Genomic DNA, 100,498 nt, shown 5'->3' on the forward strand with positions numbered 1-100,498 from the left:
GCCATCGTGGTGGATCATCTCGCTTCCCCCGCCAACCTTGCGGGATTCAGCGTGTCCAACACACGGGGTCAAGTCCCCAGGAAGCTCGCGACGCCGAAGAACGTCCAGTTGGACCGCAGACCCGACGCGCGGCCGAAGGCGGCTCGGACATGATCGGTCAGCGGCGACGCCAGACCGAGCTGCCGACTCACCACGACGCCGGGGCTCGCGCTGTCGGCGAACCCGGTGAGATAGCTGAAGCCGATGATCGCCAGCGGGATGACCGTGGTGAACAACTGCACCGACACCACGGTGCCCAGCGTGCCGCCGTCGATCTCGGTGAAGCGGTTCACGACGGCGACAATGGGCCGCAGCTGACGCAGCTCGGCCAGCTGCCGGTAGCGGTCTTCGACGCGCTGCCGCATTGCGGGCGAATCTGCGCCGTCGCTCATCACCCCTCCTATGGACCTGCGCATTGTGCCCGTTCAACGGCCGCCTCCGCGCAGAAACGGCATTCCAGCAGCAAAAATTCCAGAATCCCCCCGCCGGAATGCCGTTTCACCAACAGATAAGCGCCGGAATTTGTGCACCAAAATGCGCATCTGGCAAAAATCCCATTTATGAAATTCGCCGTCCAAAGCCGCTCCGCACAATCATTTATACAGACCCGATAATATGGCCCTATATCCGACGCCGATTCTCGGCGACCACCGTGAGGCAATTGGACCGTCGACACACTTGTGACGACTAAGGCACGCCGACCCTTGAATCGTCCAACCCATCAAAGATAGAGTGTTCTAGGATGCGTCATTCTGCACGGTCGCAGGGGTCTGGTTCCTAGTTGTTCTTGACCCGGGGTTCGAATCCCGACGTATTCCTATCAGGTCGAGGCCTCGCCACCAGCACGGTGGCGAGGCCTCGGCATTTCCGTAGCGGTTGCATAGCACCCCAACGGGTCTAGCGCTCCTTCGCCCCCATCCGTCGAGGCCGTCACCGCGCCGCACTAGTCGTTGTCAAGGCTCATCGCCAACATTGCAATAACGTCGATCCACGACGCTGCTGCCGCTACAATTTGCCGGCTGTCTTGACGCGCCATTGCCGCCTCATCAGAGGCCCCAAATTTGATTTCAAGATCAAATACCGAACCCAGCGCCGCGGGAATCAATTCCGACCCGCAGCGGGGCAAGTCGCACTCTATTTCTAGCCGTCCTATAGTTTCTTCGTAAATGCGCAATCAATTGCGATCAGAATGGTTTTCACCGCGCCATCACGTCTTTACCATTATCGGTATTCACCATGGATCGAATGTCCATGTCATCACTCCGCGATGGAGGCAGCAGATGCCCGTCCAAACTACGTATCCCGGGGTCTACATCGTCGAACAGATGTCGAGCTCGCATGTGATCTCGGGGGTGTCAACCTCGGTGACCGCATTCGTCGGGGCCGCCCGAAAGGGACCGGCGGATACCCCGACCGCCATCGGCAGCTTCGCCGACTTCGTACGAACATTCGGCGACTCCATCGACGCCACAGACCATCCGATGGGGCACGCGGTTTCGCAGTTCTTCGCCAATGGCGGCAGCCAGGCGGTCGTCGTACGCGCACTCGCATCCGATGCGCTACCTGCGTCCCGCGCATTGGCCGCAGCCAACGGGGTCCAAGTCACCCTCACCGCGAAGAGCCGGGGCGCATGGGCGAACGGGACCGGCTCGGGCGCCGCCCAGACCGGCATCTTTGTCCAAGTCACGGCCGCAAGTGTCAACCCCAATGACCGGTTCAACCTCACGATCAGTAATTGGGCGCCCGGCGTCGGGGCCGCCTCGCTGCTCGCCCGCGAGACCTGGAGCGAGCTGTCGATGTCGCCAAGCCATCCGCGCTTCGTCACCACCGCCCTGGCCGGCAGCGCGCTTGTCTCCGCGGAGGTCTCTGGCGCCGAAACCACCGCGTCCGCAGGACATTCCACGAGCAAGAACGATCTCTCGGCAGGCGTCGTGGGCCTGGCCCAGCGAACACTCCGCGTGTCCATCAACCAGGGTGCGCCACAGGATCTCGTGCTCTTCCCGACCGGCACCGCGACCGATTCCCACAACACCACCGACCTCGTCGGGTTCATCAACGCCGCAGGCCTGCCCCTGACGGCGTCCGACGACGGCGGAAAACTCGTGCTCACCAGCAACACCAACGGGGCGGACAGTGCCGTGGTCGTCGGACTGAGCGGCGCTCAGGACGCCAGCAGCCGGCTGACGATGGGCGTCGCGGCCGGCGGGACCGAAGTCTCCGGCAGTGCCGCCGACCGTCCCGCGGTCGCCGCGGCCGCCGGGCTCGCCAACGGCAGCGACGGCTCCAACGTCGACGCCAATTCCATCGTCTCGGCCACCGAAGGCGAGGGCATGCTGGCCCTCGACACCCTCAACTTTCCACGGTTCAACCTGCTGTGCCTACCCGGAGTGACGACCGTCAACGTCGACGCCGTCAGCACCGCGCTGGCCTACTGCCAGACCCAGTACGCATTCCTGCTCGTCGACCCCGACCCGAGCGTCACTGCGGCCAATGCGGTGAGCACTGCGGGACTGTTCGCCGCCGCAGGGCAGTACGGCGCACTGTACTGGCCGCGGCTGATCACCGCGGCCTCGACGCCCGCGGGGCTGCCACCCTCGGGTGCACTCGCCGGAATCATGGCGCGCACCGACAGCCAACGCGGGGTGTGGAAAGCACCTGCCGGTCTGGCCGCCGGGGTCGCGGGCGCGATCTCGACCGCCCATCCAACCAGCGACAAGACCTCTGGTGATCTGAACCCGTTCGGCGTCAACGTATTACGAAGTTTCCCCGGGGCCGGCCTGGTCGTCTGGGGCTCACGAACGCTCGCCGGCTCGGACCTCCGCGGTGACCCATTCAAATACGTGCCGATCCGCCGCCTCACGAATTACATCGAAGCCAGCCTTTATCTCGGCACCCAATTCGCGGTATTCGAGCCCAACGACCCGGTGCTCTGGGGCCAGTTGCGGCTCGCTGTCGGGGCGTTCATGCGTGGCCTGTTCAGGCAGGGCGCCTTCCAACAGTCCGAGTCCCAGGCCGAATCCGACAGCTACTTCGTCACGTGCGACGGCACCGTCAACCCCCAGCCAGAGATCGACGCCGGCCGCGTGAATGTCGTCGTCGGTTTCGCCCCCCTGAAACCCGCCGAGTTCGTCGTCGTCACCATCACCCAGATCATCAACACCGGAGACTGACATGGCCGAATTCACTGTCAACCCGAAGCGACACGACCCCTACAAGACGCACATGTTCCGGGTGAAATGGGACGGCGTGTACGTCGCCGGGCTGTCCAAGATGTCAGCACTCACGCGGGCGACGGCACCGGTCTCCCACCGGGTCGGCGGTGACCCTTCGCACGACCGGCGCAGCCCTGGCCTGACCACGTACTCGTCGGTCACCCTCGAACGCGGCGTGACCCATGACCCCGCATTCGAAGCCTGGGCCAACAAGGTGAGCAGCATCACCGCACCTGGCATCTCTTTGCCGGACTTCCGCAAGGACATCACTGTCGACGTCTTCAACGAAGCGGGCCAACAGGTCATCAGCTACCACCTGTTCCGCTGCTGGGTGTCCGAATACACCGCCCTGCCCGCGATGGATGCGGCTACCGCCGCCACCGCAATCCAATCGATCAAACTCGAGACCGAAGGCTGGGAGCGCGATACGTCGGTAACGGAGCCCAAAGAGCTGAGCGTGTGATCCCGTGAGCAGCGGCGCCGGTTACACAGACACCGCGCCGGCCGCAGACATCACGCTGCCGGCCGGCCACGGCGGCTTCCCACTATCGCGGTTGAAACTGTTGCGAGACTTGGATGTTGCCGACGGAGAACTCGTGCAGGCACTGGCGATACTCAGTGCCTGCGGCGTCGACGATTCCCCGGCACTCCCGTTGGGCATCGTCGACCGACTGCTACTGCAGGCCCACCGTGCGGTCCTCGGCACCGATCTCGAACTCGTCGTCTCCTGCGCGGACTGCGGAGTGCTCAACGAGCTGCCACTGGGGCCGTCCGATGTGCCCGACTATGCACCGAGATCGGGATGGTGCGGCCCCGGCGCCGGTGTCCGGGAGCCCGCCGCAACCGACCTCGTCGGCCTACCGACCGACCCCGACGCCGCCAGCCGGATCCTGGTGGAGCGGTGCGCGGTGGGTCCCGCCGAGGAGCCTCGTGACAGCGCGGCACTCGATTGGGCTGAACAATCACTGTGCGGCGCGGTCGAGTTCTCGTGTATCGAATGCGGCACGCGGATAACGGAATTCGTCGATGTGCAGTGCCTGGTGACCTTCGCAGTAGCAGCCGCGGCAGCCGAGGCCGACGTCGAGGTGCACCTGCTGGCTTCGCAGTACGGCTGGGACTTGGCCAGCATCGAAGCACTTCCCGAAGCACGGCGCAGACGGCTGGCAGCACTGGCCCGCAGCGAGGGCCGATGACCGTCACGTCCGGTGAAACCCGAAGTGCCGCCGTGCGGGGGCTGATCGCCCGCGCACAGCGTCCACCAGTTCGCCCGGGATCCGACGCGGCGGCCCAACAGCCGCCGGTCGCGCCCGTCGCCGAGCAGGTCACCGCGCCGACTGCCATCAACTCGCCGGCCGACCACACTGTCCCGCCGCCGCGGCCGCCCGCCATACCGCGCCCCACCGAGCCGCCCACGGCACCACCAGCGGCACCGCCCCCGGCCGCCGACGCCGGTCGACACGACCGGTCTTCGCCCGCAGCGCGACAATCCCCGCTACCACCGACCCTCAGCCCACCCCAGCCACCGCTGCTACCACCGCCGTCGCAGCCTGCGGCAACCACCCTTCGAGTAATTCGCGCGCACGATGCCCCACCCCGCGTCGCGCCCCACAGGCCGACGCCCTCGGATCGACCGGCATCGCTGCCCGCCGCAGCACCACCGCCCATCCGCGCCGACACGCCACCGGCGCCGACCGACATTCCTGCCGCTACGCACTTCACCCGCCGCAGCATCCGCGGCCCCGTCGCCCCCGAGGCCCCGCCTGAGCCGATCGCCGCCACGCGCGCCCACGCGTCCACCGACGCAGCATCCCTGTCCACGGCCGCTCAGCCCGAACAGCCGCAGCGCATACCCGATGCCCCCACCACGGGGCCGTCGACCGCCCCGGACGTATCGCCGCCTGTGTCGATTGGCGAGATCCACGTTCACGTCACCGCGCCGTCCGATTCCGCAGCCGACCCGATGACTCTCCTGGAGCCCTACGCCAACGGCCTGACTGCACGACGGGCGGTGCCGCTATGAGCGTACTGCCGGCCCCCGGAGCAGTGCTCTCCGGAGTGGACCTGGTCCTACAAGCCATCACTCGGGACGCCATTCCGAGCGCGGTCGCGGTCACCGCTGGGCCCCTCGACCGACCCGTTGGCGGACCACGGCTGAACTGGTTTCTCTACCGCATCGCGCCAGCAGCGTCGCACCTCAACATGGAGCCGCCCCAGACCGGATGGACCACCCGGCGCGGACGTCCCCCGCTGGCCCTGACGCTGCACTATCTACTGTCCGCGGATCCCGGCGAGATGAGGCCGGCCGGCAATGAGATCGAAGCGGTCCACGACGCGCTCACCGCGGTCATGCAGGTTTTGCACGAGAACCCGATCCTGGGCCCGGACACCGTGATCACCACCCCGCCGAACCACACCGTCGGCGACACCGCCGCTGCGCTGCGCAACCTCATCGAACCACTGCGGATCACGCTGGACCCGGTTCCGTTGGAGACCGTCACCGGACTGTGGGCCAGTGGTCTCAAATCGCTGCGGGTGTCGGTGGCCTACGAGGTGAGCTTGCTGCTGGTTCCGTCGCCGGTGCCTTTCACCCCCGGTCCACCGGTGCGCGAACCCGTCGTCGCGGTCAGCCCCTCCGTGGGTCCCCACGTCAGCGCCGTCGTGCCGCCGATCACCGGCTACACGCACCCGGTGCTGATCGTGGTCCGCGGTCTCGGCGATCAGGTCCTGGTACAGCTGTCGCGCAGTGCCGGCGATCCCGACGATCCGACCGACGGCCGCCCCAACCCGGCGACCACGCACAGCACCGGACCGTGGCGGCTCACCGCCGTGCCATCGGCGGCCGGCCTCTCGGTGACCCTGCCCAACAACCAACTCGTCCCAGGTATGCGCGTCCTCACCGTCACCAACCTGGCGTCGGGGCTGCCGGCGGGGACCGCAGCCGCCGCATTGACCGTTGCACCGGCCGTGATCAGTGCCGCCGCACCCTTGCACGCCGGCCAACCCGCCACCCTCCAGGTGGCTCACGTGCTGCCGACCGGAACCGTGAACTTCCTCGGCATGTCGGTGCCGTACACACCCGCAGGCGCAGCCACTGTCACTGCAACCGTGCCGGCCGGTGTCGGCGACTACGCCGGGCAGAGCATCGGCGTGTCCGTCACCTCCGGCACCGTGACCGGTCCCCCGACCGACTTGGCGGTGGCGCCATGACGACGGCCCGCGTGGCCCAGGACGGCGCCGACGCACCGGAGGCGTACCCGACGGCACTGTTGCACTACCGGGCACTGTTCCAGGACGCCCTCACCGGACTCGCCGCAGACGCGAACCGGGGCGACCGCCGTGGGTGGTGCCCCGCGCCGGAGCGGGTCGCGGACGAATCCGATGTCCTCGGCGCCCTGTGCACCTCGGCGATCGAAGAGGCGCTGGTCGCCGCCGCCTGGTGGTCCGTCGCCGACCCCGGTCTGGCCACTGCCTTCGGACACCTGCACGACGACGCCGGCCGACGCTACCCGAGCCTGGCGATCCTGCGGCTGTTGCTGGTGCATCACGGCCTGCGGATCCCGCTCGCGCTGCCCACCGATTCGGGCATCGTGGCCGCCGGGGTACTGCGCCCGGTACCCGACGCCGAATCACCGATCAGGCTGACCGCAACGGCGGCGCTGGCCCTGGACGGGTACCGGCCTGCCGTCCAACCTGTCGAGCCGGTGACCCCCCGGCTTCGGAATCCCGTCGCGCGCGCCGCCGCGCTGCTACAAGCGGGACACCGGGTCTGCGTCCGCTGCGGTGACAGCGAAGACGGCGCCGTTGTGGCCACCGCTGTGGCCGCCGCCACCGGCCGGCACGTCGAGTTCGTCGACACCGCACCGGCAGCGGAGCGGCCGGTGGCCGAGACCGAACTCCTGGCGCGGCTCGGCCATGTGCTGGCGGTCGGCGCCGGCAGCCACCCCGCGACCGCGCTGCGGCTCGCGGACGCGGGCGCCGCCGTCTCCCCCGGCTGGCAGACCGTCGACGTAGCACCCATCGACAACGACGGTGTGCACCGCGCGTGGCGACGCGTACTCGGGCACTGCGGGCTGGACACGTCGGCGGCCGGCGAACTCGCGGCCCGTATGCGCCTGCCCGAAGCCACCATCGATTCCCTTCACCACAGCGCCCGCGCAGCGGCCGAGGTGGCCGGGCGACACGTCACCATCGCCGACCTGCACAACGCCGTACGGGCACACCCGCAACACCGCATCGAAGGGCTGGCACGCCTCCTGCCGCCGTCGGTACGGCTGCGCGATCTCGTGTTCACCGACGAGACCCGGACCGGCCTGCACGACATCCTGGCGCACGCCCGGCACAGCGCTGCCGTCACCAGCGCGTGGCCCGGCGGAGCCGTCCGCGGCCGCGCGGTCATCGGCCTGTTCCACGGGCCGTCCGGCACCGGGAAGACGGCCGCCGCCGAAGCCCTCGCCGCTGAACTCGATCGCGACCTGTGGATCGTCGACCTGGCTCGCGTGGTCAGCAAATGGCTCGGCGAGACCTCCCACAACATCGACCGGTTGCTCACCGAATCGGCGCGCGGTGGCGCCGTCCTGCTGTTCGACGAAGCCGAAGGGGTGTTCGGCCGCCGCGGTGAGATCACCGACGCCCGCGACCGCTACGCCAACCTCGAAATCGATCACCTCCTGCAGCGCGTCGAACTCCACGACGGCCTGGTGCTGCTCGCGACGAACCGACCCGCCGCGCTCGACGACGGATTTCAGCGCCGTATCCGCGTCTCCGTGCGCTTCGACCTACCCGACGTCCAGGCCCGCCTGGAGATCTGGAAGACGTTGTTGCCCGCGCCGACCTGTGCCGACGACGTCGACCTGAGCGCCGTCGCCGACGCCGAACTGTCCGGAGCCTGCATCCGCGCCGCCGCACTCGCAGCCCTGGTCTTCGCGGCCGACGACGCGACGCCCGTCACCAATGCGCATCTCCTGCACGCCATCCGACACGAGATGGCCAAGAACGGCCGCACCTGGAGGCAACGATGACCCATCTGGACCGCCTCGACGTCTCCGTGGACAGCACGCCCGATCCCGGGTTGCTCCGGCCCACGATGGAAGCCGCCCTGTCCGGCCGCGCGCTGCCGCACGGTCCTGAGGCGACCATCGCGTCCAGCGTCGCCGCCGCGGTGCGCGCCGCGACCAGAGCGGAGTCCCGCCCGTGATGCGGGGCATGCTCATCTCGTTCTCCGACCCTGACATCGGGCTGGTGCCCACCTTCGTGCCGTTCCAATACAACCCGGCAGAGGTGACGCGCGTGCTCACCGTAAGTGGCGGTGCTCAGGGCGGGCCGGCGCTGCGAGTCGCCCAGGCGCCGGTCGAGAAATACACCATGAAGATCGAACTCGACGGTATCGACGCGGTGGACAAGCCGATCACAGGGGCGATGGGACTACAGCCCCTGCTGGCGACGCTGGAAGCGATGATGGAGCCGGCCGGGGCCGCCGGCGTCCTCGGTGCGCTGGTCGGCGCGGTCAGCGGCGCGGTGAGCTCGCTGACCGGAGGAGGCGCGTCCGCGGCACCGATCCCGGCGCCGTCGCTACCGCTGGTGGTGCTCGCCTGGAGCCCGGCCCGCATCGTGCCGGTGCGCATCGACAGCTTCAGCGCACACGAAACGGGCTTCAACTCACTGCTGTTGCCGGTGCAGGCCAACGTGGACCTCAGTCTGACCGTGCTGCGCCCCGCCGATCTGCCGAGCGACGTCAAGATGGCCAACTTCCTGGCCAACGCCTATCAAGCCGCACGCAGCGCCCTGGCCATCGCCGGCGTTGCCCAAGGCGTGGAGCTGATGCTGTGACCACCTCGCGCTACGCCGGCCAGGCGACCATCTCCGCACCCCAGGACGACGGCAGCACCCGTGCGCTCGGAGTTCCGCGGATCGCGCCCGCCCTGCCCGAAGCCCTGCGCTACACCGCACGCGCCGGCGACCGGCTGGACCTGCTGGCCGCAACCGTCCTGGGCGACAGCACCGGCTGGTGGCGCATCGCCGACACCAACCCCTGGCAGGACGCGCTCACCGACACCGAACCCGGCACGTCGATCGGCATGCCCAATGGCTGACACCAGCGTGAGCGTCACCGTCAACGGAGCGCCCATTCCCGACGCCGACCTGGCCCGGGTGCTATCGGTCGACGTGTCCGAAGCCATCGGCAGCCAAACCCAAGTGACCATCGTGGTCAGTGCCCTGGCCGACAGCACCAGCCATTGGACCAGCCCCCTCGACTCCCTGGTGGCACCGTTCGCCCCGTTCCAGATTTCGCTGAGCCGTGGCCCTGACTCGCTGGTCGTGCCCGCCCGTGCCACCACCGCCTCGTGGAACCTCTCCGCGGGCGGCTCCTCCACCCTGACCATCGCCGGCCTGGATTCCAGTGCCGACCTGGACCGAGAAGACCACGACCACGACTGGGGCGGAGTCAGTGACGCCGACATCGCCCGCACCCTGCTCGGCCCCGTCGCGACCCCACAGGTCGGCACCACCCCCGCACCCGACGGCACCGACCGATTCACGCCACACCAGCGTGGGACCGATTGGTCCTACCTCAAGGCACTGGCCGCCCGGAACGACTTCGATGTCTACCTCGAACAGCGCGACGGTCAACTCGTCGGCGTCTTCGACCACATCGATCCGCTGGCGACGCCGGCCACCACTCTCAACCTCGGTTACGGCGAACACGGCGGCACCGCCAACGTGTCGGTACAACTCGTCGCCGGGCAGAAGGTCAAATTCACCCACGGCGTCGACGGCTCGGGCAGCCAGCAGATCGCCGACAACGACGGCACCGGCAACGCGATGGGCACCCAATCGCTGGGCGGGGCGGTGACGGTGCTGCGCGACCCGGCCGATCTGGCGGGCACCCAACCGCCCGACGTTGCCGCGCGCGTCCTGGCCGAGCACAGCGCGTTCGCCGCGTCCCTGTCGGTGTCCCTGTCGACGCCCAACATGCCGCTGGTGCGGGCTCGGCGCACCGTGCAGGTTCGGGGTCTCGGTGACCTCGTGTCGGGTCCGTGGCTGGTCAAGTCCGTGCGCCACACCGTCACACCCGGCGGGCACACCCAAAACGTGTCGCTGACGCGCAACGCGCTCGGCGACCCGACGGCGTCAACTGGCGGCGGCCTGGGTGCTGCCCTGTCCGCGGCGGTGTCATTGTGATCGCCTCGGCCGGGAAGACGGTTCGACATGAGTGACCGCTATCTCGGGAAGTTCGCCGGGGTCGTCCTGGACAACGACGACCCCGCGGGAATCGGCCGCCTCAATGTCCAGGTGCCCGATGTGCTTTCGGGCTCCACCGGCTGGTGCTTGCCCGCGCTGCCGTACGCCGGGGACGGTGTCGGCCTGGCGATGGTGCCGCCGGTCGGGGCCCCGGTATGGGTCGAATGGCCGGCCGGGGACCTGGGAAAGCCTCCCGTGTGGTCCGGTGCGTACTGGACCAACGGCAACGGCGTCGCGGGCGCGGGCCCGGGCACCATCGTGCTCGTCACGCCTGGTGGCCACCGGGTCGAAGTGTCCGACGACAGCACCTCGATCACCCTGTCCGCGTCCGGCGGAGCCAGTCTGACGCTCGACGACAACGGCATCACCCTCGACAACGGGCAGGGTGCCACCCTGACGCTGCAGGGCAGCATCATCAGCCTCAACGGCGAATCCTTCAAGGTGACACAGTGACGCGCCCGGGAGCCCGCCGATGAGCGCGCCGCTGCTGACCACCAACGCGACCATCACCTGCCCGCACGGCGGACAGGGCACCATCGTGCCCTCACAGATCGCCGTCACCGCCGGCGCCGAGGTGTGCACCGAAGCCGACACAGTGCTCATCACCGGCTGCCCCTTCACGGTCGGTTCCAACCCCAGTCCCTGTCTCTCGGTGAGCTGGAGCAGCACCTCGACCGCATGCACCGCCGGCGGCACCGCCGTACTCACCACCGCCAGCGTCGGCATGTGCATGAACGGAGCCAATGCCCCGCAGGGGCCCGTCGTCCTCGCGCCCGCCCAGACCGCAGCGACAGGAACATGATGATCACGCGCGCGCCGTGGCGCATCGTCGGACGCCGGCTGGTCCCGGCCGACTATCTGCAGCACCTGGACGACCTCGTCCGCGCCGTCGTGCTGACCGGCCCGAACGAGCGTCTGCATCACCCCGGCTTCGGCGCGGGCCTGGGCGCCTCGGCCCTGTTCGAACCACTGTCGCTGAGCCTCGAACCCACCGTCATCGCCCGCGTTCGCGGCAGTCTGATGGACGCTCTCGGCGACCGCATCCAGGTCCAGGACGTACAGGTCGACATCAATGACAGCACCCTGGCCGCACACATCACCTACCGGCCGCTGCCCGCCGGTGAACCGCGGACGGTGACCGCCGAACTCCCCAAGGTCGGGCCATGACGACGCCCGCCCCCGACCAGTACACACTGCCCCAGCAGCCCACTGCCACGGCAGTGGAACGCCCCAAGGAACTGTTCGACAGCGTCGACAACGTCGTCGGGCTGCGCGCCGGTACCGCGCGGCTCACCGCCGCCGGCCGGGTGATCGACGTGTGGCTCTACGGTGACCCGCCGGCCGCGTTGATCGACCCGGCCCTGTGGTCGTTGCGCCCGGCGCCGGGAGCACCTCGACCCGGCATCACCGCGGTCGCGACGGTTCCCGCGACGACCGATGCCGACGGCACCCCGATCCCGGCGCACCTGACCCTGTCGCTCGACACCGTGCGGCCCGGGCGCGGGGTGTACCAGCTGCGATTGGACCCCGCGGCAACCACAGCGCTCGGCGTGCCGGTCGACCCGCTGCGCGTGTACCTGCCCCTGGGTCTGCGCCCCGAATGCGGTGACCGCGGTGACTGCACCGAGGTACCGCCGCCACCGGCCAGAAACATCGCTCCCGATTACGACACCCTGGCTCGCGACTACCCCGCGTTGCGCGCGATGCTGATGGAACGCCTGACATTCGAAGATCCCACGGCCGATACCTCGGTGGCCGACTTCACGGTGACCCTCGTCGAGCTGTTTGCGCACCTCGGGGACCTCTTGCACTACCGGCTGGACCGTGTCGCCACCGAGATGTGGCTGGCTACGGCGCGCCGGCGCGCCAACGTGACGCGCCTGGCCCGCACTGTCGATTACCCGGTGTACCCGGCGATCAGCGCTGCCACCACGGTCCAGGTGGTCGTTGCCGACTCGGCCGGCAGCGATCCGCACGTCGACGTGCTCGCCGGCGACGTGGCCACCGACGCCGCAGCCGACGAGCCGGTCACCGCGGCAGCGACGTGCTTCACGCTGGAAACCCCGGCCAGGGTCTACCACAGCCACGCCGAGGTCGCGCTGTACGACTGGGCCGAAGACGACGCCGTGCTCTCCGCAGGCGCGACCAGCGCGGTACTTGTCCGGCCGGCGCAGTCCGCCGGCATACCGCTCGCCGACTGGCTGCCGGCCGGCGCGCTGCTCGGCTTCGAGGTCGTCGCCATCGACAACCTCCAAGCGCAGCGCGACTGGGCCCGCGCTGCCACGCCGACAGCAGCGCCGCAGTGGCCACGCCCGCCGCTGGCCAGCCGGCCCGCACAGGTCGTGCGCGTCACGTCGGCCGTCGCGTTCACCGATCCCCTGCGGCCGGCACTGCCGCTGGTGCGCGTCTTCTGGGACGGCGCCGAGGCGCTGCGCACGGCGGTGCCGGCCAGCGTCGAGATGCGCGGCGGCATGCGGGTCGGAGTCGCGCGACTCGGCCTCTTCAGCGCTCACCACGGTCTGCCGGTCGACGGCCCGGCCACGCTGGTGCCGGTCGACCGCCTCACCGGCCGGATCGCCGACCCGGCGACCGAGCAGGTCAGCGACTACCTCATGGTCAGCGCCGGGCCCGAAGCCTCGCCCGGGCTGTCCCACAGACCGGGGGGCCGGCCGTGGCTGCTCGAGGTCAGCGTGACGCTGCCCAACAAGATGACGGTGCCGGCCACCCGGGTGACCAGCCTGCTGCGTGCCCCCGCGGGAGGATTCTCGGTCGTCGTCGACGCGGACGACGAGCTGCCCGCCCGGCTCCGCTTCCGCACCGGCGCACTCGGGCTGACCCCGCCTTCGGGCAGCGTGGTGACAGCCCGCTACCAGGTCGGCGCGGGTCCGGCCGGCAATGCCGCTGCCAACGCCACCCATCGGCTGATCCGCAGCACCACCCCGGTCGGCGCACCGTGCGTCTGGCTCGACGTCGAAGACTCCACCACTGCCGTCGTGACGGCCCGCAACATCACCCCCGGCCGCGGTGGAGTCGCGGCGACGTCGCTGGACGACGTCCGCCGCGATGCCCCGCAGGCGTACGCGGTGGTCCCCCGCCGCGCTGTGCTGGTCAGCGACCTGCCCACATTCGCCATCGAGATACCCGGCATCGAACGAGCCACCGCCACCCGGTCGTGGTCAGGCTCCTGGCCGGTCGGCTCCGTCGCGTACGAGTCCCACGAAACCGATCTCGGTGATACCGCCGACCCGGTGGCGGCCGCCGCACTGGCATCGACCGTGCAGTCGACTCTCGACGGTGTGCGGATGTGTGGAACGGAAGTCATCACCACACCCGCTACCCCGGTCGGCATCCTGATCGCGTTGACGGTCTGCCTCTATCCCGGCAGCGACCCCGACTCCGCGCGGGCCGCGATCCTCGCCAGCCTCCGCCCCGGAACTCCCTCGGCCCCAGGACTTTTCGCTCCCGGAGCGCACTTGATGGGCGCCAGCGTGTACCTGTCGACCGTCACTGCCACCGTCGCCGCCCTGCCCCAGGTCGACGCCGTATCGGTGAACGAGGCGCGGCGCCTGACCGACCCATCTGGGACGGTCAGCACCGTGCTGGTGATGAGCCGCACCGAGGTGGCCGTCTGCGACGACGACATGAATCGCCCCGACCGAGGCCGCATCGTGCTGAGCATCGAGGGAGGCCGCTGACATGACCATGCCCACCCCGGAGTCCGTGGTCACCCCCGAACTGCTGCCCACCCCGCCCGATCCGCTGCCCGGCTTGTCCCGGCTGCGCCGCCGCCTCGGCGACCGGCTGGCGTTGCGCGACGACCTGCTGGCCCGACTGGCCGATATGCCGGACCCGAGCCGCCCTGCGGGCACGTTCGGCGACATTCTCGACGTCGCCGGCGACCGTACCCTGCTGCAGGTCGCCGGCCTGTGGGCCCGGGTCGCGGACTCGGTGTGCGCGTACGCCGAAATGACCGCAGGCGAGGCGTATCTGGGGACCGCCCAGGACTGGACGGACCTTCGCCGCGTCGTCGAACTGGTCGGCTACCGACCAGGCCAGCGCACAGCCGCCCACGGCTGGATCCGCACCGAGACGGCGCCGGGCGCCGCCCCACTGATGCCGGCCGGTACCCCGGTGCAGGCGCCGGGCACGTCGACGCACGCCGCGCAGATGTACGAGGTCGCCGCCGATACGCAGCTGCGCGCCGAATGGGCGCAACTGACCATCACCGGCGTGCCGGTACCCAGCGCCCCAGCGGGAAAGCAACTGCGGTTCCTCGCCGATCCCGGCTTCATCGCGTCCGACCGGGTGGTGTTCGTCAGCGAAGGCGGCGCGCCGGTGTTCCCCACTATTTGGGATCTGTGGCTGGCGTGGTGGCTGATGCTGAACGGCAGCAGCTATGTCGGGCTCACCGGCCAGGCCGTCCGCGGTCTGGCGCGGGTGACCAAACGTGCCGACGACCTCGGCGCGGTGCTGCTCACCTTCGACCGGCGCCTGGACAAGCTGCTGCCCCTGACCAGCGGGATCAGCTACGCCGCCTACCGCGTGCGCACTGAGCTGCGGCTGCCCACCCGGCTCGACAAGATCAGCTACGTCGACAGCTCCGGCGCCCCCAAGACCGCCGACGCGCCCTATCCCAGCGGCGAACCCACCGCGCCCTACAACCAGAACTGGATATTCGTCGACGACGCCCGCGAGGCCAGCGTCGGGCAGTACATCCTGCTGTACGCCGGCTCGTCGGGCCAGTGCCACGTCACGACCATCAAATCCATCACCGCCACCGACTGGCATGTCGCGCCCGGCACCATCCGGAGGGTCGCCAAGATCGAACTCGCCGATCCGCTGCCGAATGCCCTCGTCAAGTCCGGGCTTTCGGTGCTACTGACCGATTCCCGCCAGGTCGCCCAACACTACGAGCTGCCGCCGCTCGCAGGTACGACGTCCACCGCACGAATTCACCCGCGCCTGGATCAGTTGCCGGCACGGCTGGCGATCCAAACCACCGCCGCCGACGGAAGTACCGGCTGGGAACTGTCGGGATGCACGGCCAGCGCGTCCGACACTCCGTCAGACCCCGGTGGCCAGCTGATCAGCCTCGCCAACGCCCGCCACGGCAAAGCTGACCGCGGTAAGGGCAGTGGTCGGGCCACCGGCAACCTCGCTCCCATCCAGCACGGTGCCACCCACACGAGCCAGCTGACGCCGGTGGGCGCCACCGCGGTGATCAGCGGTCCGGTCACCGGCGACGTGAGCATCGACGGCACGGTGACCGACAGCCTGGTCGTCAGCGTCTCCGGTGAGCGCTTCGACGAGGTGCCGAGTTTGTATCGTCGCGGCCCGGGCGAGCCCGTCTACACCACCCGCCTGGCGGCCGACGGTCGGCTCGCGGTCACATTCGGCGACGGCGTCAACGGCGCTCTGCCCCGCGGGACCATCACCGCCCGCTGGCGAGTCGGCGGCGGGTTGTCGGGTGAACTCGACGGCACCGACATCACGACGCTGTCCACCAGCATCAATGGCGTGCGCAAGATCGCCGGCGTCGGGCCGACCAGCGGCGCCGCCGACCAGGAGGATCCGTTGCGGATGCGCCGGGCCGCCGCCGCGCGTATCCGTGCTCTGGACCGAGTTGTCGCGCTGCAGGATCTGGCCGATCTGTCGCTCACTGTCCCCGGCACCAGCCACAGCACCGCCTGGCGTGGCGCAGGCCCACCCGGCTGCCCATGCGGGCGTTCCGGCCTCCACGTCGCCGTGCTCCGCAGCGCCGCCACCGGCGTCCGGGCCCCGGTTCCCGCTGAGCTGCACTCGCTGAGCAGCTACCTCGACGCACGCCGCGACACGCGAGTTCCGCTGTGCGTCTGCGCGGCCCGTCCCAGTCCGATCACCGTGACCGCCAGCGTCGCCGTCGACCCCCGAAGGGACCCGGCCGCGGTCTGCGCCGCGGTCGGCGCGGCACTGCTCGACCCGGTCGGGCCACTGGCCCCGATGCCGCGCGACCTTGCCGTCCCGCTTGACGGCAGCGACGTCATCGAGGTGGCACAGCCCGTCACCGGCGTCATCGGCATCGCCGCACTGGAAATGACCGGCAGCGCCACCGCGGCAAGCTCGGGCGACCTGTCGCTGGGACGCCTGCCGGCCTTGCCCTACGAATTGCTGTACGTGGCCACCGCGCAACTCTCGGGGAGCTCGGCGTGACCGCCGGCGGCGGTGTGCCGTCCCGCCGCTTCCTGGCCATGCTGCCGCCGGCGCTGCTGGAATCACCGGACGGCGATCAACCTCCTGTGTCGCTGGCCTTGCTGGCAGCTCTCGAAGAGCAGTGGCTCGAGCTGGCCGCGGACGTCGATCGCGTCCTCGATGACACGTTCCCCGACAGCGCCGCCGACTGGGCACTGCCGTACCTCGGCCAGTTGCTCGGTCTGCCGCCCGACGCGGGGCGCACCGAGATCGGCTCGGCAACGGCGCTGCGGCGCCGCCGCGGGACGCCCGGCGCGCTGGAGGACTTCGCCGAGGTGGTGACCGGCTGGCCGACCCGGGTGACCGAAGGCTGGCAAACCACGTTGTGGTGCCAGCAGCTCAGCCACCCGGTGCGGCACACCGCGTCGATTTCGCTGCGCGCCGGCGAACACCTCCTGGTCGGCAGCGAGCTCGATCAGGCACGGCGCAGCGTCACCCCGGGCGGCTCCTTCCATCCGGCCGCCGCGACGGCAACGGTGTTCCCGTGGCAGGTCAGGCGATACGACGGTGTTCAGGTGTGTCCGTTGTCGGCACCGCGACGGTTCGCCCTGCACCCCCTCGGCATCCCCGCGCCGCTCTACTTGCGGCCCCAGCCACTGCTGATCGCCAGTGACGCCGAGGACGAGAACCCACCCGGTATGCCTCCCACGGCACGGCCTCCGCGCGCACCCGGCGAGCTGCCGCTGCGCGCGACGTGGCGCCTGATCGCAGCGTTGGGCCCCGACGCCATCACCTACGGCGCGGTATGGCGCCTAGCCGCGAACCACCCGTTGGCCGCGAACACGCCGGACGATCCACCGCTGCTGACCCTTACCGTCGACGGAACCCCACTGCCCTGGTCTTCGATCGGGCTGACCGGCCTACCCGACGCGGGAGCACCCACACCCGACCCGATGCAGGTGCTGGTCGACCCGGCGCGCGGCACCCTGTCGGTGGGATCCGGGTTGACCGGCACCATCCGAGCGACGTTCTACCGACCGCTCCCCGGCTCGATCGGCGCACTGGCGAGCACTGCCGAACCCGACGAGGGCGCCGGTACCGTCATCGTCGTCGACCCGAGCGGGACGCCGGCTGCGGGCGGTGAGGTCGTCGTGCCCGATCTGACCGCGGCCATGACCGCCGCGCTGGCGCTGCCCCAGCCCGTCGCGCGCCCGCCCGACGCGGCTGAGGCGCCGGATGTGGAAATCCGATTGGCGACCAACGACCGCATTGTCTCGCCCGGGATGGTCACCGGAAGCCCAGCAGCCACCCGCTGGCGCATCGTGGCTCCGGCCGGCCTCACGCCGGTGATCGTCGGCGACCTCGGATTCGGCCTTGACGGCGCGCAGATCGAGCTCGCCGGGTGCTACCTCGAGGGCAATCTGAACGTCGACGCCAACCTCGCCGGGCTCACGCTGACGTCGGTGACCATGAATGTCGCGGCGCGGCGCGTGCTGTCCGTCAGCCCCGACGCGTGGACCGTGCGGCTGCACGCCGGCCGGTCCCACCTCGGCGCCATCCGCGCGGACCTGTCCGCCTTCCCCATCAACCTCACCGACTGCACCATCGACGGGGCGGGTGTTCCGCTCTCGCCCTGCGGCACACCGGGCGCAGGTCCGGCCCCCACGCCGGCACTGGCCGCCGCGAACCGGTTCCCACCGCAGCTGCGGACCCGTGGCTGTACTTTCGCCGGTGTCGTCGCCGTCGACGTGATCGATGCCACCGACTGTCTGTTCATCGACGGCCTGCGGGCCGTCGTGACGGCAGCAGGTTGCCTGCGCTACTGCCACCTCGGCCCTCACGACCAGCCTCAGGCTCACCCCACCGCCCATCAATGCCTGGCGGGACCGCTGCCTCCGCTGGGGTCGTTCGGTGCCGAAGCGGCCGGATATCTCGCGCCGCTGGTGACCTCGCCGTCTCGACACCGGGCCGATCCGGTGTTCCTCGGCGCCAGCGACGGCGGAGAGATCGGCGCGTATCACCATGCCCGGCGTGGGCCGCTGGCCCTGCGGCTGGCACAGCGCCTGCCCGAGATGACTGTTCTGACGGTGCATCCACACCTGACCATCGCGTCCCCGGAGGAATAACGTGAGCGGCGACTACACCTCGGTGCCCCTGCGTCCCAACGGACCACAGTGGCTTGCGACGAAAATGCAGCAGGGCCGGGTACTCCTGGACGGCGACTGGAATCTCAACATCGACGCCGCCGAACGGGAACGCGCCGACCTGGCCGCCGCCGTCATCGGTGAAGCCGGTGTCGCCGAGGGCAGCACCGCCTTCGAGATCACATTCGACGCGGGCGGCGGCCTGCAGATCGGCACCGGGTCGATGTGGATCGGCGGGCTGCGCGCCGTGAACCCGGCACCCATCGCCTACACCGCGCAGGAAGCGATCCCCGCCCTGCCTCAAGCCGGCGTCGCGGCGGTGTATCTGGATGCCGTCGTGCAGGAACTGCAGCCTGCCGAGGATCCGGGCGAACTCGTCGACCCGGCGATGGACGGGGTCGACACGACGACGCGCACCAGGGTCGCGTGGCGGGTGCGCGTCACACCCTCACCCGCGTCCACGTGTGCCGGCGCAACAGCGGTGCTCCCGGCGGCGCTCAGCACCGGCCGCCTCGATGTCGTGCGCACCGCGCCCGCAGTGCCGGCCGATCCGTGTGCACCGCCCGACGATCCGCGCGGCAAATTGCCCGACGGTCTGTTGCGCGTCGAAGTGCTCGACTCGGGCTCAGAGTCCACGGCGCGCTTCGCATGGTCCTACGAGAACGGTTCGGCCGCCGTCTCTGCCGTTGTCGCGGGCACAACGGCGACGCTGATGCCGTCGCCGTCGATCACCTTTGTGCCCAATGATCTGGTCGAGGTCAGCACGCTGGTCAGGCGTCTGGACCGCAAAGACAACGGGCCGCTGTTCACCGCCGTCGCGGTCAACCCGGGCACCGCAGGGGACGTGGTGACGCTGTCGGCCCCCACCACTGTCGTCGGCGCCCCCTCGGGGTTGTGCCTGCGCAGGTGGGACGGCCAGGTTGTCGGCGCAGCCGGCCAGGTATCGGCCACATGGCACGGTGGCGACGTGGGCGTCGCGTTCACCGCCCGGCGGGGCCAGTATCTGGCCGGCGACTGGTGGGCGGCGCGGATCCGGGGCAGCGCTGCTGACGCAGTGGAAACGCTGACTGACGCGGCGCCCGATGGCACCGTGCACCACATCACGCCACTGGCGGTCGTCGATCTGTCGACCAAAACGGTGATCTCCGACTGCCGGCCGACCTTCAACCCGCTCACCGTCACCCAGGCGTGCACCTGCACGGTGACCGCCTTTCCTGGCGACGACCTGCAAGCCGCTGCCGACACGCTGCCCGATGACGGCGGTGAATTGTGCCTGGCCGCCGGCCGCTACGTGCTGGACGAGCCGGTGACCATCAGCGACAAACATCGCATCGTGGTGACGGGCGTCGGCCCTGCCACCGTTATCTCCATCCGCGGACACGAATCGGTGCTCCAGTTCATGGACTGCACGGACGTCACCGTCGAGCGCATCCGCGCCGAGGCCGGCACCGGCGCCAATACCGCCGGGCGGATCGGCGGGCCGCGATTATTCGGCACGTTGGCCTTCCTCGGGTGCACCGATGTCACCGTGCGCGACTGCGAACTGGTCTGTCCGGACAACGTGCGTCGGACCCAGTCCGCGATCTATACCGCCCCTTCGGACAAGCGGGACAATCGCCGGAACCATTTCACCGACAACCGACTGCATGTGGGCGACCAGCAGATCGGCATTCTCGTCGTCTCCAGCGACGAGACCACCGTCGACGGCAATGAGCTTCGGATCGCGCCCGCCCCCGACCGCCGCACCGACGTACTGCTCCCGCTGTTGGCCCGCGAACTCGGCCGGTACATCAGCGCGAAGGTCCAAATGCCGGCCGCGGAAGCCGAGCGGCCGCCCGCGGCCGCGGGTCCCGCGGGTGCCGACGTCCGAGCCGCTCGGATCGTTCGGCTGCCCAACGGAGCGAGCTTCTCGATGTCCGGCCCGCCGCAGCTCCATCACATCGCCGAGCAGTTCAGTACCCTGATCGGCGCGAAAGCCCTGAACAGGCTCACCCCGAGTCAGGGCCTGAACAAATTCGTCCGCCGGGCGATCCAGGCTCCCGACTCGTTGGCACTGTCGGTGGCCAACAGCCGGTTCTTCGCCGGCATCTCCCGACAGTCTCGGGCCATGGCCCAGGGCATCGTCGTGGCGGGTGCCACCGCTGACCTGGTGCGCGTCCATGACAATCTGGTCGCAGGCGCGATCGAGGGCATCCACATCGGACTCGGCTCCGCCGACGGCGGCACCATCAACGCCGGTGAGGTGACCATCAGCCGCAATGTCGTCCGATGCGTCATTCCGTTCTACTGGAACCGGTCCCGGCACGCGATCTACGTCGGCAGCGTCAACCGGCTCACCCTCCACGACAACAGCGCGTCACTGGTGCGGATCGGTGGCAGCACCGACGTCGCGCAGTTCGCCGCCACCCCGGTCGACGCGGTACGCATCTTCGGCCAGGTCGGTCCGTGGCTCAGTGTGCGGGGGCTCAGTCTCACCGGTGGCTTTCGCTGCGGTGTCCGGGTCACCGAGACGGGAGCCTCGACCGGCGGGACGCGGCTGCGCTACGTCAGTGACGTCCTCAATTCCGGTGGGATCGGACCGGCACTGCAGCCGTACCCTTTCCCGTACCAGCATGAGCGGTGCGTGCCCTAGTTGTACTGACCACGGACGTTAGGTACGGCGTGGCGTGGTGACATGAAGAAGACCTCCGAGTGAAGTGCGAGCTGTCTAGGAACGCACCAACTCTCTCGGAGGTCTTCGTGTCCCACCGTAATGCCCCGCTGTCAGAAACCGGTCGTCTGCGCCTGGCCCGTTGTGTGGTCGATGAAGGCTGGTCGCTACGCCGGGCTGCTGAGCGGTTCCAGGTCGCCGTCACGACCGCCCGGCGTTGGGCCTGCCGATATCGCGAACTGGGACCGGCCGGCATGGTTGACCGCAGCTCTCGACCCCACCGCAGCCCCAACCAGACACCGACCCGGACCGAACGCCGGATCATCAAGGTTCGGGTGACCCGTCGCTGGGGCCCAGCCCAAATCGGTTACCTGCTGGGCATTCACCCCTCGACTGTGCATCGGGTGCTGACCCGCTACGGCATCGCCCGACTGCGTTGGTTGGACCGCCCTACTGGCCGAGTCGTACGCCGCATCGAGTCCGCAGCAGCCGGCGATCTGGTTCATGTCGATGTCAAGAAGCTCGGCAAAATCCCTGCCGGAGGCGGCTGGCGGATGCTTGGCCGCACCAAAGGCGGCCACAACTCCAACCAAGACAAGAGCAGCGGCGTCTTCAACAAATCCCGACAACCGCTGCGCGGCTATCACTTTCTGCACACAGCCATAGACGGCCACTCTCGATTGGTCTACAGCGAGATACTCGCCGATGAACGCAAAGAGACCGCGGCCGCATTCTGGATCCGCGCCAACAATGGGTTCCACCAATGTGGGATCACGGTCCGAAACGTATTGACCGACAATGGCTCTTGCTATCGATCGCACGCCTTCCGCGATGCGCTCGGGGATAAAGTGCACCGCCGCACCAAGCCCTATCGACCCCAGACCAACGGCAAAGTAGAACGATTCCACCGCACCCTGGCCGACGAATGGGCCTACGCACGCCTCTACACCAACGACGCCGAGCGCTGCGCCGAATACCCACGCTGGCTCCACACCTACAATCACCACCGCGGCCACACCGCACTCGGAGGCCACCCACCCGCCAGCCGCGTGCCTAACCTCTCAGGTCAGTACACCTAGTCACCGTCGACGTTGTAGTCCTCCTGGTAGTTCTCGACCACGAGGCGCAGCTCTTCGCCGGTGCGCCGTTGCAGGCACGCCAACACCATGAGCAACGGGCATTCCTGTTCGCCGCCGCGGAAGACGATGATGGGCAGCCGGTAATAGACGTTGTCGGGATGGTCGAGATCGATGTCCCAGACCGCGTCGTCGACGTTAAGCAACAGCACCAGGCCGACGTGACGGGCCGCCGCGTCGGCGACAGGGCGCTGATCGAGCGTCATGATCGCGTCGGCTGACGGATAGCGCTGCAGCAGGAAGGCTTCCAGCCGGTCCAGCGACGGGACGTCCACGTCGAGTTCTTCGCCCACCATCGCGTAGAGCTCGTCGCGCACCTCCAGATCCATGGCCAGCCAGGTCTGGAATTCATCACGCGAATGCATGCGGAACGGCGCCAGGTTCACACCAACGATTGTCGCACCGCCCTGTCGGTCAGCGGGTGACCGGCGGCGGGATGCGATTCAGCAGTTTCGCCCCCGAAGAGTGCGGGCCGCGCAGTTCGATCGTGATCCCGGCGTCGCCGAGCATCTTCTTCAGCGGACCGCTCGGCTCGCAATCGATGAAAATCCACGTCATCGACCACCGCCGGCGTTTGACCAGGTGCCGGTCCGCGGCGACTTCGGCGATGATGTCCTCACTCGCGTAGACGGTTCCGCCTTCGTAGGCCTTGACCTCGGCGCCCTCCTTTGGCGGGTTGAACAGATCAACCCGCCGGGTACCCAGGTCATCCGGTAGGTCGTTGATCGTTTTCTCGCTTTCGGCCCACTTCCCCCGAACCCGCTCGGCTTCCACGATCTTGTTGGCTTTATTGGCCTTGTCGACGTTGCTGTAGTAGATGGCCTCCCACACTGCAAGTGGCTTGGTTCCGCCGGTGAGCTCGTACATCTCCCGACGGATTCGCTTGTGTTCGTCGCTGCCCGCCTCGTGTTTGCGCAGTTCCGTCAGCAGCTCGTTGTACTTCTTGCGGTTGCGCGGGGCCACATCGCGCTGCGCCACGCCGCTGCTTGGCGTCAGGTCGCCGATGTCCAGCGCGCCCTGGTGCTCGGCCAGCTGTTGCTCCAGGCTGTCGAGTTTGGCCTCCGCGTCGGTGCGCGCGTGGGGCTCCATCGCCTTCATCGCGTTCATGTGGTCGGCGATCAGCTTGTTCAGCTTCTGCACTTCCAGCTGGGCGTCGAACAGCGGCTTGTTGGTCGGGTCCAACGTCTTCTTACCGATCAGATCGGCAATCCACTTGAGCGCCAACCGAACCCGTCCGGAGAACCCCTGGTACTTCTGCATCGTGCGCAGGGTGTCGGCGTGCATCCGCACCGTCGACGGCAACGCATCCGGGCTCACCCGCAGCCGGATGTTGGTGACCAGCCCCGTGTCCGGATCGGGATCCCAGTCGGCCTGCACGAAATCGCCCTCGAGGGTCGGGTCGATGACCATCAGGTCGCGTAGGTCGTGCGGCAGCGCCTCCCGCAGCTCCTGGGTGGTAGCTCGCCGCTCGCCGATCGGCTTGGTGGTGGCGGCCGGGTCGGTGGGTTTGGTGTCGGATTTGTCCTTCTCGTCGGGACCGGCCCGCTTCTCGGGCTCCGACGGTTTGGGCGCTTCGTGGCCGGCGTTCGGGTCGGATTCCGGCACCGGCGGTTTGATGTCGAGGACGCCCGCGCCGCGGTCGGGGGTGCCGTTGGACCGGCTCTCGCCCGGCTTCGGGGCGCCACCCGATTCGGTTTCGGAGTGTGCGGGTGCGGGCGTGCCGCTTTTGGCCGCCGCCGCGTCGTTGGCCTTGGCTTTGGCCCGGGCCCCGATCGCCTCGCCGGCAATGAACATGCCGTTGTTCTGTACCGCCGACGAGATCGCGGACGCGCGCTGCCGCCGCGCTTCGGCGTGCGTCATCGCGCCGGATTCCTCCTGCGCGCTGATGGTCATCATCTGGTCGATGAAGGTCACGTCGCCCCAGATGACGCCCGCGCCGCCGATGACCTTGTTGGCCAACTCGGCGCCCTTGACCAGCGACTCGGCGCCCTCGACCGCCTTGGCAGCTTCTGCCAGCTTTGACTCGGTCGCGCCGGCTTCCTCCAAGATGGTGAAGGCACGACCGAACTTGGCCACCCGGAATCCAGCCACCAGCTGCCCCGCAGCACCCATACCGCCCAGCAGCCCGAGGACGTCGCTGACGGTCGAGGCGTCCAAATACAGCTTGCCGGCTTCCCATTTCTGAATGAGCCGTGCTGCCGCGGCGGCCGCGCCGATCAACGCTGCCGCGGTGCCGGCCGAAGCCACGACGAGCCCGATCGCGGCCAGCACTGTCACCAGGTCGTCGATGCGCTTCTCTGCCACCGCCCAGTCCACCGGTGCGCTCTCGGCGTTCATCGTGGGCGGCGCGTCAGCTTCCAAGCCGAGGCCGGCAGTGCGAACCGCGATGCTGCCGCGTCCGTAGGACGCCTTCCCCCCGAATTTGTCCAGCGCGGCCTGGAAGGCCTTGCTGGGGGTGGCGCCGCGACCTTCGTACGCGCCCGCGCCGTCGATGTTGGTCACGTCGTTGATCAGCCAGCGGTAGTCGTCGCCGTCCTTGGGCATCGGTCCGGCGGCCAGCAGGAGTGGGTACTGCTGGCCGCTGACCTCGGAGATCAGTGCGGCGTTGACCCGGACCGACGGCGGCAGGGCGGTGCTGGCCCCGGCGGTGCGCTTGTCCTCGTAGCGGTTGTACAAGCTGATCAGCCGGTCGAGCGTCTCGACGTCGTGGCTCAACGTGTAATCCGACAGCGAGGGGTAGTCGTGACGGAACTTCTCCAGTTCGTCGTTCTTGGCCTTGCGCCGAGCGGTCAGCACGTCCAGCGGCGAACCGGTCAGGTTCATCTTCGCCTTCTGCATGAGGCTTTCGAGGTATTCGAGCTTCGACTGGTTGCCCTCTTTCCGGGCGATGTCGATCTGGGCCTGCAGTTCGGCAAGTTGCGCCGCGGGTTCGTCCAGCGCCTCGTTGAGCGCGGTGGTCATGTCGGTGACCTCGACGACGTGCCCGGCGACGGCCGGCGGCCTGATGACTTCCTTGCCCTCGCTGTCCTCGCGGATCGCCGGCGTCGCGATGGTTCTGATGAGGAAGATGCCTTTTTCCTTCAGCGGCACCTCTTGTTGTTCGGTGGGTTGACCGAACAATTCGGCCAGCCATTTCAGCGATGCGCCCAGCGCCGTGACCAGCAGGGACACCGGAGCCAATGAGATGGTGGTCAGGTTGGCGACGTCGCTGTTGAGCCGCTCAGCGACCGTCGAGCCGCCGGAAGCGCCCAGTCGCTTGTTGGCCCGCTTGGTGTCCTTCCACCAGTCCTCGAACTCGCGGCTGAATTCCCGGTTGGCACCGCCCATCCCGGTGACGTCGGTGCCGGCGCCGGCCTTGGCATGGGTGAATTCATCGATGCGCTCGTTGAGGGTCTTCTCCGGCGCGGCATTGGCGTCGGCGGCGGCGTGCGACGGATCTTTCTTGATTTGCGCCTTGGCGTACTCGGTGATGTCGAACTTCTCCCACCGGTACCGAATATCGTTGCCGACCTGTGTGATGACCTGGGAGGCGAAGCTGTAATTGCCGTTGGCGGACCACTGCACCTTGGCAGTGAAGGTCGGGTCCGAGTCGACGGTCACCAACTTCGGTCCTTCGACGGTGACCGGCCACGGCGGCGCGTTCGGCGCCTTGCCGTCGCCGCGACCTTCGATCGGGCTGCGGTACACCGACGGCACCGTACCGGTGCCCTTGCCGCTACCACCCGTGACCAGATACTTCGGCACGAAATAGATCACGCGCGCCCCGGGCACCTTCGCGATCATGTCGCGCACCTGGTCCGGCGCAGACAGCATCCCCAACAGGTCGACGTTCTCCACTTTGGCGGGGGGTGCGGGCGCGGCGGGGGCGCTCTTCGGATCGGTCTGGTCGGCGGCCTTCTGCCGTTCCTCGAGCGCCTTCTTCTGTTCCTCCGCAGTCAGCTGCCGCTGCCCGATGACGCTTCGGACCTCATGGCCCTCTGCATCCATCTCATGCCGAATATGGTCGTAGTCGTCGCCGCGAACCTGCAGCGCCGTCAGCGAACCGTCAGCCGCGAGCTCGTACACGCCCGGGTAGAAGGTGACCTTGACGTCAGGCTTCACCGGCACCTTCGGCCCCAAAGACGAGCCGTTGGTCCCGTAGACCTTCACGAACTTCGGATGCAGACCGACGTAGACCCACGGAGTCTTGGTCCCGGCAAACGCCGCCAACGCCTTCGCGGCGTCGTCCATCCCGGTCGCGATCACCTGGAGCCGCTCCCACGGCAGGTCCTCCGGTTTCGTGGCGGCATTGGGGTCGGGTTGACCGACGATCGTCGGCTCGCCGATATCGACGATGACGTCACGGAACACCCGGGCCGGTCCTGGCATGGCGTCCGCGACGTGTGCCAGCTCGTGATTGAGCAACCGCGCGCCGGACACGGTGTCGGGCCGGTACTCGCCGCTGCCGAAAAAGATGTGACTGCCGATGGTGAACGCGTGTGCCCGCACCGACGATGCCAACTCCGCGGCGTGGTCGTCGGTGTGGATACGGACATGGCGAAAGTCGGCATCGAGGACCTGACCAAGGTGGGTCGCCTGTTCCGCCGCCAGCGGCCGGCCGTAACCCGCGCGAGCAGCGATCGCGGTCGGGGTGCCCGCCGGTAGGTACGGATGCAACCGGGGCCGCGGAACGCCCGAACCAGGCGCGCCGGCACGATCAGACGCACATCCCTGTGCATCGGCTGCCCGCGCTGTGGCGCGGCGTTCGGCGGGGTCACCTGGTTCGGACAGCAGCCGCCGCGGGATCGCTGGCGCCTTTGATTGATGCTGGTGCGCCGGCGCCGGCGCGGCCATCGTCAGCTCACCCATACGGGCCCCCAGCTCTGGTCCGTCCCAGACGGTACCTCGGGAAAATTATCCCCGAATTCGCTGCTCTACGAGCCGATATCGGGCCAATTGTTCGCCGCGGACGCACATCGTCGGCACCCAGACGCCGAAACGGCATTCCTGCAGGGCAATTTCGAGAACCCCATTGCTCGAATGCCGTTTAGGCGGTGGCTCAGACGGACTTCGTGACGCCGTAGTAGGCGACGATGTCGTCGGTGTCCGAGGTGGAGCTGGTCAGCACCGCGTACGACCGCAGGAACGACTGACCGACGCAACCGTCGACCTTGACGTGGGTGTCCTTGAGCGTGATGCGCACCGGCGCCGACTTGAAGGACTTCTTGTCGACCGGCACCTGGGTCACGGTGCCCGGCTTCGGGTGGATCTCCACGGTGCCCGACATCGGGACGCTCACGCCGGTGGGCAGCAGGCCGGCCAGCGTCGACCCGGAGGTGGCGATACCGATCGACCCGACCAGACGCACCTGGCCCAGCTCGATACCGCAACCGATCTGGTAGCCGGCCTCCAGCGTGCCACCGTTGAGGGTGGTCTTGCCCTTGCCGGTCACGGTCCCGGTGAATGTGCCGCCCACCAGGTATTCACGCGAGCTGACCGCGGTGGTGAGCGGTGCGACGGGCAGTTCGGTCTCGTTCTTGGCAACGACGGTGAGCACCCAGCCGTCGGGCGTCGTGACCGTCGCCGGTTCTTCCGACGCCACCACACCGGTGTCCGGCGGCGGGCCCTCGTCACCGGCAGGCGCGGGGTCGGCGTACGCAGCGGTCGCTGCCCCGAACGGGAGCACCATGCCCACAGCAGCAACCACAGCAAAACGCTTCAACATGAACTCCGAACGCCTCTCAACATGCACAGCCAAAGGAATCACACAGTTGTTTCGCAGATACAGCCGCGGGTAAAGGTTTTGACTCACGTGAGTCGAAACACAAGCCATAGGCTGAGGCGGTGTCCGATCTCGTACTGACGCAGGTCATCGACCGCGTCGCGCTCATCACGGTCAACGATCCCGACCGCCGCAATGCGGTGACCGCGGAGATGTCCGCCGGCCTGCGGGCCGCGATCAACGCCGCTGAGGCCGACCATGGCGTGCACGCCGTGGTCGTGACCGGCGCCGGGAAGGCGTTCTGCGCCGGCGCCGACCTGACCGCGCTCGGCGCCGCGACGGTCAACGGCCTGCGGGTCATCTACGACGGCTTCCTCGCGGTGGCCGACTGCACGCTGCCGACCATCGCCGCGGTGAACGGCCCGGCCGTCGGTGCCGGGCTCAACCTCGCGCTCGCCGCCGATGTCCGGATCGCCGGGCCCGGGGCGGTCTTCGACCCACGGTTCCAGAAGCTCGGGATTCACCCGGGCGGCGGCGCGACCTGGATGCTGCAGCGGGCCATCGGTCCGCAGGCGGCGCGGGCGGCGCTGTTGTTCGGCATGAAGTTCGACGCCGACGCCGCCTTGCGGCACGGCCTGGCGCTCGAGGTCGCCGACGATCCCGTCGCCGCGGCGTTGGCGTTGGCCGCCGGTCCGGCCGCGGCGCCGCGCGAGGTCGTGCTGGCGACCAAGGCCTCGATGCGCGCGACGGACCATCCCGGCGTCCTGGACCACGAGCAGCACGCGAAGGCGGTCGACATCGAGATCGTCCCGCAGGCAGCGTCGATCGAGTCACCGGAATTCGCCGCCCGCCTGGCTGCCGCCAAGCAGCGCTGATCAGCTCTAGGCGTCGAGGAGCGCGAGTTCGGGCGCCTCGATGAGCGCCCGCAATTCGCCGAGGAAGGCGGCCGCCCCGGCGCCGTCGGCGATCCGATGGTCGAAGGCGCACGTGAGTGTCATGGTCGGTCGCGCCACCACCTCGCCGTCGCGCACGACGGCCCGGGGTTTGAGTGTCCCCATGCCGAGGATCGCCGCCTCCGGATAGTTGATGACGGGGACGCCTTCGTCCAGACCCAGCGCGCCGAAGTTCGACACGGTGAACGTCGAGCCATGCAGTTCAACGGGTTTCAGCGTGCCGTCGCGAGCGGAACGGATCAGTCCGTCCACCGCCCAGGCCAGGTCGCGGGTGGAGAGTCGCTCGGCGTCCCGGACCACCGGCACCAGCAGCCCACGCGATGTCGCGACACCGATGCCGAGGTGCACCGACTCGTGAAGGTGCACGCTCGCGCCGTGTTCGGCCGGCACCCAGGTGGCGTTGAACTCGCGGTGGTGCCGCAGCGCGATGGTCAGCAGCCGCAGCGTCAGCACGAACGGTGTGACGGTGGCATCGGCACCGGCCAGGGTGTCGCGAACCCGCAGCAACTCGGTGCAGTCGACCTGAACCGACGCGTGCGCGTCCGGTATCTCCTTGCGTGACACCGACATCCGACGCGCCATCTCGGCCTGCACACCACTGACCGGAACGAAGCCGGTGTCGCCGGTCTGGTGCGCCGAGGCCAGCACGTCCTGGCGCGTGACGATGCCGTTCGGGCCCGACGGCGCCACCCCGGTCAGGTCGACGTTCAGGTCGGCCGCCAGCTTGCGCACCCGCGGCTTGGCCCGGGGCCGGCGGCGGGTGGTATCGAGATCGGCGTCCGCGCCGTAGCCCACGAGCACGGGTTTGCGTTGTGGCGAAGTGGCTTTCGGCTCCTCGGCCTTCGGCGCTTCGACTTTCGGCTCATCGGCTTTCGGCTCGGCGGGCTCTGCGGCCGCCGGCGCGTCGGTGGCGATGCGGACCAGCACGGCGCCCACCGCGAGCGTCTGCCCTTCGGCCCCGCCGAGTTCGGTCACCACGCCGGCGTACGGGCTGGGGATCTCCACGGCCGCCTTGTTGGTCTCGACGGTGCACAACACCTGATTGAGTTCGACGGTGTCTCCCACCGCCACGGCCCACGACGTGATGGTGGCGTCTTCCAATCCCTCACCCAGGTCGGGGACCAGGAAGTCGTGTGTCGCGGTCATGGCTGGCTCATCGCCTTGTGCACGCAGTCCAGCAGGCGGTCGACACCGGGCAGCCAGAGTTTCTCCAGCCGGGCGGGCGGATAGGGCGTGTCAAAGCCGGTGGCGCGCAACACGGGTGCCTCCAGGTCATAGAAGAGTTCTTCGGAGATCCGGGCGGCCAGTTCGGCGCCGAACCCGAGGGTGCGCGGTCCCTCGTGCATGATCACCGCGCGTCCGGTCTTGCGGATCGATGCCGCGACGGTGTCGAAGTCGAGCGGATTCAGTGACCGCAGGTCGATGACCTCCAGATCGTGGCCGTCCGCGAGATCCGCTGCGGCCAATGCGGTGTCGACCAGCGAGCCGTACGTGATGACGGTGACGTCGCGCCCGGTGCGCCGCACCGCGGCCCGCCCGATCGGCAACGCGGGGACACTGGTGTCCAGCTCGCCCTTGGTCCAGTACCGGCGTTTGGGCTCGAGGAAGATCACCGGGTCACGGGACGAGATGGCCTCGCGCAGCAGCCAATACGCGTCCGACGGCGTCGAGGGGATGACGACCTTCAGCCCGGCGGTGTGCAGCCAGTACGACTCGGTCGACTCCGAATGATGTTCCACCGCACCGATACCGCCGAACGACGGGATGCGGATGGTCACCGGCATGTCGACATCGCCATGGGTACGCATCCGGTACTTCGCGAGGTGGCTGACGATCTGGTCGAACGCCGGCGCCGCGAATCCGTCGAACTGAATCTCGGGTACCGGCACCATGCCCCGGATCGCCATGCCGATCGCGATGCCGACGATGGCCGACTCCGCCAGCGGTGTATCGAAACACCTTGTTTCCCCGAAGGTTTCGTGCAGGCCGTCGGTGACGCGGAAGACCCCGCCCAGCTGCGCGACGTCCTCACCGAACACCAGCACCCGGTCGTCGGCCGCCATCGCGTCACGGAGCGCGCGGTTGATGGCCTGCACCATCGACACTGTGGTGACCGTGGCAATTTCCCCCGCCGGCCGTCCCGGCTCGTCGGGCTCCGCGTCGCCGGACCACGGCGGCCGCTCGATGAGCTGCGTCATGTCAACCCTCCCAATCCAATTCGGCCAGCAACGCGTCACGCTGCCGGGCCAGCTCGGGTGTGATGTCGGCGTAGACGTTGTCGAACATGTCCGCGACGTCGACGTCCGGCGCCGTCAGCACCGTCTCGCGCAGTTCGGCGCGGAGCCGCCGGGAGCGGTTCTCGACGTGCTGCTGCAGCCTGGGCGTCCACACCCCGGTCTGCTCCAGGTACGTCCGGTAGCGCGTGATGGGATCGCGTGCCTCCCAGTGCTTCAGCTCATCCGGGTCGCGGTAGCGGGTCGGATCATCGGACGTGGTGTGCGGCCCCATCCGGTAGGTGACGGCCTCGATCAGCGTCGGCCCGTCGCCCCCGCGGGCACGCTGCGCCGCCTCGGACATCACCGCGTAGCAGGCCAGCACGTCGTTGCCGTCGACCCGGATGCCGGGCATGCCGTAGCCGATGGCGCGGTGCGCGATCGACGGTCCCGCCTGCTGATGGCGCACCGGTACCGAGATGGCCCACTGGTTGTTCTGCACGAAGAACACGCAGGGCGCCGACGTGACGGCCGCGAAGTTGAGTGCTTCGTGCATGTCGCCTTCGGAGGTGCCGCCGTCGCCGATGAACGCCACCGTCACCGAGTCCTCACCGAGCCGCTGCGCCGCCATCGCCGCGCCGACCGCGTGCAGGCCGTGCGAGCCGATGTCGATCGACAGTGGCGCGCAGTGTTTTTCGGTGAAGCCCAGGCCGCCGTGCCAGCGGCCCCGCCACACCGCGCTGATCTGGGCGGGGGTGATGCCGCGGACCAGCAGGGCGCCGAGTTCCCGGTACTGCGGGAACAGCCAGTCGGTCTTGCGCAGACACGCCGCCGCACCCACCTGCGCGGCTTCCTGACCGCGGCACGAGGCGAACAGCGCCAGTTCACCCTGGCGCTGCAGATTGACGAATTCGACGTCGAGGTCGCGGGTGACGACCATCTCCTCGTACAGCCAGCCCAGCGTCTCGGGCGGCAGGTCGCGGCGATATCGCGCGTCGGAGGTGGGCGCGCCGTCGGGCGCGACGAGTTGCACGGGCTCGAGGTCCACCCGGTTGTCCAGGCCAGGGACCGTCACGTCAGCCATACCGCCTCCTTTCGGTGACGGCATGTTCGGCCGTCAGTCCGCGAGAAGCTCAGCGCGGTGGCGACCAGGGCAACCCCTCAGGTGGTGAGGGTCGCCGGCCGATGCCGGGGTGTGGCATCAGTCGGATGATCCGCTCTGCTCGCCGCAGTGCTGGGGCATCACCGCCATTATGCGCCCGAAGGCCGGCCGGCCGCGGTTATCGCAGGTAACAGACTGAAGACGTGTCGCAGCGGCCGGTCGGGCCGGTGCGGGTCGGTCGCAATACGGCCAACTTGTAGCCCGAACGTATGAATTCGTTGTCATTTGCGCTGGTGACACGCGAATCGGCCCAGAGTCTGTCGTTGCCGCATGCTACAACCATCGCATCATCAACGTGGCAGTGCCAGAAGCGAGAAACCGATGAGACGTCCGAACCGCGCCGGCCCCAACGTCGCCCGAGCGTCAGCCGCGCCCGCACCCTGACCGCACACGTACGGCAGTCCCATCATGTTTGACACCGGCACAGGCGCGGCACGCCGCAACTTCCTCCAGCACGCGATGCGGGTCAGCCTGTTCATGCGGCACGGCGGGGCATTGGTGGTGTACGTCGTGGTGCTGGTCTCGGCGCCGCGCATCAGCCTGGCCGGCGTCGCGTTCGCCGGTCTGGCCGGCGCCTGGTCGCTGTACCGGTTGCTGACCCGCTCCGCAACGCCCCGCATCCTCGCGATCGACTACGTCGTCACGCTCGCCGCCTGCCTGGTCCTGCCTGTCGCGGCTGCCGACGACCGGGCGTGCCCGTCGACCTGCGCGCCGATCGCGATCGCCGGTACGGCCATCGCGAGCTTCACGGTGTTCGAACCGCTGCTGAACACGGCGATGACCGCGGGCGTCGTTGCCGCGCTCGCCGCCGGCGCGGCGTCGGTCGGCGGTATCCACGACAGCGACCAATGGGTCAACGTCTACTACTTCGCATTGTTGTGGGTGGCATCGACGCTGATCCGCTTCCTGACGGTGCACGTGGCCGAAAGGGTCGACGTCGCCCGCGCCGAGCGGCTCGCTGCCGAGCTCCGCCAGAAAGTCAACGCCGCCGTGCGCGACTACGACCGCGAACAGATGCGGCTGCTCCACGACACCGTCGCCTCGACCCTGCTGATGGTGGGTACCGGCACCGCCTTGTCACCCGAGCGCGTCGCCGCCCAGGCTCGGCGCGACCTTCGCGTGTTCACCGAGACATCGCACACGCCCGCGCCGCCGGCCGATCTCGTTGCCACTCTGCGTGATCACGCCATGCACACCACGACGCCCGTGAGTTATGCCGGGGTGACCGCGATGTGGGTGGACGGCGCGACGGCGGCGACCATCGCGGCCGCCGCGCGCGAAGCTCTGACCAACATCGACCGGCATTCCGGCGCCACGGCGGTCACCATCACCGTGCATCTCGGCCGGATCCAGATCGCCGACGACGGGCATGGATTCGATCTGACCCGGCCGACGCGGGGGCACGGCATCGCAGACTCGATCATCGCCCGCATGCAGCAGCTCGGCGGTGTCGCGGAGATCATCACGCAGCCCGGGCAGGGCACCACGGTCGAATTGCGTTGGCCCACATCAATACCGGCCAGTGCCGCGCCGGCGCCGGACCCGGAGCGGCTCATCGAGCGGGCACACATGGGCTACGGACTGGCACTGGTTGCCTACGGCCTGGCCAACCTGCTGGTGACCGTGCCCTCATCCCTGAAGTTCGCGGCATACCCGTATCTGCAGTGGTCCCTCATCGTCGTGACGACGGCGGCGACGCTGTCCGCGATCCCCCGGGTCATGGGCCGGGCCTATCCGCGGGCACGTTTCGGCATCATGATCCTCGTCGTTGTTGCGCTGGTGCAGTCGATCTCGATGCCGATCAAAGACCTCGACCCCCGGCTGCAGTGGGCACAAGGCGCGATCGGCTGGTGTGTGCTGCCGCTGCTGCTCAGTGTCCAGCTGCGCTACGCCGTTGGTGTCCTGGTGTGGTGCTGGGTCGTCCCCGCCGTCTACGCGATCATTCGGAATCCGTCGGTCCACACCGTCGTCGACCTCGGATACGACACGGCGAGTGTCCTCGTCGCCCAACTGTGTGCTCTGGTCGTCGCCGACATGATCCGGCGTTCTGCCGCAGCCGCTTCCGCCGAGACCGAAAGTCACATGCGCCTGACTGCGGCAGCACACATCGCCGACGCCGTGCAGGAGGAATACGACCGCCGCTACGCGGACCTCGCCGCCACCATCCAGCCGCTGCTGTCGACCCTCGCCGACGGACAACCGGTGGATGCCGAGACCCGGCGCCGCGCACAACTCGAATACCAGCGGCTGCGTACCCTTTTCGACCAGTCCTCGAGCTTCGAGCACGTACTGCTTCGCGAATTGCGCCCACGCATCGACGCCGCCCAGAATCGCGGCCTGGCCGTTTCCGTGGACGTCCAGGGCACACTGCCGGCCATGGATGTCCCCACTGCCCGGCGGTTGGCCCGGCTCATCGACCAAATTCTCCACGCGGCCGCCTCGCCGGCCCGCATCACCGTCGCCGCCGAAACGGCGGCAGTCGAACTCAGCGTCATGTGTCAGCGGGCCGAGCACGCCGATTTGCCGACGAAATCCAGTGTCGACGACGAAGATGAATTCGACCTGACCACCCTCGATGACACGGTGTGGATCACCGTGCGCCACCCACTCCCAGAAAGACCGACCGATCATGTCCGCGCCGGCCAACCCATCTGAGCCTCTGGCCATCGCCGTTGTCGATGACCACGACGTCATCCACACCGGCGTCTCGGCATGGTGCGCCCAGGCCGACCCACCCATCCGCGTCGCATCCGACCATCTCGACGCCGAGTCGTTCCTGGCCGTCTACCCCAAGGCCGACCACCAGCTGGCCGCGGTCATCCTGGATCTCGAACTGCGCAGTCGCCAGCCCGATTTCGATGCGGTCGCCGCCATCGTGGACGCGGGACACGCGGTGATCGTCTACTCGCACCTCGAGAACTCCGAGGTGATCCTGCGTTGCCTGGCCATCGGGGTGGTCACCTATCTGGCCAAGAGCGAAGGCCAGGGCCATCTCATCGAGGCCATCCGCGCGGCCAGCACCCACGAGCCGTACGTCGGTCCCCGCATGGCCGCGGCCATCTGCTCGGACACCGACTCCGGCCGGCCCGGACTCACCAAGCGCGAACGTGAAGTGCTCAAGGCCTGGTTTCAGACCGAGAGCAAGGACATCGTCGCCAAGCGCCTGCACCTCGCGCCGACCACAGTCCGGACCCACCTGCAACGCGTTCGCGCCAAGTACGCCGCCGCGGGGCGACCGGCGGCCACCAAGGCCCAACTGGTCGCCCGTGCCGTGCAAGACGGCATCCTCAGCGTCGAGGACCTGTAGCTCCTACGGCGCCAGGGCGACGATGCGTTCGGCCCGGCGGAGCACCGGCATGTCGACCATCAGACCGTCGTACTGGAACACGCCGCGCTCGCGGGTCGCGGCATCGAGTACCGCACGCGCCCAGGCGATCTCCTTCTCGGTCGGCGCGTAGCCGTTCCGGATGACCGCGACCTGCGTCGGGTGGATGGCCACCTTGGCGTCGAATCCGACGGCCACGGCGTCGTCGACCTCGGCCCGCAGGCCGTCCAGGTTCTTGATGTCGAGGTAGACCGAGTCCAGCGCGAGCTTGCCGAAAGCCTTGGCGGCCAAGAGCGATTGCGACCGGACGTGCTTGGCCACATCGCGGTAGCTGTCGTCGGGCCAGCGGTTCGCGGTACCGCCCAGCACCGCGAACAGGTCCTCGGCGCCCCACATGACGGCGTAAGTGTTCTCGACGCGGGCGGTCTCGGTGACGGCGAGCGCACCGAGCGGCGTCTCCACCAGCACCACGACGTCGAGCGGCGCGAGCGCCCGAACCTGTTCGGCCGACTCGGTTTTGGCGAGCATCACCGTGGTGTACGGCGTCTTCGCCAGGGCCTCCAGATCGAGCGGGTGATCGGCGGTGTCCGACGGGTTCAAACGCACCACCGTCCGCGCCGGGTCCAGCGGGGTGTCGATGAGCGCCTGGCGAGCCGCCGGCCGATCCTTCGCGGCGCAGCCGTCCTCCAGGTCGAGGATCACCACATCTGCTGCGGCGGCGGCCTTTTCGAACCGCTCAGGACGGTCCGCGGGGCAGAACAGCCAGCCGGGTCCCGGGGCGGTCAGGCTCATGACGGCTGCTCCGCGGGGCGCTTACGGACCATGGTCTTGCGTGTCGCCGTGGCGACGATGTCGCCGTGCTGGTTGCGACCGGTGTGGGCGAACGTGACGATGCCCTCCCCCGGCCGGCTCTTGGACTCGCGCTTCTCGATCACCTCGGACTCGGCGTACAGCGTGTCACCGTGGAAGAGCGGCCTGGGGAACGCGATGTCGGAGAAACCGAGGTTCCCGACGATCGTGCCCTGGGTCAGCTGAGCGACCGACAGGCCGACGAGCGTCGACAGCGTGAACATCGAATTCACCAGCCGTGCATGGAACGGCGGCAGCGCATCGGAGAACGCGGCGTCCAGGTGCAGCGCCTGCGTGTTCATGGTCAGCGTGGTGAACAGGACGTTGTCGGCCTCGGTGATGGTGCGGCCGGGCCGGTGCTGGTAGATGACGCCCGGCTGGAACTCCTCGTACCAGAGCCCGCGCTGCTCGATGACCCGCTTCTCGGTCACAGCCCGGCCTCACGCGCGATCAGCATGAGCTGAACCTCCGTTGTGCCCTCACCGATTTCGAGGATCTTCGAATCGCGGTAGTGCCGGGCGACCGGGTACTCGTTCATGAAGCCGTAGCCACCGAACACCTGGGTGGCGTCGCGGGCGTTGTCCATCGCGGCCTCGCTGGCGATCATCTTGGCGATGCAGGCTGCCTTCTTGAACGGCTTGCCCGCCAGCATCAGCGCCGCGGCGTCGTAGTAGGCGGTGCGGGCGACGTGGGCGCGGGCCTCCATCCGGGCGATCTTGAAGGCGATGGCCTGGTAGCCACCGATCTTGCGGCCGAACGCTTCCCGCTCCTTCGAGTACTTGACGCACTCGTCGACACAACCCTGCGCCACACCGACCGACAGCGCGGCGATGGCGATGCGGCCCTCGTCGAGGATGCGCAGGAAGTTGGCGTAGCCGCGGCCGCGCTCGCCGAGCAGGTTCTCGACCGGCACCCGCACGTCGTCGAAGCTCAGCGGATGGGTGTCCGAGGCGTTCCAGCCGACCTTGTCGTAGGCGGGCTCGGCGGTGAAGCCCGGCGTCGGCACCGGCACCAGGATCGACGAGATCTCCTTGTGCCCACCGGGCAGTTCGCCGGTCACGGCCGTGACGGTCACCAGCTTGGTGATGTCGGTGCCGGAGTTGGTGATGAACTGCTTGGAGCCGTTGATCACCCAGCTGTCGCCGTCCAGCTTGGCGGTGGTCTTGGTCGCGCCGGCGTCGCTGCCGCCACCGGCCTCGGTCAAGCCGAAGGCGCCCAAGGCCTTTCCGCTGGCCAGCTGCGGCAGCCATTCCTGCTTCTGCGCCTCGGTGCCGAAGCGGTACACCGGCATCGCGCCCAGACCGACGCCGGCCTCCAGCGTGATGGCGACGCTCTGGTCCACCTTGCCGAGTTCTTCCAGCGCCAGGCAGAGGGCGAAGTAGTCGCCGCCCATGCCGCCGTACTCCTCGGGGAACGGCAGGCCGAACAGGCCCATCTCGGCCATCCCGTCGATGACCTTGTACGGGAAGGTGTGGTCCTTGTCGTGCTGCGCGGCCACCGGCGCGACGACCGTCTGCGCGAATTCCCGGACCGTCTTGGCCAGTTCGGCGTAGTGGTCCGGCAGGGTGCCGGTCGAAATGAAGTCGCTCATTTGGTCTCCTCGGTTGCTGCGGTAATCCGGGCCAGCGGCTGGCCCACTTTGACCTGATCGCCCACGGCGACAAGTAATTCCACGGTGCCGTCGACCGGCGACGACAGCGCGTGTTCCATCTTCATGGCCTCGACGGTGACGACGACGTCACCACTACTCACCGTCGACCCGTCCGCTATGCCCACGGCCACGACGGATCCGGGCATGGGACTGACGATCTCGGCGTCGCCGCTGTGTTCGTCGTCGGCCCGGACGGGCGCCTCACGCACGTCCTCGATGACGGTCGTGCGGCCGGCTCCGGCCAGCCACAGCCGGTGGTCCTCGACGGCGGTCAGGTATTCGGTGCGCAGGCCGTCAACCGTGACGATCAGCCGGTCACCGTCCAACGATGCTGTGACGCTGCGTGGTTCGCCGTTTTCGATGCTTGCCGTGGCGGCTGCGGGAGTACCGGTGAGGTGGACGTGGTCGGTCCGGTCGCCGGCCCGCAGCCGGATGGTGGTCGGTGCGTGCTCGCCGACCCGCCAGCCCGTCGGGGTGGCCCACAGCTCGCCGGCGTCCGCCCAGCTGTGCAGCCAGCGGTACGCGGCTGCGGCGATGAACTCGTCGTCGCCGGCCTGCGCGGCGACGTAGTCGCCCGTGCGGCGGTCCAGCAGTCCGGTGTCGAGGCGTCCGGCGATGACGTCCTCGTCGGCCAGCAGGAACCGCAGGAAGTCGATGTTGGTACCGACACCCAGCACGGCGGTATCGGCCAGCGCCCGGTCCAGGCCGCGTCGCGCCGACTCCCGATCCGGCCCGTACGCAATGATTTTCGACAGCATCGGGTCGTAGTCGCTGCCGATCACCGAACCGGCCCGGATACCGGAATCCACCCGCGCTTCGGCGGGCTCGGCCAGTGCCAACACGGTGCCACCCGTGGGCAGGAAGTCGTGCGCCGGGTCTTCGGCGTACACGCGGGCCTCGATGGCGTGGCCTGTCAGCGTGATGTCGTCCTGCGCCATCGGCAGGGCCTCACCGGCCGCCACCCGCACCTGCAGTTCGACGAGGTCGATGCCCGTGACCAGTTCTGTCACCGGGTGTTCCACCTGAAGACGGGTGTTCATCTCCATGAAGAAGAACTCGTCGGGCCGGTCGGCGGAGACGATGAACTCGACGGTGCCGGCGCCGCGGTAGTCGACGCTGCGGGCGGTGTCGCACGCGGCCGCACCGATGCGGTCCCTCGTCGCCTCGTCCAGTACGGGCGACGGCGCCTCTTCGATGACCTTCTGGTGCCGGCGCTGCAGACTGCACTCACGCTCGCCGAGATGTACGACGTTGCCGTGGCTGTCCGCGACGACCTGCACCTCGATGTGCCTGGGGTTCAACACGAATCGTTCGATGAACAGGGTGTCGTCGCCGAATGCCGAGGCGGCCTCGCGACGGGCCGAGGCCAGCGCGGCCGGCAACTCGGCCGCCGCATGCACGACGCGCATGCCCTTGCCGCCACCACCGGCGGACGGCTTCACCAGAACCGGGAACCCCACCTCGGGGGCGCCGGCGATGAGCTCCTCGTCGGTGAGACCCGGACGCGAGATGCCCGGAACCACCGGCACTCCGAACGCCGACACCGCTGCCTTGGCGGTGATCTTGTCGCCCATGGTGCCGATGGCTTTGGCCGGCGGCCCGATGAAGACGATGCCCGCGTCGTGCAGGGCGGCGGCGAATTCGGCGTTCTCCGAAAGGAATCCGTAGCCCGGGTGCACGGCCTGTGCGCCGGTGCGCCGCGCCGCGTTCACGATGGCCTCGATGCTGAGGTAGCTCTGCCGGGCCGGGGCTGGCCCGATGTTCACCGCGACGTCGGCCTCGAGGACATGCCGGGCACCGGCGTCGGCGTCGCTGAACACCGCGACCGAGCGAATCCCCATGGCCCGCAACGTCCGGATGACGCGGACCGCGATCTCGCCACGGTTGGCGACCAGGACCGTATTGAAGGTTTTCATGTCACATCCTGAATACGCCGTAGGACACAGGCTCGAGCGGAGCCTGCGCGACAACTGAAAGAGCCAGTCCCACCAGGGTTCTGGTGTCAGCCGGGTCGATGACGCCGTCGTCCCAGAGCCGGGCCGTCGAGTAGTAGGGGTTGCCCTGATCTTCGTACTGCTGGCGGATCGGGGCCTTGATTGCCTCTTCCTCCTCCGGCGTCAGTTCACCGCGCACGGTGGCCAGCACCGAGGCGGCCTGCTCGCCGCCCATCACCGAGATGCGGGCGTTGGGCCACATCCACAGGAACCGCGGCGAGTACGCGCGGCCGCACATCGAGTAGTTGCCCGCGCCGTACGAGCCGCCGATGACGACGGTCAGCTTCGGCACCCGGGCACACGCCACCGCGGTGACCATCTTGGCGCCGTGCTTGGCGATGCCGCCGGCCTCGTAGTCGCGGCCCACCATGAAGCCGGAGATGTTCTGCAGGAACAGCAGCGGCACCGACCGCTTGTCGCACAGTTCGATGAAATGTGCACCCTTCTGGGCGGATTCACCGAACAGCACGCCGTTGTTGGCGATGATGCCCACCGGGTGGCCGTGGATGCGCGCGAAGCCGGTCACCAGCGTGGTGCCGTATTCGGCCTTGAATTCGGTGAATTCGCCACCATCGACGATGCGGGTGATGACCTCGTGCACGTCGTACGGCACCTTGGAGTCGATCGGTACGACGTCATAGAGCTCGGTCTGGTCGCACACCGCGTCCACCGTCGGGGCGATGTCCCACGGCGCCTGCGCGCGCGGCCCGAACGTCGCGGCGATGCGGCGCACGATGCGCAGCGCGTCGCGGTCGTCGTGCGCCAGGTGGTCGGTGACGCCGGAGACCTTGGAGTGCAGGTCGCCGCCACCGAGGTCCTCGGCCGAAACCACTTCTCCGGTAGCGGCTTTCACCAGCGGCGGGCCGCCCAGGAAGATGGTGCCCTGGTTGCGGACGATGACGGCCTCGTCACTCATCGCGGGGACGTACGCGCCGCCGGCGGTGCAGGAGCCGAGCACCGCGGCGATCTGCGGGATACCGCGCGCCGACATGTTGGCCTGGTTGAAGAAGATGCGGCCGAAGTGTTCGCGGTCGGGGAACACCTCGTCCTGGCGCGGTAGGAACGCGCCGCCGGAGTCGACCAGGTAGATGCACGGCAGCTGGTTCTGGCTGGCGATCTCCTGCGCCCGCAGGTGCTTCTTGACCGTGATCGGGTAGTACGTGCCACCTTTCACGGTCGCGTCGTTGGCGACGATCATGCATTCGCGGCCCGACACCCGGCCGATGCCGGCGATCATCCCGGCGCCCGGGCATTCGTCGTCGTACATGCCGCCCGCGGCCAGCGGTGCGATCTCCAGGAACGGACTGCCCGGGTCGAGGAGTCCGTTGACACGGTCGCGCGGCAGCAGCTTGCCGCGACCGACGTGACGCTCGCGGGAGCGCTCCGATCCCCCGAGAGCAGCGGTGGCCAGCTTGCCCTTGAGCTCGGCCACCAGCGCCAGGTGCTGCTCGCGATGCGATACCCGTTGGGAAACGCTCGGCGACATCGTCGCTCCATTTCACTTGAGTTAATGGCGAATAACCGAACGCGATGTTAGTCTTCATTAACTGAGATGTCCAGACCGGGTTGGAGGTGTCGATGACGGCATCAGCGTCAGACGCCGAAACACCGCGTAGCAGAGCCAAATCCGACCGGCGCGGCCAACTCGTCGCCGCCGCCGAACGACTCTTCGCCGAACGCGGCTTCCTGGCCGTCCGTCTCGAGGACATCGGCGCCGCGGCCGGCATCAGCGGGCCCGCGATCTACCGCCACTTCCCCAACAAGGAAGCGCTGCTGGTCGAGCTACTGGTCAGCGTCAGCGCCCGGCTGCACGCCGGCGGACGTGCCGTGGTCGCCGAATGCGACGACCCCGCCGACGCCCTCAACGGCCTCATCGAGTTCCACCTCGACTTCGCGCTCGGCGAATCCGACCTGATCCGGATCCAGGACCGCGACCTCAACAACCTTCCCGACGCCGCCAAACGGCAGGTGCGCCGCTCACAGCGCCAGTACGTCGAAATCTGGGTGGACGTCCTGCGCCGGCTCGACCCGTCACGCAGCGAAGCCGACGCCCGCACCATGGCGCACGCCGCATTCGGGCTCCTGAACTCGACGCCGCACAGTGTCAGCGCGGGCGGCGCCCGCAAGCAGGAGGAATCCTCACGCGCCGTGCTGCGCGCCATGACAGTCGCGGCACTGGCCCCGCACCGCTGAACGCACCCGCCGCAACGTCACCGCGTCCCCTCACCCGCCGCAGGTACCCTGCAAACATGAGGTGGGCATGACCGGATCGCGCGACGACGGGCTGGACGCCACCAAGAAACTCCCGGCCATGCCGACGGCCGGGTACCAGACCGACGCCTTCACCGATCCCTACGGTGTCACCGCACCGCCGAAGGCCCGCCGCCACAAGTGGCTGTTCCCGCTGGCCGGCGCGGTGCTGATCCTGGCCCTCTGCACCGTGATCGCACTGGTCATCGTCAACAGCTCCGAACAACAGACCCTGGTCGCACCGCCGCCGCTGCCGGTCCCGACGCAGGACCCGATGACGTCGTCGACGACCGTGACGACCACCACGACGCCCGAGAGCAGCGAGCCCAGCGAAGCCGTCAGCCCGCCCGCCGCGGCAGCGCCCCCGGACGACGAGAGCGGTGACACCGAAGCCGTGCTGTACGCCGTGATCGGCAACGGCCGGGCCGTGAGCATCACGTATGTCGACACCGGCGGGGTGCTCCAGACGGAGTTCAACGTGCCGCTGCCGTGGACCAAGGAAGTCCAGCTGAACCGGCCCGCCGCACGGTCGGCCAGCGTCAGCATCGTCAACGCCGGACGCGGCATCGCCTGCACCATCTCGGTCGACGGCACCCAGATTCAGCAGCGAGAAGGCGCCGGCCTCACGGTGTGCCGGCAGTCCGGCAAACGCGGCCGCACGCACGGGCACTAACGCCGGGCCGGCACCTTCACCAACAGCATCCCGACCAGCCCGATCCCCAGGACCGTGCAGAGGCCGCCCAGGCCCGCCCGCGTCGTCGCGAAGATGTCGATGAACATCGAGAACAACCACGGCGACAGCACGTGCGCCGCCCGGCCCGTGGTGGTGTAGAGCCCGAAGGCCACGCCCTCCTTGCCGTCCGCCGAGATGCGCAGCATCAGGTTGCGCGACGCCGACTGGGTGGGGCCGACGAACAGGCACAGTGTCAGGCCGCAGATCCAGAACGCCAGCGGGCCGGACAGGAACATCAGCGTGATGCCCACGGCGACCATCGCGGTCAATGAGCCGACGATGACGCGCTTGGAACCGATCCGGTCATCCAGCATGCCGCCGAGCGCCGCGCCCAGAGCCGCGATGGTGAACGCACCGGCCCCGAACAGCGGCACGCTCGTCGGCGCCAGCCCGTAGACGCTGACCCCGACCACCGGACCGAAGATCGAGATACCCGTCAGGCCGTCGCGGAAGACGGCGCTGGAGAGCAAGTAGTAGACGACGTTGCGGTCGCGTCGCCACTCGCCGACGACCTCCGTCCACAACCTGCGGTAGGCGCCGAAGAAGCCGACGGCCGGGGTGCCGTCGTGCGGCGGCGACTTCACGGTCAGCAGCAACGGCAGCGCGAAGATGACGAACCACGCCGCGGCCGCCAGGACCGCGTACCGGTCCGGTTTGCCGTCCGAGTTCGGCACACCGAGTAGGCCCAAGGTGTCGCCACTACCGGACTTGAGCCCCACGAAGACCAGGAGCAGCAGCACGACGCTGCCGAAAAACCCTGCCGCCAAGCCGAATCCGGAGACGCGACCCGACGTCAGCGGCGTCGACAACTGGCGCAGCATCGCGTTGTACGGGACGGTCGCCAGATCCATGCACGCCGCGGTGCAGGCCAACAACGCCAGGCCGATCCACAGATAGTGGTGGTCGGGCCTGATGAACGTCATCGATGCCGTCAGCACCACCACGGCGCCCGTGAGCGCCGCGAGCGCCCGCCGTCGCCGGTACGCGGCGTCGACCATCACGCCCGTCACCGGGGCCAACAGCGCCACCGCGATGCCCGCCACCAGCACCGCGCGCCCCAGCCAGCTCTCCGGCGTCGTCGGGCCCGGCAGGCCTCTGCCGACCTCGGAGATGAGGTAGATGTTGAAACCGAATGTCGTCACGATGGCGTTCACGCCCGTGGCGCCGCTGTCCCACAGCGCCCAGGCGGCGACGCGGCCCCGGTCGACGGGCGGGACGTGGCTGCTCAAGGCCCGTCGATTCGCTCGGCAAGCCTCGCTCATGCCGCCACTCTATTGGTCCCTACGATTGCACCCATGCCTGTACCCGCTCCCAGTCCCGACGCCCGCGCCGTCGTCACCGGCGCCTCGCAGAACATCGGTGAAGCGCTGGCCACCGAACTCGCCGCCCGCGGCCACCACCTGATCATCACGGCGCGCCGCGGCGAGGTGCTGGCCGAGGTCGCCCAGCGCATCACCGACAAGTACGGCGTCACCGTCGAGGTCCGGGCCTGCGACCTGACCGACCCCGCCGACCGCGACAAGCTCTGTGCGGAACTCGCGGAGCGCAACATCTCGATCCTGTGCGCCAACGCCGGCACCGCGACGTTCGGCGCCGTCGCCGACCTGCCCGCGGCGGGTGAGAAGGCCCAGGTGCAGCTCAACGTGCAGGGCGTGCACGACCTGGTGCTCGCCGTGCTGCCCGGCATGATCGCGCGCAAGGGCGGCGGCATCCTGATCTCCGGTTCGGCCGCGGGCAACTCGCCCATCCCGAACAACGCGACCTACGCCGCGTCCAAAGCGTTCGCCAACACCTTCAGTGAGTCGCTGCGCGGTGAGCTCAAGCCGCACGGTATCAACGTCACGCTGCTGGCACCCGGACCCGTGCGCACCGAGCTGCCCGACCCGTCCGAGCAGTCACTGGTCGAGCGCCTGATCCCCGACTTCCTGTGGATCGACACCGAGTACACCGCCCGGATTTCGCTGGACGGCCTCGAGAAGAACAAGATGCGCGTCGTCCCGGGCCTGACCTCGAAGGCCATGTCGGCCGCCAGCGGCTACGCCCCGCGCGCGATCGTCGCGCCGATCGTCGGCGCCGTCTACAAGAAGCTCGGCGGGTCGTAAAGCCGGCGGCCGCGCCGAGAGGGACCAAATGGCTGCTTTCGGCGGCCGCCAACGACCGTTTGGTCCTTCTCGCCGCGCCCCGACTTACCTGCGGCGGGTCGTGCCGAACAGGCTGCGGGTGATCTCGCGGCCTGCCACGGTCGCCGCCGAGCGCAGGAAGCTCTTGAACGCCGAGCTCTGCAGGACCTCCGACACCATGCCGGGTCCTTCGGCCTCCACCTCGACGCGGCCGGATGCGGTGAGGTCGGGCTCTTCGGCAGGCACGGGCGCGGGCGCCGCGTCGGGGGCCGCAGGCGGCGCACCGGCCGGCGCCGGCTGCGCAGACAGCCGCTCGTGGGCCGAGTCGCGGTCGACTGTCGCCCCGTAAGTCGCTTGCAACGGGCTGGCCTTGGCGGCGGCAGCAATGGCGTCGGGGCCGATGGTGCCCATCAGCGACCGCGGCGCGCGCAGCCGGGTCCACGCCACCGGGGTCGGCGCACCCACCTCGGACAGCACCGTGACGACGGCCTCACCGATCCCGAGCGACGTCAGCGCCGACTCCAGGTCGTAGACGGTTGTCTTCGGGTAGGTCCGGACCGTCTTCGTCAGGGCCTTCTGGTCGTCCGGAGTGAAGGCGCGGATCGCGTGCTGCACGCGCGCACCCAGCTGGCTGAGGACGTCGTTGGGAATGTCGGTAGGCAGCTGGGTGCAGAAGAAGACGCCGACGCCCTTGGAGCGGATCAGCTTGACGGTCTGTTCGACCTGGTCCAGGAATGCCTTGGACGCGTCGGCGAACAGCAGATGCGCTTCGTCGAAGAAGAAGACCAGCTTCGGCTTGTCCGCGTCACCGATCTCCGGCAGCGTCGAGAACAGGTCGGCCAGCACCCACATCAGGAACGTCGAGAACAACACCGGACGCGCGGCCTGGCTGCCCAGCTCCAGCAGCGTGATGATGCCGCGGCCCTGGGGGTCCACGCGCATCAGGTCCTCGGGCTTGAGCTCGGGCAAACCGAAGAACGTGTCGCCGCCCTCGGCCTCCAGGTTGATCAGCGCACGCAGGATCACGCCCGCGGTGGCCGGCGAGACCGCGCCGAGCGCCTTGAGCTCCTCTTTGCCCTCATCACTGGTCAGGAACTGGATGACGCCGCGCAGATCCTTGAGATCGTCGAGGAGCAGGCCCTTCTGGTCGGCCCAGTGGAAGATCAGCCCGAGTGTCGACTCCTGAGTCTGGTTGAGCCCCAACACCTTCGACAGCAGGATGGGCCCGAAGCTGGTGACGGTGGCACGCACCGGGACGCCGGTTCCCGTCGTCCCCAGCGACAGGAACTCGACCGGGAAGGCCGTGGGCGTCCAGTCGTCGCCGGTGTCCTTGGCACGCTGGGTGGTCTTGTCATTGGCGGCGCCCGGCTGCGCGAGCCCCGACAGGTCGCCCTTCACGTCGGCCATCACGACCGGGACCCCGGCCGTCGACAACTGCTCGGCGATGACCTGCAGCGTCTTGGTCTTACCGGTACCGGTCGCACCGGCGATGAGGCCGTGCCGGTTGATGGTGGCCAGCGGAATCTTGACCTGAGCACCGGCATCGACGGTCCCGTCGACGACGACCGCGCCCAGGTTCAGCGCTTGGCCGGTGACGGCGTAACCAGCGGCGATCTGCTGCGCGGGGGATGCACTCGAGTCAGTCGTCATGCGCCTGACCCTACTTCGTCAGGTCACAGGTGGCCGGGTATGGACACCCCGTTGAGCGCCTGGGAATAGTCTGGAACACCGTGCGTGACGAACTGGTATGGATCGACTGCGAGATGACGGGGCTGGATCTCAAGTCCGACCGACTCATCGAGATCGCGGCATTGGTCACCGACAGCGACCTGAACGTGCTCGGCGAGGGCGTCGACGTGGTGATCCACACCGACGACGCCGCACTCGACGGCATGGCCGATGTGGTGATGAAGATGCACACCCGCTCGGGCCTGATCAACGAGGTGCGGACCTCCACGGTCACCCTCGAAGAGGCCGAGCAGATGGTGCTGGACTACATCCGCGGCCACATCGGGCAGGCGAAAACCGCTCCCCTGGCCGGTAATTCGATCGCCACCGACCGCGGCTTCATCGCCCGCGACATGCCTCGCCTCGACGACTTCCTGCACTACCGGATGATCGACGTCAGCTCGATCAAGGAGCTGTGCCGCCGCTGGTACCCGCGCATCTATTTCGGGCAGCCCGACAAGGGGCTGGCGCACCGCGCCCTCGCCGACATCCACGAATCCATCCGCGAGTTGAAGTACTACCGCGGCACCGCGTTCGTACCCGCTCCCGGCCCGTCTACCAGCGAAATCGCGGCTGTCGCCGGCGAGCTGGGCCCGCCGACGAACGACGCCGTGGAGACCGATTCGGCTTAGCGGGCCTAAGCGGTTAGTATCTACGACGCTGCTTCTGAGAAGCGGCGATGGTGGCTGTAGTTCAGCTGGTAGAGCACCAGGTTGTGATCCTGGGTGTCGCGGGTTCGAGTCCCGTCAGCCACCCCGAGGTAGAACATCGCCTCACCTGCACGTAGCGGGTGAGGCGATGTTTGTTTTCCGGGGGTTGCGCGCCCGGCTGGCACAGTGGTGCACGTGGGTGATGCGATCGAGTTGCGAGCGTCCTGCCTCGAAGGGCCTCGAGTTCGCCTTCGCAAGGCGCGCGACGAGGACGCCGAGGGCCTGATCGAAACGCAGACCGACAAGCGGGTGCGCCGGTACCTGGGCGGACCGCGACCTGTCGGCGAAGTGCGCGCCGTGCTCGAAGGGGTCGGCGCGGCAACGCTATTGGCAGCCCCCGGCTGCTACATCGCGACCGCCAGGGATTCCGACGACATGCTGGGCACGGTGACATTGAGCCGCCGTCGCAACGACGTTCCCGGCCATCTGGACCCCGATGGCGACGAACTCGAGCTGAGCTACGTCTTCCGGCCGCATGCGTGGGGTCAGGGCTATGCGAGCGAAGCTACGCGGCTACTGCTGGAGTACGCGGCCGGCGAGCTGGACGATCAACCTGTCCTGGTCATCACCCAGACCGCCAACCGCGCCTCGCTCCGTCTGGCCGAGCGCCTCGGGTTCAATGTCGTCGCGACGTTCGAGCAGTACGACGCCGAACAGGCGCTGGCGACAGCTCAGCTGGCCGCGTTCCTTCGCACCGACGCCCTTCGCGCCGACTCCTAGGGTCAGCCGGGCACCTGATCCAGGAAGCCGTGCACCGACTGGATGCGGCCGTCGGCGTCCGTCGCCAGCACGTCGAACCCGATGATCGGCGGCTGCTCCCCCGCCGGCCCCAGGCCCCACTGGAAGCGGGCCTGATTGTGGTGGCTGTCCGGGCCGCTGACGAGCGAGAAGACGAAACCGGGGAATTGGGTGTGGACCGCGCCGATCACCTCGGAGATGGCGTCGTGACCCGTGACGTCCGCCATCGGATCGGTGTACGACGCCTCGGATGCCCAGTGGTCGTCGAGCAGCGCCTTCCGTTCGATCGGATCGGTGGCGTTCCACGTCTTCAGGTAGGCGGTGACGATGTCGTTCATGCTGACCTCTTTCGTGTCGGGGTGGTCAGCTCAAAGCTTGGCCGCCAAATCGAGGCAAGTCGATTACTTGGCAGGTAATGATGTTGTGCCGCTTGGGTTTTCGGCGACACCGCCACCATTGGCGTCGCCAAGCCGGCGTTGACGCTGCGGCGATGGCGTAGAGCCGGCCCCGCAAACGACGAAAGCCCCCTCCCGAAGGAGGGGGCTTTCGCATCTGTGCGCCGTCAGGGTTTCGAACCCCGGACCCGCTGATTAAGAGTCAGCTGCTCTACCAACTGAGCTAACGGCGCGCGAGAGAGACCTTAACAGCCCGATGGCCGCAGGGTGAAATCGTATGGTCAGCGGGGTTTCCGGGCCCCGATCGCGGGTATCCCCACGGGGTCGGACGGCCCGATGGACCCTCCACGCAGCCCTGGAGGTGTCCAACATCACACGCGATGGACTCGCCGCCCACCTGCGCACCACCAGAGCCGGCCGAAACCCGCACCACCACAGCGAATCCCGGCCGAACAGTAGCCACTGCACACCTGTCAAGGTCCTGTATCCACACACGATCGTCAATAGCGGCTCGATGCCAAAATCCGTCAGAAATCACATAGACCTGCAATTTTGTGACGAGCCGCCGAAAAACAAAGTTAGCTGAAACCACGTATGATGGTGTAGAAATGTAAGTGACGATGACTGAAGGGAGTTAGCTGATGACACCCATCGCCGGTGCGACCTACGCGGCGCCGAGCGCCGACGTGGCGGCAGCAGCCGACGGCACCCCGGTCATCGTCCATAACTGCACCCGGCTGGGCCGGGTCGCGAATCCCCCGCGCAGCTGGCTGCCAGGCTGGCTGACGCCGCGGCGCGGGAACTAGAAAGTCGCGTTATCCGCGAATCTTGCGGATAACCACCACCAGCACCACAACGCCGAGTCCGGCGAACGTTGCGATGACCGCGGGCTTGGACGCGATCGCGATGGCCTTGGCCTTGGCGTCGTCGGCCAGTCGCTGGGGGTTCGCCCGCTCCGCGAGGGCGTCCACCGTCAACGCCAACTGATCGCGTGCACGATCGATTTCCTGCTTGATCTCGTCAGGATTCCGGTCAGCCACTTCAGCCCTCCAGCTCGCGTTGCTCCTTGGCGCTCTACCCTAGAGCAGCTTGCCGCAACAGCAACGCCTGGCCGACAGAAGGGACCTCCCGGTGGCACCGACCCCGCGACTCGAAGTGGGCGACAAAGCCCCCGCATTCAGCCTGCCCGACGCCGACGGCAACACCGTGAAGCTGTCGGACTACAAGGGCCGCAAGGTCATCGTGTACTTCTACCCCGCGGCCTCGACGCCGGGCTGCACCAAGCAGGCCTGCGATTTCCGCGACAGCCTGGCCGAACTCAACGAGGCCGGGCTCGACGTCATCGGCATCTCGCCCGACAAGCCCGAGAAGCTCGCCAAGTTCCGCGACAACGAGGGCCTGACGTTCCCGCTGCTATCGGACCCCGACCGCAAGGTGCTCACCGCCTACGGCGCCTTCGGTGAGAAGACGATGTACGGCAAGACCGTGCAGGGCGTCATCCGCTCGACGTTCCTCGTGGACGAGAAGGGCAACATCGAGGTCGCGCAGTACAACGTCAAGGCCACGGGCCACGTGGCCAAGCTGCGACGGGACCTGTCGGTCTGACAGCCGCGCCGTCGACGGTGCCCGGCTGAACGAGCCGAGCCGGGCACCGCATGGCGGCCCGCCCAACCACGCGTGACAGCTGCGTGGCCATTCGGCCAATCGTTGTCTCCACCGGCGCTCTGCAATCAGCCGCAGATACGTTCAGGTGCAAGACTTTTGGCGTGACGCACAACATCCACATCCGCACCGTCGACAGCAGCATTCGCTACCCGCACGCGCTGAGCTATGGCGAAAAGGACCAGATTCTCTGGGTCCAGATCGGCGAAGACGCCGACCATTCGGACACCATCTACTTCAGCCCGTCCTACTGGCAGCAGTACTCCGTCGACCCCCACAGTGAAGACCCGCTCGATCTGGAATTCGACGAGGACGACGAGGAAGACGACGAGGACGACGAGTAGAACCCCGGCGCCGGGGTACGGCGTTTCGTACCCCGGCCACACCGGATAGACCGGGGCGCCGGCTTCGACCACCCCGGCGTCGCGCTCTGGCACACTCGACCCGTGGCCGCGCCCGACGTCCGTTTCCGCCGCCTCGCCGAGCAGGTGGCCGACGAGTTGCGCCGGCGCATCCTCAGCGGTGACCTCCCCGACGGCAGCGTGCTGCCCACGGAGGACGAGCTGCTCACCGAGTTTCCGATCAGCAAGCCCTCACTGCGCGAGGCCATCCGAATCCTGGACGCCGAAGGGCTGCTCAGCGTGCGACGCGGCAAGCTCGGCGGCTCGGTGGTGCACCGGCCGAGCGCGAGCAACGTGGCCTACACCATGGGTTTGGTGCTCGGCGCGAACCAGGTGAGCCTCGGCGACGTCGGCTCCGCGCTGCAGCAGGTGGAGCCGGCCTGCGCGGCGTTGTGCGCGCAGCGTTCCGACCGCAAGACCGCGGTGGTGCCGGTCCTTCGGCAGATCCACGCCGAGTCGGTCGAGTCGGTCGAGGATCTGGTGGCAGTGACCTCCGCGAGCCGGCGCTTCCACGAGGCGCTGGTGCAGCACTGCGGCAACGAGACCATGATCATCCTCGCCGGTGCCCTGGAGAAGCTGTGGTCGTCGCACGAGCTGAACTGGTCACGGCAGTTCACCGACCATGCCGGCATTCCGGTCGACGAGCGCCGGGCCGCGCTGGAGGATCACCGCACCCTTATCGACGCTATCGAAGCCGGCGACGCCGAACGCGCGCGGGAATTGGCCGCGACGCATCTGCTCGACGCCCAGCACTACCCGGGTTCGGCCGGTGTGGTCGACCCGGCGATGGTGCGCACCCGCACGCGATCTTCGTGAATCCTTGACAATGTGCGCGCTTATTTTCATATGATTTGAAGATGCGGCCTGCGGAGGCGACCACGATGGACATGGCGGTCACGAGTTCGCCGGCATTCACCGCCAAGGACGTCGCGCGCTTCCATGCCAATGGCTGGTGGACCGACTCCACGATCTCGGATGCCGTACGCGCCAACGCCGCTCGCACCCCGGATCGCGTCGCATATGTTGATCACCCGGACCGGTCGCTGACCTGGCGTGAATTTGATACCGCGGCAACCACTTTGGCCGGTCAGCTGGCCGGCGCGGGCGTGCGCCCCGGGGACCGGATCGCGGTGTGGCATGGCGACACCACGGCGATCCACGTGCTGTTCGTCGCCATCGAGCGCTGTGGTGCGGTGGTCGTCGGCGTCGGAGCACGCGCCGGAATCCGCGAAGTGACAGCCATCCTGCAGAGCGCCGAACCCCGACTGCTGGTCACCGACCCCCCGCGGCAGGCGCAGGCGAACACCGTGGCCGGCGCCATCGGATGTCCGCTACTGACGCTCGATGAACTGTCCGTCGGTACGGACTCCACGGACCTGAGCCCCGAGGCCCAACTGGGCGCCGACGACGTCTTCCTCATCAACTCGACGTCGGGCACCACCGGGCTACCGAAATGCGTCGTGCACACCCAGAACCGTTGGTATTACTTCCATCAGCAAGCGGTCGCCAACGGCCTGCTGACGTCCGACGACGTGTTCCTACCCGTCATCCCGACCCCGTTCGGCTTCGGGCTGTGGACCACCCACATCACCCCGATTCTGTTGGGCACCACCAACGTCCTGCTGGACCGGTTCACCGTCGCCGCGGCGTGCGCGGCCATCGAACAGCACAAGGTCACCGTGTTGTGTTGTGTCAGCACACAATTGACCATGATCATGGCCGACCCGGTGGCCCGCGAGTACGACCTGAGCTCGCTGCGGGTGGTGTTCACCGGCGGCGAGGCCCTGCCGTACCGGCCCGCACACGAGTTCGAAAAGCTGACCGGCGCAACGATTCTGCAGTTCTACGGCTCCAACGAGACGGGCCTACTCAGCGGCACCACGGTGCACGACTCGCTCGAGCACCGGCTGCGCACCGGCGGCCGGATAGTCGCCGATATGGCCGTCCGCCTCTTCGACGGGGACACCGACGTCACCGACACCGGCCGGGGCCAGCCCGCCTGCCGCGGCCCGGCCACCAGTCTCGGCTACCTGGGCGGCACCGACCACGACAAACTCTTCACCGCCGACGGCTGGATGCGGATGGGAGACATCTGCGAAATCGACGCCGACGGCTACCTGCGGGTGACGGGCCGCACGTCCGACTTCATCGTGCGCGGCGGCAAGAACATCAGCGCGGCCCAGGTCGAGGACGTCGTGATGACGCACCCCGCGGTCGGTCTGGCCGCCGCGGTCGCCATGCCTGATCCGGTGTTCGGCGAAAAGGTCTGCGTCTACGTCGAACTGATCGGCGCGGCGGCACTGGAGCTCGCCGAGCTGTGCACGCACCTGCTCGCGCAGGACGTTTCGAAGGAACTGCTGCCCGAGCGGCTGATCGTGGTCGACGAACTCCCCCGATCCTCGGGCGGCAAGGTCGCCAAAGGCCAACTCCGCGAAGATATCCGCGCCCGGATGGGAGACGGTCATGACCGCAGCTGAAAAGCCCCGCCGCGGCGGACTTGAAGTCTGGGCGCCGGCGGTGACACCACCGATCGGCGTCGACCTCACCGACGAACGGGCCATGGCCATCGCGTTCCGGCACCTCGCGACCATCGGCTTCGCCGAGAATCTGGCGGGGCACATCACCTGGCAGCCCGACGGCCGGACCGACATGTACGTCAACCCGTGGGGCCTGTGGTGGCAGGAGGTCACCGCCTCCGACATCTGCGTCGTCGACGAGGACGCCCGCGTACAGCGGGGCCGCTGGGACGTCACCCCGGCCATCCACATCCACACCGAGCTGCACCGCGCCCGCCCCGACGCCCGCGTCGTCATCCACAACCACCCCTACTACGTGTGCGTGCTGGCGGCATTGGGCCGGCTGCCGGAGCTGGTACATCAGACCGGATCGCTGTTCCTGGACGACCTCTGCCTCGTCGACGAATACGACGGCGAGGTCGACAGCCCTTCCCGCGCAGCCGAATTGGCGGCCCGGATCGGCTCGGCGAACACGACCATCCTGGCCAACCACGGCGTCATCGCCACGGGCCGCAACCTCGCCGAGGCGGTGTACCGCGCGGCCTCGATCGAGCGGGTCTGCAAGCTGGCCTACGACGTACTGCTGACGGGCCTGAAGCCGAGTGAGATGAAGTGGTCCGACATGGTCGGCATGAAGTCCTCCCTGATCGAGCGCGCGGCCGACGTGTACTGGGCCGGCGCTGCCCGCCTGACCATCAAATCCGATCCGTCCGTTCTCCAGTAAAGGCGTTGGTACGACATGAAATCCATCGACGATCTGGCCGCCAACCTCGATTTCACCGTCGCGAAGACGGGCGCGGACCGTACCGTCACCCTGCTGCCCGACCCGCCGCGTGCTCCGCGCCGCTACACCGTGATCTCGGTCGACGACCACATCGTCGAGCCGCCCGACACCTTCACCGGGCGACTGCCGAGCAAGTTCGCCGACCGGGCTCCGCGGGTCGTCGACAACGCGGGCGGCGGCCAGACCTGGGTGTACGACGGCCAGGAACTACCCAACGTCGGGTTCAATGCCGTGGTCGGCCGTCCGGTGTCCGAGTACGGCTTCGAGCCGGTCCGATTTGACGAGATGCGCCGGGGCGCATGGGATATCCACGAACGCGTGCGGGACATGGACCTCAACGGTGTGTACGCGTCGCTGAACTTCCCGTCGTTCCTGCCGGGATTCGCCGGCCAGCGCCTGCAGCAGGTCACCACCGACCGCGACCTGGCGATGGCCTCGGTGCGGGCCTGGAACGACTGGCACTTCGACGTGTGGGCCGGCTCGTACCCGGACCGGATCATCCCCTGTCAGCTGCCGTGGCTACTGGACCCTGAAGTGGGCGCCAAGATGATCTACGAGAACGCCGAACGTGGTTTCCACGCCATGACTTTCAGCGAGAACCCGGCGATGCTGGGCCTGCCGACGATCCACTCGGGCTACTGGGACCCGATGATGGCGGCCTGCGCCGACACCGGCACGGTCGTCAACCTGCACATCGGGTCGTCGGGCTCCTCCCCCTCCACCACGCCGGACGCGCCGCCGGACGTGCAGGGCGTGCTGTTCTTCGCCTACGCCATCTCGGCGGCCGTCGACTGGCTGTATTCCGGTCTGCCCAGCCGGTTTCCCGATCTCAAGATCTGCCTGTCCGAGGGCGGTATCGGCTGGGTCGCCGGGTTACTGGACCGGCTCGACCACATGCTCAGCTACCACTCCATGTACGGCACCTGGGAACGGATCGGTGAAAAGCTCACCCCCGCCGAGGTTTTCACCCGCAACTTCTGGTTCTGCGCGGTGGAGGACCAATCGTCGTTCGTGCAGCGCGACCGCATCGGCGTCGACAACATCATGCTGGAAGCCGACTACCCGCATTGCGACTCGACCTGGCCGCACACACAGGCGACCATCCACGAGGAGATCGGTGACCTGCCCGCAGACGTCATTCGAAAGATCACCTGGGAGAACGCCTCTCGGCTCTACCAGCACCCGGTGCCCGAGTCGGTTCAGCGAGATCCCGAGTCGTTCTAGCGCCGATGCCGAGCGTGGGGGTTTACGCGGAGATCTGACGGATTTTCCACGTAAACCCCCACGCTCGATGCACTAACGCCCGAGGGCGCCCAACAGCAGCGCCTCGGAGATCGCCGCTTTCTCGAGCACGCCCAGGTGCAGGCTCTCGTTGATGCTGTGCGCCTGCGTGCCGGGGTCCTCGACGCCCGTCACCAGAATCGTTGCGTCGGGGAAGGTCTCGGCGAACTCGGCGATGAACGGGATCGACCCGCCCATCCCCATGTCCACCGGGGCAACACCCCACGCCTGTGTGAAGGCCGACCGCGCCGCGTCGTACACCGGGCCGCTGGCGTCGATGGCATACGGCTGGCCGACGTCACCCGGCGTCACGGTGACCTTGGCGCCCCAGGGCGCGTGGCTCTCCAGGTGCCGGGTCAGCGCGGCCAGATGCGCCAGCGCGTCCCCACCTGGAGCGACGCGCATGCTGACCTTGGCCCGCGCCCGCGGTATCAGTGTGTTCGACGCTTTGGCGATCGACGTGGTGTCGATGCCGATGACGGTGATGGCCGGCTTGGCCCAAAGTCGTTGCACCACAGAGCCGGAACCGATCTGCTGCACGCCGTCGAGCATGCCGGTCTCGGTGGCGACCCAGTCCGGGCCCCGGTCGACGTCGGCGGCGGTGCCCTCGTACAACCCTTCGACCGCGACGTTGCCGTCGTCGTCATGCAAGGTGGCCAACAACCGCACCAGGGCACTCAGCGCATCGGGCACCACGCCGCCCCAGATGCCCGAGTGCAGCCCATGATCCAGCGTCGCCACCTCGACCACGCAGTCGACCAGCCCGCGCAGTGACACCGTCAACGCCGGCATCTCGGTGCTCCAGTTGTCCGAGTCGGCGATGACGATGACGTCGGCGGCCAGCAGGTCGCGATGCGCGGCCAGTAGGGCGCCGAGCGACGGCGAGCCCGATTCCTCTTCGCCCTCAACGAAAACCGTCACGCCGACGGGCGGGGTGCCGCCGTGGGCCCGCATGGCAGCCAGGTGGACGGCGATACCGGCCTTGTCGTCGGCACTGCCCCGGCCATAGAGCCGGCCGTCGCGCTCGGTGGGTTCGAACGGCTCGGAGTCCCACTGTGCCGCGTCGCCCTCGGGCTGCACGTCGTGGTGCGCGTAGAGCAGCACGGTCGGGGCTCCTTCTGGCGCCGGATGACGTGCGATGACGGCCGGCGCCCCGCCCTCGTGGACGATGTGCACCTCACCGAAGCCCGCCTCGGACAACAGCTTTGCGGTCAGCGCGGCGCTGCGGTGCACCTCGGCGTGCCGGGCCGGGTCGGCCCAGACGGACTGGATACGGACCAGCTCCTCGAGGTCGGCACGCACCGACGGCAGGACGTCCCGCACACGTTCGACAAGATCAGCCATGCCGTCGAGCGTAGTGCGCCGGTCGTCTGCCCGGCGTATCGTCACCGCATGCCGTCGATGGGACATCTGCTGGCGTTCGGGTTGATCTCGCTGCTGGTCATCGTGATCCCCGGGCCGAGTGTTCTGTTCACCGTCGGCCGGGCGCTGACCGTCGGCCGTCGCCAGGCGTTGTTGACGGTGGCGGGTAACGCGATGGGCGCCTACGTCCAGATCCTTGCGGTGGCCCTGGGTGCCGGTGCCCTCATCCTGGCCTCGTCGCTCGCGTTCAGCGTCATCAAGTTCGTCGGCGCGGCGTACCTGATCTACCTTGGCGTCCAAGCCATCCGGCATCGACATGGCCTCGGCGAGGTGCTCACCGGCGGCGCATCCGCCAAGCGGCCGAGCCGCGTCCTGGCCGACGGTTTCGTCGTCGGGATGACCAATCCCAAGACCATCGTGTTCTTCGTCGCGGCGCTGCCGCAGGTGGTCGACACCGCCGCGGGCAACGTGGCGGCCCAGATGCTCATGTTGGGTGTCGTGTTCCTGGCCATTGCCGTGGTCTCGGACAGCGTGTGGGCGCTGGCGGCCGGACTGGCCCGGGACTGGTTCGCGCAGTCCCCGCGCCGCTTCGCCGCCATCGGTGGCGCCGGCGGGCTGGCCATGGTCGGCCTGGGCGTCAGCCTTGCCGTCACCGGCCGCAAAGACTGAACAGACGTTGATGCCCCCGACACCGAAGTGTCGGGGGCATCAATGTCTGAAAAACTAGTCCTGCTCGAGGACCGCGACCGCCGCCGCGGTGTCGCCTTCGTGGGTCAGCGACACGTGGATGGCCACGCCCTTGAGGTGCTCGGCGATCTCGCCGGACAGCCGCACCTTGGGCCGGCCCCACATGTCGGTGACGACCTCGATGTCGCGGTGGATGCCCTCGGGCAGCACCGGGCGCTTCGAGAACCGCGAGCCCGACCACGCCTTGATCACGGCCTCCTTGGCCGCCCAGCGGGCCGCCAGGTGCCGTGCCGCCGACGAACTCTTGTCGGCGGCGTCACGGCGCTCCCCTGGGGTGAACGTCTCCGCGAAGACGGTGCCCGGCTGGTCGACCTGCTCGGCGAAATCCGGAATCGAGACCAGGTCGATGCCCACACCCAGGATGCTCATGGGCAACAACCTAGCGGACCCAATCCCGATACCTCAGAAGGCCTCACGAGCGGGCGTACCACCCGTCCTCGCCCAGGCGCGCATCGGCGTCGAGCAGCATGTCGGCTTCCTGACGCTTCTCCGGCGCATCGTGGTTGAAGCGACGGTCGGCCGGCTTCTCGTACAGCGGGCGCCCACCGGCGATCGCCGACGCCAACCGGTGCTGACCGGCCAGGACCCGCTCACCGGCACGGCGGAGGTAGTCCTCGCGCTCGGCCGGATCGAGAGCCGCCACCAGCGCCTGCGGGTGCACCAGGGCGATGAGGCCCGACACGTGACCGAAGCCGAGGCTGGTCACCAGACCGGCCTTGATCGGCAGGCGGTCGCCGAACTTCAGCGTCTCGCGGACCCACACGAAGTGCTGTGCGTTGGACAGCTCGTCGTCGACGCAGTCCAGGCTGCGGTTCGGCGGGATGACGCCGTCGCGCAGAATCTGGCACAGACCCAGCATCTGGAACGCCGCAGCGCCACCCTTGCTGTGTCCGGTCAGGCTCTTCTGGCTGACGATGAACAGCGGGTTGCCCGGGGACCGGCCCATCGAGGCGGCGAGCCGCTCGTGCAGCTCGGTCTCGTTGGGGTCGTTGGCCAGCGTCGAGGTGTCGTGCTTGGAGATCACCGCGATGTCGTCCGGGGTGACGCCCAGCTTGGCCAGGTCGCGCACCAGCTGCGACTGACGTCCACCACGGCCGGCACCCAGCGCACCCAGGCCCGGAGCCGGGATCGAGGTGTGCACACCGTCACCGAACGACGACACGTAGGCGACGACGGCCTGGATGGGCAGGCCCATCTTCACCGCGAGGTCACCACGGGCCAGCAGGACGGTGCCACCGCCCTGGCCTTCGACGAAGCCGAGGCGACGACGGTCGTTGGCACGCGAGAACTTCGAGTCGCTGATGCCGCGGGCCCGCATCATCGCGGTCTCGGCGGTGGCCGACATGTCGCCGAAGCCGATGATGGCTTCCAGCGTCAGGTCGTCGTAACCACCGGCGACCACGAATTCGGCCTTGCCCAAACGGATCTTGTCGACGCCCTCTTCGACCGACACCGCCGCGGTGGCGCACGCGCCCACCGGGTGGATCATCGCGCCGTAGCTACCGATGTACGACTGCACGACGTGACCGGCGAAGACGTTCGGCAGGACTTCCTGCAGGATGTCGTTCGGCTTGTTCCGGCCCAGCAGGTTGCCGTGGTACATGGTCTGCATCGAGGTCATGCCGCCCATACCGGTGCCCTGCGTGGAGGCCACGAGGCTCGGGTGCACCCAGCGCATCAGCTCTTCCGGCGAGAAGCCGGCCGACAGGAACGCGTCCACGGTGGTGACCAGGTTCCACAGCGCCAGGCGGTCGATCGAGCTGGCCATGTCCGGCGTGACGCCGTAGACCTGCGGGTCGAAGCCGGTCGGCACCTGGGCGCCGACGGTCCGCGACAGCTTGACCTTGCGCGGCACGCGGATCTCGGTACCGGCCTTGCGGGTGACCTGCCAGTCGCTGCTGTCCGGCACCGGCGCGATGACGGTGTGCTCCGGATCGAACTGGTGGAACGCCCGGGCGTCGGCCTCGGCGGACACGACGAAGGAGAAGTCCTTGTCGAGGAACACCGAAACCAGCAGCGGCGCAGCGTGATCGGGGTCGATAGCGCCGTCGTCCACCCACTCGCGGATGCCGACGCGCTCCAGCACGATGTCGTGGTAGCGCTCGACCAGCTCGGACTCGTCGACCAGCTCACCGGTGTTGGTGTCGTACCAGCCCGGCTTCGGGTCGTCTTCCCACTTGACCAGACCGGTGGTCCAGGCCAGCTCCAGGACGCCCGCGGCCGACAGCTCGCCGGAGACCTCCATCTCGAAGCGGGTGCGCGACGAGCCGTACGGGCCGAGTTCGGCACCGGACACCAGCACGACCATGTCGGCCGGGTCGATGTCGAGGTCGGCCCACTCCGGAGCCGGCGCGGCCTGGTAGCCCCGCGGCGGCGAGGGCAGCGCCGAGATGGTGCCTTCGAGGTCCTCCTCGTCGACAGCAGCTTCGGCCACCATCTCCTCGCGGGCCTTGGCGGCCAGCTCGGCCATGTCGAGCTCGATGTCGCCGAGGCCACCGGTCAGGTCGACCTGGATGGGCTCACGGGCGGCCGACACCTTGGCGTCGATGCTGCACAGGTTCAGCAGCATGGAAGCCATCTCGTCGGTGGTGTACGTGATGACACCGGCTTCCTCGACAGCACCGACGATGGCGTCGTTGTGGCCCATCAGGCCGGTGCCCTTGGTCCAGCCGATCAGCGCGTGCGCCAGCGAAACTCGCTGCGACCACGAGGTTTCCGCCTTCCAGCGGGCGACGACCGCGTCGAGCGCAGCCTTCGACTCGCCGTAGGCGCCGTCGCCACCGAACATGCCGCGGTTTGGCGAACCCGGCAGCACCACGTGCAGACGCGACGCGATGTCACGCTCGGAGCCGATGTGCGAGAGCCCACCGATGAGCCGCTGCACGGCCCACAGCAGGACCTTCATCTCCATCTCGGCACGGGAGCCGGCCTCCGACAGGTCCCCGGCGACGCGCGGTGCGGCGAACGGGAACAGCAGCGTCGGGGTCTGCGCGTCCTTGAGGTGGATGGCCTTGGGGCCGAGGTTCTCGACCTGCTCGTTGCCGACCCACTCGACCAGCGCGTCAATGTCGCTGTAGGAGGCCATGTTTGCGGGCACGACCCACAACTGGGCACCGAAGCGGGCGTTGTCGCGGTACAGCGTCCGGTAGAACGCCAACCGGTCGTCGTCCAGCTTGGACGTGGTCGCGATGACCGAGGCGCCACCGGCGAGCAGCTGGCCCACCACGGACGACGCGATCGAGCCCTTGGAGGCACCGGTGACGACCGCGACCTCGTTGGCGTAGCGGCCCTTCTCCGGGTTCTCCGCACCGGCGGCCGCGCGGCCGTACAGCGCGGCGTGGAGGGTGCGGCCGGCGGCGAGCGCCTTGCCCTGCCACCAGCTGGCCTGCGTGGCCACCACGTGCCCGGCACCTTCGAAGCTCTCGGAGAGCTTGGCCCAGTCGCGGTTGACGTCGTCCTCTTCGAGCAGCCAGATGCGTGCCAGGTCCTCACGGGCGCTGGCCCAGCGGTCGTCGAACAGCACGGCCTTGCGGGCGTCGAACGACGGAGCCACCAAACGCGGCCAGTCCGAACCCAATTCGGCGGTCACGAGGTCGATCAGCTCGGAGTCGGTGGCGTCCGGCGCGGACACCGGCGTCTGCAGACCCAGCTCGCCCAGGATCAACCGGGCGGCGCCGGCCAGCACACCGTTGGGGCCGGTGACCTTCTCGGCGAACTCGTTGAGCGCGGCCGAGTCGACCACACCGCCACCGGCACCGCCGGCGGACGGCAGTGACACGGCGATGCCCTTACGGGCGGCCACGGCGGCGACGGCCGCGTCGATGACCTTGTCGACGGCGCCGGCGTCGGCCAGTGCACCGGAGTGCAGGCCGCCCATCTCGCCGCCACGGACGCTGCTGCCCTCACGGGTGCCCAGCGCGACCTCGGCGGTGACGTGCTTGGCCCAGCCGGGGCCCAGTTCCCAGGCCTTGCTGACACGCTCGGCGATGTACGCCGGACGCTTGCCCGAGGGGCCGAGCACCGTGCGCAGCTGGTCGTTGATCGCGTCGGAGAGAACGGGACCGAACGGCTTGTAGGTACGGGCCAGCTTGGTGACCTGTCCCTTCAGGCCGGCCAGGTCGGCTTCCGCGGCACCGTCGATGGCGCCGAGGTTCAGCTCCGAACCGAGGTCGACGAGCAGCTGGTTGCGTCGCGACGACGCACCGTCGGTGATGGACTCGATTGAGTCCAGCGGCTCGATCTGGTCGATGCGCATCTTGGCCGACAGCGCGATGAGCGCCATGGTGGCGTCGGCGGCGTCGTAGGTGATGTCGTCCGGACGGGGGCCACCAGCGGGCGCCGCCGGAGCGGCGGCCGGAACCGGTGCTGCCGCAACAGCTTCCGCGGGAGCCTCCGCAGCTGCAGCAGGAGCGGCAGGAGCCTCGTCCTCGGGCTCCGGGTCGGTGTCCGTCGCGAACAGCACCGCGGCGTCGCGCTCGACGTTGAGGATCTCGGTGGTGTTGTGCGAGTACTCCGGGAGCTTCAGCGTGTTGGTGGCCAGGCCGGCAACCGTCGGCATGGTCTTCACACCGACCTCGACGAACCGCTCGACCCCGAGGCCGCCGGCGGCTTCCTCGATGAACAGCAGGTCCTGCGTCTCGATCCAGCGCACCGGGCTGGCGAACTGCCAGGCCAGGAGCTCCATGACGACCTTGCGCATCAGCTCGGACGGCTTCTCGTTACGCCAGGTGTCGTAGTCGGCGAGGATCTCGTCGAGAGGCTCGGCCGGGACCAGGTCGCGGATCTCCTGGATGAAGTCCTTGTCCAGCGTGAAGGGCCGCGGCACCAGGTTCGGGATGTACTTGCCGACCAGCAGCTCCGGGTCCTGCCCGTGCGGCATGACGCGGTCCAGCGCGCGGCGGAAGTCGGCGACGCCGACCCGCAGCACCTCGGAGTGGAACGGCACGTCGATACCGGGGACAAGGATGAACGAGCGCTTGCCACCGGTGATTTCGCGACGACGCTCGATCTCGGCCTCCAGGGCCTCGAGGCCGCGGACGGTACCGGCGATCGCGTACTGCGAACCACGCAGGTTGAAGTTCACGATCTGCAGGAACTCACCGGTCTCCTCGGCGATACCCGCGACGAAGTCGGTGACGTCGTTGTCGTCGAGGTCGATCTGCGACGGCCGGATGGCGGCCAGGCGGTAGTCCGAGCGGCCCTTGGCGTCACGCGGGACGATGTCGTGCATCTTGCTGCCGCGGTGGAACACGACCTCGAGCAGCGCCTCGAGCTCGTACACGCCGGACACGCACGCCAGCGCCGTGTACTCACCGACGGAGTGGCCGCAGGCGATGGCGCCCTCGACGAACGCACCCTGCTCGCGCATCTCGGCCACCTGGGCGGCCGCGACGGTGGCCATGGCCACCTGGGTGAACTGCGTCAGGAACAGCACGCCGTCCGGGTGGTGGTAGTGCACGCCGCTGGCGATGATGCTGGTCGGGTTGTCCCGGACCACGTGCAGCACCGAGAAGCCCAGGGTTTCGCGGGTGAACTTGTCCGCGGAGTCCCAGATCTTGCGGGCGGCCTTGGAGCGGGCGCGGACCTCCATGCCCATGCCCTTGTGCTGGATGCCCTGGCCCGGGAAGGCGTAGACGGTCTTGGGCGCGGCCAGCTGAGCCGACGCGGCCATCACCAGTTCGCCGCCGACCTTCGCGGTGACCTCGATGATCTCGGCGCCGCGGTCGATGCCGACGCGGTCGACGCGGAACTCGATCTCGTCGCCCGGCAGCACCATGCCCAGGAAGCGCGAGGTCCAGCCGACCAGGCGGGCCGGCGGGGTGGCGCGGCCGTCGGTGGCGGTGACCACGTGCTGGGCGGCGGCGGACAGCCACATGCCGTGCACGATGGGCGATTTCAGGCCGGCCAGCAGTGCGGCGGCGCGGTCGGTGTGGATCGGGTTGTGGTCACCCGACACCACGGCGAAGGCGCTCATGTCGACCGGCGCGGTGACGGTGACGTCGCGGCGACGGCGGCGCGGCGTCTCGGTGGCGTTGTCGGTGATGGCACCGCCGGCGCGGACCGGGTCGGTCAGCTCGGCGGCACCGCTGCGGCCACGGATCGCGAAGCGCTCTTCGAGGCGCGCCAGCTCGGTGCCCTCGGCGTCGGTGATGCTGACCGAGACCGGGACCACGCGGCCGACCTCGGTGTCGACCGCGGCGGAAGCCGTTGCGGTGACGGTCAATTCGGCCTTCTCGGCCGGCATCGGGGCCAGCAGGTGCGCGGCGTGGTCCAGGTGGACCAGGCTCAGCAGACCTTCGACGACCGGGATGCCGTCGGCGGTGACGGCCGCGCCGATGACCGAGAACACGGCCGGCCAGCAGCGGCCGACGAGGGCGTCGGGCACCAGGGTCAGGCCCGGCGCCAGCGGGGCGCCGAAGGTGGCGGTGACGCCGGTGTGGTCGGCGACCTCTTCGGGGTCCCAGTCGGCGGTGACGGTGGCGACGTTGTCGGTGACGGTCGGCAGCGCGTCGACGCCGTCGGCACCCGCGGCGATGGCGAGCACGGCGCGCATGGCGGCCGAGGCGTCCTCGGTGGTGACGACGGGCATGCCGCCGTTGACGGTGGCGGCCGGCAGCGTGAAGCGGATCGCGATCCAGATGTCCGACAGCGGGACGTTCAGGACGACACCGTCACCGTCGAGCTCCAGCCGGGAGCCGGTGGAAGGGTGTGTCGCCGAACGGTTTTCGTTGACCTGCCACTCGCTCGGGGCGCCGATGCGGTGCACCGGGTTGATGGCGGTGCGGCCTGCCCACAGCACGTCGGGCGAGTCGAGGACGACGGCCAGCGGGCCGGTGACGTCGGCACGCGCCTGGCGGCGCGAGACGACCGGAACGGGCTTGACGCCGGCGGCCAGCACCTCGTCGATGGCGGCCTGCTCGAAGCGGTCCAGCAGCTCACCGACGGGCTCGTCGACGCGCGTGATGCCGGCGACGGCTGCGGTGCCGGGGATGACGCAGACCTGGTCGGCGTCGTAGCGGGCGTCGTGGGCCTGCCACAGCGAGTCGCTGCGCCACCAGCGGCGCACGTCCTTGTCGATGACCGGGACGAAGTTGACGGGCTTGCCCAGCGTCTTGCACAGCGTGACGAAGAACGGGACGTCCGCCGGGTGCAGGCGCAGGGTCTCGGCCTCGGGGTACCGGGCCAGCAGCTCGGCGATGGCGCGCTGCGGATCCTCCAGCAGCGCTTCACCTTCCGCGGTGGCCGGGAACAGCGTCTCGATGCGACCGGCGTCGGCCGGGTTCAGGCGGGCCTCGGCGCGCTGCAGCATCTCCTCGAAGCGGTCGCGCCAGGTGATGTCGAGCCACGGCGAGTGGTCGCGCTTGGTGTCGGCGGTGCTGCTGCCGTCGCCGATCGCGAGCTCGACGTAGCGCTGCAGCCACTGCTGGTAGGTCATGTCCGCGACGTCACCGAAGTACGGCTTGGCGGTGTTGGCCATGGCGGCGATGATCTCGTCGCGGCGCTCGGCGACGGCGTCGGCGTCACCGGCGACCTCGTCGAGCAGGCGGCCGCACCGCGACGCGGTGTTGTCGATCTCGTGGATGTCCGCACCCAGCTGGCTGCGGCCGGAAGCCATGCCGCCCTGGGCCTTACCGGCGCCGACCCACTGATCGGTGCCCTTGGTGTCGACCAGGAGCTGCTTGACCTGAGGCGAGGTGGTGGCCTCGAGGGTGGCCATGGCGGCGGTGCCGACCAGGATGCCGTCGACCGGCATCAGCGGGAAGCCGTAGGTCTCGGCCCAGCGGCCGGACAGGTACTCGGCGGCGCGCTCGGGCGTGCCGATGCCACCACCGACGCAGATGGTCAGGTTGGCCTGCTTGCGCAGGTCCGAGTAGGTGCTGACGAGCAGGTCGTCGAGGTCCTCCCACGAGTGGTGGCCACCGGCGCGGCCGCCCTCGACGTGGACGATGATCTCCTTGTCCGGGACCTCTTCGGCGATCTTGATGACCGACTTGATCTGGTCCACGGTGCCCGGCTTGAACACCACGTTGGTGATGCCGATCTCGTGCAGCTCATCGATCAGCGCAACGGCCTCGTCGAGCTCGGGGATGCCGGCGGTGACGACGACGCCGTCGATCGGGGCGCCCGACTGGCGCGCCTTCTGCACGATGCGCTTGCCGCCCAGCTGCAGCTTCCACAGGTACGGGTCGAGGAACAGCGAGTTGAACTGGATGGCGCGGCCCGGCTCGAGGAGCTGGGTCAGCTCGGCGACGCGGTTCTCGAAGATCTCCTCGGTGACCTGACCGCCACCGGCCAGCTCGGCCCAGTGGCCGGCGTTGGCGGCCGCGGCGACGATCTTGGCGTCGACGGTCGTCGGGGTCATACCGGCCAGCAGGATCGGCGAACGGCCGGTGAGGCGGGTGAACTTGGTGGACAGCTTGACGTCGCCGTTGGGCAGCTCGACGGCGGTCGGCGCGAAGCTGGACCATGCGGGCTGCACGACCGGGGCGGCGCCCACGGTGAACAGCGAACGCTGGCCGGCGCGGGTGGCGGCGGGCACGATGCCGATGCCGAGGCCGCGGATGATCGGCGAGGTCAGGCGGGTGACGGTGTCGCTCGGGCCGAGGTCGATGATCCAGCGGGCACCGGCGTCGTGCATGCGCTCGACTTCGGCGACCCAGTCGATGGGCTTGACGAAGATGGCCTCGGTCATCGCGTGGGCCAGCTCGGTGTCGATACCACACTTGGCGGCCCAGCGGTCGACGACCTCGATGCCGTCGGCCAGGCGCGGGGTGTGGAAGCCGACCTCGACCTGCACGCCCTGGAAGACCGGGCTGAAGACGGCGCCGCCGCGCAGCTTGTTCTTGCGCTCGGCCTCGTCCTTCTCGGTGATCTTGCTGCAGTACAGCTCGAAGCGGGCCAGCTGCTCCGGGGTGCCGGTGATGACGACGCTGCGGCGGCCGTTGCGGATCGACAGGACGGGCGGCAGGACGGTGCGGACGTCCTTGGAGAAGTCTTCGAGCAGTTCGGCGATGCGCTCGGGGTCGACGTTGGTGACCGACACCATCGGCGACTTGTCACCGCGACCGACCATGCCGCGACGGCGCGAGACGAGCGAACCGGCGGCACCGATGAGCTGGAGGAGCGCGAGGAGTTCGGCGTCGCGGGTGCCGTTGGCCTTGAGCGCCTCGGCGGCGATGATGCCCTGCGAGTGACCGGCGACGGCGACCGGCGGGGTGCCGGCCAGGTCGAGGCCCTGACGCTGGACGGCGCGGATGGCGGCCATCTGGGCCAGCAGGATGCCGGGCCCGGAGATGGCGGCGGTGGTCAGCTGCTTGGCCGACGGCAGCGGCTCGTCGGCGGCGAGGGCGCGCACCCACTGCATGGGCTCGAAGCCGATGGGTCGCACGACGACGAGCTCGCGCGCGACGGGCTCCAGCAGCAGGGCCGCTTCGCCGACGATCTCGCTGAGCTCGGATTCGATGCCGGCCGAGCTGACGAGCTCTTCGAGGTTCTCCAGCCACGAGGCACCCTGACCACCGAACGCGACGGCATACGGCTCGCCGGCGTTCAGCAGGTCCACGAGAGCATGGGCGCTCGCCGCCACCGCCTCGGTGTTGCCACTGGTCACATTGCGGTGCTCGTTGATCGTCATGCGTCCCTCTCGTCTTTGCCGCGCGAACCGGTCAGGTGCTTGGTCTTGGTAGTCGGCCCTGGGGCAACGCGATGCGACGTCGGATCACGTGAGGCCCGTGCTACGTCTGGCGCCCGTTTTTCGGGTGCCTGAGAGCCGGGCCGACTGCACTAAGAGTGTCATAAGATTCGCGGCGTTTTTCTGCCGGAAATGGTTACCAACGAGTTCTACGGATCGGTAACCACCTACGCGGGTAACACCGCGTCGTGGGACTGCCCGTACCCAACAGGACAAACGTCCTGTTGGCGGCTGGTTACGGTCGAGTAGTAACAACATCGCTGATCAAAGCGGTATTGTTATCAAATCGTGACCATGCTTGTGACGGTGCCGGACCTTACTAATGAGTAGGAAAAGACCCGTTCCAGAAAACACTCGACAATGACGGTCTGTGTGTCTATATAGGCGGTAAGTTACCGCGCCGCCATTTGCTGCGGTTTCATCTCGTTTTCTTAGAGCTGGCCGCCAGCTAACTACTGAGCGGTAATCTGCGCGCCCGTCAGTCCCACTGCCCGAAGCGCGGCTTGAGGATGTGGTTGATGTCGACGCCGACTCCCCCGACATGGCGTTTGTCGATCTCGACCTGATGCAGTGCGGCCGCCGGATGCGCGGTCCCACCGGGCGAGCCCCAGTTGTGCTGCCAGAAGTACGACCCCAAGCCGTCCTGCACGGCCCACTCGATGGTCTTGGAGTTGGCATACACGCCGACCCGCCGGTGCCCCAGCACTGATTCCCAGCCGCGCAGGTAGGGCGCAACTTGTGCTTTGTACTGCTCCGGAGTCGGATCGTCGTCGATCGACGCGTAGATCGGCGCCCCGACCGGGCCGCCCGCCGCGGTGTGCAATGCGAACCCGCGCTGGGCATGCTGCACGCCGGCGGCGTGCCCGCCCAGCCAGTCGGCCGTCGACTCCTTGCCGTACTGGTAACAGGAGACGATCTTCAGGCCGCCCTTGTAGAGATCGCGCGCCTCCGGCAGCTCGATGGGCTTGCCGAGCATCCACGCCCCGCCCGGCCGGCGGTCCGACACATACCGGATGGCGCCCAGCGCCCCGGCCGACCGGATGTCGGACGCGCTGATCACCCCTGCCGCGTAGTCCAGCAACACTCCGTAGGGGGCTGCCGAGGCGGTGGTCGCGCCCAGTACCGATTGCAATCCGGCGCCGAGGCCGACCGCGGCCGGCGCAGCTGCAGCGTATTTCAGCAGGTCACGACGCGAAATTGCCACGCGTCTCAGGATATGACAGCTACCACTTCCGGCCCGTTAGCCACACCAGTGCAATCCTGACCCACCCGACGTGAAGAAGATCGTCAAAATTTCGCGATTGCTCGCCATCGTCTTCACGCTCGGCGCTCACGTTTGGCGCGCGACCGCCTCGGCGACGTGCCGGTGCCCGATGATCTCGAACCCAGCCACGCTCACCGCCGGCGCCAGGCTGGCCACCAGGAGGCAGAGCGCCATCGGCACCCCGACGGCCGCGAGGACCACCGTTGCGATCAGGACCACCGCGGTCAGCACCACCAGCAGCAGGTGCAGGGCATCCACCGAGCGCAGCATCAGCGCGTACAGCACGTAGACCAACGCGATGTAGACGCCGACCGGGATCACCACGCTGAGCACCGTGGCCACCGATCCCAGCGCCGAGTGGTGCTGGATGTAGTACGCGGCGGTGTGCAGGCCGGCACCGGTCGCGACGATGGCGCCGTACACCGGCATGTGCAAATACCCGAACCAGAAGCCCCGCTCGCGGTGCGCGTGCAGGGCGTCGGCCGACGGCACCATGAAGTACACCCACCACATGCCGAAGGTCAGGGCCGTGCCCGCGATCGCCAGCAGCACCGCGTCCCACGACCAGCCGTGCTCGCCGACGACAGCCGACAGCGAGGCGACCGTCCCGACGACACCCTCGCCGAGGGCGATGATCGCCAGCAGTCCGTAGCGCTCGGCGATGTGGTGCGCGTGCCACGGGGTGCCGCCGCACTTGGTCTCGGCGATCATCGGACCGCCCAGCTCGATGAGCGCCAGCAGCACCCAGCAACCCAGTGTCACCGGCACACTCGTCGGCAGGAACACGGTGCCGACCCAGCCCACCTGGACCACCGCCACGATCCAGACGTACGTCATCGCCGCCGCACGCCGCGACGGGTCCTGCTTCGCGGCCCGTAACCACTGGCCCACCAACGCAATTCGCATCACGACGTAACCGGCGACCAGCACCGCGTTGTCGACGTGGTGGCCGTGCTCGATCGAGGCGTAGAACGCGGGCAGGCCGAGTGCCAGGACCAGTACGCCGACCATCTCGATCATGGTCATCAACCGGAACACCCAGTCGTCGGTGTCGTACGCCGAGGCGAACCAGGTGAAGTTGATCCACGCCAGGCAGATCGCGAAGGTGGAGAACACGAAGCCCGTGATGCCGGCGCCGACGTGGCCCGCGGCCAGCATGTGCGACAGTTCCGACGCCGCGACCCCGAACGCGACGACGAAGGTCAGGTCGAACAGCAGCTCCAGCGGAGTGGCGACGCGGTGCCTTTCGTGCGGATCGCGGCCCCGCATCGGGGTCAGTCGATGCGCGCGCACCTTGTTGTGTGGGTCGGGCGCGTCCTGGTGCGTCCCATCCATGCCGTGTCCCTTCAACGATCCTGGCCCCGTCCGGGCCGCATCACGGTAAGCCTGCCGCAGATCCCCGCCGGCGTCCCACTACCGTGAAGACGTGTCCGCTCCCCCGATCGCCGTCGGCGTCGTCCTTGCCGCCGGCATCGGATCGCGCGTCGGGGCCGACGGCAACAAGGCCTACCTGCAACTGTCGGGCCGCAGCATGGTGGCGTGGTCGGTGGCCGCCGTGGCTGCCAGCCCCGAGGTCGCCCGCACCATCCTGGTGTTCCGGCGGGGTGAACGCGACCAGGTGGTGCGGCTCATGGCCGACGAACTCCCCGACACCCCAGTCGAATTCGTCGAGGGCGGCGACACCCGGCACGGCTCCGAACACAACGTGCTGAGCTACCTCGCGGCGGACATCGATGCCGGCGCCGTCGACGTGGTGCTGATCCACGACGCCGCCCGCCCGCTGGCCGGTGCCGCGCTGATGGACACCGCCGTCACCACGGCACGGGAGCGGGGCGGGGCCATTCCGGTGCTGCCGGCGGGTGACGTGTTGCGCCTGACCGAGGATGGCCTCGGCGCCATCGAGCAGTCGCTGGTCCGGGTGCAGACGCCGCAGGCCTTCCGCGCCGCGCCGCTGTGGCAGGCGTATCAGGACGCGGCCGCCGCCGGTTTCGAGGGCACCGACACCTCGTCGTGTGTGGAGCGCTTCACCGACCTCGAGGTCCACGCGATCGCCGGATCGGCCCAGAACTTCAAGGTGACCTTCGCGCACGATGTGCAGGTCGCCGAGCGCCTGCTCAGCCGGCGCTGACGATCGCATCAAGCAGTTCCCGATCGTGCGTGAGGTCGGCGACGAAGGCGTTGGGATCGCCGTCGACCGTGCCGACCTTCAGGCCGGCGCCCGTCAGCGCCGCGAGGTCCTCGGGATCTGCGCCCAGAGCCAGGGCCGCCGCCGAGAACGCCCGCGGGTACTGCGCGGTGACGAGCTCCGACCGGTCCACATTGCCCAGCACGATGCCCTCTGCGGCAACGCTTTTCACACTGTCGGTCATCGGCAGGACTGGTAGGACGACGTCGTGTTCGGTCAGCCCCGCCGCCACACGTGCGGCCAGATCGGCGGGAGCGAGCGGGTAACGGACGTCGTGCAGCAGCACCGCATGCGCCTCGGCGAAGGGCTCGGGTCCGGTACGCACGGACACATCGCCGAGGCCATGAGCCGCAAGGCATTCCGTTGCGGCGGCGGCCAATCCATCGGCGGCCACCACCGTTACCGGCGCCACGTCACGCACTGCCCGCACGGCCCGCACCAGTGCCGGTGCACCGGCGATCGGCGCGGTGAAGTCGGCCGGTGCCAGGGCCGCGGGCACCGTCACGATCGCCGAGAGAGTCACCGCGCCACCTTAGCGCCGTCAGCGCGCGCCCCCTGGCCGCTCCGGGGAAGTCAGCCGCCGGGCGACGACATCCAGCAGGAAACCCAGCGCACCGATCACCACGATCACTGCCACGACCTGGTCGTAGGCCAGCTGGTCGCGGGCGTTGAGCACCTGGTAGCCCAGACCCGAACGCACGCCGAGCATTTCCGCCGGGACCAGCACCACCCAGGCGATGCCCAGCGCCACCCGCACGCCGGTCTGCAGCTGCCCCCGGATCGCCGGCAGCACCACAGCGGTGATCAGTTCCCACCGGGTGGCGTGGAACGACCGCGCCACGTCCAGGAAGCCCGGGTCGACAGCGCGCACGCCGGCCACGGTGTTGATCAGCACGGGCCACACGGCCGCCACCGCGATCAGGAAGATCACCGGCTCGTTGCCGATGCCGAACACCGCGACGGCGATCGGAGCCCACGACAGCGGCGAGATCATCCGGACGAACTGGACGAGCGGCGCCGCCGCTCGCTCGGCCGTGCCGCTGAGTCCGAGCAGCAGGCCGGCGGGAATGCCGATGACGACCGCCACCGCCAGGCCGATCACCAAGCGCCACAGGCTGATCCCGATGTCGGGCAGCAGCACGCCGCGGGAGAACAGGTCGACGACGGCGGGCGCGACGCGCTGCGGTGCGGCCTGCCGCAGCAGGGAATGCGGAGCGGACAGAACGGTGGTCGTCAGCCACCAGAGGCCGACCGCGACGACGACGGCGCCGACCGGCGGGGCCCAACGGCGCACTGCCGCCGGCGGATCGATCACCGAGCGGGCGGGTGTGGTGGTGGTCATGACAGCTCCAATTGCTCGGTTCGGGTGTAATCGCCGCTGAGGCCGAAGGCGGCCGGACCGCCATGGGCCTGAATGGCATTACGGACGAAGGTGTCGTCGACCAGGTCGCTGTGCACGGTGGCGGGGTCCAGCCGCTCCAGGAATCGCCGGTCGCCGTCGATGACGGTGTCGCGCATGGCCGTCACGAGTTCATCGGTGAAGCTCGGGAACGGGAACGGCTGGAAGCCGAGCCGCTGGGGCTGCCACTCCGGGTGCCGCAGCGGGTAGGGCGCTGTGGGATACGTCATCGCGAGCGTGATCGCCGGTACCGGCTGAGGCAGGTACCGCCCGCCGCCGAGTTTCGCCGCGGCCGCCTTCCGATCGTTCGACAGCGCGAGTTGCGCCGTCACCACCGCGTCCGTGAGCTGTTGCACGGCGGCAGGTCGACTGGCGATGACGTCGTCGCGGGTCACCAGGGCGCAGCAGGCATGGTCGCGCCACACGTCGCCGAGGAAGGTGTGGATGCGCCCGATCTTCTTGGTCTGGGCCATCGCGTTGAACGGGTCGGCCACCACGTAGCCGGCGATGGTGCCGGTGGCCAGTGCCGGCACCATGTCCGACGGGCTCATCACGACGAGTTCGACGGTGCGGTCGGCCCGTGACGCCGAGCGGCGGATCACCGGTTGCAATCCGTTGGCCCGCAACAGCTTCTGCAGCACGATGTTGTGGATCGACCACCAGAACGGGATTGCCAGCTGCGAACCCGCAAGGTCCGGCAGCTCCCGGATGTGCGGTGCGACCGTCAGTGCCGAGCCGTTGGTGTGGTTCCACCCGAGTACCCGAACACCGCCGCCGAGCGCGTAGCGCAGCTGCACCGCCATCGGCATCAGCAGGTGCACGACGTCGAGTTGACGGTTCAGGAATGCCTCGCCCAGCGCCGCCCAACTCCGGAACAGCACCGGCTTGCCGACACCGGCCGGATACAGACCCGCGGAGTGCGCCATCAACAGCGGTGCGGCGTCCGTGATCGGCAGATAGCCCACGCGCAGCGGCCCGCCGGCGGCCGAATCGGTCGTGGCACTGTGCGCCAGGTCGGCCAGGCCGAAGGCGCCACCGGCAGCCGCTGCCGCGGCGATCAGTGCGTGCCGCCGGGAGATCAGCAGCCGGCTCATGCCACCCACAGTTCGGAAACCCGGTAATGGCTGAGGATCTCGTCACGCAGACCCGACTGGTCCGCCTCCCCCAGGCGCCATTGACGCTGAATCCGTCCGCCGTCGGCCAGCAGCACGACGCGCTGCGCCAGGCTCAGCGCTTCTTCGACGTCATGCGTTACCAGCAGCACCGTCACACCCAATTCGGTGGTGAGCGTGGTCAGCCACTGCTGCAGGTCGGCACGTGTCGCGGGGTCCAGCGCGCTGAACGGTTCGTCGAGCAGGAGCAACTGCGGCCTGGTCGCCACGGCGCGCAGGATGGCCACCCGCTGGGCCTGACCGCCGGACAGCTGGTCGGGATAGCGGTCGGCCAGCCCGTCGACGCCGAAACGCCGCATCAGCTCTGCCGCATAGTCCGCGTCGAATCCCTTGCGCCGGTGTGCGAATCGCCGCGCGTAGGACACGTTGCCCTGCACCGAGAGCCACGGCAACAGCAGCGCGTCCTGGAAAACGACTCCGATGTGCGGACGCTCGCCGCCGGCGGGCCAGCTGACGGTTCCCGAGCTCAGCGATTCCAGCCCCGCCAGCACCCGCAGCAGCGTCGATTTCCCGCTGCCGCTACGCCCGAGCACCGCGACGAACTCCCCTGACTCGATGGCGAGATCGATTGCGTCGAGGACGACGCTGTCGCCAAATCTCTTGGTGCCCGCGGTTATCCGAACTGCTTCAGTTCCCACCTGAGTTGTCCTTCCGATGGTGATTGCACGGGCAGAAAGGCTGCTTCGCGGAACCGGCGGTTGGCGGCCGTCCCCGCGCGATAGCCCTGACCACCGGCCAGGGCCGATTCCAGGCGGGTCGCTCCCACCGCGACATTGGCGGCGTCCAGTCGTAGCCGGATCACGTCGGCCAAGTTGGCTTCCCCTGGCGCCGAGGCGAATTCGTAGAGCCGCCGGCGGTTGTCCTCGGCGCGCGCCACCAGGTCGGCGAGGTCGCCGTCGAATTGGGCGGCCAGTGCATCGGTCGCCCGGCCGGCCGCGGTCAGCGCCGCCCCGGTGACGCCGACGCAGAACGCGGTTTGCAGCAGCAGGAACGTCGGCTTGATCCCGCGGACGAACGCGGTGAGGTCGGCGCTGATGATGCGGTCCGCGTTCACCTCGACCTCTTCCAGGCGCAGCGACGTCGACCGGGTACTCCCCAGGGCCATCAGCGTGGGCGCCGGGTCGACCACCACGCCGACCGCGCGCACGTCGACGGCCACGACGTACAGGCGGCCCGTGACGGTCCGTGCCGGCAGGACGATCAACGCATCGTCAAAGACGTTGGATGCCCAGCGGATTGGTCCGTTGAGCCGCAGACCACGACGCGTCTCGCCGGCGAAGATCGGGAGCTGCCCGAGGCCAGCGACGTGCTTCAGACCGGCCGCCATGGCCGTCACACCCGGGCGGTGTGCGGTGAGCAACGTCTCCGACAGGTCCGGCCGGTCGGCGAGGTAGTGAATCGCCATCTGGTGTGCCCAGGCGGAGAACCCGGCGGCGAGGCTCACCGCCGACACCTGCTCGATCACCCGCACGGTGTCGGGCAGGTCTGGCAGCCCGAACAATCCGGCAGCGCCGAGGGCGCGCAGATCGTCACGGACGTCGGTGCGTCCGGCGTCCAGGTCACCGGCCCGGGCGTCCACCCCGGCCGTGACTTCCGCCAGTCTGGTCGCGACGTCGTCGGACACCAGAGTCGTCATTGCCCACCACTTTCCAGTCCGTACAACCGATCAATCGGGGTCTGCACCGCCACGCGCGCCCGCCGTACCGCGTCCTCGTCCGGCGCGTCGTAGAAACACAGGCACTTGTCCATGTCGACGCGCACGTAGGTGCGCAGGAAGCTGACCTCGGGCACCTCCGCGTATTTCGGCGCGTTGGCCTTCTTGCGGCTCAGGTAGCTCTCCATGTCCAGGTCGGCGGGCAGGTCCCACTCGACCAGGTACCCGGCCGTCGGACGGACGGCTTTCAGCTGGTCCAGTTCCGCACCGACCAGTCGCACTTCATGCGGACCGGTCAGTTCGGTGGCCCCGACCGACGACGCGTCGATCTGCAGCGGACCGCCGGCGAGCTCCGCCACCACGAACAGCCGGTGCTGAGCGGTGACCTGTGCCTCGATGAGTTCGCCGCCGGCCCGGTGCACTTCGGCGTCGAGCGTCTTGATGGCCTGGTCGACCTCGGCCCGGCCGGGCAGTCCTGCGATTTCGTAGAGGTACAGCGTCACGGTGTGTTCCTGTTCGTCGGGCGTCGATGACATCACGACGCTCGCATGAACAGACCGGTCTGTCTATCGACGGTTCTCCGCTATGGTGCAGACATGAGCGCGACCCGCACCCGCCGCCCGGACCGGCCGGCGCCCCGCACCGACACCGCCGGGCCAGCCCAGCGGCTGCTCGACACCGCATCGAATCTCTTTGCCGCACAAGGAATTCGCGCCGTCGGCATCGACACGATCCTGCGTGAGGCGGGGGTCGCCAAGGCCAGCCTCTACAGCTCGTACGGGTCGAAGGACGCGTTGGTGATCGCGTACCTGAACCGATTGGATCAGGCTGATCGCAACCGCTGGGAATCGAAGACTTCCGGCATCGCCGGCCCGGTGGACAAGCTGCTGGCGTTCTTCGACCTCGCGGCCGCCGCGGCACGCAAGCGCCAGTTCCGGGGCTGTCTCTACACCAACGCGGCCACCGAATTCCCCGGCGACACCCTGGAACCGGTACGGGCACACCGGTTGTGGATGCGCGGGCTGCTGAGCGAGCTGCTACAGGACGCCGAGGTGACCGACGCCTCGGCGGTCGCCCAGCGCATCCAGCTGATCTACGACGGCGCCCTCACCGCGTCGAAACTCGAGCGGTCGGCGGCGCCCATCGTGCTGGCCCGTCAGATGGCCGCGGAGCTCATCACGAGCTACTTACCCGCAGCCGCCGGCTGAATCCCGATGGCCGCCAGTCGCCGCTCGGAGGCCTCGTGGCGGACGCGCTTGGGCCACCAGAACCACTTGCCCAGCAGCGCCGCGATGGCCGGTGTCATGAACGACCGGACGATCAGGGTGTCGAACAGCAGGCCCAGCGCGATGGTGGTACCGACCTGTGCCATGACCTTCAGGTCGCTGAAGGCGAAGGACGCCATGGTGGCCGCGAAGACCAGACCCGCCGAAGTGACGACCGATCCGGTGCCCGCCATCGAACGGATGATGCCTGTCTTCAAGCCGCCCGGCAGCTCTTCCTTGAACCGGGACACCAGCAGCAGGTTGTAGTCGGAGCCCACGGCGAGCAACAGGATCACCGACATCGGCAGCACCATCCAGTGCAGCTCGAGGCCGACGAGGTGCTGCCACAACAGAACTGACATGCCGAACGACGCACCCAGCGACAGCAGCACGGTGCCGACGATCACGCCCGCCGCCACCATGCTCCGGGTGATGAGCAGCATGATGACGAAAATCAGTGACACCGCGGCAATTCCGGCGATCATCAGGTCGTACTGCGCGCCGTCGTGCATGTCCTTGTACGTGGCGGCGGTACCGGCCAGGTAGATCTTGGAGCCCTCCAGCGGCGTGCCTTTGATGGCTTCCTTGGCGGCCTGCTTGATCGGGTCGACATGGGCGATGCCCTCCGGCGTCGCCGGGTCACCCTCGTGCTGGATGATGAAGCGCACCGACTTGCCGTCCGGCGAGATGAAGTTCTTCATGCCGCGCTTGAAGTCCTTGTTGTCGAAGGCTTCCGGCGGCAGATAGAAGGAATCGTCGTTGAGCGAGTTGTCGAATGCCTCGCCCATCGCCGCCGCGTTGTCCGACGACGCCGCACGCTGATCCACCTGACCCTTCTGGGTCTGATACATGGACAGCATGTACTGCTTCATGTCCTTCATGACCTCGATCTGAGGCGGCATCACCGTGACCATCTCGGCCGTCAGCTTGTCCATCTTCATCAGATCCGGGACGAGCGTCTGGATGTCGTCGGTCATGACGTCGATGCCGTCGAGGGTGTCGAACAGCGCCCGCGTGGACCAGCACATCGGGATGTCGTAGCAGTGCGGTTCCCAGTACAGGTAGTTCCGGATGGGCCGCAGGAAGTCGTCGAAATCGGAGATGTGGTCACGCAGGTCAGCGACGTCGAGCGCCATGTTGGCGGTCTTCATCGACATGTCGTGCGTCGTGGCGGCCATCTGCGTGGTGATGGCCTGCATCTTGGTCATCGTGTCGATGCTGACCTGCATGTCGTTGGCCTGCTGCAGCATGTTGGCCATCGAGTCCAGCTGGTACTTCTCCGTCATCTTCGAGGTGACGGCCTGCATGCCCATGATGAACGGAATCGTGGTGTGCTTGATGGGTTTTCCGTCGGGGCGGGTGATCGTCTGCACCCGCGCGACACCCGGGGTGTGCACGATGGCCCGGGCGATCTTGTTGATCACCAGGAAGTCGGCCGAGTTCCGCAGATCGTGGTCGCTCTGCACCATCAGCAGCTCGGGGTTCATCCGCGAGGCGCTGAAATGCCTTTCCGCGGCGGCGTATCCGACGTTGGCGGTCAGATCGGCCGGGACGTAGCGGCGCGCGTCGTAGTTGGTCTTGTAGCCGGGCAGCGTCACCAGTCCGACGAGCGCGAGCGCCAGCGTCGCGACGAGCACGGGTCCCGGCCAGCGCACCACCAGAACACCGACACGACGCCAGCCGCGGGAGTGGATGGCGCGCTTGGGTTCGAAGCGCCCGAAGCGGCTACCGATCTTGATGACGGCGGGCCCGAGCGTCAGTGCCGCGAGGACGGCGACGAGGGTGCCGATCGCGCAGGGCACGCCCATGGTCTGGAAGTACGGCAGCCGCGTGAAGCTCAGACACAGCATGGCGCCGGCGATGGTCAGGCCGGAGCCCAGCACCACATGCGCGGTCCCGCGGAACATGGTGTCGTAGGCCTGCACCCGGTCTTCTCCGTCGCCGCGCGCTTCCTGGTAGCGGCCGATGGCGAAGATGGCGTAGTCGGTGCCGGCGGCGATCACCATCAGCGTCAGCAGGTTCACCGCGAACGTCGAGAGGCCGATGACATTGGTATCGGCCAGGAACGCGACGACGCCGCGGGCGGCGCCGAGCTCGAGGAACACCATCAGCAGGGTCAGGATCATCGTCATGATCGACCGGTAGACGAACAGCAGCATCACGGCGATCACCACCAGGGTGATGAGCGTGACCTTGGTGACGCTCTTGTCGCCGGCGTGGTGCTGGTCCGACACCAGCGGCGCGCCGCCGGTGACGTAGACATGGAGCCCGGCCGGCGGTTTCGAGTCGGCGACGATCTGCCGGACCGAGGCGACGGAGTCGTTGGCTTTCGTCTCGCCCTGATTGCCACGCAGGTAGACCTGAACGTACGCGGCCTTGCCGTCGGCGCTCTGCGAGCCGACGGCCGTCAGGGGGTCACTCCAGAAGTCCGCGACGTGCTCGACGTGCGCGGTGTTGGCGGTCAGCTTCGCGACGAGACCGTCGTAGTAGTGGTGTGCCTCGGCGCCGAGCGGCTGGTCGCCTTCGAGGACGATCATGGCGTTGCTGTCGGAGTCGAACTCCTGGAAGTTCGCGCCGATCTGCTTCATCGCGATCATCGCCGGGCCGTCCTGGGCGCTCAGCCCGACGGTGTGCTCCTCACCGACCTTCTCCAGCGGCGGGACCAGCGTGTTGGTGGCGACGTTGAGCAGGAACCAGCCGATCACGATCGGCACCGCGAGCACCCAGATCAGGTGGCCGATCTTGGATCGCTCGGTGTTGGTGGCACTCACTCGGGGCACCCTTCCGTCAGGCCCGCCAGGTCCACGGAAATGGAGCTCGTCGGCGTTACAAAATCACTGTCGCGCGAAATATACCTAGCTAACCAAACTTCTATCCATAGCGGTGGCCAAAAAAGGCCTCCGACCTCCCACAAAATGGGACGAATCGGGCACTTTCCGCCCGATTTCGGCCGTAGCGTTGACGGTGTGGAAAATTCTTCGGCCGACACCTTCGGCAAGCGCTACGGCGAGGTGCTGCTGGTCTCCCAGACGCCGACGGGGCCGCAGGTCGCGGTGTTCAACACCTTCCCGCTGAACGACTGCCCGCACGACGCGTGGTCCGCGCTCGATCCGCGGGCCCTCGCCGAGGAGAGCGGCGTCGCCGCCGCTTTGCTCAACGGCCCGCGCTACTGGCTGATGAGCGAGATCGTCAAAACCCGCGACGACGTCGGCGAGAAGAGGACGTTCGGCGGCATCGAGATGCTGCAGCAGGCGACGGTCGAACTGTCGTCGATGAACCCGGCGCCCTTCAGCGTGAACAAGGTCAGCCGCCGCACGGTGTTCGTGTTCGGCGCCGGGCGGCCGGTCTTCGAGCTGCTCGACCCGCACGGGCAGCGCTGGGTCATGCAGTCGTGGAGCCAGACGGTCGACCCGGCGCTGTCGCTGGCGGACCTGCCCGGATTGGGCACGCGGCTGCAGCTGCCCGACGGCTGGAGCTACCGGACCTCGACGCTGACCAGCCCGCTGCGCATCGACACCACGACCGAGGCCGCGCACGTCACGCAGGACAACCTCGCCAACACCTATTCGTTGGCGAGCGCATAATCCTCGCGGCCGTTCCCAAACCTGTCCCTGTGCGTTAAACAGAGACGGGTGCGTTTCTGCCGCGTGGCTGAACTGAAGGAGGCCGGATGGCTTGGGATTTCGAAACCGATCCGGAGTTCCAGGAACTCCTCGACTGGGCCGACGCCTTCGTGCGCGACGAAGTCGAGCCACTCGACCTCATCTGGCCGCACCTGCAGTACACCGCGCTCGACGAGACCCGGCGCCGGGTCGTCGATCCGCTCAAGGAACAGGTGCGCCGAAAAGGCTTGTGGGCCACGCACCTTGGCCCCGAACTCGGCGGGCAGGGCTACGGGCAGCTGAAACTGGCGCTGCTCAACGAGATTCTGGGCCGGTCGCAGTGGGCGCCCATCATCTTCGGCTGTCAGGCGCCCGACACCGGCAACGCCGAGATCATCGCGCACTACGGCACCCCGGAGCAGAAGGAGCAGTACCTACGGCCGTTGCTGAACGGCGAGGTCTTCTCCTGCTACTCGATGACCGAACCGCAGGGCGGCGCCGACCCCACGCAGTTCACGACCTCCGCGGTCCGCGACGGCGACGACTGGGTCATCAACGGGTACAAGTTCTTCTCGTCCAACGCCTCGACGTCCACGTTCCTGATCGTCATGGTGGTGACCAACCCCGACGTCAGTCCCTACCAGGGCATGTCGATGTTCCTCGTGCCGACCGACACGCCGGGCGTCAACATCATCCGCAACTCGGCCATCTATGGGGAATCCGACGGCCACGGCTCGCACGCGCTGATCCATTACGACAATGTGCGCGTACCGAATTCGGCCGTCCTCGGCGGCGAGGGCCAGGCCTTCGTCATCGCGCAGACCCGCCTCGGCGGCGGACGGATCCACCACGCGATGCGCACCATCGGGCTGGCGCAGAAGGCCCTCGACATGATGTGTGAGCGCGCGCTGTCGCGACACACCGCCGGCAGCCTACTGGCCGACAAGCAGGCCGTGCAGGGCTACATCGCCGACTCGTGGGCGCAGCTGCAACAGTTCCGGCTGTTCGTGCTGCACACGGCGTGGAAGATCGACAAGTACAACGACTACAAGAAGGTCCGCAAGGACATCGCCGCCGTCAAGGTCGTGATGCCGACGGTGCTGCACGACATCGCCTGGCGCGCAATGCAAATTCACGGCGCACTCGGGGTCACCAACGAGGTGCCGTTCCTCGGTATGGTTGCCGGCGCCGCCGTGATGGGGCTCGCCGACGGACCGACCGAGGTCCACAAGGTCACCGTCGCCAAGCAGGTGCTCCGGGACTACACCGGCACCGACGAGCTGTGGCCGACGGAATGGCTGCCGGGCAAACGCGAAGCGGCACAGGCGAAATACGCGGAGCACCTCGAACTGGAAGTCGGGAATCTCTAGGCGCTACCGCGTCAGCAACCGGGTCACTCCCCGCATCACCACCCGACTCGCGGCATGCTGCGCCTGCTCGACCACCGACGGGGCAGCCGGCGGGGCAACGGAGCCCAGCCGCGGGAACAGCGCCAGCGCATTGGTGCGGTCGATCTCGCGACGCCCGGCGTCGTCCAGTCCCCCGTATGTCTCGAGCCCGGCCGCGTACAGCTGACTGACCTCGACCGGCGCGAACGGGAAGTCCGAACCGAATGTCACGTGGCCAGGCTTGGCGAACGCCAGCAGCGACGGCAGCGCGGCCGCCGTGGACGACAGCGCGGTGTCGAAATAGAAGCTCGCGAAGTCATCGAGGTGGTCAGCCGGGCTGCCGCCGACGTCACTCGTGATGCCCATCGCCATCCGGTAGGACGCGTATGGGACGAAGCCACCGGCATGGCTCAGGATGAAGCGGATGTTGGGGTAGCGACGGCGAATGCCGTTGCGTACCAGCAGATACGCCGCGCGGCTGGTGTCCAGTAGGAAGTCGGCGGCGAACGGCAGCACGCCGTCGATGACGGGGCCGGGCAACTCGGCCGGGTGGATGAACACCACGGCCGATCGCTTGTCGAGCTCCGCGAACAACGCGTCCTGACCCTGCGCGCCGACATAGGTACCCGCGCTGTTGGCCAGCAGGAACACCCCGTCTGCAGTCAATTCGTCGAGTGCGCGCACGGCTTCGTTGACGGAGGCATCCAGGTGTGGCATCGGCAGTGTGGCGAAGAACCCGAACCGATCCGGCTGGGCGGCAATCAGTTCGGCGCTGTAGTCGTTCACATCACGGGCCAGCGCGGCCGCGTCGGCGGCGGCCGGCAGCATCGTCGTGCCCGGCGCGGACACCGACAGGATGGCGGTGGCGACGCCCAGTCGGCCCATCGCGTCCAGGGACGCGTCCGGAGTCCAGTCCGGCATCGCCCTCCCGCCGGCGTCGGCAATGCCCGCCTTGTCCAATGCCTTTCGATAGTCCGGCGGGACCATGTGGTGGTGCGTGTCAATGCGGTCCATGATGTTTCCTCCTCCGGTGATTCGTGCACGATATTCCGCGCCCACCGCGGAATATCGTGCACAAATCGCGTTATTAGTCGGCGATTCCGGCCCCGGCGAGCGCCGGGACGGTGTCTTCGCGGTGTAGCAATGACTTGACAGCGGTCGTGAACTGCCCGAGCTTGTCGACGCTGGACTGCATCTCGTGGCCCCAGATGCTGATGCCCTGGTGAGTCGTCGGTTTCCAGGTCGATTCGTCAACGATCAGCGGGTTCCATCCGACCTCCCACTCGAAACCCGAGGGGGTGACGGCGTAGTACGACAGTTCGCGGTCGTTGGTGTGCTGCCCGACTCCCAGGGCCATGTCGAACCCCAGTGCTCGCACGCGTTGGTAGCTGTCCGTCAGGTCGTCCAACTCGGCGACCTGAATGTTGAGGTGCTGCACGCGGGTCCGAATCGGGTTGATCGACAGCCGATTCACCGCGGCGATCGCCACGGAGTGGTGGCGCCGGTTGACCCGCAGGAACCGGATCTTGACCTTGACACCGCTCATGGTTTCATCGATGAAGTCGCTGAGTCGGGCGTCGAGCAGCGTGTTGTAGTAGCCGCGGACCTGATGCGGCTTGGTGCTGGTGACGGCGACGTGACCCAGCCCGAATTCGCCGGTGACGAAACCCTTTCCGGCCACCGACAATTGCCCGTCGATGTGCGCTCGGGTGTACAGCTCCTGCGCCAGCCCGTTGGGGCCGGGTATCCGCACCAGACGCTCGACGCCGCGCAGCGCGGCCTCCTCGTCGGTCCCGACGGTGACGGGCACGCCGCACCGGTGCACGCGGCCGAGGATCTCCTCGAAGGTCTCGTGGTCGTAGACCTGCCAGCCCAGCGTGGTGACATCCTCGGCCGGCCCGCGCCGCAGCAGGAACCGGCATTGCTGTTCGTCGAGCCGGAATCGGATCGCGTCGGTGTCGAGGTCGTCGAGGTGCATGCCGATCGCGTCGCGACCGAACCGCCGCCAATCGGCGAACCGCTCCGTCTCGACCACCAGATAGCCGAGTGACACATTGCCGAAGACGCTCATGGCCGGAATACCGCACTGTCCGAGAGGAATTCGTCGACCATCTGGTTGAACAGCTCGGCACGCTCCCACTGCATCCAGTGCCCGGTGCGGCTGGTCATGACCAGTTCGGCGTTGGGCATGATGTTCTGCAGCATGGGCCCGCCCGATGGCCGGTTCACCTTGTCGTCGCGGCCCCACAGGATCAGCGTCGGCGTCTGCAGCGAGGACAGCCGCGCGTCACGTGTCAGGTCCATGCGCCAGAGCGTTCGCAGCGCGAACGGTCCCGACGGCCGGCTCAGCGGCGGATTGGCCACCACCTCCGGGTCGATGGACGCCGTGTAGCGCAGGTCGATCAGCTCGTCGGGTACCGAGTCACCGTCGTAGACCAGGTAATTACGGATGAACGTGGCCAGCTTCTCACGGCTGGGGCCCGAGCCGCCGTAGTACGCCAGCAGGCTGTTGAGACCAGCTGTCGGCAACCCGCGCGTGGTGCCGATACCGCCGGGGCCCATGAGCACCAGCTTGCCGACGCGACCGGGGGTGTCCAGCGCCAGGCGCAGTGCCGCGGCGCCGCCGTAGGAGTTGCCGATCAGATGTGCTGTGCTGATGCTCAATTCGTCGAGCAGCCCCCGCATCGCATCGGCCAGGGAGCCGAACGGATCGGACTTGTCGATGCCCTTCGACGAGCGTCCGTAGCCGGGCATGTCGGGGACGAGGACGCGGTAGCGCTTGGCGAGGGCGTCGATGTTGCGGGAGTAGTTGGAGACGCCGGAGGCGCCCGGGCCGCCGCCGTGCAGCAGCATCACCGCAGGACCCGACCCCGCTTCGGCGACAAAGATCTTCTGGCTGCCGACGGTGACGGTGTGTTCGGTGAGGGTGGTGGTCATGCGCATGCTCCTGTCAGGGTGGTGAGGTTCAGTCCGGCCGGCGGAGCCGGGAGTGGTTGTCCGGAAGAGGTTGCGGCGTAGACGAATCCGTCCGGTCGAAGTACGACGGCGTCGGCCTTGCGGTCACGCAGCCACCGCACCAGACTCGGTTCGGTGATCTGCAGGGCCGACGCCCCGGCAGCCGTCCAGGCCACCGCCCCGGTCGGGACGGCGTTGGTGTGCAGCACCGTCCAGCGCCCGCCGAGCAACTCGTCGAGCAGCAAGCCGCCCACCGTGGGTTGCGGGATCTGCCAGCCCACCGCGGGGTGCGTCGCCGCGAAGAAGCCGTCCTCGTAGTGGGCGTCAGGTATCCACCAGAACTTCTGGCCCGCGGCATTGGCACCGGGAATCCGGGTCAGCGCCCGCACGACGTGATTGCGGATCGCGGCCAGCCAGGGCCGCCGCTCGGTGATGATCCGACCAACCAGCACCGCGCGCCGGGTGACCTCTGTGACGTGCGGTTTGCGTTCTGCGGCATACGAATCCAGCAGTGAGTCGGGCGCCTGACCGCGCAGCACCGCGGCGATTTTCCAGCACAGGTTGGCGGCGTCGCGGACGCCGGCGGACATCCCCTGGCCGATCCACGGCGGCATGGCGTGCGCGGCATCGCCGGCCAGGAACACCCGTCCGACGCGCCAGCGGTCCGCCACCCGGACGTGATGGCTGTAGACGACAGCGCGCATGATCTCGACGTGCTCGGGCGTGACGCCCTGCTCCCGCAACACTTTCCACACCGCTTCGTCGCTGGTGAGCTCCTTCTCGTCCTCGCATCCCCGAGCGGGGTACTCCCACCGGTGATGCCCGAGCGGCGTCGGGCAGTCGACGGTCGGGCGTGCGGGGTTGCAGTGAAACCGCAAGCGGTCGTGGGCATCCCACTCTTTGATCACCTTGGTGTCGATGACGACCCAGCGCTCGCCGTAGGTGCGTCCGCTGTACCCGATGCCGAGCACACCGCGCGTCGCCGACGAGCCGCCGTCCGAGGCAATGACATAACGGGCCGTCACCCGCTTGAAGGCGTCGGCACGCAGGTCGGCGAGAAGCAGCTCGACGTCGTCGGCCCGGTTGGTCACCCGCAGGCATTCATGCTCCAGGAGCACCTCGACGTTGGCGAACCGGGCCACCCCCTCGCGGAGCACGGAGTCGACCGCCGGCTGGTACAGGAACTGCTGCGACGGATGGCCGCAGCCGCGTCCGTAGATCACGGTTTCGATGAAGGGGCGCCCGTCGGCGTCGACGAATGCGACCGGACGGTCGGGCAGCATGTCGCGCTGCAGCCGTTCAGCGAGCCCGACCGACTGCCAGACCCGCAGCACCTCCTCGTCGGTCGAGATCGCCCGCGCCCGACTGTAGATGTCCGGGTCTCGTTCGATCACAACCACCTTGAGGCCGAGTTGGCCCAACAGGTTGGCCGCGGTGGCACCCGTGGGGCCATACCCGACGACCGCGACGTCGTAGGTCTCTGCACTGCTCATTAGGGCCTCCCACTTGTTCTGTAGTGATCGCTACGGTAATGTAGTGATCACTACAGAGTCAAGAGTCGGGAGTGAAAATGACCGAAGCGCCCAAGACCCGCCGCAAGCGGGCGGACGGCGAACAGTCCCGCGAGCGAATCCTGGACGCCGCCAACGAGATTGCTTCCGAGCGTGGCTACGAGGGCACCAGCATCGGCCTGGTCAGCAAGAAGTGCGGCCTGCCCGCCAGCTCCATCTACTGGCACTTCAAGGACAAGGACGACCTGCTGGCCGCCGTGATCGACCGCAGTTTCGAGACATGGCTGAAGGTCTGGGAACTCCCCTCCGACGGCGAGCCACGCGAACGCGTCATCGGCCTCGCCAAGCAGCTCGCAAAAGGCCTGCTCGACAATCCCGATTTCCTGCGCCTCGGCCTGATGCTCGCACTGGAGCGCCGGCCCATCGAACCGAGTGCCCGCGCGCGGTTCCTGCAGGCGCGCGCGCAGGCCACCGAGTCACTCACCGATGCGCTCAGCGAGCTCGCGCCGGGTCTCACCGACGCCCAGGTCCGGCTGCTGGTGAACTACTCCATCGCCGGCGCCGACGGACTCTTCATCGCCAAGGAACTCGGCGGCGATTCGGTGGACCTGCTCGAGTTGTTCGAGATGCACGCCAACGCCATCTATGACACGGCGATGCGGATGCTCGCCGAGAACGCGCAATGACCGCGATCGCCGGGGCCACCGCGCCAATCGTCGCCGCCGTCGCAAGATCAGGGAGCGTGGCCTACGCCGAGGTCGTGTCGTCGATTCCGGCGTACTCCGCCGGCCCGGACATCCGGGCCGGCGTCGACGATCTCATCGAAACCACCTGTACCGCAATGCAGAACGCCGGCGCCCGGCATGCGAAGGTCATCTCACTGCTCAGCCCCTCCGCGTCGACGCGGAACACCGTCTACTGTCTGGTCGACGGTGCCGCCGATCACGGGGCCATCGAACGAGACATCCGCGCCGCGGTCGCACGGATCAGCGCCTACGTGCCCGGTTTCCAGCTCAAACAGGCTGTGCAGTTCGAAAGCATCGGCCCGATCCGAATCCCGGAAATCGGCGCCTTCGCGGGCACCAAGGTGACCGCACTCGTCGAGGTCACCACTGAAAATCTCGGAGCCCCAACATGATCTACATCAGCGACGTCACCCTGCGTGACGGCATGCACGCCGTCCGGCACCAGTACACCATCGCGCAGGCCGTCGCCATCGCGACGGCGCTCGACGCCGGGGGCGTCGCCTCCATCGAGGTCGCGCACGGCGACGGACTGGGTGGGTCCAGTTGTGTCTACGGCTTCGGCGCCCACACCGACCTGGAGTGGATCTCCGCCGTCGCCGCCGCGGTGTCCCGGGCGCGGATCGCGACGCTGATCCTCCCCGGCATCGGTACCGTGCGCCGGTTGCGCGACGCGCATCGCGCCGGCGTCACCGTCGTCCGTGTCGGTACCCACTGCACCGAGGCCGAGCTCTCCGCCCGCCATCTCGCCGCCGCCCGCGAGCTCGGCATGGACCCCGTCGGCTTCCTGATGATGAGCCACCTCGCCACGCCGGCGGTCCTCGCCACGCAGGCGAAGCTGTTGGAGAGTTACGGCGCCACCTGCGTCTACGTCGTCGACTCCGGCGGGGCGATGACGATGCGCGACGTCGCCGACCGCGTTGACGCACTGCGCCAAACCTTGGACCCTGCAACAGAAATCGGCATCCACGCCCACCACAATCTGTCTCTGGGAGTGGCCAATTCGATCGCCGCGGTCGAGCACGGCGCCAACCGGGTCGACGCGTCGTTGACCGGGATGGGCGCCGGAGCCGGCAACGCACCGCTGGAAGTCTTCATCGCCGCGGCCACCAAGCTGGGCTGGGAGCACGGCTGCGATCTGCATGCGTTGCAGGATGCCGCCGACGATCTGGTGCGGCCGCTACAGGACCGCCCGGTGCGCGTCGACCGGGAGACCCTGACGCTCGGCTACGCGGGCGTGTACTCGAGCTTCCTGCGGCACGCGGAGATTGCCGCCGAACGCTTCGACGTCGACACGCGAACGCTGCTGGAAGAAGCGGGGCGACGCGGACTCGTCGGTGGGCAAGAGGACATGCTGGTGGATATCGCGCTGGACCTCACCGGTGGTCGCCGGCGTTGCTGAGACCAGGTAGCCCCCCGGCCTAGGCGTCCATCCGGTCCGCGAGACCAACTGCACGGCGATATTCCGCGGCAATCTCCGCCATCCAGTTGGTCTCGGAAACACCGTCAGGTCAACGAACGCCGCCCTCCCCCGTGCTACGCCACCAGTTCCACCAGCGTCGCGTTGGCGGTGCCGCCGCCCTCGCACATGGTCTGCAGGCCGTAGCGAATTCCGTTGTCCCGCATGTGGTTGATCATGCGAGTCATCAGCACCGCGCCGGACGCGCCGAGCGGGTGCCCCAGCGCGATCGCGCCACCGAGGGGATTGAGCGCCGCCTCGTCGGCGCCGGTGTCGGCGAGCCAGGCCAGCGGTACCGGGGCGAACGCCTCGTTCACCTCGAAGACACCGATGTCGCCGATCTTCACACCGGTCTTGCGCAGCACCTTTTCGGTGGCCGGGATCGGGCCCGTCAGCATCAGGACCGGGTCGGCGCCCGTCACCGCACCGCCGACATACCGCACCAGCGGGGTGAGGCCGAGCTGCAGCGCGTTCTCCAGCGTCATCACCAAAAGTGCTGCCGCACCATCGGAAATCTGCGAGGAGTTGCCGGCGTGGATCACGCCGTCCTCCTGGAATGCCGGCTTGAGGCCACCCAGCTTCTCGACCGTCGTCCCGCGCCGGATGCCCTCGTCCTCGTGCACCACACCACCGTCCTCGGTGAACACCGGAACGATCTGCGTGACGAACGCGCCCGAATCCTGTGCAGCCGCGGCGAGTTCGTGCGACCGCGCCGAGTACTCGTCCAGCCGGGCCCTCGACAGACCCCACTTCTGCGCGATCATCTCCGCCGAGATGCCCTGGTTGAAACCGAAACCGTCATACCGGGCAAGCGCTTTCGGCCCGTACGGCTCGCCGGTCTGGCGGGCCGCACCGAGCGGCACCCGGCTCATCACCTCGACACCGCCGGCCACCACGACGTCCTGCTGACCGGACATCACCGCCTGGACCGCGAAATCCAGTGCCTGCTGCGACGATCCGCAGGCCCGGTTGACCGTCGTGCCCGGGATCGACTCGGGCCAGCCGGCCGCGAGCACCGACCAGCGGGCGATATTGCTCGACTGGTCGCCGACCTGCGAGACACAGCCCCACACCACGTCGTCGACGAGTTCGGGGGCCACTCCGGACCGCTCCATCAGTTCGTTCAACACCACGGCCGACAGGTCGGCGGCATGCTGGCCGGCCAGTCCCCCGTTGCGCTTGCCGACGGCGGTCCGCACGGCCTCGACAATGACGACTTCACGCATGGTCGCTCCCTGATCCATAGACATCGCCGATGGCACCGGCGGCCCGCAGGCCGGCGATATCTTCAGCGCGGTAACCCAATTCGCCGAGTATCACATCTGTGTGCTCGCCCAGTCCGGGGATTGCCCCCATGTTCAGCTCCAGGCCGCTGATCACCGGCGGCGGCAACAACGCCTCGATGGGGCCATTCGGGGTGCTGACCTGACGCCACCGGTCGCGGGACTTGAGGTGCGGATGTGCGATCACCTCACTGGGCAGGTTGTACCGCGAATTGCCGATGCCGGCGGCGTCGGCGATCCGCTGGATATCCTCGAGATCGCGCTCAGCGCACCAGGATCCGATGGCGGCGTGAAGCTCGTCGCGGTGCGCGCAGCGGTCCGAATTACTCGCGAATCGAGGGTCCGAGGCGAGGTCGGGCCGCTCGATGATCTCCCGGGCCAGGCGCTGCCATTCCCTGTCGTTGGTCGTCCCGAGAACGACGGTCTGTCCGTCGCGCGTAGCGAACGCGCCATATGGTGCCACGGCAGGCGATGCCATCCCGAGTGGCTGCTGGTTCACGCCCGAGTGCTGGGTGTAGGTCAGCGGGTAACCCATGATGTCGGTCATCGTGTCGAACAGGCTCACCGCGACCGACGGCGCCGCACCGACAGAGACACCACGGGCGCGGCCCAACAGCAGCGCCATGATGGACAGCGCCGAGTACAGGCCGGTGGAGATATCGGCGACGGGCGGACCCGGCTTGGCCGGCATGCCCGGGAAGCCGGTGGCCGCACATGACCCGGATTCCGCCTGCACCAACAGGTCGTACGCACGTTTCTGGGAAAGGGGTCCGCCCGGCCCGTAGCCATCGATCTCGACGGGAATCACCTGCGGGTGCCGCCTGCCGAGGTCCTCCGGTGACAACCCCAGTCGCGCGGTGGCGCCCGGCGCCAGGTTGGAGACGAACGCGTCGGCCCGGTCGAGCAACTGGTGCAGCACCGCAATGCCCTTGTCGGACTTGAGGTTCAGGCTGATCGACTGCTTGCCCCGGTTGGCCCACACGAAATGCGCCGCCTGGCCGAGCACCACGTCGTCGTAGTCGCGGGCGAAGTCGCCGCCTCGGGGATTCTCGACCTTGATCACGCGGGCGCCGAAGTCGGCCAGCACGCGCGTACACATCGGCGCGGACACCGCCTGCTCCATCGCGACGACGGTGATCCCGGCCAGCGGCAGCGACTGCGCTTCGGTCACGCCCCTCACATAACCATGTCGCCGCCGGTCGGCGCGCTGCGACCCCGTTCAGGAGTCCGACGCACAGGTCACGTCGACGTAGACGTTGTTGATCATGCGGGTGTCCGCGCGCTGGGTCGGGTCCGCGAGATTCGGCAACCCGTGCACGCCCGTCACCGTGCAGGCGGACAGCGGAGCGCTCGGGGCCCCGTCGACCTGCACGTTGTAACCCTCGCTGCGCAGCGTGGAGACGACGTCGGCGCCGTTGTTGCCGGACGCACTGGCGGCCTGCGCCGGGCCGGCGGCGGTCAAGGTGGCAGCGGCCAGCGCCGCGGCGGCGGTGGCGAAGAAAGCGATCTTGCTGATCATGTCGATGTCCCTTCACGGTGGTTTCTGACGTCGTCCAGACTCGAATCGGCCGACAAGGGTTCCCCGGAGGAACGATGAAGATTCGTTAAAGAACGCGGCGCTGACCTGGTCATCCGGTCGACCGCACCACCGCGCGGGTGCACTATGAGCAGGTGAACGGCACTGAACCGACGCCGAGCCTGCGCGCGCTGGTCGTCGACGACGAGGCGGCGCTGGCCGATGTCGTGGCCAGCTACCTCAAGCGCGAACAGTTCGAGGTACGAGTCGCGGCCGACGGCCCGTCGGCTCTTGTCGCCGCCCGCGAACTCGACCCCGACGTCGTGGTCCTCGACATCGGACTGCCGGGCCTCGACGGCATCGAGGTATGCCGACAGCTTCGGGTGTTCTCCGACGCGTACGTCGTGATGCTGACGGCCCGCGACACTGAGATCGACACCATCGTGGGGCTGTCGGTCGGCGCCGATGACTACGTCACCAAACCGTTCAGTCCCCGCGAGGTCGTGGCCCGGATTCGGGCCATGTTGCGGCGGCCCCGCCGTGCCCCCGAATCCGTCCCCGAGACGGGGACACCGCCACGCGTGTTCGGGGAGCTGCACATCGACACCGACAGCCGACAGACTCTGCTCGGCGGCGCCCCGATCATGCTGACCCGCACCGAGTTCGACGTACTGGCCGCGCTGTCGTCGCGCCCGCGGCAGGTATGGACGCGACATCAACTGCTGGAAGCCGTGTGGGGCGAATCGTGGTTCGGCAACGACAACGTCGTCGACGTCCACGTCGGCCATCTGCGTCGCAAGCTCGGCGACAACTCGGCCGAGCCGCGCTACGTCACGACGGTCCGCGGCGTCGGGTACCGGATGGGAGAAGGCTGATGGCCCAGAACCATCCGCGCAGCAAGCACGGCATTCGGAGTCGCCTGCTGGTCACCAACGCGGTCGTCGTCATCGCGGCCATCGCCACCACGACGACCGTCGCCCTCATCATCGGCCCGCCGATGTTCCGCAAGGTGATGCAGGACGTCCTCGTCCCGGGGCGCACCGGTCCGCATCCCTATGAGCACGCCTTCCGGCAGGCGACCGCCGTCTCGGTGGGAATGTCGCTCGCGGTGGCCGCCACGACCGCGCTGGCACTGAGCTGGTACCTGAGTCGGCGGATGCACCGGTCGACGGCCGAACTCGCCGCCGCCGCCACCGCGGTCGCCGACGGGAACTACGACATCCGCGTCTCACCACCCCACCTGGGCACCGAATTCGACGCCATCGCAGACGCTTTCAACACCATGGCCGAGCAGCTCGGCTCCGTCGAAACCACCCGGCGTCAGCTGCTGGCCGACCTGGCGCACGAGCTTCGCACACCCGTCTCCGTCATCAACGCGTATCTCGAGTCGATCGAAGACGGCATCCATCCCCTCGACGCGACCACGATCGGCGTGCTGCGCGACCAGACGCGTCGTCTCGCCAGGCTCAGCTCCGACGTACGGGCGCTGTCCGACGCCGAACGCGACATGGCGCTCGTAGACAGGCAATCCGTCGCACCCGCAACGCTGATCGGTGCGGCCGTCGACGCCTTCGCCGCGCCGTACCGCGCGAAAGGCGTTGCGCTGACATCGGATATCGATCCCGGACTGCCCGATCTGTGGGCCGACCCGCAACGCCTCGACCAGGTGCTGGCCAACCTGCTGACGAACGCACTGCGGCACACCGATACCGGCGGCACGGTGCAGGTGACGGCCACGCACGCCGGCGGTTCGGTGCAGATCCGGGTATCGGACGACGGTGACGGCATCGCCGCCGAACATCTGCCGCGGTTGTTCGAGCGGTTCTACCGCGCCGACTCGGCACGCGACCGCGCACACGGCGGTTCCGGCATCGGGCTGGCGATCGCGAAGGCCCTCGTCGACGCCCACCACGGCCGGATCACCGCGACCAGTGCCGGTCTCGGCACGGGCGCGACGTTCACCGTGGAATTACCCAGCCGCGCAACGGCGCTCGCGGGGTCACGCGAGTCCTGACCAATCGCGCCTGCGTGAACGTCTAGCGCGGCCAGTTCGGGTTCGGCGGATAGCCCGGATCGGGATTGCCGGACGGCGGGTAGCCCGGATACCCCGGCGGTGGGTAGCCGGGATAACCCTGTTGCGGCGGCGCGGGATACGACGGTCCGCCGCTCTGCCCGCCCCGGCGGCGCAGCATCACAACAATGAACACGACGAGGCACGCCACCCCGAGCGCGACGAAGACGACGATGGGCCACGACCAGCCGCTGGGCGGCGCGCTCACCCAGATCCGGCTCGCTCCGGGACACCGCACGGTCACCGGCCCGCGGTCGAGCGGCAACTCCCCGACGGCCCGGTAGTACTTGCCCCGGGGGATCAGGAAAATCCGCTTGCCACCGAATCGCTTCTCGTCGTGCGCCCCGGTGAACGGCTCCAACGGCTCGGTCTGGCCGCGAGATGTCGTTGCCGTGCAACGAATGTTCGACTGCGATCGGTCGAGATACACGACGTGGACACGCTCGGTGGGCGTCACCACGTCGCCCGATCGGATCAGTTCGGCCGGGTCGTCCTTGGCACCAAGGAAGATCACGACCGCCAGCGCCAACATCCCGAACCCGAACAGCGTCCCGATCACTCTGCCGATCGGGCTCTTTCCCCCGCTACGCCCCATGGCCCGATTCTCACACGGACTCGCCCACCGATCGCACCGCATCGTCGCTGGTTGTGGTTCGGCGTTCGGCGATGGCGGCGAGCCGCAGCGTGCACTCCCGGTTGCGCGGCATGACCGCCGCCAGGGCCACCTTGTCCGGTATCCAACGCATCGGTAGTCCAACCGGCACCTCGGCCATCTCGATGAGGCAGCCGCCGGTCGGCGTATCGGACAACCGAAGGAAGATGCGCGCCCGGCCGAAGACGCCGGCACTGGCGAGCAACACCAGCTCCTCCAGTGGGCGGCAGTCCTCTACTTCAGTGACGTCGTTGACGAGGAACGGCCACACCCCGATCGAGTGCTGGATGCGGCTGCCGACGGCGGGCCAGCCGGCGTCGACGGCGCGCATCCGACTGTTGCCCACCACCCACTGGGAGTACGTCCAGCCGTCGGCGATGACGTTCCAGACCTCCTGGCGGGTCGCGGTGCTGTGCCGCCGCACGGCCAGGCCGCTGTCAAGCACGTTGTCAGCCATGCGATTTCCTTTCAGAGCCTGAAGACCCGTTTCGCTGTGCCGCCGACGAAGCCACTGTCGTTATGGCCCTACGAACGGACGGCGAAGTAGGCGAGGAAGACGATCAGTGCCGTTGCCAGTAGAAGCCAGACGACCACGCCGACCTTGATGGTGTGCTCCGTCTCGTCGTCGGGTTGAGGCGATCCTTGGGGCGCGACGCCCCATTCACCCACCGCAGACGGGTTCGACGGGACGACGGCATTCGGGGTCCGGGCGTCGTCGGGTGCGGAAAATGGATCGTGGCTCATGGGGCGGATTTACCCGTGGGACCCCGTTGACAAACAGGAGTGCACGACCGGGCGCCGGACAGCGGCGTAGTCGCCCATGTCCGGCGCCCGGAACCAGTGTCGGGATTCCGCGTCAGACCCGACCCGCCCGCCGGTTCTGCTTCTCGGCGTCGGCAAGCACCTCGACCTGCTCAGCCTGCTCGCGCTTGGCTGCCGCGGCAGCGCGCTTGTCGCGGACATCCTCGAGTGCGGCTTCGGCCGCAGCCGCCGCCTTCTCTTCGGCTTTGTTGATCCGTTGCAGCCGTTGCCGTTCAGCGGCTTCGACGGCTTCCTTCTTCCGATCGGCCTCGGCCCGGCTAGCCTTGGCGGCCTCGGCAATGCGCTTGTCGGCCGCTTCCGCCGCCTGCCGCTTACGCTGCTGCGCGCGCTCCCGGGCATCGGACACCGCGTCCTGCTTGGCGGCCACGGCTTCGTCGCGGTCGTCCGCGACCTCTGCCAGCGAGTCCTCCAGCTGTGCGCCCGCCTCTTTACGCCGTTGGGCCGCATCCATGCTCCGCACCACCGCTTCGGCACGGACCTCGCTTCGCCGGGCCAGGGCCGCACCCCGCCTGCGCAACGTGGAATCGCCGAGCACTCCGCCGACGGCAGCATCGAGCCCGCCAAGTGACCGCTCATAGATCAGCCGAGCGGGTGCTTCGGCGTCCAAGCGGGTGATCCATCGATCCTCGATGAACTGCAGCGGAAACCGGGCCAGGCGGTATTGCATTCGCAAAACCTGTAACGGCAATTCGGTGATGCTCACGATATCTCCTTGTTTGTCAATGTCTTTCAGGGCAGGTTGGTTCGGTCGGTGAGGGTCTCGGCGCGTTCGCGAAGGCGACGGGCCTCGGCTTGCTCTTCGTCCGCCGCTTTCTGCGCGGCGCGGTGTTCGGCGAGCGCGTCACCCGCCTCCCGGCCGGCTGCCGCGGTCTCGACCGTTTCCCGGATCTCCGCCTGCCGTTCCTCGCGCTGCTCCTCGACGCTCGCGCGAACCTGCTCTTCGGCAGCGCGATGACGCGCCGTCTGCGCTGTCTGCTGAACCTGGGACACCTGCTGATCCCGTGCTGCCTGCTCTGCGGCCTCGGTGCCGGACCGCACCACCCCTCGGGCACCAGCTGCCTGATGGTGCGCCGAAGACAACAGACCGGTGGCGGAGTCGGCCTCGGCGTCCGCGACGGCCTCGATGGCGTTGGCCTCTTTGCGGGCCCGCGCCTGGGCCTGCTCCAGTTGCCCTTCCGCGGTCAATGAATCGTTGCCGGTCACTGCGCCGGCGATCTCTTTTGCTTTGCCTTTGATCGAATCGATCAGGCCTTTACGTGCCTCATCAGCTTTCTCATGTTCGCCCATGACCTGTGCCATGCTCGTTTTGTGCGTTCTTCAAACACCGTTCCGGCGAGTCAGGGTCGCCTCTGGCGCGCGAACAGCGCGCTGAACAGGCACGGACCATCGATCGAGGCTCGCGATCGGGCACGTGTGATTTGAATCAACCCGGGCATTCCGGCGAGCGGCGGCGACGGCATCACCGGAGAGCGTTACTCGTGTCCCGGTCCCATGCCCGGTGCAGCCCGAGTGCCGCTGTCAGGCGCGCGATGAAGTCCTTGTCGACATCCTCGCCGAGCTCGACTCCCGGAGCCTTCAGCGGGAGCTTCGCCGCTTTGAGTACCGCGTCGCCATCACCCCACGCCGCGAGAACTTTGAAGTGCCGGAAGGTTTCCTGCAACAGAACGACCAGCCTGGCGTCGCGCAGTGGTTTTGTCCCCGCGGCGACGACGAGGGCGTCGACTTCGATCGAACGGACCGTGGCCAGAGTTCGGTCCACGGTCACCTGGCGACGGCCGGCCTTCAACACCCCGCCGGTCGGGGCGATGACCAAGGCGGCCGCGCCCGCGGCGGTCGCGGCCTTCACGAGTTTGGCCACGCCCGCGAGGTCTGAACCCGCATCGGCGAGAATGCCGATCTTCCGGCCGACGATCGGTCCTGGTTCCGTTGTCACCTGCGCCAACGCCGGTGACAACGGAACATCCTCGGCGGGACGGCCTTTCGGTGCCGGCAGCCCGAGCGCAGCCGCGACCTTTTCGCAGAGCGCGGAATCGACGTTGGCGAGCACCTGCAGTTCGCGTTCTTTGATGCCTTGTTCGTAGACCTTGCCCAATTCGAAAATGAAGGCGTCGGCGAGGTGTGACTGTTCCACCGCACTCAAACTGCGATAGAAGAGGGTCGCCTGGCTGAAGTGGTCGTCGAAGGAGGCCGGCTGTGCACGGACCGCTTCTCCCTCGATCCGTCGCGGAAAGTGGACGTAGGCACCATCTTTCGCTTCTGCTGGGCGAGGCTCGTCACCGTCGATGCTGTTCGGGCGATACGGCGCCAGGCCGGTGTGGATCGCCGTCTGATGCATCCCGTCGCGCAACATGTCGTTGACCGGGCAATGGGGCCGGTTGATGGGCAGCTGGGTGAAGTTCGGGCCACCCAGGCGCGTGAGCTGGGTGTCGACGTAGGAGAACAGGCGGGCCTGCAGCAGTGGGTCATTGGTGGGCTCGATGCCGGGCACCAGATTACCGACGTGAAAAGCGACCTGTTCGGTCTCTGCGAAGTAGTTCGTGGGGTTGCGGTTGAGCGTGAGCTTGCCGACCAGTTGGACCGGCGCCAGTTCTTCCGGCACGAGTTTGGTCGGATCCAGCAGGTCGATGCTCTCGAACGTGTCGGTGCCGTCATCGGGCAGAATCTGCAGTCCCAGTTCGTATTCGAAGAAGGCGCCCGCTTCGATCCCGTCGGCCAGATCACGGCGGTGGAAGTCCGGGTCCACACCGGCGGCGATCTGCGCTTCCTCCCACACCAGGGAATGCACGCCGGCGGCCGGCTTCCAGTGAAACTTGGCCAGGCTGGTCTTGCCGGCCGCGTTCGTCAGCCGGAAGGTATGTACGCCAAAGCCTTCCATGGTGCGGAACGAGCGCGGAATGCCGCGATCGCTCATGTTCCAGAAGACGTGGTGGGTGGTCTCGGTGTGCAGGGAGACGAAGTCCCAGAACGTATCGTGTGCCGACTGTGCTTGGGGGATTTCGCGATCCGGGTGCGGTTTGGCCGCGTGCACGACATCGGGAAACTTGATGCCGTCCTGGATGAAGAAGACCGGGATGTTGTTGCCCACCAGATCGAATGTGCCTTCGTCGGTGTAGAACTTGACCGCAAAGCCGCGGGTATCACGCACCGTGTCGGCAGAACCGCGCGATCCCAGCACAGTGGAGAAGCGCACGAAGACGTCGGTGGTCGTCCCCTTGCGTCCCAGGAACGCTGCTCTCGTGAACGACGAAGCGGTGCCGTACGACTCGAAGACCCCGTGCGCCGCAGCGCCGCGGGCATGCACCACGCGCTCGGGTATGCGCTCGTGGTCGAAGTGGGTGATCTTCTCGCGAAGATGGAAGTCCTCCAACAGCGACGGGCCGCGGGGACCTGCCTTCAAGGAATGGTCGGTGTCGGTCAGGCGCAGTCCCTGACTCGTCGTCAGGAACTGCCCCGACTGGGCGCGCGCCGGTTCGTCGCCCTGCGTTCCCGCAGGGCCGACACCGGCGGGGGCGGACTGGTCACGCTTGCGGCGAGGGGGCATGGGTGTCTCCTGACGGAACGAGAAACGCTACAACCAAGCGCACGGGACTGCCCCGAGCCTCAGAACCCCATACCCAAACCCGCTGCGATGCAAACTTCTTCGTTGCGCGTCGCCCTTACACCGGATTCTCGTGCGCCACAGCGCGGTAGCTGCGTGCCCCTGCTCGATCCACGGCCGCTCTGACAAGGCCGAAGACCAGGCCCTGCACACCCGCGGCCAACAACGCCTGGCTGCCCGAGCGGTTCAGATCCTTGGGGTCTGGAGGTCCCTCGCCCGAGTCGTCGATCCGCTCCCACAGCACACTGAAGACCTTGCCGGCCACCAGGCCGCCCACCACGCTGAACGCAGCCGACAGCGGCAGATACAGCGACTTCGATAACTTGCTCATCGTTCTCCTTGGCATATCTGACGGCCCCCGACTGATCCGAGCCGTGGCTGAGAGTTACCCCGAGTGCGGCCACGTCAATCGCCACACGTCTCGGCGGCAGCCCAACGCCAAAGGCGTGGAGGCGTCAGGACACTCGCCGAGATCGCACGATGGGCCGGAACGAATCGGCATCGGCGGCCGCCCAGTCGAAGGCCCAGCTTTCCGGCGCCTGCTCGATGAGTTCACCGGGCGCCAACCATTCGTAGAGTTCCGCGTACGAGACCTGCTGGGTGGCCGAGACTTTCTTGCGCAGCAGATGCGGCGACAGCATTGCCGGATCGGCGATCCCCATCGAGCCCATGATTTTCATTGCCTGCTCGACAGTGGCCTTCTGGTAGCGATACACGCGGGCGCTCTTGTCGTCGACGTCCAGAGCTCGCGCCCGTCGCGGGTCCTGAGTGGCGACCCCGACCGGGCAGTGATTGGTGTGACAACGCTGCGATTGGATACATCCGATCGCCATCATCATGGCGCGCGCAGCGTTGGTGTAGTCGGCGCCCTGAATGAGCCGTTTGATGATGTCATTGCCCGCGGCTACCTTGCCGCTGGCGCCGATGCGGATGACGTCGCGCAGACCGGTACCGACCAGTGCGTTGTGCACCGTCATCAATCCATCGGTGAGCGGAAGCCCGACGTGGTCCTCGTATTCCAGTGGCGCAGCGGCCGTTCCGCCCTCGGCACCGTCGACGATGATGAAGTCGGGAGTCACCCCCTCGGCGCGCATCGCTTTGCAGATGGCCAAGAAGTCCACTCGGGAGCCCACGCACAGTTTGAATCCCACCGGCTTGCCGCCGCACAGTTCGCGGAGCCGACCCACGAACTGCACCAGCTCGCGTGGCGTCGAAAACGCCGAGTGCGCAGCGGGACTCACACACTTCTCCCCCGCGGGCACCCCACGATATTCGGCGATCTCCTTGCTCACCTTCGACGCGGGCAGCACACCGCCCACGCCCGGTTTGGCACCCTGGCTCAGCTTGAGCGAAACGCATTTGACGGCATCGTGTGCGGCCTTGTCGGCGAACTGGTCAGGGTCGAAGTGTCCGTCGGCGGTGCGCGCGCCGAAATAGCCGGACCCGATCTCCCACACCACATCCGCGCCTCCGAGGTGGTAGGGCGTCAAGCCGCCTTCGCCCGTATCGTGGGCGAAGCCGCCCCGTCGCGCCCCGGCATTCAGGGCTTTCAACGCGTTGGCCGAGAGCGCCCCGAAACTCATCGACGACACGTTCAGCAGTGCCATGTCATAGGGCCGGGTGCAGTCCGGGCCTCCGATACGAACCCGGTAGGGCTCCGGCGGGGGCTCCACCGGCGCGGTCGAGTGCACCAGGTACTCGTACCCGGCCTCGTCGACATCGCGTTCGGTGCCGTACGACAATTCGGCCGCCGTCCCCTTGGCCCGCTCGTAGATCAGCGAACGGATGTCGCGGTCGAACGGCCGGCCGTCAAAGTTGCGTTCGATGAAGTACTGCTGCAGTTCCGGACGCACCGCCTCCAGCAGGTACCGGATGTGCCCGATCACCGGGTAGTTGCGCAGCACCGAATGACGTCGCTGGGTCACGTCGAAGACGCCGACGGCGGCCAGCCCACCTACTGCCACCGCGGCAATCCACCACACCCAACCACCGAACAGCGCAGTCACGGCAAGGCCTGCCGCAACGGCGACCAACGCCGCGACGATTCCGAACCGAATCACACCAACCCTCTTCATCTGGCGGTCCACTGTCGGCGGAATACCCAGAATCGGTCCGTTCAGGCATCGGCGCCTCCAGATCGCCGGCACAAACATAGCTGTGCGCCCCACGGAGTGCCTTCGTTCGGGACGGGCAACCCCAACCGCGCGAGGGGCGTCGCTTCGCTCAGCGGCCCTCTCATCCGGACGCCATGAGCTGGCAATGTCTGAAATGGCTATGAATCGATCATGAAATTGGCATGTCGATCATTATGTGTCGCATATGAATACCGGCTCTTCATGATTGAGGGTGTAGAACGGTCAGCTGCTGTCGGCCTGTGATTGGGGTGTCTGGTTGGCTGGGTGTGT

86 protein-coding genes and 2 tRNA genes are annotated in these 100,498 nt (G+C 68.2%); 44 read left to right on the plus strand and 44 right to left on the minus strand.

Annotated features, from left to right (window positions below):
* Positions 1-68 precede the first annotated feature (68 nt).
* Positions 69-431: a hypothetical protein gene (locus ACJH6H_RS18715; RefSeq protein WP_406775561.1), complete on the minus strand. Its 363-nt coding sequence runs from the start codon at positions 429-431 to the stop codon at positions 69-71.
* Between the two features lie 888 nt (positions 432-1,319).
* Here ACJH6H_RS18715 and ACJH6H_RS18720 point away from each other — a divergent pair.
* The 18 genes from ACJH6H_RS18720 to ACJH6H_RS18805 all read left to right on the plus strand — a co-directional run bounded on the left by ACJH6H_RS18720 (position 1,320) and on the right by ACJH6H_RS18805 (position 22,531).
* Positions 1,320-3,209: a phage tail sheath subtilisin-like domain-containing protein gene (locus ACJH6H_RS18720; RefSeq protein ID WP_346414331.1), complete on the plus strand. Its 1,890-nt coding sequence runs from the start codon at positions 1,320-1,322 to the stop codon at positions 3,207-3,209.
* 1 nt (position 3,210) lies between these two features.
* Positions 3,211-3,714, plus strand: a complete 504-nt coding sequence (locus tag ACJH6H_RS18725; RefSeq protein ID WP_346414330.1) for a phage tail protein — start codon at positions 3,211-3,213, stop codon at positions 3,712-3,714.
* A gap of 4 nt (positions 3,715-3,718) precedes the next feature.
* Positions 3,719-4,444 (plus strand): hypothetical protein, encoded by a 726-nt coding sequence (locus tag ACJH6H_RS18730; protein WP_346414329.1) that lies wholly within the window; start codon positions 3,719-3,721, stop codon positions 4,442-4,444.
* Positions 4,441-5,271: a hypothetical protein gene (locus ACJH6H_RS18735; protein WP_346414328.1), complete on the plus strand. Its 831-nt coding sequence runs from the start codon at positions 4,441-4,443 to the stop codon at positions 5,269-5,271. Before ACJH6H_RS18730 ends, ACJH6H_RS18735 begins: the two co-directional genes overlap by 4 nt.
* Entirely contained in the window at positions 5,268-6,458 is a 1,191-nt protein-coding gene (locus tag ACJH6H_RS18740) for a DUF4255 domain-containing protein (RefSeq protein WP_346414327.1), read from the plus strand. Before ACJH6H_RS18735 ends, ACJH6H_RS18740 begins: the two co-directional genes overlap by 4 nt.
* Positions 6,455-8,269 carry an ATP-binding protein gene (locus ACJH6H_RS18745; RefSeq protein WP_346414326.1) on the plus strand — a complete coding sequence of 605 codons (1,815 nt, stop codon included), beginning with the start codon at positions 6,455-6,457 and terminating at the stop codon, positions 8,267-8,269. Before ACJH6H_RS18740 ends, ACJH6H_RS18745 begins: the two co-directional genes overlap by 4 nt.
* Positions 8,266-8,445, plus strand: coding sequence for a hypothetical protein (locus ACJH6H_RS18750; RefSeq protein WP_346414325.1), 180 nt, complete (start codon positions 8,266-8,268; stop codon positions 8,443-8,445). Before ACJH6H_RS18745 ends, ACJH6H_RS18750 begins: the two co-directional genes overlap by 4 nt.
* Positions 8,442-9,077, plus strand: a complete 636-nt coding sequence (locus ACJH6H_RS18755; protein WP_346414324.1) for a hypothetical protein — start codon at positions 8,442-8,444, stop codon at positions 9,075-9,077. The genes ACJH6H_RS18750 and ACJH6H_RS18755 overlap by 4 nt, the downstream gene beginning before the upstream one ends.
* Complete coding sequence (locus tag ACJH6H_RS18760; RefSeq protein ID WP_346414323.1) at positions 9,074-9,340, plus strand: hypothetical protein; 267 nt, start codon at positions 9,074-9,076, stop codon at positions 9,338-9,340. The genes ACJH6H_RS18755 and ACJH6H_RS18760 overlap by 4 nt, the downstream gene beginning before the upstream one ends.
* Positions 9,333-10,430, plus strand: a complete 1,098-nt coding sequence (locus ACJH6H_RS18765; protein WP_346414322.1) for a hypothetical protein — start codon at positions 9,333-9,335, stop codon at positions 10,428-10,430. The genes ACJH6H_RS18760 and ACJH6H_RS18765 overlap by 8 nt, the downstream gene beginning before the upstream one ends.
* Positions 10,431-10,457: 27 nt before the next feature.
* On the plus strand, positions 10,458-10,943 hold the full coding sequence (locus ACJH6H_RS18770) for a phage baseplate assembly protein V (RefSeq protein WP_346414321.1): 486 nt from the start codon (positions 10,458-10,460) through the stop codon (positions 10,941-10,943).
* A gap of 19 nt (positions 10,944-10,962) precedes the next feature.
* Positions 10,963-11,292: a hypothetical protein gene (locus ACJH6H_RS18775; RefSeq protein ID WP_406775562.1), complete on the plus strand. Its 330-nt coding sequence runs from the start codon at positions 10,963-10,965 to the stop codon at positions 11,290-11,292.
* Positions 11,289-11,657 carry a hypothetical protein gene (locus ACJH6H_RS18780; protein WP_346414319.1) on the plus strand — a complete coding sequence of 123 codons (369 nt, stop codon included), beginning with the start codon at positions 11,289-11,291 and terminating at the stop codon, positions 11,655-11,657. Before ACJH6H_RS18775 ends, ACJH6H_RS18780 begins: the two co-directional genes overlap by 4 nt.
* Positions 11,654-14,185, plus strand: coding sequence for a hypothetical protein (locus ACJH6H_RS18785; protein ID WP_346414318.1), 2,532 nt, complete (start codon positions 11,654-11,656; stop codon positions 14,183-14,185). Before ACJH6H_RS18780 ends, ACJH6H_RS18785 begins: the two co-directional genes overlap by 4 nt.
* Before the next feature lies 1 nt (position 14,186).
* Complete coding sequence (locus tag ACJH6H_RS18790; RefSeq protein ID WP_406775563.1) at positions 14,187-16,679, plus strand: hypothetical protein; 2,493 nt, start codon at positions 14,187-14,189, stop codon at positions 16,677-16,679.
* A complete protein-coding gene (locus ACJH6H_RS18795; protein WP_406775564.1) occupies positions 16,676-18,784 on the plus strand; it encodes a hypothetical protein in 2,109 nt (702 codons plus the stop codon). Before ACJH6H_RS18790 ends, ACJH6H_RS18795 begins: the two co-directional genes overlap by 4 nt.
* A 1-nt stretch (position 18,785) precedes the next feature.
* Positions 18,786-21,434, plus strand: a complete 2,649-nt coding sequence (locus ACJH6H_RS18800) for a hypothetical protein (protein ID WP_406775565.1) — start codon at positions 18,786-18,788, stop codon at positions 21,432-21,434.
* 107 nt (positions 21,435-21,541) lie between these two features.
* Positions 21,542-22,531: an IS481 family transposase gene (locus tag ACJH6H_RS18805; RefSeq protein WP_406775576.1), complete on the plus strand. Its 990-nt coding sequence runs from the start codon at positions 21,542-21,544 to the stop codon at positions 22,529-22,531.
* On the opposite strand, the gene ACJH6H_RS18810 is transcribed toward ACJH6H_RS18805, so the two are convergent.
* The 3 genes from ACJH6H_RS18810 to ACJH6H_RS18820 form a co-directional block, all read right to left on the minus strand.
* On the minus strand, positions 22,528-22,974 hold the full coding sequence (locus ACJH6H_RS18810) for a hypothetical protein (protein ID WP_406775566.1): 447 nt from the start codon (positions 22,972-22,974) through the stop codon (positions 22,528-22,530). The genes ACJH6H_RS18805 and ACJH6H_RS18810 overlap by 4 nt on opposite strands.
* A 28-nt stretch (positions 22,975-23,002) precedes the next feature.
* On the minus strand, positions 23,003-27,436 hold the full coding sequence (locus ACJH6H_RS18815) for a DUF4157 domain-containing protein (protein WP_406775567.1): 4,434 nt from the start codon (positions 27,434-27,436) through the stop codon (positions 23,003-23,005).
* A gap of 190 nt (positions 27,437-27,626) precedes the next feature.
* Positions 27,627-28,292 (minus strand): MspA family porin, encoded by a 666-nt coding sequence (locus ACJH6H_RS18820; protein WP_406775568.1) that lies wholly within the window; start codon positions 28,290-28,292, stop codon positions 27,627-27,629.
* 119 nt (positions 28,293-28,411) lie between these two features.
* Between ACJH6H_RS18820 and ACJH6H_RS18825 the strand changes: the two genes are divergently transcribed.
* A complete protein-coding gene (locus tag ACJH6H_RS18825; protein ID WP_212812363.1) occupies positions 28,412-29,164 on the plus strand; it encodes an enoyl-CoA hydratase in 753 nt (250 codons plus the stop codon).
* Positions 29,165-29,170: 6 nt separating this feature from the next.
* Here the strand turns inward: ACJH6H_RS18825 and ACJH6H_RS18830 are convergent, their stop codons facing one another.
* The 3 genes from ACJH6H_RS18830 to pdhA are packed head-to-tail and all read right to left on the minus strand — an operon-like array spanning position 29,171 to position 32,539.
* A complete protein-coding gene (locus ACJH6H_RS18830; protein ID WP_212812364.1) occupies positions 29,171-30,388 on the minus strand; it encodes a dihydrolipoamide acetyltransferase family protein in 1,218 nt (405 codons plus the stop codon).
* Positions 30,385-31,440, minus strand: a complete 1,056-nt coding sequence (locus ACJH6H_RS18835; protein ID WP_212812365.1) for an alpha-ketoacid dehydrogenase subunit beta — start codon at positions 31,438-31,440, stop codon at positions 30,385-30,387. Before ACJH6H_RS18835 ends, ACJH6H_RS18830 begins: the two co-directional genes overlap by 4 nt.
* A gap of 1 nt (position 31,441) precedes the next feature.
* On the minus strand, positions 31,442-32,539 hold the full coding sequence (gene pdhA, locus ACJH6H_RS18840; protein ID WP_212812366.1) for a pyruvate dehydrogenase (acetyl-transferring) E1 component subunit alpha: 1,098 nt from the start codon (positions 32,537-32,539) through the stop codon (positions 31,442-31,444).
* Between the two features lie 486 nt (positions 32,540-33,025).
* Between pdhA and ACJH6H_RS18845 the strand changes: the two genes are divergently transcribed.
* Both ACJH6H_RS18845 and ACJH6H_RS18850 read left to right on the plus strand, forming a co-directional pair.
* Entirely contained in the window at positions 33,026-35,272 is a 2,247-nt protein-coding gene (locus ACJH6H_RS18845; protein ID WP_212812368.1) for a sensor histidine kinase, read from the plus strand.
* Entirely contained in the window at positions 35,247-35,924 is a 678-nt protein-coding gene (locus ACJH6H_RS18850; protein ID WP_212812369.1) for a LuxR C-terminal-related transcriptional regulator, read from the plus strand. The genes ACJH6H_RS18845 and ACJH6H_RS18850 overlap by 26 nt, the downstream gene beginning before the upstream one ends.
* 3 nt (positions 35,925-35,927) lie before the next feature.
* Here the strand turns inward: ACJH6H_RS18850 and ACJH6H_RS18855 are convergent, their stop codons facing one another.
* The 5 genes from ACJH6H_RS18855 to ACJH6H_RS18875 are packed head-to-tail and all read right to left on the minus strand — an operon-like array spanning position 35,928 to position 41,922.
* Positions 35,928-36,734 (minus strand): CoA ester lyase, encoded by an 807-nt coding sequence (locus ACJH6H_RS18855; RefSeq protein WP_212812370.1) that lies wholly within the window; start codon positions 36,732-36,734, stop codon positions 35,928-35,930.
* Positions 36,731-37,222, minus strand: a complete 492-nt coding sequence (locus ACJH6H_RS18860) for a MaoC family dehydratase (RefSeq protein ID WP_073696760.1) — start codon at positions 37,220-37,222, stop codon at positions 36,731-36,733. The genes ACJH6H_RS18855 and ACJH6H_RS18860 overlap by 4 nt, the downstream gene beginning before the upstream one ends.
* A complete protein-coding gene (locus tag ACJH6H_RS18865) occupies positions 37,219-38,382 on the minus strand; it encodes an acyl-CoA dehydrogenase family protein (RefSeq protein WP_073696761.1) in 1,164 nt (387 codons plus the stop codon). Before ACJH6H_RS18865 ends, ACJH6H_RS18860 begins: the two co-directional genes overlap by 4 nt.
* Positions 38,379-40,358: an acetyl/propionyl/methylcrotonyl-CoA carboxylase subunit alpha gene (locus ACJH6H_RS18870; RefSeq protein ID WP_212812371.1), complete on the minus strand. Its 1,980-nt coding sequence runs from the start codon at positions 40,356-40,358 to the stop codon at positions 38,379-38,381. The genes ACJH6H_RS18865 and ACJH6H_RS18870 overlap by 4 nt, the downstream gene beginning before the upstream one ends.
* Before the next feature lies 1 nt (position 40,359).
* Entirely contained in the window at positions 40,360-41,922 is a 1,563-nt protein-coding gene (locus ACJH6H_RS18875; RefSeq protein WP_212812372.1) for a carboxyl transferase domain-containing protein, read from the minus strand.
* Between the two features lie 92 nt (positions 41,923-42,014).
* On the opposite strand from ACJH6H_RS18875, the gene ACJH6H_RS18880 reads away from it, so the two are divergent.
* Positions 42,015-42,629, plus strand: a complete 615-nt coding sequence (locus ACJH6H_RS18880) for a TetR/AcrR family transcriptional regulator (RefSeq protein WP_212812373.1) — start codon at positions 42,015-42,017, stop codon at positions 42,627-42,629.
* A 67-nt stretch (positions 42,630-42,696) separates the two neighbouring features.
* Positions 42,697-43,359 (plus strand): MmpS family transport accessory protein, encoded by a 663-nt coding sequence (locus tag ACJH6H_RS18885; protein ID WP_212812374.1) that lies wholly within the window; start codon positions 42,697-42,699, stop codon positions 43,357-43,359.
* On the opposite strand, the gene ACJH6H_RS18890 is transcribed toward ACJH6H_RS18885, so the two are convergent.
* Positions 43,356-44,681, minus strand: a complete 1,326-nt coding sequence (locus ACJH6H_RS18890) for an MFS transporter (protein WP_346414304.1) — start codon at positions 44,679-44,681, stop codon at positions 43,356-43,358. The two genes, ACJH6H_RS18885 and ACJH6H_RS18890, sit on opposite strands and share 4 nt — an antisense overlap.
* A 33-nt stretch (positions 44,682-44,714) precedes the next feature.
* Between ACJH6H_RS18890 and cmrA the strand changes: the two genes are divergently transcribed.
* A complete protein-coding gene (gene cmrA / locus ACJH6H_RS18895) occupies positions 44,715-45,521 on the plus strand; it encodes a mycolate reductase (RefSeq protein WP_346414303.1) in 807 nt (268 codons plus the stop codon).
* Between the two features lie 84 nt (positions 45,522-45,605).
* Here cmrA and ACJH6H_RS18900 read toward each other — a convergent pair whose 3' ends face one another.
* Complete coding sequence (locus ACJH6H_RS18900) at positions 45,606-47,189, minus strand: helicase HerA-like domain-containing protein (RefSeq protein ID WP_346414302.1); 1,584 nt, start codon at positions 47,187-47,189, stop codon at positions 45,606-45,608.
* Positions 47,190-47,269: 80 nt separating this feature from the next.
* Here ACJH6H_RS18900 and orn point away from each other — a divergent pair, with 80 nt between their 5' ends.
* The 3 genes from orn to ACJH6H_RS18915 all read left to right on the plus strand — a co-directional run bounded on the left by orn (position 47,270) and on the right by ACJH6H_RS18915 (position 48,697).
* A complete protein-coding gene (gene orn, locus ACJH6H_RS18905) occupies positions 47,270-47,899 on the plus strand; it encodes an oligoribonuclease (protein WP_020102265.1) in 630 nt (209 codons plus the stop codon).
* A gap of 50 nt (positions 47,900-47,949) precedes the next feature.
* Positions 47,950-48,022 (plus strand) — tRNA-His (locus ACJH6H_RS18910).
* A gap of 102 nt (positions 48,023-48,124) precedes the next feature.
* Positions 48,125-48,697 (plus strand): GNAT family N-acetyltransferase, encoded by a 573-nt coding sequence (locus ACJH6H_RS18915; protein WP_318985674.1) that lies wholly within the window; start codon positions 48,125-48,127, stop codon positions 48,695-48,697.
* A 2-nt stretch (positions 48,698-48,699) separates the two neighbouring features.
* On the opposite strand, the gene ACJH6H_RS18920 is transcribed toward ACJH6H_RS18915, so the two are convergent.
* Positions 48,700-49,053, minus strand: a complete 354-nt coding sequence (locus tag ACJH6H_RS18920; RefSeq protein WP_318985579.1) for a nuclear transport factor 2 family protein — start codon at positions 49,051-49,053, stop codon at positions 48,700-48,702.
* Positions 49,054-49,270: 217 nt separating this feature from the next.
* Positions 49,271-49,343: transfer RNA gene (locus ACJH6H_RS18925), tRNA-Lys, on the minus strand.
* Between the two features lie 408 nt (positions 49,344-49,751).
* Between ACJH6H_RS18925 and ACJH6H_RS18930 the strand changes: the two genes are divergently transcribed.
* Positions 49,752-49,916: a hypothetical protein gene (locus tag ACJH6H_RS18930; RefSeq protein WP_318985580.1), complete on the plus strand. Its 165-nt coding sequence runs from the start codon at positions 49,752-49,754 to the stop codon at positions 49,914-49,916.
* Positions 49,917-49,925: 9 nt separating this feature from the next.
* On the opposite strand, the gene ACJH6H_RS18935 is transcribed toward ACJH6H_RS18930, so the two are convergent.
* Complete coding sequence (locus ACJH6H_RS18935; protein WP_020102269.1) at positions 49,926-50,150, minus strand: DUF3618 domain-containing protein; 225 nt, start codon at positions 50,148-50,150, stop codon at positions 49,926-49,928.
* A 91-nt stretch (positions 50,151-50,241) separates the two neighbouring features.
* On the opposite strand from ACJH6H_RS18935, the gene bcp reads away from it, so the two are divergent.
* From bcp to ACJH6H_RS18965, 6 genes are all read left to right on the plus strand, one after another.
* A complete protein-coding gene (gene bcp / locus ACJH6H_RS18940) occupies positions 50,242-50,715 on the plus strand; it encodes a thioredoxin-dependent thiol peroxidase (RefSeq protein WP_029119327.1) in 474 nt (157 codons plus the stop codon).
* Between the two features lie 161 nt (positions 50,716-50,876).
* Positions 50,877-51,116: a hypothetical protein gene (locus ACJH6H_RS18945; protein ID WP_318985581.1), complete on the plus strand. Its 240-nt coding sequence runs from the start codon at positions 50,877-50,879 to the stop codon at positions 51,114-51,116.
* Between the two features lie 102 nt (positions 51,117-51,218).
* Positions 51,219-51,989 (plus strand): FCD domain-containing protein, encoded by a 771-nt coding sequence (locus ACJH6H_RS18950; RefSeq protein ID WP_318985582.1) that lies wholly within the window; start codon positions 51,219-51,221, stop codon positions 51,987-51,989.
* A 41-nt stretch (positions 51,990-52,030) separates the two neighbouring features.
* Complete coding sequence (locus ACJH6H_RS18955; protein ID WP_318985583.1) at positions 52,031-53,650, plus strand: class I adenylate-forming enzyme family protein; 1,620 nt, start codon at positions 52,031-52,033, stop codon at positions 53,648-53,650.
* Entirely contained in the window at positions 53,637-54,413 is a 777-nt protein-coding gene (locus ACJH6H_RS18960) for a class II aldolase/adducin family protein (RefSeq protein ID WP_318985584.1), read from the plus strand. Before ACJH6H_RS18955 ends, ACJH6H_RS18960 begins: the two co-directional genes overlap by 14 nt.
* A 15-nt stretch (positions 54,414-54,428) precedes the next feature.
* Positions 54,429-55,697, plus strand: a complete 1,269-nt coding sequence (locus ACJH6H_RS18965) for an amidohydrolase family protein (RefSeq protein WP_406775569.1) — start codon at positions 54,429-54,431, stop codon at positions 55,695-55,697.
* Between the two features lie 72 nt (positions 55,698-55,769).
* On the opposite strand, the gene ACJH6H_RS18970 is transcribed toward ACJH6H_RS18965, so the two are convergent.
* A complete protein-coding gene (locus tag ACJH6H_RS18970; protein WP_318985586.1) occupies positions 55,770-57,098 on the minus strand; it encodes a dipeptidase in 1,329 nt (442 codons plus the stop codon).
* A gap of 48 nt (positions 57,099-57,146) precedes the next feature.
* Between ACJH6H_RS18970 and ACJH6H_RS18975 the strand changes: the two genes are divergently transcribed.
* A complete protein-coding gene (locus ACJH6H_RS18975; protein WP_064986693.1) occupies positions 57,147-57,785 on the plus strand; it encodes a LysE family translocator in 639 nt (212 codons plus the stop codon).
* A 54-nt stretch (positions 57,786-57,839) separates the two neighbouring features.
* Here ACJH6H_RS18975 and ACJH6H_RS18980 read toward each other — a convergent pair whose 3' ends face one another.
* From ACJH6H_RS18980 to ACJH6H_RS18995, 4 genes are all read right to left on the minus strand, one after another.
* Positions 57,840-58,232, minus strand: a complete 393-nt coding sequence (locus ACJH6H_RS18980) for a holo-ACP synthase (RefSeq protein ID WP_020102278.1) — start codon at positions 58,230-58,232, stop codon at positions 57,840-57,842.
* Positions 58,233-58,275: 43 nt separating this feature from the next.
* Positions 58,276-67,497, minus strand: coding sequence for a fatty acid synthase subunit beta domain-containing protein (locus tag ACJH6H_RS18985; RefSeq protein WP_406775570.1), 9,222 nt, complete (start codon positions 67,495-67,497; stop codon positions 58,276-58,278).
* Between the two features lie 535 nt (positions 67,498-68,032).
* Positions 68,033-68,758 (minus strand): DUF1906 domain-containing protein, encoded by a 726-nt coding sequence (locus tag ACJH6H_RS18990; protein ID WP_318985588.1) that lies wholly within the window; start codon positions 68,756-68,758, stop codon positions 68,033-68,035.
* Between the two features lie 126 nt (positions 68,759-68,884).
* Positions 68,885-70,087: a low temperature requirement protein A gene (locus ACJH6H_RS18995; protein WP_318985675.1), complete on the minus strand. Its 1,203-nt coding sequence runs from the start codon at positions 70,085-70,087 to the stop codon at positions 68,885-68,887.
* Between the two features lie 157 nt (positions 70,088-70,244).
* Here ACJH6H_RS18995 and ACJH6H_RS19000 point away from each other — a divergent pair, with 157 nt between their 5' ends.
* Positions 70,245-70,946 (plus strand): 2-C-methyl-D-erythritol 4-phosphate cytidylyltransferase, encoded by a 702-nt coding sequence (locus tag ACJH6H_RS19000; RefSeq protein ID WP_346415352.1) that lies wholly within the window; start codon positions 70,245-70,247, stop codon positions 70,944-70,946.
* Here the strand turns inward: ACJH6H_RS19000 and ACJH6H_RS19005 are convergent.
* The 6 genes from ACJH6H_RS19005 to ACJH6H_RS19030 are packed head-to-tail and all read right to left on the minus strand — an operon-like array spanning position 70,933 to position 75,731.
* The gene (locus ACJH6H_RS19005) at positions 70,933-71,526 is read right to left on the minus strand and encodes a 2-C-methyl-D-erythritol 4-phosphate cytidylyltransferase (protein WP_346415353.1); all 594 of its coding nucleotides are present in this window, start codon (positions 71,524-71,526) and stop codon (positions 70,933-70,935) included. The genes ACJH6H_RS19000 and ACJH6H_RS19005 overlap by 14 nt on opposite strands.
* Before the next feature lie 18 nt (positions 71,527-71,544).
* Complete coding sequence (locus ACJH6H_RS19010) at positions 71,545-72,345, minus strand: ABC transporter permease (RefSeq protein WP_346415354.1); 801 nt, start codon at positions 72,343-72,345, stop codon at positions 71,545-71,547.
* Entirely contained in the window at positions 72,342-73,496 is a 1,155-nt protein-coding gene (locus ACJH6H_RS19015) for an ABC transporter substrate-binding protein (RefSeq protein ID WP_346415355.1), read from the minus strand. Before ACJH6H_RS19015 ends, ACJH6H_RS19010 begins: the two co-directional genes overlap by 4 nt.
* Positions 73,493-74,212 (minus strand): ABC transporter ATP-binding protein, encoded by a 720-nt coding sequence (locus tag ACJH6H_RS19020; protein ID WP_406775571.1) that lies wholly within the window; start codon positions 74,210-74,212, stop codon positions 73,493-73,495. Before ACJH6H_RS19020 ends, ACJH6H_RS19015 begins: the two co-directional genes overlap by 4 nt.
* Positions 74,188-75,210 (minus strand): acyl-CoA dehydrogenase, encoded by a 1,023-nt coding sequence (locus tag ACJH6H_RS19025; protein WP_406775572.1) that lies wholly within the window; start codon positions 75,208-75,210, stop codon positions 74,188-74,190. Before ACJH6H_RS19025 ends, ACJH6H_RS19020 begins: the two co-directional genes overlap by 25 nt.
* Positions 75,207-75,731 (minus strand): DUF4242 domain-containing protein, encoded by a 525-nt coding sequence (locus ACJH6H_RS19030; RefSeq protein ID WP_318985676.1) that lies wholly within the window; start codon positions 75,729-75,731, stop codon positions 75,207-75,209. Before ACJH6H_RS19030 ends, ACJH6H_RS19025 begins: the two co-directional genes overlap by 4 nt.
* Positions 75,732-75,824: 93 nt before the next feature.
* Between ACJH6H_RS19030 and ACJH6H_RS19035 the strand changes: the two genes are divergently transcribed.
* A complete protein-coding gene (locus ACJH6H_RS19035; RefSeq protein WP_318985594.1) occupies positions 75,825-76,436 on the plus strand; it encodes a TetR family transcriptional regulator in 612 nt (203 codons plus the stop codon).
* Here ACJH6H_RS19035 and ACJH6H_RS19040 read toward each other — a convergent pair.
* Positions 76,412-79,264, minus strand: coding sequence for an MMPL family transporter (locus tag ACJH6H_RS19040; protein WP_318985595.1), 2,853 nt, complete (start codon positions 79,262-79,264; stop codon positions 76,412-76,414). The genes ACJH6H_RS19035 and ACJH6H_RS19040 overlap by 25 nt on opposite strands.
* A gap of 195 nt (positions 79,265-79,459) precedes the next feature.
* On the opposite strand from ACJH6H_RS19040, the gene ACJH6H_RS19045 reads away from it, so the two are divergent.
* The gene (locus ACJH6H_RS19045; protein ID WP_318985596.1) at positions 79,460-80,077 is read left to right on the plus strand and encodes a hypothetical protein; all 618 of its coding nucleotides are present in this window, start codon (positions 79,460-79,462) and stop codon (positions 80,075-80,077) included.
* A gap of 86 nt (positions 80,078-80,163) precedes the next feature.
* Positions 80,164-81,465, plus strand: a complete 1,302-nt coding sequence (locus ACJH6H_RS19050) for an acyl-CoA dehydrogenase family protein (protein WP_318985597.1) — start codon at positions 80,164-80,166, stop codon at positions 81,463-81,465.
* Positions 81,466-81,468: 3 nt separating this feature from the next.
* On the opposite strand, the gene ACJH6H_RS19055 is transcribed toward ACJH6H_RS19050, so the two are convergent.
* The 4 genes from ACJH6H_RS19055 to ACJH6H_RS19070 all read right to left on the minus strand — a co-directional run bounded on the left by ACJH6H_RS19055 (position 81,469) and on the right by ACJH6H_RS19070 (position 85,931).
* Positions 81,469-82,497, minus strand: a complete 1,029-nt coding sequence (locus ACJH6H_RS19055) for an amidohydrolase family protein (RefSeq protein ID WP_318985598.1) — start codon at positions 82,495-82,497, stop codon at positions 81,469-81,471.
* 73 nt (positions 82,498-82,570) lie between these two features.
* Entirely contained in the window at positions 82,571-83,554 is a 984-nt protein-coding gene (locus ACJH6H_RS19060) for a VOC family protein (RefSeq protein WP_318985599.1), read from the minus strand.
* Complete coding sequence (locus tag ACJH6H_RS19065; RefSeq protein ID WP_138248325.1) at positions 83,551-84,420, minus strand: alpha/beta fold hydrolase; 870 nt, start codon at positions 84,418-84,420, stop codon at positions 83,551-83,553. The genes ACJH6H_RS19060 and ACJH6H_RS19065 overlap by 4 nt, the downstream gene beginning before the upstream one ends.
* On the minus strand, positions 84,417-85,931 hold the full coding sequence (locus tag ACJH6H_RS19070; RefSeq protein ID WP_318985600.1) for a bifunctional 3-(3-hydroxy-phenyl)propionate/3-hydroxycinnamic acid hydroxylase: 1,515 nt from the start codon (positions 85,929-85,931) through the stop codon (positions 84,417-84,419). Before ACJH6H_RS19070 ends, ACJH6H_RS19065 begins: the two co-directional genes overlap by 4 nt.
* A 77-nt stretch (positions 85,932-86,008) precedes the next feature.
* On the opposite strand from ACJH6H_RS19070, the gene ACJH6H_RS19075 reads away from it, so the two are divergent.
* Genes ACJH6H_RS19075 through dmpG form a run of 3 tightly spaced genes read left to right on the plus strand, consistent with a single transcriptional unit; the run spans position 86,009 to position 88,094 of the window.
* Positions 86,009-86,635, plus strand: coding sequence for a TetR/AcrR family transcriptional regulator (locus tag ACJH6H_RS19075; RefSeq protein WP_406775573.1), 627 nt, complete (start codon positions 86,009-86,011; stop codon positions 86,633-86,635).
* Positions 86,632-87,087 (plus strand): hypothetical protein, encoded by a 456-nt coding sequence (locus ACJH6H_RS19080; RefSeq protein ID WP_318985602.1) that lies wholly within the window; start codon positions 86,632-86,634, stop codon positions 87,085-87,087. Before ACJH6H_RS19075 ends, ACJH6H_RS19080 begins: the two co-directional genes overlap by 4 nt.
* Complete coding sequence (dmpG, locus tag ACJH6H_RS19085) at positions 87,084-88,094, plus strand: 4-hydroxy-2-oxovalerate aldolase (protein ID WP_318985603.1); 1,011 nt, start codon at positions 87,084-87,086, stop codon at positions 88,092-88,094. Before ACJH6H_RS19080 ends, dmpG begins: the two co-directional genes overlap by 4 nt.
* A gap of 134 nt (positions 88,095-88,228) precedes the next feature.
* On the opposite strand, the gene ACJH6H_RS19090 is transcribed toward dmpG, so the two are convergent.
* Genes ACJH6H_RS19090 through ACJH6H_RS19100 form a run of 3 tightly spaced genes read right to left on the minus strand, consistent with a single transcriptional unit; the run spans position 88,229 to position 90,953 of the window.
* Positions 88,229-89,377 (minus strand): thiolase family protein, encoded by a 1,149-nt coding sequence (locus tag ACJH6H_RS19090; protein WP_318985604.1) that lies wholly within the window; start codon positions 89,375-89,377, stop codon positions 88,229-88,231.
* Positions 89,370-90,605 carry a CaiB/BaiF CoA-transferase family protein gene (locus ACJH6H_RS19095; RefSeq protein WP_318985605.1) on the minus strand — a complete coding sequence of 412 codons (1,236 nt, stop codon included), beginning with the start codon at positions 90,603-90,605 and terminating at the stop codon, positions 89,370-89,372. The genes ACJH6H_RS19090 and ACJH6H_RS19095 overlap by 8 nt, the downstream gene beginning before the upstream one ends.
* Before the next feature lie 48 nt (positions 90,606-90,653).
* Positions 90,654-90,953, minus strand: coding sequence for a hypothetical protein (locus tag ACJH6H_RS19100; RefSeq protein WP_318985606.1), 300 nt, complete (start codon positions 90,951-90,953; stop codon positions 90,654-90,656).
* Between the two features lie 137 nt (positions 90,954-91,090).
* On the opposite strand from ACJH6H_RS19100, the gene ACJH6H_RS19105 reads away from it, so the two are divergent.
* Together ACJH6H_RS19105 and ACJH6H_RS19110 are read left to right on the plus strand one after the other, a co-directional pair.
* Positions 91,091-91,825, plus strand: coding sequence for a response regulator transcription factor (locus ACJH6H_RS19105; RefSeq protein WP_061003466.1), 735 nt, complete (start codon positions 91,091-91,093; stop codon positions 91,823-91,825).
* Positions 91,825-92,964, plus strand: a complete 1,140-nt coding sequence (locus ACJH6H_RS19110; RefSeq protein WP_318985607.1) for an ATP-binding protein — start codon at positions 91,825-91,827, stop codon at positions 92,962-92,964. The genes ACJH6H_RS19105 and ACJH6H_RS19110 overlap by 1 nt, the downstream gene beginning before the upstream one ends.
* 22 nt (positions 92,965-92,986) lie before the next feature.
* On the opposite strand, the gene ACJH6H_RS19115 is transcribed toward ACJH6H_RS19110, so the two are convergent.
* The 8 genes from ACJH6H_RS19115 to ACJH6H_RS19150 all read right to left on the minus strand — a co-directional run bounded on the left by ACJH6H_RS19115 (position 92,987) and on the right by ACJH6H_RS19150 (position 100,153).
* Positions 92,987-93,616 (minus strand): hypothetical protein, encoded by a 630-nt coding sequence (locus ACJH6H_RS19115; protein WP_318985608.1) that lies wholly within the window; start codon positions 93,614-93,616, stop codon positions 92,987-92,989.
* Positions 93,617-93,626: 10 nt separating this feature from the next.
* A complete protein-coding gene (locus ACJH6H_RS19120; RefSeq protein ID WP_318985609.1) occupies positions 93,627-94,130 on the minus strand; it encodes an SRPBCC family protein in 504 nt (167 codons plus the stop codon).
* Positions 94,131-94,198: 68 nt separating this feature from the next.
* The gene (locus ACJH6H_RS19125) at positions 94,199-94,417 is read right to left on the minus strand and encodes a hypothetical protein (RefSeq protein ID WP_318985610.1); all 219 of its coding nucleotides are present in this window, start codon (positions 94,415-94,417) and stop codon (positions 94,199-94,201) included.
* 112 nt (positions 94,418-94,529) lie between these two features.
* Entirely contained in the window at positions 94,530-95,198 is a 669-nt protein-coding gene (locus ACJH6H_RS19130) for an IF2 family translation initiation factor (RefSeq protein WP_318985611.1), read from the minus strand.
* 26 nt (positions 95,199-95,224) lie between these two features.
* Complete coding sequence (locus ACJH6H_RS19135; protein WP_318985612.1) at positions 95,225-95,794, minus strand: CsbD family protein; 570 nt, start codon at positions 95,792-95,794, stop codon at positions 95,225-95,227.
* A 160-nt stretch (positions 95,795-95,954) separates the two neighbouring features.
* A complete protein-coding gene (locus tag ACJH6H_RS19140) occupies positions 95,955-98,036 on the minus strand; it encodes a catalase (RefSeq protein WP_406775574.1) in 2,082 nt (693 codons plus the stop codon).
* Positions 98,037-98,151: 115 nt separating this feature from the next.
* Positions 98,152-98,424: a DUF4235 domain-containing protein gene (locus tag ACJH6H_RS19145; RefSeq protein ID WP_318985614.1), complete on the minus strand. Its 273-nt coding sequence runs from the start codon at positions 98,422-98,424 to the stop codon at positions 98,152-98,154.
* A 124-nt stretch (positions 98,425-98,548) separates the two neighbouring features.
* The gene (locus tag ACJH6H_RS19150) at positions 98,549-100,153 is read right to left on the minus strand and encodes an FMN-binding glutamate synthase family protein (protein WP_406775575.1); all 1,605 of its coding nucleotides are present in this window, start codon (positions 100,151-100,153) and stop codon (positions 98,549-98,551) included.
* Positions 100,154-100,498: the final 345 nt, after the last annotated feature.

This window comes from Mycobacterium sp. SMC-21, from assembly GCF_045310825.1.
Taxonomy (GTDB): domain Bacteria; phylum Actinomycetota; class Actinomycetes; order Mycobacteriales; family Mycobacteriaceae; genus Mycobacterium.

Coding starts and splice junctions, on each gene's coding strand:
- ACJH6H_RS19050 (WP_318985597.1), top strand. CDS start 80,164: ATGGCTTGGGATTTCGAAACCGATCCGGAGTTCCAGGAACTCCTCGAC.
- ACJH6H_RS18960 (WP_318985584.1), top strand. CDS start 53,637: ATGACCGCAGCTGAAAAGCCCCGCCGCGGCGGACTTGAAGTCTGGGCG.
- ACJH6H_RS19140 (WP_406775574.1), bottom strand. CDS start 98,036: ATGCCCCCTCGCCGCAAGCGTGACCAGTCCGCCCCCGCCGGTGTCGGC.
- ACJH6H_RS19115 (WP_318985608.1), bottom strand. CDS start 93,616: ATGGGGCGTAGCGGGGGAAAGAGCCCGATCGGCAGAGTGATCGGGACG.
- ACJH6H_RS19125 (WP_318985610.1), bottom strand. CDS start 94,417: ATGAGCCACGATCCATTTTCCGCACCCGACGACGCCCGGACCCCGAAT.
- ACJH6H_RS18720 (WP_346414331.1), top strand. CDS start 1,320: ATGCCCGTCCAAACTACGTATCCCGGGGTCTACATCGTCGAACAGATG.
- ACJH6H_RS18785 (WP_346414318.1), top strand. CDS start 11,654: ATGACGACGCCCGCCCCCGACCAGTACACACTGCCCCAGCAGCCCACT.
- ACJH6H_RS18845 (WP_212812368.1), top strand. CDS start 33,026: ATGTTTGACACCGGCACAGGCGCGGCACGCCGCAACTTCCTCCAGCAC.
- ACJH6H_RS18890 (WP_346414304.1), bottom strand. CDS start 44,681: ATGAGCGAGGCTTGCCGAGCGAATCGACGGGCCTTGAGCAGCCACGTC.
- ACJH6H_RS18975 (WP_064986693.1), top strand. CDS start 57,147: ATGCCGTCGATGGGACATCTGCTGGCGTTCGGGTTGATCTCGCTGCTG.
- ACJH6H_RS19035 (WP_318985594.1), top strand. CDS start 75,825: ATGAGCGCGACCCGCACCCGCCGCCCGGACCGGCCGGCGCCCCGCACC.
- cmrA (WP_346414303.1), top strand. CDS start 44,715: ATGCCTGTACCCGCTCCCAGTCCCGACGCCCGCGCCGTCGTCACCGGC.
- ACJH6H_RS18855 (WP_212812370.1), bottom strand. CDS start 36,734: ATGAGCCTGACCGCCCCGGGACCCGGCTGGCTGTTCTGCCCCGCGGAC.
- ACJH6H_RS18930 (WP_318985580.1), top strand. CDS start 49,752: ATGACACCCATCGCCGGTGCGACCTACGCGGCGCCGAGCGCCGACGTG.
- ACJH6H_RS18815 (WP_406775567.1), bottom strand. CDS start 27,436: ATGGGTGAGCTGACGATGGCCGCGCCGGCGCCGGCGCACCAGCATCAA.
- ACJH6H_RS18830 (WP_212812364.1), bottom strand. CDS start 30,388: ATGACCGCGACACACGACTTCCTGGTCCCCGACCTGGGTGAGGGATTG.
- ACJH6H_RS18715 (WP_406775561.1), bottom strand. CDS start 431: ATGAGCGACGGCGCAGATTCGCCCGCAATGCGGCAGCGCGTCGAAGAC.
- ACJH6H_RS18970 (WP_318985586.1), bottom strand. CDS start 57,098: ATGGCTGATCTTGTCGAACGTGTGCGGGACGTCCTGCCGTCGGTGCGT.
- ACJH6H_RS18850 (WP_212812369.1), top strand. CDS start 35,247: ATGTCCGCGCCGGCCAACCCATCTGAGCCTCTGGCCATCGCCGTTGTC.
- ACJH6H_RS19100 (WP_318985606.1), bottom strand. CDS start 90,953: ATGATCAGCAAGATCGCTTTCTTCGCCACCGCCGCCGCGGCGCTGGCC.
- ACJH6H_RS18740 (WP_346414327.1), top strand. CDS start 5,268: ATGAGCGTACTGCCGGCCCCCGGAGCAGTGCTCTCCGGAGTGGACCTG.
- ACJH6H_RS19025 (WP_406775572.1), bottom strand. CDS start 75,210: ATGACGACTCTGGTGTCCGACGACGTCGCGACCAGACTGGCGGAAGTC.
- ACJH6H_RS18920 (WP_318985579.1), bottom strand. CDS start 49,053: ATGAACGACATCGTCACCGCCTACCTGAAGACGTGGAACGCCACCGAT.
- ACJH6H_RS19120 (WP_318985609.1), bottom strand. CDS start 94,130: ATGGCTGACAACGTGCTTGACAGCGGCCTGGCCGTGCGGCGGCACAGC.
- ACJH6H_RS18765 (WP_346414322.1), top strand. CDS start 9,333: ATGGCTGACACCAGCGTGAGCGTCACCGTCAACGGAGCGCCCATTCCC.
- ACJH6H_RS18780 (WP_346414319.1), top strand. CDS start 11,289: ATGATGATCACGCGCGCGCCGTGGCGCATCGTCGGACGCCGGCTGGTC.
- ACJH6H_RS18820 (WP_406775568.1), bottom strand. CDS start 28,292: ATGTTGAAGCGTTTTGCTGTGGTTGCTGCTGTGGGCATGGTGCTCCCG.
- ACJH6H_RS19060 (WP_318985599.1), bottom strand. CDS start 83,554: ATGAGCGTCTTCGGCAATGTGTCACTCGGCTATCTGGTGGTCGAGACG.
- ACJH6H_RS19080 (WP_318985602.1), top strand. CDS start 86,632: ATGACCGCGATCGCCGGGGCCACCGCGCCAATCGTCGCCGCCGTCGCA.
- ACJH6H_RS18870 (WP_212812371.1), bottom strand. CDS start 40,358: ATGAAAACCTTCAATACGGTCCTGGTCGCCAACCGTGGCGAGATCGCG.
- ACJH6H_RS18790 (WP_406775563.1), top strand. CDS start 14,187: ATGACCATGCCCACCCCGGAGTCCGTGGTCACCCCCGAACTGCTGCCC.
- ACJH6H_RS18875 (WP_212812372.1), bottom strand. CDS start 41,922: ATGTCGCCGAGCGTTTCCCAACGGGTATCGCATCGCGAGCAGCACCTG.
- ACJH6H_RS18955 (WP_318985583.1), top strand. CDS start 52,031: ATGCGGCCTGCGGAGGCGACCACGATGGACATGGCGGTCACGAGTTCG.
- ACJH6H_RS18770 (WP_346414321.1), top strand. CDS start 10,458: ATGAGTGACCGCTATCTCGGGAAGTTCGCCGGGGTCGTCCTGGACAAC.
- pdhA (WP_212812366.1), bottom strand. CDS start 32,539: ATGGCTGACGTGACGGTCCCTGGCCTGGACAACCGGGTGGACCTCGAG.
- ACJH6H_RS18980 (WP_020102278.1), bottom strand. CDS start 58,232: ATGAGCATCCTGGGTGTGGGCATCGACCTGGTCTCGATTCCGGATTTC.
- ACJH6H_RS19090 (WP_318985604.1), bottom strand. CDS start 89,377: ATGCGTGAAGTCGTCATTGTCGAGGCCGTGCGGACCGCCGTCGGCAAG.
- ACJH6H_RS18835 (WP_212812365.1), bottom strand. CDS start 31,440: ATGACGCAGCTCATCGAGCGGCCGCCGTGGTCCGGCGACGCGGAGCCC.
- ACJH6H_RS18965 (WP_406775569.1), top strand. CDS start 54,429: ATGAAATCCATCGACGATCTGGCCGCCAACCTCGATTTCACCGTCGCG.
- ACJH6H_RS19135 (WP_318985612.1), bottom strand. CDS start 95,794: ATGGCACAGGTCATGGGCGAACATGAGAAAGCTGATGAGGCACGTAAA.
- ACJH6H_RS18725 (WP_346414330.1), top strand. CDS start 3,211: ATGGCCGAATTCACTGTCAACCCGAAGCGACACGACCCCTACAAGACG.
- ACJH6H_RS18750 (WP_346414325.1), top strand. CDS start 8,266: ATGACCCATCTGGACCGCCTCGACGTCTCCGTGGACAGCACGCCCGAT.
- ACJH6H_RS18995 (WP_318985675.1), bottom strand. CDS start 70,087: ATGCGGGGCCGCGATCCGCACGAAAGGCACCGCGTCGCCACTCCGCTG.
- dmpG (WP_318985603.1), top strand. CDS start 87,084: ATGATCTACATCAGCGACGTCACCCTGCGTGACGGCATGCACGCCGTC.
- ACJH6H_RS18985 (WP_406775570.1), bottom strand. CDS start 67,497: ATGACGATCAACGAGCACCGCAATGTGACCAGTGGCAACACCGAGGCG.
- ACJH6H_RS18880 (WP_212812373.1), top strand. CDS start 42,015: ATGACGGCATCAGCGTCAGACGCCGAAACACCGCGTAGCAGAGCCAAA.
- ACJH6H_RS18865 (WP_073696761.1), bottom strand. CDS start 38,382: ATGAGCGACTTCATTTCGACCGGCACCCTGCCGGACCACTACGCCGAA.
- ACJH6H_RS19145 (WP_318985614.1), bottom strand. CDS start 98,424: ATGAGCAAGTTATCGAAGTCGCTGTATCTGCCGCTGTCGGCTGCGTTC.
- ACJH6H_RS19010 (WP_346415354.1), bottom strand. CDS start 72,345: ATGACCACCACCACACCCGCCCGCTCGGTGATCGATCCGCCGGCGGCA.
- ACJH6H_RS18735 (WP_346414328.1), top strand. CDS start 4,441: ATGACCGTCACGTCCGGTGAAACCCGAAGTGCCGCCGTGCGGGGGCTG.
- ACJH6H_RS19110 (WP_318985607.1), top strand. CDS start 91,825: ATGGCCCAGAACCATCCGCGCAGCAAGCACGGCATTCGGAGTCGCCTG.
- ACJH6H_RS18775 (WP_406775562.1), top strand. CDS start 10,963: ATGAGCGCGCCGCTGCTGACCACCAACGCGACCATCACCTGCCCGCAC.
- ACJH6H_RS18885 (WP_212812374.1), top strand. CDS start 42,697: ATGACCGGATCGCGCGACGACGGGCTGGACGCCACCAAGAAACTCCCG.
- ACJH6H_RS18745 (WP_346414326.1), top strand. CDS start 6,455: ATGACGACGGCCCGCGTGGCCCAGGACGGCGCCGACGCACCGGAGGCG.
- ACJH6H_RS19015 (WP_346415355.1), bottom strand. CDS start 73,496: ATGAGCCGGCTGCTGATCTCCCGGCGGCACGCACTGATCGCCGCGGCA.
- ACJH6H_RS19055 (WP_318985598.1), bottom strand. CDS start 82,497: ATGGACCGCATTGACACGCACCACCACATGGTCCCGCCGGACTATCGA.
- ACJH6H_RS18900 (WP_346414302.1), bottom strand. CDS start 47,189: ATGACGACTGACTCGAGTGCATCCCCCGCGCAGCAGATCGCCGCTGGT.
- ACJH6H_RS19070 (WP_318985600.1), bottom strand. CDS start 85,931: ATGAGCAGTGCAGAGACCTACGACGTCGCGGTCGTCGGGTATGGCCCC.
- ACJH6H_RS19065 (WP_138248325.1), bottom strand. CDS start 84,420: ATGACCACCACCCTCACCGAACACACCGTCACCGTCGGCAGCCAGAAG.
- ACJH6H_RS19075 (WP_406775573.1), top strand. CDS start 86,009: ATGACCGAAGCGCCCAAGACCCGCCGCAAGCGGGCGGACGGCGAACAG.